The 93123-nt window shown below is 42.8% G+C and carries 103 protein-coding genes, 12 tRNA genes, 1 riboswitch and 1 other annotated feature; of the genes, 28 read left to right on the forward strand and 87 right to left on the reverse strand.

Translation table 11 applies throughout. The features are described from left to right. Positions 1-173: 173 nt before the first annotated feature. The 13 genes from ACGTN9_RS15125 to ACGTN9_RS15185 form a co-directional block, all read right to left on the reverse strand. Positions 174-250, reverse strand: a tRNA-Ile gene (locus ACGTN9_RS15125). A 91-nt stretch (positions 251-341) separates the two neighbouring features. Then, a tRNA-Gly gene (locus tag ACGTN9_RS15130) sits at positions 342-415 on the reverse strand. Positions 416-444: 29 nt separating this feature from the next. Continuing rightward, a tRNA-Pro gene (locus ACGTN9_RS15135) sits at positions 445-521 on the reverse strand. A 5-nt stretch (positions 522-526) separates the two neighbouring features. Further along, a tRNA-Arg gene (locus ACGTN9_RS15140) sits at positions 527-603 on the reverse strand. 58 nt (positions 604-661) lie between these two features. Then, positions 662-749: transfer RNA gene (locus tag ACGTN9_RS15145), tRNA-Leu, on the reverse strand. Positions 750-805: 56 nt separating this feature from the next. Next, positions 806-890 (reverse strand) — tRNA-Leu (locus ACGTN9_RS15150). A 6-nt stretch (positions 891-896) separates the two neighbouring features. Then, a tRNA-Lys gene (locus ACGTN9_RS15155) sits at positions 897-972 on the reverse strand. 230 nt (positions 973-1202) lie between these two features. Then, a tRNA-Gln gene (locus ACGTN9_RS15160) sits at positions 1203-1277 on the reverse strand. 9 nt (positions 1278-1286) lie between these two features. Continuing rightward, a tRNA-Asp gene (locus tag ACGTN9_RS15165) sits at positions 1287-1363 on the reverse strand. A 25-nt stretch (positions 1364-1388) separates the two neighbouring features. After that, a tRNA-Glu gene (locus ACGTN9_RS15170) sits at positions 1389-1460 on the reverse strand. A gap of 17 nt (positions 1461-1477) precedes the next feature. Continuing rightward, positions 1478-1568: transfer RNA gene (locus ACGTN9_RS15175), tRNA-Ser, on the reverse strand. Positions 1569-1570: 2 nt separating this feature from the next. Further along, positions 1571-1645 (reverse strand) — tRNA-Asn (locus ACGTN9_RS15180). Between the two features lie 286 nt (positions 1646-1931). Beyond that, on the reverse strand, positions 1932-2396 hold the full coding sequence (locus ACGTN9_RS15185) for a SprT family protein (RefSeq protein ID WP_499594158.1): 465 nt from the start codon (positions 2394-2396) through the stop codon (positions 1932-1934). 78 nt (positions 2397-2474) lie between these two features. Between ACGTN9_RS15185 and cmpA the strand changes: the two genes are divergently transcribed. Then, positions 2475-2585, forward strand: coding sequence for a cortex morphogenetic protein CmpA (gene cmpA, locus ACGTN9_RS15190; protein ID WP_085505089.1), 111 nt, complete (start codon positions 2475-2477; stop codon positions 2583-2585). Between the two features lie 108 nt (positions 2586-2693). Here cmpA and ACGTN9_RS15195 read toward each other — a convergent pair whose 3' ends face one another. The 15 genes from ACGTN9_RS15195 to acpS form a co-directional block, all read right to left on the reverse strand. After that, positions 2694-4862, reverse strand: coding sequence for a Tex family protein (locus ACGTN9_RS15195; RefSeq protein WP_499594160.1), 2169 nt, complete (start codon positions 4860-4862; stop codon positions 2694-2696). Positions 4863-4974: 112 nt separating this feature from the next. Next, positions 4975-5571: a SpoIIE family protein phosphatase gene (locus ACGTN9_RS15200; protein WP_499594162.1), complete on the reverse strand. Its 597-nt coding sequence runs from the start codon at positions 5569-5571 to the stop codon at positions 4975-4977. Continuing rightward, on the reverse strand, positions 5568-6359 hold the full coding sequence (gene sigB, locus ACGTN9_RS15205; protein WP_093046715.1) for an RNA polymerase sigma factor SigB: 792 nt from the start codon (positions 6357-6359) through the stop codon (positions 5568-5570). The genes ACGTN9_RS15200 and sigB overlap by 4 nt, the downstream gene beginning before the upstream one ends. After that, entirely contained in the window at positions 6331-6807 is a 477-nt protein-coding gene (gene rsbW, locus ACGTN9_RS15210; RefSeq protein WP_028785214.1) for an anti-sigma B factor RsbW, read from the reverse strand. Before rsbW ends, sigB begins: the two co-directional genes overlap by 29 nt. A 2-nt stretch (positions 6808-6809) precedes the next feature. Further along, entirely contained in the window at positions 6810-7139 is a 330-nt protein-coding gene (locus ACGTN9_RS15215) for an STAS domain-containing protein (protein WP_028785213.1), read from the reverse strand. A gap of 64 nt (positions 7140-7203) precedes the next feature. Then, positions 7204-8214 carry a PP2C family protein-serine/threonine phosphatase gene (locus ACGTN9_RS15220; RefSeq protein WP_093046713.1) on the reverse strand — a complete coding sequence of 337 codons (1011 nt, stop codon included), beginning with the start codon at positions 8212-8214 and terminating at the stop codon, positions 7204-7206. 14 nt (positions 8215-8228) lie between these two features. Continuing rightward, entirely contained in the window at positions 8229-8630 is a 402-nt protein-coding gene (locus tag ACGTN9_RS15225) for an anti-sigma regulatory factor (RefSeq protein WP_093046712.1), read from the reverse strand. Positions 8631-8634: 4 nt separating this feature from the next. Beyond that, a complete protein-coding gene (locus tag ACGTN9_RS15230; protein WP_028785210.1) occupies positions 8635-8991 on the reverse strand; it encodes an STAS domain-containing protein in 357 nt (118 codons plus the stop codon). A 5-nt stretch (positions 8992-8996) separates the two neighbouring features. Further along, positions 8997-9866, reverse strand: coding sequence for an RsbT co-antagonist protein RsbRA (gene rsbRA, locus ACGTN9_RS15235; protein ID WP_499594166.1), 870 nt, complete (start codon positions 9864-9866; stop codon positions 8997-8999). Between the two features lie 255 nt (positions 9867-10121). Continuing rightward, complete coding sequence (locus tag ACGTN9_RS15240; RefSeq protein ID WP_028785208.1) at positions 10122-10472, reverse strand: type II toxin-antitoxin system PemK/MazF family toxin; 351 nt, start codon at positions 10470-10472, stop codon at positions 10122-10124. A 4-nt stretch (positions 10473-10476) separates the two neighbouring features. Continuing rightward, complete coding sequence (locus tag ACGTN9_RS15245; protein WP_093046709.1) at positions 10477-10758, reverse strand: antitoxin; 282 nt, start codon at positions 10756-10758, stop codon at positions 10477-10479. Positions 10759-10920: 162 nt separating this feature from the next. Then, positions 10921-12081 carry an alanine racemase gene (alr, locus tag ACGTN9_RS15250; protein WP_499594168.1) on the reverse strand — a complete coding sequence of 387 codons (1161 nt, stop codon included), beginning with the start codon at positions 12079-12081 and terminating at the stop codon, positions 10921-10923. Positions 12082-12226: 145 nt separating this feature from the next. Beyond that, positions 12227-13243 (reverse strand): LolA family protein, encoded by a 1017-nt coding sequence (locus ACGTN9_RS15255; RefSeq protein WP_499594170.1) that lies wholly within the window; start codon positions 13241-13243, stop codon positions 12227-12229. A gap of 52 nt (positions 13244-13295) precedes the next feature. Then, positions 13296-14813 carry an NAD(P)H-hydrate dehydratase gene (locus tag ACGTN9_RS15260; protein WP_499594172.1) on the reverse strand — a complete coding sequence of 506 codons (1518 nt, stop codon included), beginning with the start codon at positions 14811-14813 and terminating at the stop codon, positions 13296-13298. Between the two features lie 63 nt (positions 14814-14876). Continuing rightward, entirely contained in the window at positions 14877-15233 is a 357-nt protein-coding gene (gene acpS, locus ACGTN9_RS15265; RefSeq protein WP_499594174.1) for a holo-ACP synthase, read from the reverse strand. A gap of 123 nt (positions 15234-15356) precedes the next feature. Between acpS and ACGTN9_RS15270 the strand changes: the two genes are divergently transcribed. Continuing rightward, a complete protein-coding gene (locus ACGTN9_RS15270) occupies positions 15357-16118 on the forward strand; it encodes a rhomboid family intramembrane serine protease (RefSeq protein WP_499594176.1) in 762 nt (253 codons plus the stop codon). 198 nt (positions 16119-16316) lie between these two features. On the opposite strand, the gene ACGTN9_RS15275 is transcribed toward ACGTN9_RS15270, so the two are convergent. Both ACGTN9_RS15275 and cshA read right to left on the reverse strand, forming a co-directional pair. Then, on the reverse strand, positions 16317-17261 hold the full coding sequence (locus ACGTN9_RS15275; protein ID WP_499594178.1) for a nucleoside hydrolase: 945 nt from the start codon (positions 17259-17261) through the stop codon (positions 16317-16319). Between the two features lie 320 nt (positions 17262-17581). Beyond that, a complete protein-coding gene (gene cshA / locus ACGTN9_RS15280; RefSeq protein ID WP_499594179.1) occupies positions 17582-19039 on the reverse strand; it encodes a degradosome RNA helicase CshA in 1458 nt (485 codons plus the stop codon). Between the two features lie 223 nt (positions 19040-19262). Here cshA and ACGTN9_RS15285 point away from each other — a divergent pair, with 223 nt between their 5' ends. Both ACGTN9_RS15285 and ACGTN9_RS15290 read left to right on the forward strand, forming a co-directional pair. Next, the gene (locus ACGTN9_RS15285; protein WP_499594181.1) at positions 19263-20189 is read left to right on the forward strand and encodes a DMT family transporter; all 927 of its coding nucleotides are present in this window, start codon (positions 19263-19265) and stop codon (positions 20187-20189) included. Positions 20190-20212: 23 nt separating this feature from the next. Continuing rightward, the gene (locus ACGTN9_RS15290) at positions 20213-21070 is read left to right on the forward strand and encodes a DegV family protein (RefSeq protein ID WP_499594183.1); all 858 of its coding nucleotides are present in this window, start codon (positions 20213-20215) and stop codon (positions 21068-21070) included. A 336-nt stretch (positions 21071-21406) separates the two neighbouring features. Here the strand turns inward: ACGTN9_RS15290 and ACGTN9_RS15295 are convergent, their stop codons facing one another. From ACGTN9_RS15295 to ACGTN9_RS15315, 5 genes are all read right to left on the reverse strand, one after another. After that, complete coding sequence (locus ACGTN9_RS15295) at positions 21407-22696, reverse strand: MFS transporter (protein WP_499594185.1); 1290 nt, start codon at positions 22694-22696, stop codon at positions 21407-21409. Between the two features lie 15 nt (positions 22697-22711). Then, positions 22712-23398: an alpha/beta hydrolase gene (locus ACGTN9_RS15300; RefSeq protein WP_499594187.1), complete on the reverse strand. Its 687-nt coding sequence runs from the start codon at positions 23396-23398 to the stop codon at positions 22712-22714. A 62-nt stretch (positions 23399-23460) separates the two neighbouring features. After that, positions 23461-23880, reverse strand: coding sequence for a YppG family protein (locus ACGTN9_RS15305; RefSeq protein WP_499594189.1), 420 nt, complete (start codon positions 23878-23880; stop codon positions 23461-23463). A gap of 139 nt (positions 23881-24019) precedes the next feature. Further along, a complete protein-coding gene (locus ACGTN9_RS15310) occupies positions 24020-24283 on the reverse strand; it encodes a glutaredoxin family protein (RefSeq protein ID WP_499594190.1) in 264 nt (87 codons plus the stop codon). Positions 24284-24481: 198 nt separating this feature from the next. Further along, the gene (locus ACGTN9_RS15315; protein WP_499594191.1) at positions 24482-25114 is read right to left on the reverse strand and encodes an SDR family oxidoreductase; all 633 of its coding nucleotides are present in this window, start codon (positions 25112-25114) and stop codon (positions 24482-24484) included. A gap of 126 nt (positions 25115-25240) precedes the next feature. Here ACGTN9_RS15315 and ACGTN9_RS15320 point away from each other — a divergent pair, with 126 nt between their 5' ends. After that, positions 25241-26338 carry an SDR family oxidoreductase gene (locus ACGTN9_RS15320; protein WP_499594192.1) on the forward strand — a complete coding sequence of 366 codons (1098 nt, stop codon included), beginning with the start codon at positions 25241-25243 and terminating at the stop codon, positions 26336-26338. 63 nt (positions 26339-26401) lie between these two features. On the opposite strand, the gene ACGTN9_RS15325 is transcribed toward ACGTN9_RS15320, so the two are convergent. The 4 genes from ACGTN9_RS15325 to ACGTN9_RS15340 all read right to left on the reverse strand — a co-directional run bounded on the left by ACGTN9_RS15325 (position 26402) and on the right by ACGTN9_RS15340 (position 29507). Continuing rightward, complete coding sequence (locus ACGTN9_RS15325) at positions 26402-26809, reverse strand: hypothetical protein (protein ID WP_499594193.1); 408 nt, start codon at positions 26807-26809, stop codon at positions 26402-26404. Positions 26810-26925: 116 nt separating this feature from the next. Next, the gene (gene abc-f, locus ACGTN9_RS15330) at positions 26926-28752 is read right to left on the reverse strand and encodes a ribosomal protection-like ABC-F family protein (protein WP_499594194.1); all 1827 of its coding nucleotides are present in this window, start codon (positions 28750-28752) and stop codon (positions 26926-26928) included. Between the two features lie 95 nt (positions 28753-28847). Continuing rightward, entirely contained in the window at positions 28848-28976 is a 129-nt protein-coding gene (locus ACGTN9_RS15335; RefSeq protein WP_281243083.1) for an RAxF-45 family protein, read from the reverse strand. Positions 28977-29042: 66 nt separating this feature from the next. Further along, complete coding sequence (locus ACGTN9_RS15340; RefSeq protein WP_499594195.1) at positions 29043-29507, reverse strand: MarR family winged helix-turn-helix transcriptional regulator; 465 nt, start codon at positions 29505-29507, stop codon at positions 29043-29045. Positions 29508-29660: 153 nt separating this feature from the next. Here ACGTN9_RS15340 and ACGTN9_RS15345 point away from each other — a divergent pair, with 153 nt between their 5' ends. Then, positions 29661-30272 (forward strand): class I SAM-dependent methyltransferase, encoded by a 612-nt coding sequence (locus ACGTN9_RS15345; protein WP_499594197.1) that lies wholly within the window; start codon positions 29661-29663, stop codon positions 30270-30272. A 28-nt stretch (positions 30273-30300) separates the two neighbouring features. Here the strand turns inward: ACGTN9_RS15345 and ACGTN9_RS15350 are convergent, their stop codons facing one another. Together ACGTN9_RS15350 and ACGTN9_RS15355 are read right to left on the reverse strand one after the other, a co-directional pair. After that, entirely contained in the window at positions 30301-30678 is a 378-nt protein-coding gene (locus ACGTN9_RS15350; RefSeq protein WP_499594199.1) for a rhodanese-like domain-containing protein, read from the reverse strand. Positions 30679-30696: 18 nt separating this feature from the next. Further along, a complete protein-coding gene (locus tag ACGTN9_RS15355; protein ID WP_499594201.1) occupies positions 30697-31083 on the reverse strand; it encodes a VOC family protein in 387 nt (128 codons plus the stop codon). 138 nt (positions 31084-31221) lie between these two features. Between ACGTN9_RS15355 and ACGTN9_RS15360 the strand changes: the two genes are divergently transcribed. Continuing rightward, the gene (locus tag ACGTN9_RS15360) at positions 31222-31437 is read left to right on the forward strand and encodes a hypothetical protein (protein WP_499594203.1); all 216 of its coding nucleotides are present in this window, start codon (positions 31222-31224) and stop codon (positions 31435-31437) included. Positions 31438-31766: 329 nt separating this feature from the next. Here the strand turns inward: ACGTN9_RS15360 and ACGTN9_RS15365 are convergent, their stop codons facing one another. Both ACGTN9_RS15365 and ACGTN9_RS15370 read right to left on the reverse strand, forming a co-directional pair. Then, a complete protein-coding gene (locus tag ACGTN9_RS15365) occupies positions 31767-32660 on the reverse strand; it encodes a YegS/Rv2252/BmrU family lipid kinase (RefSeq protein ID WP_499594205.1) in 894 nt (297 codons plus the stop codon). 120 nt (positions 32661-32780) lie between these two features. Continuing rightward, entirely contained in the window at positions 32781-33440 is a 660-nt protein-coding gene (locus ACGTN9_RS15370; RefSeq protein WP_499594207.1) for a DUF4396 domain-containing protein, read from the reverse strand. Positions 33441-33838: 398 nt separating this feature from the next. On the opposite strand from ACGTN9_RS15370, the gene ACGTN9_RS15375 reads away from it, so the two are divergent. The 3 genes from ACGTN9_RS15375 (at position 33839) to ACGTN9_RS15385 (ending at position 37001) form a co-directional block, all read left to right on the forward strand. Next, positions 33839-34843: a C40 family peptidase gene (locus ACGTN9_RS15375; RefSeq protein ID WP_499594209.1), complete on the forward strand. Its 1005-nt coding sequence runs from the start codon at positions 33839-33841 to the stop codon at positions 34841-34843. Between the two features lie 218 nt (positions 34844-35061). Continuing rightward, entirely contained in the window at positions 35062-35733 is a 672-nt protein-coding gene (locus ACGTN9_RS15380; RefSeq protein WP_499594211.1) for a hypothetical protein, read from the forward strand. Positions 35734-35750: 17 nt separating this feature from the next. After that, positions 35751-37001 carry an efflux RND transporter periplasmic adaptor subunit gene (locus tag ACGTN9_RS15385; RefSeq protein WP_499594213.1) on the forward strand — a complete coding sequence of 417 codons (1251 nt, stop codon included), beginning with the start codon at positions 35751-35753 and terminating at the stop codon, positions 36999-37001. Positions 37002-37042: 41 nt separating this feature from the next. Here the strand turns inward: ACGTN9_RS15385 and ACGTN9_RS15390 are convergent, their stop codons facing one another. After that, positions 37043-37369 carry a thioredoxin family protein gene (locus tag ACGTN9_RS15390; RefSeq protein ID WP_499594215.1) on the reverse strand — a complete coding sequence of 109 codons (327 nt, stop codon included), beginning with the start codon at positions 37367-37369 and terminating at the stop codon, positions 37043-37045. Positions 37370-38125: 756 nt separating this feature from the next. Between ACGTN9_RS15390 and ACGTN9_RS15395 the strand changes: the two genes are divergently transcribed. Together ACGTN9_RS15395 and ACGTN9_RS15400 are read left to right on the forward strand one after the other, a co-directional pair. Beyond that, positions 38126-39121, forward strand: coding sequence for an LLM class flavin-dependent oxidoreductase (locus ACGTN9_RS15395; protein WP_499594217.1), 996 nt, complete (start codon positions 38126-38128; stop codon positions 39119-39121). Positions 39122-39133: 12 nt separating this feature from the next. Next, positions 39134-39853, forward strand: a complete 720-nt coding sequence (locus ACGTN9_RS15400; protein WP_499594219.1) for a VOC family protein — start codon at positions 39134-39136, stop codon at positions 39851-39853. A 38-nt stretch (positions 39854-39891) separates the two neighbouring features. Here the strand turns inward: ACGTN9_RS15400 and ACGTN9_RS15405 are convergent, their stop codons facing one another. Together ACGTN9_RS15405 and ACGTN9_RS15410 are read right to left on the reverse strand one after the other, a co-directional pair. Then, positions 39892-40146: a DUF2164 domain-containing protein gene (locus tag ACGTN9_RS15405; RefSeq protein ID WP_499594221.1), complete on the reverse strand. Its 255-nt coding sequence runs from the start codon at positions 40144-40146 to the stop codon at positions 39892-39894. Positions 40147-40157: 11 nt separating this feature from the next. Then, positions 40158-40361 (reverse strand): hypothetical protein, encoded by a 204-nt coding sequence (locus ACGTN9_RS15410; RefSeq protein ID WP_499594223.1) that lies wholly within the window; start codon positions 40359-40361, stop codon positions 40158-40160. Positions 40362-40523: 162 nt separating this feature from the next. Here ACGTN9_RS15410 and ACGTN9_RS15415 point away from each other — a divergent pair, with 162 nt between their 5' ends. Further along, on the forward strand, positions 40524-41180 hold the full coding sequence (locus tag ACGTN9_RS15415) for an SIMPL domain-containing protein (RefSeq protein ID WP_499594225.1): 657 nt from the start codon (positions 40524-40526) through the stop codon (positions 41178-41180). Between the two features lie 111 nt (positions 41181-41291). On the opposite strand, the gene ACGTN9_RS15420 is transcribed toward ACGTN9_RS15415, so the two are convergent. The 12 genes from ACGTN9_RS15420 to ACGTN9_RS15475 all read right to left on the reverse strand — a co-directional run bounded on the left by ACGTN9_RS15420 (position 41292) and on the right by ACGTN9_RS15475 (position 52430). Continuing rightward, complete coding sequence (locus tag ACGTN9_RS15420) at positions 41292-42368, reverse strand: NAD(P)/FAD-dependent oxidoreductase (RefSeq protein WP_499594227.1); 1077 nt, start codon at positions 42366-42368, stop codon at positions 41292-41294. A gap of 81 nt (positions 42369-42449) precedes the next feature. Beyond that, complete coding sequence (locus ACGTN9_RS15425; protein WP_499594229.1) at positions 42450-42767, reverse strand: thioredoxin family protein; 318 nt, start codon at positions 42765-42767, stop codon at positions 42450-42452. A 28-nt stretch (positions 42768-42795) separates the two neighbouring features. Continuing rightward, positions 42796-43614, reverse strand: coding sequence for a DUF368 domain-containing protein (locus ACGTN9_RS15430; protein WP_499594231.1), 819 nt, complete (start codon positions 43612-43614; stop codon positions 42796-42798). A 153-nt stretch (positions 43615-43767) separates the two neighbouring features. Then, positions 43768-45066: a DUF2254 domain-containing protein gene (locus tag ACGTN9_RS15435; RefSeq protein ID WP_499594233.1), complete on the reverse strand. Its 1299-nt coding sequence runs from the start codon at positions 45064-45066 to the stop codon at positions 43768-43770. Positions 45067-45186: 120 nt separating this feature from the next. Further along, positions 45187-45753, reverse strand: a complete 567-nt coding sequence (locus tag ACGTN9_RS15440; protein ID WP_499594235.1) for a nucleotidyltransferase domain-containing protein — start codon at positions 45751-45753, stop codon at positions 45187-45189. Then, positions 45746-46684, reverse strand: a complete 939-nt coding sequence (locus ACGTN9_RS15445) for an aminoglycoside phosphotransferase family protein (protein WP_499594237.1) — start codon at positions 46682-46684, stop codon at positions 45746-45748. The genes ACGTN9_RS15440 and ACGTN9_RS15445 overlap by 8 nt, the downstream gene beginning before the upstream one ends. A gap of 236 nt (positions 46685-46920) precedes the next feature. Then, complete coding sequence (locus tag ACGTN9_RS15450; RefSeq protein WP_499594239.1) at positions 46921-47601, reverse strand: TraR/DksA C4-type zinc finger protein; 681 nt, start codon at positions 47599-47601, stop codon at positions 46921-46923. 80 nt (positions 47602-47681) lie between these two features. Further along, complete coding sequence (locus ACGTN9_RS15455; protein WP_499594241.1) at positions 47682-48677, reverse strand: tryptophan--tRNA ligase; 996 nt, start codon at positions 48675-48677, stop codon at positions 47682-47684. Between the two features lie 53 nt (positions 48678-48730). Next, positions 48731-48962, reverse strand: a binding site (T-box leader). A 62-nt stretch (positions 48963-49024) separates the two neighbouring features. Further along, positions 49025-49636, reverse strand: a complete 612-nt coding sequence (locus tag ACGTN9_RS15460; protein ID WP_499594243.1) for a metal-dependent hydrolase — start codon at positions 49634-49636, stop codon at positions 49025-49027. A gap of 61 nt (positions 49637-49697) precedes the next feature. Next, positions 49698-50228 (reverse strand): chromate transporter, encoded by a 531-nt coding sequence (locus ACGTN9_RS15465; protein WP_499594245.1) that lies wholly within the window; start codon positions 50226-50228, stop codon positions 49698-49700. Further along, positions 50225-50797 (reverse strand): chromate transporter, encoded by a 573-nt coding sequence (locus tag ACGTN9_RS15470; RefSeq protein WP_499594247.1) that lies wholly within the window; start codon positions 50795-50797, stop codon positions 50225-50227. Before ACGTN9_RS15470 ends, ACGTN9_RS15465 begins: the two co-directional genes overlap by 4 nt. A gap of 22 nt (positions 50798-50819) precedes the next feature. Then, positions 50820-52430: a gamma-glutamyltransferase family protein gene (locus tag ACGTN9_RS15475; protein WP_499594249.1), complete on the reverse strand. Its 1611-nt coding sequence runs from the start codon at positions 52428-52430 to the stop codon at positions 50820-50822. 194 nt (positions 52431-52624) lie between these two features. On the opposite strand from ACGTN9_RS15475, the gene ACGTN9_RS15480 reads away from it, so the two are divergent. The 3 genes from ACGTN9_RS15480 (at position 52625) to ACGTN9_RS15490 (ending at position 54829) form a co-directional block, all read left to right on the forward strand. Next, the gene (locus ACGTN9_RS15480; RefSeq protein ID WP_499594326.1) at positions 52625-53872 is read left to right on the forward strand and encodes a helix-turn-helix domain-containing protein; all 1248 of its coding nucleotides are present in this window, start codon (positions 52625-52627) and stop codon (positions 53870-53872) included. After that, positions 53869-53991: a hypothetical protein gene (locus ACGTN9_RS15485; protein WP_268744502.1), complete on the forward strand. Its 123-nt coding sequence runs from the start codon at positions 53869-53871 to the stop codon at positions 53989-53991. Before ACGTN9_RS15480 ends, ACGTN9_RS15485 begins: the two co-directional genes overlap by 4 nt. Positions 53992-54190: 199 nt before the next feature. After that, positions 54191-54829, forward strand: a complete 639-nt coding sequence (locus ACGTN9_RS15490; protein ID WP_499594251.1) for a hypothetical protein — start codon at positions 54191-54193, stop codon at positions 54827-54829. A 49-nt stretch (positions 54830-54878) separates the two neighbouring features. On the opposite strand, the gene ACGTN9_RS15495 is transcribed toward ACGTN9_RS15490, so the two are convergent. The 4 genes from ACGTN9_RS15495 to ACGTN9_RS15510 form a co-directional block, all read right to left on the reverse strand. Next, on the reverse strand, positions 54879-55034 hold the full coding sequence (locus tag ACGTN9_RS15495; RefSeq protein WP_499594253.1) for a hypothetical protein: 156 nt from the start codon (positions 55032-55034) through the stop codon (positions 54879-54881). 15 nt (positions 55035-55049) lie between these two features. Beyond that, entirely contained in the window at positions 55050-55688 is a 639-nt protein-coding gene (locus tag ACGTN9_RS15500; protein ID WP_499594255.1) for a Type 1 glutamine amidotransferase-like domain-containing protein, read from the reverse strand. Between the two features lie 687 nt (positions 55689-56375). Further along, positions 56376-56795 carry an organic hydroperoxide resistance protein gene (locus tag ACGTN9_RS15505; RefSeq protein ID WP_499594257.1) on the reverse strand — a complete coding sequence of 140 codons (420 nt, stop codon included), beginning with the start codon at positions 56793-56795 and terminating at the stop codon, positions 56376-56378. Between the two features lie 62 nt (positions 56796-56857). After that, the gene (locus tag ACGTN9_RS15510; RefSeq protein WP_499594328.1) at positions 56858-57139 is read right to left on the reverse strand and encodes a YkvA family protein; all 282 of its coding nucleotides are present in this window, start codon (positions 57137-57139) and stop codon (positions 56858-56860) included. Positions 57140-57320: 181 nt separating this feature from the next. Here ACGTN9_RS15510 and ACGTN9_RS15515 point away from each other — a divergent pair, with 181 nt between their 5' ends. Continuing rightward, positions 57321-57872: an NADPH-dependent FMN reductase gene (locus ACGTN9_RS15515; protein WP_499594259.1), complete on the forward strand. Its 552-nt coding sequence runs from the start codon at positions 57321-57323 to the stop codon at positions 57870-57872. A 48-nt stretch (positions 57873-57920) separates the two neighbouring features. Here the strand turns inward: ACGTN9_RS15515 and ACGTN9_RS15520 are convergent, their stop codons facing one another. Both ACGTN9_RS15520 and ACGTN9_RS15525 read right to left on the reverse strand, forming a co-directional pair. Next, complete coding sequence (locus ACGTN9_RS15520) at positions 57921-58541, reverse strand: lytic transglycosylase domain-containing protein (protein ID WP_499594261.1); 621 nt, start codon at positions 58539-58541, stop codon at positions 57921-57923. Between the two features lie 123 nt (positions 58542-58664). Beyond that, positions 58665-60062, reverse strand: coding sequence for a sodium/glutamate symporter (locus ACGTN9_RS15525; RefSeq protein WP_499594263.1), 1398 nt, complete (start codon positions 60060-60062; stop codon positions 58665-58667). A gap of 229 nt (positions 60063-60291) precedes the next feature. On the opposite strand from ACGTN9_RS15525, the gene ACGTN9_RS15530 reads away from it, so the two are divergent. Then, positions 60292-60828, forward strand: a complete 537-nt coding sequence (locus tag ACGTN9_RS15530) for a DUF2179 domain-containing protein (RefSeq protein WP_499594265.1) — start codon at positions 60292-60294, stop codon at positions 60826-60828. 102 nt (positions 60829-60930) lie between these two features. On the opposite strand, the gene ACGTN9_RS15535 is transcribed toward ACGTN9_RS15530, so the two are convergent. Both ACGTN9_RS15535 and ACGTN9_RS15540 read right to left on the reverse strand, forming a co-directional pair. Next, positions 60931-61377 carry a YueI family protein gene (locus ACGTN9_RS15535; protein ID WP_499594267.1) on the reverse strand — a complete coding sequence of 149 codons (447 nt, stop codon included), beginning with the start codon at positions 61375-61377 and terminating at the stop codon, positions 60931-60933. Positions 61378-61432: 55 nt separating this feature from the next. Further along, positions 61433-62311 carry a diacylglycerol/lipid kinase family protein gene (locus ACGTN9_RS15540; RefSeq protein ID WP_499594330.1) on the reverse strand — a complete coding sequence of 293 codons (879 nt, stop codon included), beginning with the start codon at positions 62309-62311 and terminating at the stop codon, positions 61433-61435. Positions 62312-62566: 255 nt separating this feature from the next. Here ACGTN9_RS15540 and ACGTN9_RS15545 point away from each other — a divergent pair, with 255 nt between their 5' ends. Next, positions 62567-63778: an NAD(P)/FAD-dependent oxidoreductase gene (locus ACGTN9_RS15545; protein ID WP_499594269.1), complete on the forward strand. Its 1212-nt coding sequence runs from the start codon at positions 62567-62569 to the stop codon at positions 63776-63778. A 206-nt stretch (positions 63779-63984) separates the two neighbouring features. Here ACGTN9_RS15545 and ACGTN9_RS15550 read toward each other — a convergent pair whose 3' ends face one another. The 4 genes from ACGTN9_RS15550 to ACGTN9_RS15565 all read right to left on the reverse strand — a co-directional run bounded on the left by ACGTN9_RS15550 (position 63985) and on the right by ACGTN9_RS15565 (position 67617). Further along, positions 63985-64491: a YtxH domain-containing protein gene (locus tag ACGTN9_RS15550; RefSeq protein ID WP_499594271.1), complete on the reverse strand. Its 507-nt coding sequence runs from the start codon at positions 64489-64491 to the stop codon at positions 63985-63987. 214 nt (positions 64492-64705) lie between these two features. Beyond that, a complete protein-coding gene (locus ACGTN9_RS15555) occupies positions 64706-64915 on the reverse strand; it encodes a zinc ribbon domain-containing protein (RefSeq protein ID WP_499594273.1) in 210 nt (69 codons plus the stop codon). A 708-nt stretch (positions 64916-65623) separates the two neighbouring features. Then, positions 65624-67078 carry an aldehyde dehydrogenase family protein gene (locus ACGTN9_RS15560; RefSeq protein WP_499594275.1) on the reverse strand — a complete coding sequence of 485 codons (1455 nt, stop codon included), beginning with the start codon at positions 67076-67078 and terminating at the stop codon, positions 65624-65626. 92 nt (positions 67079-67170) lie between these two features. Further along, positions 67171-67617: a GNAT family N-acetyltransferase gene (locus ACGTN9_RS15565; protein ID WP_499594277.1), complete on the reverse strand. Its 447-nt coding sequence runs from the start codon at positions 67615-67617 to the stop codon at positions 67171-67173. A 156-nt stretch (positions 67618-67773) separates the two neighbouring features. On the opposite strand from ACGTN9_RS15565, the gene ACGTN9_RS15570 reads away from it, so the two are divergent. Further along, positions 67774-69159: a DUF2254 domain-containing protein gene (locus ACGTN9_RS15570; protein ID WP_499594279.1), complete on the forward strand. Its 1386-nt coding sequence runs from the start codon at positions 67774-67776 to the stop codon at positions 69157-69159. Positions 69160-69163: 4 nt separating this feature from the next. On the opposite strand, the gene ACGTN9_RS15575 is transcribed toward ACGTN9_RS15570, so the two are convergent. Beyond that, entirely contained in the window at positions 69164-69436 is a 273-nt protein-coding gene (locus ACGTN9_RS15575) for a hypothetical protein (RefSeq protein WP_499594281.1), read from the reverse strand. A 165-nt stretch (positions 69437-69601) separates the two neighbouring features. On the opposite strand from ACGTN9_RS15575, the gene ACGTN9_RS15580 reads away from it, so the two are divergent. After that, complete coding sequence (locus ACGTN9_RS15580; protein ID WP_499594283.1) at positions 69602-70516, forward strand: cation diffusion facilitator family transporter; 915 nt, start codon at positions 69602-69604, stop codon at positions 70514-70516. Further along, a complete protein-coding gene (locus ACGTN9_RS15585; protein ID WP_499594285.1) occupies positions 70509-70817 on the forward strand; it encodes an ArsR/SmtB family transcription factor in 309 nt (102 codons plus the stop codon). The genes ACGTN9_RS15580 and ACGTN9_RS15585 overlap by 8 nt, the downstream gene beginning before the upstream one ends. An 84-nt stretch (positions 70818-70901) precedes the next feature. On the opposite strand, the gene ACGTN9_RS15590 is transcribed toward ACGTN9_RS15585, so the two are convergent. Together ACGTN9_RS15590 and ACGTN9_RS15595 are read right to left on the reverse strand one after the other, a co-directional pair. Continuing rightward, positions 70902-71324 carry a pyridoxamine 5'-phosphate oxidase family protein gene (locus tag ACGTN9_RS15590; protein ID WP_499594332.1) on the reverse strand — a complete coding sequence of 141 codons (423 nt, stop codon included), beginning with the start codon at positions 71322-71324 and terminating at the stop codon, positions 70902-70904. Positions 71325-71450: 126 nt separating this feature from the next. Then, entirely contained in the window at positions 71451-72146 is a 696-nt protein-coding gene (locus ACGTN9_RS15595; RefSeq protein ID WP_499594287.1) for a class I SAM-dependent methyltransferase, read from the reverse strand. Between the two features lie 150 nt (positions 72147-72296). Continuing rightward, positions 72297-72473, forward strand: a riboswitch (cobalamin riboswitch). 140 nt (positions 72474-72613) lie between these two features. Here ACGTN9_RS15595 and ACGTN9_RS15600 point away from each other — a divergent pair. The 5 genes from ACGTN9_RS15600 (at position 72614) to ACGTN9_RS15620 (ending at position 78279) form a co-directional block, all read left to right on the forward strand. Continuing rightward, positions 72614-74845 carry a ribonucleoside-diphosphate reductase subunit alpha gene (locus ACGTN9_RS15600; RefSeq protein WP_499594289.1) on the forward strand — a complete coding sequence of 744 codons (2232 nt, stop codon included), beginning with the start codon at positions 72614-72616 and terminating at the stop codon, positions 74843-74845. Between the two features lie 12 nt (positions 74846-74857). Beyond that, on the forward strand, positions 74858-75898 hold the full coding sequence (locus ACGTN9_RS15605) for a ribonucleotide-diphosphate reductase subunit beta (protein WP_499594291.1): 1041 nt from the start codon (positions 74858-74860) through the stop codon (positions 75896-75898). A 173-nt stretch (positions 75899-76071) separates the two neighbouring features. Beyond that, entirely contained in the window at positions 76072-76413 is a 342-nt protein-coding gene (locus ACGTN9_RS15610; protein ID WP_499594293.1) for a P-II family nitrogen regulator, read from the forward strand. Positions 76414-76433: 20 nt separating this feature from the next. Next, a complete protein-coding gene (locus ACGTN9_RS15615) occupies positions 76434-77816 on the forward strand; it encodes an ammonium transporter (protein WP_499594295.1) in 1383 nt (460 codons plus the stop codon). Between the two features lie 364 nt (positions 77817-78180). Further along, positions 78181-78279: a putative holin-like toxin gene (locus tag ACGTN9_RS15620; RefSeq protein WP_143030722.1), complete on the forward strand. Its 99-nt coding sequence runs from the start codon at positions 78181-78183 to the stop codon at positions 78277-78279. Positions 78280-78868: 589 nt separating this feature from the next. Here ACGTN9_RS15620 and ACGTN9_RS15625 read toward each other — a convergent pair. From ACGTN9_RS15625 to ACGTN9_RS15690, 14 genes are all read right to left on the reverse strand, one after another. Further along, entirely contained in the window at positions 78869-79000 is a 132-nt protein-coding gene (locus ACGTN9_RS15625) for a hypothetical protein (protein ID WP_499594297.1), read from the reverse strand. 58 nt (positions 79001-79058) lie between these two features. Beyond that, positions 79059-80162: a homogentisate 1,2-dioxygenase gene (locus ACGTN9_RS15630; protein WP_499594334.1), complete on the reverse strand. Its 1104-nt coding sequence runs from the start codon at positions 80160-80162 to the stop codon at positions 79059-79061. A 66-nt stretch (positions 80163-80228) separates the two neighbouring features. Then, positions 80229-81146, reverse strand: coding sequence for a fumarylacetoacetate hydrolase family protein (locus ACGTN9_RS15635; RefSeq protein WP_499594300.1), 918 nt, complete (start codon positions 81144-81146; stop codon positions 80229-80231). Then, entirely contained in the window at positions 81143-81772 is a 630-nt protein-coding gene (locus ACGTN9_RS15640) for a flavin reductase family protein (protein ID WP_499594302.1), read from the reverse strand. The genes ACGTN9_RS15635 and ACGTN9_RS15640 overlap by 4 nt, the downstream gene beginning before the upstream one ends. A 90-nt stretch (positions 81773-81862) precedes the next feature. After that, positions 81863-82984, reverse strand: a complete 1122-nt coding sequence (hppD, locus tag ACGTN9_RS15645) for a 4-hydroxyphenylpyruvate dioxygenase (protein ID WP_499594304.1) — start codon at positions 82982-82984, stop codon at positions 81863-81865. A gap of 38 nt (positions 82985-83022) precedes the next feature. Beyond that, positions 83023-84243, reverse strand: coding sequence for a dihydrolipoamide acetyltransferase family protein (locus tag ACGTN9_RS15650; protein WP_499594306.1), 1221 nt, complete (start codon positions 84241-84243; stop codon positions 83023-83025). A 15-nt stretch (positions 84244-84258) separates the two neighbouring features. After that, positions 84259-85257 carry an alpha-ketoacid dehydrogenase subunit beta gene (locus ACGTN9_RS15655; RefSeq protein ID WP_499594308.1) on the reverse strand — a complete coding sequence of 333 codons (999 nt, stop codon included), beginning with the start codon at positions 85255-85257 and terminating at the stop codon, positions 84259-84261. Continuing rightward, entirely contained in the window at positions 85239-86324 is a 1086-nt protein-coding gene (gene pdhA, locus ACGTN9_RS15660) for a pyruvate dehydrogenase (acetyl-transferring) E1 component subunit alpha (protein WP_499594310.1), read from the reverse strand. Before pdhA ends, ACGTN9_RS15655 begins: the two co-directional genes overlap by 19 nt. A gap of 34 nt (positions 86325-86358) precedes the next feature. Beyond that, positions 86359-87465: a Leu/Phe/Val dehydrogenase gene (locus ACGTN9_RS15665; RefSeq protein ID WP_499594336.1), complete on the reverse strand. Its 1107-nt coding sequence runs from the start codon at positions 87463-87465 to the stop codon at positions 86359-86361. 67 nt (positions 87466-87532) lie between these two features. Further along, the gene (locus ACGTN9_RS15670; RefSeq protein WP_499594312.1) at positions 87533-87931 is read right to left on the reverse strand and encodes a thioesterase family protein; all 399 of its coding nucleotides are present in this window, start codon (positions 87929-87931) and stop codon (positions 87533-87535) included. Positions 87932-88037: 106 nt separating this feature from the next. Then, the gene (locus ACGTN9_RS15675) at positions 88038-88832 is read right to left on the reverse strand and encodes an ABC transporter ATP-binding protein (protein ID WP_499594314.1); all 795 of its coding nucleotides are present in this window, start codon (positions 88830-88832) and stop codon (positions 88038-88040) included. Then, a complete protein-coding gene (locus tag ACGTN9_RS15680) occupies positions 88816-89832 on the reverse strand; it encodes an ABC transporter permease (protein WP_499594317.1) in 1017 nt (338 codons plus the stop codon). The genes ACGTN9_RS15675 and ACGTN9_RS15680 overlap by 17 nt, the downstream gene beginning before the upstream one ends. 19 nt (positions 89833-89851) lie before the next feature. Then, positions 89852-90841 (reverse strand): ABC transporter substrate-binding protein, encoded by a 990-nt coding sequence (locus ACGTN9_RS15685; RefSeq protein ID WP_499594319.1) that lies wholly within the window; start codon positions 90839-90841, stop codon positions 89852-89854. A 344-nt stretch (positions 90842-91185) separates the two neighbouring features. Beyond that, positions 91186-92151, reverse strand: coding sequence for an NAD(P)H-dependent flavin oxidoreductase (locus ACGTN9_RS15690; RefSeq protein ID WP_499594321.1), 966 nt, complete (start codon positions 92149-92151; stop codon positions 91186-91188). A gap of 69 nt (positions 92152-92220) precedes the next feature. Between ACGTN9_RS15690 and ACGTN9_RS15695 the strand changes: the two genes are divergently transcribed. Beyond that, positions 92221-92733 (forward strand): gamma carbonic anhydrase family protein, encoded by a 513-nt coding sequence (locus ACGTN9_RS15695; protein ID WP_499594323.1) that lies wholly within the window; start codon positions 92221-92223, stop codon positions 92731-92733. Positions 92734-93123 lie beyond the last annotated feature (390 nt).

Here is a 93123-nt window from a genome sequence, read left to right on the forward strand (position 1 = left end):
TGTATTAGGCACGCCGCCAGCGTTCGTCCTGAGCCAGGATCAAACTCTCCATAAAAGTAAAGTTTGACTTGCTCATGTTTGCACTGCTAAAGTGCGTTGTTTTATTTCCTCATATAATGAAGAAATTGAATTGACGTACTGGTTGGTTCGTTCAGTTTTCAAAGATCAAATCATGGTGGGCCTGAGTGGACTTGAACCACCGACCTCACGCTTATCAGGCGTGCGCTCTGACCAACTGAGCTACAGGCCCCAATTAATACAATAAGATTAATGGAGTGCTTACAGCACACGATTGATTTTTACAGTGAAACAAATCCATCGTAGTGAAAAAATTGGATTAATGGAGCGGGTGATGGGAATCGAACCCACATCATCAGCTTGGAAGGCTGAGGTTTTACCACTAAACTACACCCGCATTATATATAATTGAAAATGTTACATCGATGGTCGGGAAGACAGGATTCGAACCTGCGACCCCTTGGTCCCAAACCAAGTGCTCTACCAAGCTGAGCTACTTCCCGTAGAATGGCGCGCCCGAGAGGAGTCGAACCCCTAACCTTCTGATCCGTAGTCAGACGCTCTATCCAATTGAGCTACGGGCGCTTAATAAAGCGACATCTTCTAATATAACATTTATTCAAGTTTAAGTCAATACTTTTTTTGGTGCGGCCGAGAGGACTTGAACCTCCACGGGGTGAACCCCCACTAGGCCCTCAACCTAGCGCGTCTGCCGATTCCGCCACGACCGCAAGTTTAAAACGAACCGGAAACAAACTAAAACGCTGTGCATGACAGCAAAAATAAATGGTGCGGGTGGAGGGAGTCGAACCCCCACGCCGTAAGGCACTAGATCCTAAGTCTAGCGTGTCTGCCAGTTCCACCACACCCGCATGAAATGGTGAGCCATGAAGGATTCGAACCTTCGACCCTCTGATTAAAAGTCAGATGCTCTACCAACTGAGCTAATGGCTCATTAATTAAATAAGTATTACAATCAAGCTGAGCGTTATGCTCGTCGTGTTGCTAGCTAATTCAGGTGATGCCTCACTCCTCGCAAAGCCTACAATGATGTAGTTCAAGGAAGTTTACGGCTTCTCTACCAACTGAGCTAATGGCTCATTATTAATTGTCTTAAAAAAGCGACATTAACTATTATATGAACTTCACAAAATAAAGTCAATGGTAAATTTTGAAATAAAAAATGGCTGGGCCAGCTGGATTCGAACCAGCGCATGACGGAATCAAAATCCGCTGCCTTACCGCTTGGCTATGGCCCAAACACAAAATGGCGGTCCGGACGGGACTCGAACCCGCGACCTCCTGCGTGACAGGCAGGCATTCTAACCAACTGAACTACCGGACCTATGTAATTTAAGATAATAAGGAAGTGACCCGTACGGGATTCGAACCCGTGTTACCGCCGTGAAAGGGCGGTGTCTTAACCACTTGACCAACGGGCCATTTTAACAAAATAAAATGGCGGAGAAGGAGGGATTTGAACCCTCGCGCCGCTTACGCGACCTACACCCTTAGCAGGGGCGCCTCTTCAGCCACTTGAGTACTTCTCCACTGGCTCCACCGGTAGGATTCGAACCTACGACCAATCGGTTAACAGCCGATTGCTCTACCACTGAGCTACGGTGGAATAATGTTATTAAGTTAACCATTTAGCTATAACCTTAATAATGTGCTCGTCATTCACTGCTTATGCATGTCTTTCTTAATGAAAGAGTGTTGGTGAACTCCTCGCAAAGCTTACTTCGAAGATCATTCGATGAGGTTGGCTTCGCTATGGTAAAACGAAACAACAGCGACGTTAAATATATTATAATATTTAACCAGGCTTGTCAAACACTTTTTCGAAATGAATGATGTGTTTTTTTGCTCGTTTTTTTAAGGCTTATTTAATTTAACACGGGCGATAGATTTCGTCAATATTTCTTGTCATGTTTTTTTAATTTTCCACGACATTTTCCACAACGGTACCGCTTCGTGTCGACTCTTCTCACTCTTGCATAGGATTGACCGCATTTTTCACAATAATAATGATGTTTTCTTTTAGGCCTTTGGGAAGGAAGTTGTGAGCAGAAACGCGGCGATCCGGTACGTTTCAGCAACTGGCGGAACTCAGGGTCCCGGTGCTTGTATCCTTTTCCTTCAATATGCAGATGATAATGGCATAGCTCGTGCTTGATGATTCCTATGAACTCTTCTTCCCCTATTTCCTGTAAGAATTTAGGGTTCAATTCAATCGTCCGTTTGGCAGGAATATATCTTCCTCCTGTAGTCCGGAGCCTGGTATTGAAACATACATGATCAAGAAACGGTTTGTTAAAGTATTTCTCTGATATTTGATGGGTCAATTCTTCCAATTGAGCCTGGTCTAATTCCACCATATAGTCACACCACCTATACTACTTGCATATCTTATCATAGCAACTTTTATTTTTTCATCAAGGAGGTTTGCAAACCAAATGCCTGGCTGGTTAAAAAAACAGATGGCAAATGCTTTTTATCATAAAGATAAGTATCAAATAAAAATGCTCAATCAATGTTGGTTCTTTTACAAAAAAGAATATAAATAAAAGATACCAGAAACGGATACATCCTGGTATCTTTTACGTTTAACTTTGTTAAAGAAAAACACGAAGGCTTCACCATAAGGACTTGGCGACAAGCCAGGTTTTTCTATATTATTTATTTACCATTGTTAATGCAATCCTCTGCTTATCTACATCTACTTTTTCCACCCAGACGGTTACTACGTCCCCAACCGCTACCACGTCCATCGGGTGTTTGACAAACTTATTGGATAGCTTGGATATATGGACAAGTCCATCTTGTTTGACCCCGATATCAACGAAAGCACCAAAATCCACTACGTTACGAACTGTTCCCTCTAATTCCATTCCTTCTTCCAAATCCTCCATGGCGAGTACATTCTTTTTCAGCAATGGCTTAGGTAAATCATCTCGAGGGTCCCGGCCAGGCTGAGCCAATGCTTTGATGATATCCTGCAATGTAGGCAGACCGATATGGAGCTTTTCTGCTGTCTCCTCCGTTTCCATCCCTTTCAAAGCATCGGCAAGCTGCTTCGTACCTAAATCCTTCTCACTGCTTCCGACCATTTGTAATAAATCCCGGGCTGCCTGATAACTTTCCGGGTGGATCGGGGTACGATCCAGAGGTTCATCGCCATCCAGCACTCGCAAGAAACCGATACCTTGTTCATAGGTTTTGGCTCCAAGCCTTGGAATTTTCTTCAGTTGTTTTCTATTGGTAAACTTGCCAAGCTCTTCCCGCTGTTTAACCACATTGTTTGCTACTGTCTTGCTTAAACCTGAAACATATTGAAGCAAGGAGCTTGAAGCTGTATTGACATTCACACCTACCTGGTTTACTGCTGTTTCTACGACAAAGGTCAATGATCCTTTCAGTTTTTTCTGTGTGACATCGTGCTGGTATTGGCCAACACCAATCGATTGTGGATCAATTTTAACCAGCTCCGCCAATGGGTCTTGTACCCGACGGGCGATAGAAATCGCACTTCGTTCTTCCACCTGCAGTTCCGGAAACTCTTCCCGAGCCAATGGGGAAGCTGAATAGACACTTGCTCCCGCTTCGTTGACAATCATATAAGCAATGTCGAGATTATGCTTTTGGATCATGTCGGCAATGAACTGTTCTGTTTCTCTGGAAGCTGTTCCATTTCCAATAGCTATCAATTCAATAGGATGCTTTTCTAAAAATGAGAGCAATATTTTTTCTGCACCTTTTGTGTCATTCCTTGGTGGGGTAGGGTACATGACAGAAACTCCATGGACCTTCCCGGTTTCGTCAATGACCCCCAGCTTACACCCCGTACGATAGGCTGGGTCTACACCCAGAACTGTTTTACCCTTTAATGGCGGCTGCAGCAGCAGGCTGCGCAAATTTTGGGAAAAGACTTCAATCGCTTGTTCTTCTGCTTTTTCAGAAAGGCTGTTGCGGATCTCCCTTTCCACCGAAGGCTCAATCAGGCGTTTATACCCGTCCTGAATAGCAGAAGCTAAAAAATCACGTAAATCATGTGCTGTAGAATTACGAATGACTTTACGTTCCAGATAAGTGATGATGCTTTCTTCGGGAGGATTTATAGAAACTTTAATAATCCCTTCTTTTTCTCCCCGGTTCAAAGCCAGCACACGGTGGGAAACGATCGCACGTACCGGTTCCTGGTAATCATAATACATTTCGAAAACGCCTTTTTCATCAGCTTCTGCATCCTTGGCTGCGGACTTGATCGTACCTGACTGAAAGGTTTTTTGCCGGATATTCTCCCGGTATTCAGGATCATCAGCAATCCACTCTGCAATGATGTCATTGACTCCAGCCAGGACATCTTCTGCCGTATGTAGCTCGTTTTCTTCGGAGATATACGCCGAAGCTTCTCCGGCAAGGTCCATTGTTTTTTGGGTCCATACTTGTTCCGCTAACGGTTCCAACCCTTTTTCTTTAGCAACAGTAGCACGAGTACGGCGTTTTTGTTTATAGGGACGGTATAAGTCCTCTACCTTTTGAAGCTGTGATGCTTGTTCTATATCTTTGCGCAGTTCGTCTGTGAGTTTCCCTTGTTCTTCGATCAGACGAATTACTTCCTCTTTTCGCTGGTTCAAATTCTGAACATAGTTCCACTTATCTTCAATGGCTTTAATTTGAACTTCGTCCAGCCCGCCAGTCATTTCTTTTCGGTATCTGGCTATGAATGGTACGGTGTTTCCTTCAGCAAGCATATCAATTACTTGCTGTACAGCTTTTTCAGCAACATTTGCTTCTTTGGCCACCCATGCTGCCGGTGACGTTTTTACACTTTGTTCACTCAACGCGCAACCTCCTCAAACAATACATATCTTCTCCATTCTAACAAACTTCAACGATAAATTTCTGCCCTGACTAAAAAGGACCCTATCCCTGGCAAAGTGAGATAAGGCCCTTTTAATCATATTTCATGGCAATTAGCGTCGTATCATCATCACGGACATCACCATTTTCAATTTCATACTGTTTCACAATTCGATCAACATCGAAATCATGAAATAATTTGGATGAAAGCTGGCGTTCATTCACACCATCGGAGAACATAATGAACACTAAACCGCGTTCCAGTTTCCCGTAGACGACACGCAATTTTTTCGGATAACCAGTGAGATAACCGGCTAACGGTATGTTGCGCTTCTTTCGGCCTTCACTTGTCACCGTCATGATTCCAATATTACCAATAGAGGAATAGGAATAGGTCTCAGTAGGAAAATCAATCTTCAATATGCCCAGGACTACCCCACGTTTGCTCATTAGCGCCTCGTTGCATTTTTTGATTAAGGCTTCGATAGACAGGTCTGGATAGTCTTCAATGACATCCATGACAGCTTGGGAAGATTCTTTGGCTAGTTCCCCACTGCCAAGACCGTCTGCTATCGCGCAAACAAATGATTTATCCGTTTCTTTATAGTAATAACTGTCCCCGCAATAATAATTTCCCTTTTTAGGCTTTTGATACGTTGCAATTTTCACATGACGTACTTCATTACTCAATAGAAAGCCTCCGAAGATTCGGATTGCAGGGCTTCACGGAGTTTCCTTAGCGCTCGGCGCTGTAGCCTGGATACATGCATCTGGGAAATTCCCAATTGCTCACCAGTATCCTTCTGGCTCATATTTTCAAAATAGGTACACTGAAGAATTTCTTGTTCGCGTTCTGATAAGATAGGAAGCACTTTCTCTAAAAGCATCTGCTGATCAATTTGATCATAGCCGGACTCCTGATTGCCGATTAAATCTAAAATCGTCACGGTGCTGCCATCCGAATCTGCTTCGATTTTCCGATCAACAGACAAGGCTTTGTAGCTTTTGCCCATTTCCATCGTTTCCAACACGTCTTCTTCAGATACCTCTAAATATTCAGCGATCTCTAATACAGAAGGTGAACGCTGTAATTGAGTGGTTAATTCTTCCGCTGCTTTTTTAATTTTCGGTCCTAATTCTTTAATTCGTCTCGGTACATGCACACTCCAGGTTTTATCACGGATAAAACGCTTGATTTCACCTATAATCGTTGGAATGGCGAAGGATTCAAATGATTTTCCGAAAGACGGATCATACCTGCGAATAGCTGCCAACAGACCTAACATCCCAACTTGAGCAAGGTCTTCATGAATCGAGCTGTTTTTTGAATATTTTCTAGCTATAGATTCAACCAGGTCCTTATATGCTAATACCACTTTTTCTTGGACTTCTTCATCTCTAGGGTTTTCCTGGAGATAAGCAATCCATTGGTATACTTCATCTTCTCCTTTATTGTGTTGTTGAGATCTGGTCGCCATCTTGACCCACCTCATTTTCAGATAGATACTTTGTCATAAGTACTATGACTCCATATCTGCTGCTGATTTCCACCTTATCCATCAAGGCGTCAATCAAAAACAACCCGAAGCCTCCTTCACGCAGGTCTTCGATAGCATCATTTTGTTGGTAAGGACCGATATCTTCTTTAACATTGGAGAGATCAAAGCTTCCACCATGGTCTGCTACCATGATTTCCAGGCGATCACTGTATACGCCGAATCCGATGGTGATTTCCCCTTCATCTGTTTCCTTATAGGCATGTTTAACAGCATTGGTAATCGCTTCTGAAATGGCGACTTTCAAATCTTCAATATCTTCATAAGAAAAACCCATACGATTGGCTATACCTGAAGTGCTCAACCTCACCACACCTACATACTCAGGCTTAGCAGGCACCTTCACTTCAACAAAATCAAATGGTTCCATAGTTAAATTCCACCTTGTACTGTAGAGTCGATGTTCATGATCTCGGTAAGCCCGGTGATTTTGAACAGACGGTGCACACGCTCTTGCATATGAACCAGCTTCAATTCGGAATCATGTTCTTTGGTTGACTTCAAAGCACTGATGAAAACACCAAGGCCGGTACTATCCATATAGTTGACATTATTCAGGTCAACTTCCACTGTTTTACCTTCTTCTTTTGTCAGTGGTAATAGTTCTTCTTTCAGTTTCGGAGCGGTAAACGCATCGATTTCTCCTGAAAGGCTTACCACTGATTTATGTTCTTTATTCGTTACATCTATCGTTAAGTTCAATTAACTCATCCTCCTAATTTAGAAAATGGTGCATCAGATGACATTTACCCACAATAAAGGTGTGTTAAACATCTCTTCTAAGTACCACGAGGGTAAAATCGTCCCTTAACTGAAAATCCTGTAACTTTTCAAAATGCTTGTACACTTGTTCCACCATTTCCTGAGCTGGTAAATGCATATATTCCTTAATGATTTCAAGCACTTCTTCCGGCTCTATGAATCGGTCGCCCTGTCGGCATTCCGTTACGCCATCGGTCAACATGATGATCATATCACCAGGATCAACCTGCTTTTCATTTTGAGGATATTCTGCATCTTTGGTAACCCCGAGCACAAGTCCCGGAGCATCCATTTCGGAGAACTCCCCTTGTTCATGGTGGTAATAATACCCTGGCTCATGTCCAGCAGATGAATAATAGAACTTATGATCTTTCGGATCATACAACCCATAGAACATAGTAATGAACATGCTGGAATCGACATTACGTTCCACCACTCGGTTTAAGCTTTCTAAAATAACACTGGGTTCCATACGCTTATGGGGAAAACTGTCCATGGAATATTTGATCATAGACATACATAGCGCTGCTGGAACCCCTTTACCAATTACGTCTGCGATACCGATTCCCAAGGAACCTTCCTGGTCCTGGACAAAATGATGATAATCTCCATTCATCTGTTTAGCAGGTACGCTGATAGCTCCAATATCTATTCCATCGAAATCGGGTTTGTTTGTAGAAAGCAATGTCTTCTGCATATTAGCAGCTACCGATAATTCGGATTTCAACTCAAGCTGCTTTTCTCTTAAAGCTTGATGTTCTTGATATGCCAGCCCATAAGAAATCATAGTTTCAAGAAGGAAATTCATTGAAGCCTGGATATCAGCAGGCATTTCAGGGTATATTTCCTGTAACGACTGTACATGTATATTAATGATTTCTTCTGGCGAAATATTGTGCTGCATCGAGTGTTTACTAAATTGTTCAGCTTGATATAAGGCTTGTTCATCTTTAGTTCTAATATATTCTTTCAATAGTTCTTTATAATTTTCAAGGTCAAGCTTCAAGGTGCTCATCGTTTAAACCTCCTTTAACGGAGCCATTTTACAACTTTAATTTCTGTGCCTCTCCCTTGCTCTGAGACAATATCAAATTCATCCATCAACCTTTTGACGCCAGGAAGCCCTGCTCCGAGTCCCCCAGAGGTAGAAAAACCATCTTCCATTACCTGGCTCAATTCTTCGATGCCAGGCCCCTCATCTACTGCGATGATACTTAACCCTTTATGGTTCATATCATCAATGGCCTCAAAACAAACCTTTCCACTTCCTGCATATAAATATATATTTCTTGCTAATTCTGAAATGGCAGTCGCGATACGCGCTTGGTCGACCGTACCGAAGCCGATCTTTTTAGCGATGTCCCGTCCCAATTGACGAGCTCCAACTATATCCCATTCCTTTTTAATATTGACACAGGATTGGAAGTCCATTCGCTTATTCCTCCAATTCCTGACGAAGTTTGATCAACCCTTGTTCTAAGTCTAATGCCGTCGGTACATCCTGCATGTGAATTCCAAGGTCGATCAACGTCATCGCAACAGCTGGCTGAATGCCAGTCAATACAACTTTGGCGCCCATCAGATCTGACATGGTAACTACATCACCCAGTACTTTCGCGATGAATGAGTCGATGATATCTACCGAAGTCAAATCGATAACAACACCAGTAGCCCCACTGGAGTGGATTTTATTTAATAAATCTTCTTGAAATTGAATGGCTGTCTGGTCATCCAAATCAATCTGAATAGAGATCAGCAAGTAATTATGAAGCTTTAAAATAGGAATTCTCACAGCCTTCACTCCCCATCTAATGAATCGATTAGTTTTTCAATGCTTTCGTCCTTTTCCTCTGTGGCAACTATCTTACGATTGGTAAGTTCAAGCGCGGATTGGAACCCTTTACGCAACGAACTTTTTGTAGGGAACTTCGTCAAATCAATCCCCAGGTTTACAATTGTCTGGGCAATTTCAGGACGGATACCTACTAAAATACAAGTAGATCCAATCAGCCTTACCGCTTCGGCTGCCTGGATGATATGGTGGGCAACCATAGTGTCTACCACCGGCACCCCTGTAATATCAATCAGCACGACATCTGCATGGTGTTTGATGACTCCATCCAACAAGTTCTCCATGATCAGCTTCGCGCGTTCAGTATCAATCGTACCGATCAATGGCATAACCGTAATATTTTCCATAACAGGAATCAACGGGGCGGATAACTCTTGCAGAGCCACACGTTGCAAGGAAACAATATGTTCCCAGCTGCCGGAGTATTCGTTGACCAGTCTGTTGATGATTGGCCCTACCCAGGCATCCACCTTTTGCATCACTCTGGATAAGTATTCCGAGTCAACTTTGTCTGATTGGCTAAGTATAAAATCAATCGTCACTCTGCGAAACACTTGCATTCCGTCTGTCAGATAACTCAATGGCCAGCCCAAGTTGATCAGCCGTTCTGAAAAATCATCCAACTCAGAGCTCAGCCCCTGGTTTTCAATGCTGGAAAAAATGACGTTCACAAACTCTCTGTTTGTACTTTCGAATAATTCGTCAGAAATAGTGGAAGTGTATTCCTTATTTTTATTACTTTGAACCTCTTCCAGCCACATCTTGACAATATCATTACTATTTTCAAGCACAAGGCTCTTTAATTTGGCATCCATGTTAAACCCCCGCATAATTCACCATTAAATTTTAGTTTATTAAACATTTTCCCATGAATCGTACCCTTAAGCAAATAAAAACATCTTTTTACCCTTTATTGCCATTTATGCAACTTGGTTCGACAGAACTCTACACAACTTATTATGTATCTCTATACTACTATAAACTCATTTGAAATAGAGTTTATTTATAAATAAATGAAAAAGGGAGTTAATGATATACGAAAAAAACCGCCCGTTTACGGAGCGGTTTCATCAAAACGCTATCAAACCAAGACTGATCTGTAACGCCTCATCGACACGTTTCATCATCTTTTCGTCTAATTGCGTTATTTTATCTGTCAGCCTCTGTTTATCAATTGTCCGTATTTGTTCCAGTAATATTACTGAATCTCTTTCAAAACCATATTTTTCAGCATTAATTTCGACATGTGTCGGGAGTTTGGCTTTTTGTATTTGCGCTGTGATGGCAGCCACGATGACTGTAGGACTAAAACGATTGCCGATATCGTTCTGGAGAATGAGCACAGGGCGAACGCCGCCTTGTTCTGACCCCACCACAGGGGATAAATCAGCGAAATATACGTCGCCGCGTTTGACTATCAAATCTTCACACCCCGCTCACTAGGCGTTCTAGGGTGTTCTCCGCCTCCTCTTCAGCCTGAAAAGCTTCCGAAGCTATATTAAGATTGATTTTTGCCATCTCCACGTAGCCGTTTCGCATGGATTCTCTGATATGGCGCTTTTTCTTCTCCCGCAAATACATTTTCGTTGCTTGATACATGAAATCGCTCCAATCCCCGTTCTCGAGTTGAACTACCCCATCTACTTCATTCAACATGCTTTGGGGAAGTTTGATTGTGATTTCCTGCAGATTGTCGGACAAGACCATCCACCTCCACCATCCGCTTTTGTAAAAAACCAGTCTATAATTCCATTTTCATATTACCACTCTATTGGTAGCATTGCAAAGGGCTTCCGGCATTTTTTCCTGAAAATGTGTTTTCCTTAGTATGATCCAGGGTATAGGAATATATTGCCACAATGCATCGATTTAACTCGTCACTGCGTTTTTTACCTCAATGAGCTCCCCGCTGTCATAATAAATTCTTGGAACACGGGAACTGATGATGCATGGAACCTCATAATTGATGGTGTGCAAATAAGCCGCTACTTCATCCATGGAAATTTCTTCATTTCCCTGTCTGCCAATCAACGTAACCTTCTCACCAGTCTCGTAAGGTTGATCAAGTTTGACCATAAACTGATCCATGCAAATTCTTCCTACAATCGGCATACGCTTGCCGGCAATCAGTACATCCATCCCTTGCAACTGTCTGATCCACCCATCTGCATAACCCAGTGGAATGGTGCCAATCCATTCATCTTCTTTCGCGCAATAGGTGGCTCCATAACTGATGCAGTCCCCTTTTTTCACCTGCTTGACATGAACTAGTCTGCTGTGGAGGGAAAAGGCAGGTTGAAGCTCAATCGGCCGTTCAGCTTTTACCACTGGAGATGGATATAGGCCATATAAACTGATTCCAAATCGGAGCATATCTTCCTGCTGTCCGGGAAAGCGTAAACTTGTTGCACTATTACTGGAATGGAAGACAATCGGTTTCGGCCAAACCTTTTCTATATATGTCCTCATATCCTTATATAAACGCTGCTGACGCTCAAAATAAACAAAATCTTCCTCATCTGCCGTAGCAAAGTGGGTAAATACCCCTTCCAGTAATAAACGATCATCATCAAGCTCCGCTAACAGGCTTTCCAATTCATCCAGGGTACGTATTCCTACCCTTCCCATCCCTGTATCCCATTTCATGTGCAATTTCAGGGGGCTAGGCAATTCCAGCCTTTTCACTTCCTGTATCCATTCCTTTTGAAAAAAGGTTACTGCAATATCATGCGCAGCAGCAATGGGGGCATCCTGGCTTCTGATCCATCCCATTACCAGAATCGGAGCAGTGATGCCATGTTCCCTGAGCCGCAACGCTTCATCAAGCAGGGAGACTGCGAGGGCGTCGGCTCCAGCATCTAGAGCCGCCCCGGCAACTTGAACATCGCCATGCCCATATGCGTTTGCTTTAACGACGGCAAATATCTTTTTTTCGTTCGGAATATGCTTTCTTAATTGTTGGATATTATGCGAAATCGCGTCCAGGCGGATTTCCACCCAGGAATCACGATAAAAAGTTTCGATTGCCAAGGCTGTGTTCTCCTCTCAAATTCCTTTCATCTATTATTGAATGATGACACCGCCCTGTCAAACCAATCGTACTATTGCACCTAACCCGTCCCTTGACTATCCGTCAAAAAATAAAAGCAGACCCACTGAGCCTGCCCAACAAAGATTATTTTTCTGCCTGCTCATAGACAGAACTTGCCACTGCAATCATTTCTTCTTTCGTCAATGATTCACTGGCCAAGCGGAAGTTCATTCCTTTATAATTCCATTCCAGCATATTTTCACTTTGTGCTCCGACGGTAAAACCTAAATTGACAGGTTCCCCCTGAACAGGAACGACATCTGAAGTGCTCACTGTCTGAACTTCTGCTTGTTCTTCAATCAGTGTGAAATTCCTCTCTCCTTCAAAAGTCATGATGACACGTTTTCCATTCTCAAGATCCACTTCTTGTTTTTCAGTCATCTCCGCCCCTAGCTGTTCGGATGGATACCGTACAGTGAACGTTTGATCTTCTTCCATATTCATCACTGGCACTTCACTTTGGACAGCAGCCATGTTCTTTTGCACTTCGAAATCTTCTTCCTTGAATGATGGGTCTTTCGTGAAATTAGAGAATTGGACTTCTACCAATGCTTGCATATCCTGATCATAGACTTTTACAAGCACAGGCTGATAGGATTTCTTCTCAAAATAGATTTCCTGGTAAGGAAGTGATTTGCTATTTTGATAGTTTGTTTTCGTCTTGAACATGTAATAGTCATCCATAACCGTAAAGGTAGACTCCGGATCCTTCATGATGTCCTGGACTAAAGATTCATATAAATAAGGCTGACTGCTGTTTTGCGGCCAATCACTTTGGAATTTAAAACTTTTATTCAATGCTGGAGTCAATACGTAAACGCCGTCTTTATTCTTCAATATGACCTGACTGCCTTCTTCATCCTGATCGTGCTGAAGCTTTACGCGGTAGAAGTCTTTTTTCTTGTGCCATACTTCTATATGATATTTTTGTTCTTCTTTCCCCGTATTCATGGTCATGGTGGCGTTTGTTTTGTAGCCGCTCATCTTCTCGATTTGCTCTTCCAGATTCTGGACCACATCTTCTTTTGATTTTTCTCCACATGCAGTGAGCAGGATGAAGAACAGTGAAGCGAATATGATCAATGCACTACGTTTCTTCATGAATTCAACTCCTTTGTCTCATTTCGAGGACAAAGGGAACGCGCTCACCCGATTAAAATGAAAATGTACGAAAAGATTGGGATAGACCCTCAATAAGGTCAGTTGCTAACAAGTCTGATTGGGAATACTTTTCCCCTGTAAGCAGTTCTGCCGTTTTCCCATGTAGAAAACATCCATTGCATAACGCTTCGGAAATGGACTCCGATTGCATAACCAGCGCAAGCAGAATACCGGACAAGACATCGCCGCTGCCACCCTTAGCCAATCCTGCATTTCCGGATGTTTCTACCACCTGGGTGCCATCAGGTGCCGTAATAATGGTTGCCGGCCCTTTTAAAACTAAATAAACCCCATGGTTGCAAGCAAATCGCCGTCCCCTTTCAAAGGGCCTTGCCAGCAATTCAGGTACTGTAACACCTAACAGACCAGCCATCTCACCAGGATGTGGAGTAAGGATCGTAGGTCGAGTTCGATTCTTCAAGACCTCCAAAATCTCTTTCAGATGATGGAGACCGTCCGCGTCAATCAGTACGGGAACATCGGCTTCTTCCAACACTTGCCTTACGACCTCCTGTGAAGCGTCTGACCTGCCCATCCCCATTCCAAGGGCGACCGCATCATAGCTGGAGAAATCCACATCCAGCCTTCCCGCCAACATACCATTGACTTCTGCAGCATCAACAGCAGTAGCTTCTGGTATATAAGAAGAAACCGTTGGCCAGGCGCTCCCGGGAGACGCCACCGTTGCCAGTCCAGCTCCAGACCGAAGCGCGGCCCGCGCAGAAAGAGCTATCGAACCTGGCATCAGGTAGGAACCTCCAATTAACAGTCCTTTGCCATGTGTTCCTTTATGGGAAAAAGGATTCCGCTTTGGAAGGGATGCTATTGCTTTATGGCTTTCCCATAATGATTGAGAAAGCTTATTCAGTTTCAGAGGCGGCAGGCCGATCTCTACAACCTCCCAATCTCCATAAAATGGAGCGGTATGCTGCAAAAACACACTCATCTTTGGGGCAGCAATGATGCAAGTATAGTCCGCTTGTAAGCCGTCAAAGTCAGTGACGCCTTCGTCAGCTGGTACTCCTGTCGGAATATCAACGGCTATTTTATAAGCTTGCGTTTGATTGACGTAGGCCACAACTTGATCGAATGGAGACTTCAATTTACCTTCGACTCCAATCCCAAGCATGGCATCAATCACCACATCTGCCTGATCCAGCTCACGGAACAATTGATTCACTTCTGTGAAGTGGTCAAGTTCATAACCCGCACCCAGATACAATTGCTTATGAGCCAGAGCATCCCCTTTGATTTTGTCATCAGGGACAAGCTGCCAGGCTTTAACTGTATACCCTTTGTTCAATAATGTACGGGCGATGACGAAACCGTCGCCTCCATTGTTGCCTCCACCAATCAGCACGATAATGTACTGGTCGCTTCGAACGTGCTTTTCTACTTGTCCAGCTACTGCCCGACCGGCGTTTTCCATCAAAAGCTTTCCGTCCATTCCGGCTTCTTCTATTGATTTTCGATCCCAATCGTACATTTCTTTTGCGGTGACAATATACACTATCGTTCCCTCCTACCCGCATTAAACTATATGAGACAACCTATTCATTTATGCAGAACGCTTCTACTCTTCTAAAACAACCTGAGCTATGGCATGAGCACGGCTATGAGAAATAGAAACCCAGATATTCAAGTGCTCGTAACCACTTACACTCATTTTAGGAGCCCCTTGTTCTGTGCGGAAAATTTCAATATCTTGAAAGCTCACTTTTCCAATCCCCGTTCCTAAAGCTTTTCCAACAGCTTCTTTAGCAGCGAAACGTCCGGCTATGAATTCTACCTGCCGCGCTTCATTTTTATATGAGGCTAACTGCAATTGCTCCTTTTCAGTCAATATCCTTTGTACAAACCGGTCATTACGCATTATAATTTCATTAATTCGTTTCAATTCTATCAGGTCGATTCCGATTCCTTTAATCATTGTACTCTTCCTTTTTCCCTTGATGTCTTCAGTATAACCGAAATAGTAAAAGGGAAAAAATATAACCCCGTCCAGGCTTGCATAGTCTATAATAATGTCACAAACAAAAAAAGGGGATGGAACATGTTTCTTCGTACCGAAAGCTTTAAAGAATTTTTGCGTTTTTATCCGATCGTCTCCACCCTGGTGGCCATCCACCTTATTTTATGGATGCTGATCGACCTGTTTCAATTCGGCTTTGCCCGGGATTGGCTTCATGCAGGTATAGGACTTAATATCGCTATATCTTCAGGAGAATACTGGAGATTGGTGACTCCCATCTTTTTACACAACGGTCTTGGGCATGCGTTTTTCAATTCCTTTTCCCTGGTGTTGTTCGGTCCGGCACTTGAACAAATGCTCGGCAAAACCAAGTTCATCGTCACCTACTTGTTTGCAGGGATCATCGGTAATGCTGCTACATACTTGTTCAACCCCGATTCGTATATCCCTCACCTCGGAGCTTCAGGCGCGATTTTCGGCATCTTCGGTGTCTACTTATTCATGGTAGCCTACCGGAAAAACTTGATCGACCAGGCTAATTCTCAGATTGTCATGGTCATTTTCATCATTGGCCTTGTCATGACATTCGTACGCCCGAACATTAATATTCTCGGTCATATCGGCGGTCTGGCCGGCGGCTTTTTTCTCGCACCATTCGTGTTGAAAAATGCCCGTCCTTTTTCTATCTGGAGGAACAGCAGCACCACGAATAAGGGAGATATTTCATTCAACCCGAACCGCTGGAAAAAGAGCCGCTTTCCATGGAAGAAAATCCTTACCTATTTATTATGGGGCGGCGTCATTATCCTGGTGATATTCGGACTGATCGGTAGAATGACATAAGAAAAGCGCAAGCGCCCTGAAAGACACGACACGCATAAGCAAAACGGCTGGAGGAAGGCGTCCTTTCCTTCCGCAAGACGGGGTGCTTATGTCGCGAGTGTCTGGGCGCTGTAGCTAGCCAATTCTTCGCAGCCCATATTTTATACTTTCTTACCTCATAAAATAGGCAGCCTGTTATGGCTGCCTTTTGTTTGACGTTTAAAAATCTTCTCCTGTCATCGTACACATGAATTTTTTATAAAATGAAAAATAATCGAACTGAAAGGCGATTCGGTGCCGCTTTTCACTTGAGGGAAACGTCACATAAGAGCGTGTGTCCGCAATGGTCTGCCCCCGATGGATCCCTTCCCGAGCTGGCACCACATTCACCGGAAGCACCCGGTAACTGAACATGGTATCATCAATCGCGGCCATGACCGGAAGTAAATCATGGATGGGGCTTCCAATTATCTCCGGATCCCTGTTTTTATAAAAATCATAATAATAATCCACTAATGTTTTAACAATTTTCGCCTTTCCTTTATAGGCTATGTAATCAGACATTGCAGGCGTAATAATCGCATGGTCGGTGACATTCAATGGAAAAATGGTGACATTATCAGCATTAGTGAAGACAATTTCAGCCGCAATCGGATCAGCATGAATGTTAGCCTCAGAAACTGCAGTGACATTTCCCGGCACCCAAAAAGCGCCGCCCATAATATAGTATGCCTTCACTTTTTCCATCAGGGATTGATACAGGATAAACATGGTTGCCAATGAGGTCAACCTTCCGACATTAATAATTACCAATTCATCCTCATACCTTTCGATTAAACGAACAATTTCAAAAAAATTTTCAATTACACCTTCATAAACCCCAGGAATAATAGGTCCCAGCCCATACTCTCCATGTATTTCCGGGTAAAAAGTGGGCTGTTCGCCTGTCATCGGGGCTTCTGCTCCTCCGATAACTTTTACCTTCCCCTTCAAGTCGAACAGATCCAGCAGGTAATGAACACTGGAAACCGCCGCTTCTCTGGGCACATTACCATAATCAGCTACAACTCCCACCAGTTCAACTTCTCCATTCAAATATGAATAAATAAGAGCCACAGCGTCATCAATTCCAATGTCCCCAAAGAATAAAACTTTCACCGGCATCCAGCACACCCCTTATCTGGTTAATTAAGAAAATCCTTATACCATTTCATGTAGGCTGGCTTCAATTTATGTATATTTATTGGAAATATAGGGATAAAGACAGGCAAGCCAGGGGCTTTCTCCCCTGTCTGTAAACAGTCCATTGTTCACGGAAAATCACTCACACTTTTCGATACAGAAACTCAAGCACATTGCTGGTAATGCAGTTCAATTAAAAACCACACGTCCTCTAATAGAGTTGTGAAGAGTAAGAAGTCCTGGCGTGCCAATTGCACAACAAGAAAAAGACCTGCCGAGCACTCGGCAGGTCTTTAAAGTTTCTATTTCTGATTTTGGTTGCGGCCACCACGTTTTTGGTTGAATTTACGGTTCCGTGAATTCTTGCGGTTGAAGTCGCGTTTTTTATCATTGCGCTTATAAGGCTTTTTCTTGCCTTTATCATACTGTGCCTTTTTAACACTGATCGGCTGGACGCCAGACAGACGGACTGGTGTTTCGCGACGCTCTTTCGTCATCATTTTCAGTGCTGCTGCTACGATGTCCATTGAATCATGCTGCTGCAATAATTCATTGGCTGCCTGGTGGTAAGCCTTGAGATCGCTGCTTTCCATAGTTTTAAGAAGCTTATCAACAGCTACCTGCTGCTGACCACGCTGAGCTTCATCATTTGATGGAACATCAAGGCGTTCTACTTTTTTCTTTGTCAATTTCTCGATCAAATGCAATTGAGCTTTTTCACGATGCGTGATGAAAGAAATTGCTTTACCTTGGCGTCCGGCGCGCCCTGTTCTACCGATACGGTGGACATAACTTTCCGGATCTTGCGGAATGTCGAAATTATACACATGGGAGACTTCAGAAATGTCCAGTCCACGAGCTGCAACATCGGTTGCGACCAGAATTTCAACTCTTCCTTGTTTGAACTTATTCAATACGGACATACGCTTTCCTTGAGTCAAATCACCATGGATTCCTTCCGCACGGAAACCGCGTGTTTGCAAACCGTCAGTCAACTCATCAACACGGCGTTTTGTCCGACCGAAGACAATAGCCAGTGCAGGAGCCTGGATGTCTAACAAACGGGTAAGCGCATCGAATTTTTGGCGCTCCTGCAGTTCTACATAGTACTGTTCAATGTTTTCCACAGTCATTTCTTTCGCTTTCACTTTAACCTCTTCAGGTTTCTTCATCAAGGTAGATGCGATATCACGAATCGCTTTTGGCATGGTAGCAGAGAACAGCAACGTCTGTCTTTGTTCCGGAATAGCCTTCAGGATATCTTTGATATCATCAATGAATCCCATGTTCAGCATTTCATCCGCTTCATCCAATACAGCTGTATGAACGTTGGCCAGTTTGATGGTTCTGCGACGGATATGATCCAACAGGCGTCCTGGAGTCGCTACCACAATCTGATTTTGGTCTTTCAACGCACGAATTTGACGATCCATGTGCTGTCCACCATAGATAGGCAGGGCACGGACCCCTTTGAATTTACCAAGACGGTTGATTTCTTCCGCTACCTGGATAGCAAGTTCACGAGTAGGCGCAACAACAAGCCCCTGGATATCGTTACGATCCTGATCGATTTTTTCGATCATCGGGATACCGAAAGCTGCTGTTTTACCTGTACCTGTCTGCGCCTGCCCAATGACATCCCGTCCTTGCATAGCGAGTGGTATAGTTTCAGACTGTATCGGTGTAGTTTCTTCAAAGCCCATCTGGTCTAAAGATTTCAACACCGGTTTAGTTAATCCTAATGAATAAAATGTAGTCACGTTCTTTTCATACTCCTTTAATGTAAAATCTTTTGTACTATTTCTATTGTAAGTCACGTAAAAAAAGCCTTTCCCCACTTACGGAAGAGGCTGCCGCTCCACTTGTCCGATAGATTCATCCATCATAACATACGACCATTTTTTATTCTACCTATTTTTCAGATGCTTTTCAAACAGATGAATGATAAAATGGTAAAAAACTGATGTAACAAGGAGGGGTCCGATGGATAAGCCTCCATTTAATCCATATATTGCTGTTTTTATCGGAGTTATTTCCGTTTCAACAGCAGCAATTTTTGTAAAGTTGGCGGCAGGAGCTCCAGCTTCTATTATTGCTAATTATCGCCTGTTATTCGCCGTTTTAATCATGAGCCCCTATGTACTATTGAAATATAGGGATGAGTTCCGCAAGATTTCTAAGCTGGACTGGCTATTAGCATGCTTTGCTGGTGTTTTTCTCGCTCTCCACTTCATTTTGTGGTTCGAGTCACTAAGTTATACATCAGTAGCCAGCTCTGTTGTTCTGGTGACCATGCAGCCGATCTTCGCTTTTCTCGGAACTTTTATCTTTTTTCAGGAAAGGTTCACCGCCGGCGCACTTTTAAGCATGGTAATCACCCTGACAGGAAGCGTCATCATCGGGTGGGGTGATTTCCAAATCAGCGGAATGGCGTTACTGGGAGATATTCTGGCACTGCTTGGCGGCGCGATGGTTACAGGTTATTTCCTTTTAGGTCAAAACTTACGCAAACGTTTATCCCTAATGACTTATACCTTTGTTGTCTATGCGATGGCATCGGCAGTATTAATTATTTACAACCTGCTTTTACAGCATCCATTTACCGGATATCCGGCTGGGCATTGGTGGGTCTTCCTGGCACTAGCCATCATCCCGACCTTCTTCGGACATACCATGTTCAATTGGGCACTGAAGTGGCTCAGCACTTCAACGATATCGATGAGTATTCTGTTCGAACCGCTAGGGGCAACCATACTGGCCTATATCATATTAGGGGAAATGATTACCTGGGCTCAATGGCTCGGCGGTACGATCGTCATATTCGGCTTGATGATGTTCATTTTCAGCACCACTAAAAAAGTAGCCCCTAAATTGACACGATTAAGTAAAAATAACCAAACAAATCAATAATTAACTGGAGAGCGGGTGTTAAGATGACTATTCAAATGATCATTGATGGAGGAGCAGATGTTCCTGAAAGCCTGATCGAAAAATACAAACTGAAAATTGTTCCATTGAATCTCCATTTTGGAGATGAACAATATAAGACGGGAGAAACCCTGGATCTCTCGCTCTTTTATGAAAAGCTAAAACAATCGGAGGAATTGCCGCGTTCTTCTGCACCAAGCCCTTATGACTTTTATCAAGCTTGCAAAAAAGTGGATAAAGACCAGCCTATCCTCGTGCTGGCAATGACGAAAGGATTGAGCAGTACTTACGAGAGCGCTGTTATGGGAAAGGATATGCTATTAGACGAGGAACCCGATCGGCAAATCATCGTATTGAATACAAAAACTGCTTCTTGTGGAGTAGCACTGCTCGTACAAGAAGCAGGAAAGAAAATCGAAGAAGGATCTGACCTGCAACAGCTTGCCACTCATATGGAAGAACGGATAGAAAAAACAACAACGCTTTTTATCCTGCAGACGCTCGAAAACGTCATCAAAGGTGGCCGACTGGACAGAGTAAGAGGAACCATTGCTAAAACATTGAATATTAAACTATTGTTGAAAGCAAGTGATGATAAAGGTGACATTGAAGTGATTGAAAAGGTCCGTGGAAACAAAAAAGCGTTCCGGAGATTCGTCGAGCAAATCGGTGAGTATGCTAACAACTTTGAGGATCGTGTAATCTCCCTTTCTCACTGCAATAGTGATGAGTTGGGCCGCTCGATTTTAAACGATATCAAAACCAAATATAATTTCAAAGACAGTCTGTTTATGGAGACCGGGCCATTGATCTCCACTTATGCCGGCGAAGGCGGACTCGTCATCGCGTTCTTCAAAGACTAATATGAACAAAAGCGCAAGCGCCTTGCTCACCCCCGACAAGCTTAAGCCAAGCCTCGTCGTGACGTTTTTTGTACTTTCATTCCAATTAAGGTTAATAAAGGTTTAAAGTATAAGTAAAACTAAGGCTTTCGCCATAAATCATTGGCGATAAGCCGAGTTTTCCTAATCACAGAGAGGATTGACTTAAGACCTCGAGGGGGTAGGCGCTGGAGCTGGATGCAGCCCACTGCAAGATGTTATCTACAATCATTAAGTTTTATAATTTCCCAGACAAGGAACAAAAAGCCTGGCTGTTGGGTATATTACCCATCAGCCAGGCTTTATTATTTATTACGATTAGCTTTTTCCTGTTCCATGGTATCGTTCATAATCCGGCTGTGGAGATAGCAGTGCGAATATACCTGCAGTAATTGGGAAAATCATTGTCAAAATGATAACTTCCTGATACCCGCCAAGCCAATCAAAAAATATCCCGAACGGCAATGGGCCTAACGCTGACCCGGTGACCATTACGGTCTGTGCCAATCCTTTGATACTGCCCAGGTGTTCACGGCCAAAGTAATTAGGCCAGACAATATTCAGTACTATTCGTTCAAATCCATTGACGATCCCCCACATCACCCCAAAAGCGATTGCAAGCCACCAGGCATTTGTAAAATACAAAATGCCGAGGGTCAAAAGGTGACCCAAAAAGGTGATCGCTAAAATATAATGCACCTGAAACCGGTCGACGAGATATCCTACAAGGAAAGTGACAGGAAATCCGACCACAGCCATCAAGGTAAGGACTGTAGCGGCAATTTCAGGTGATTGGCCTTTTTGCCCCATGATGGAAACAATGTGAAAAGTGACAGCAGTATTTACAAGTGCGGGCACACTGACACAAAATAAAATGAACCAGAACGCCCTCGTTTTCATCGCTTCACTGATCGTCCAGCTTTTCTCGTTGACATCCACATTCGGATTCAAATCTTTGTTCTTTTCTCTTGCTCTCGGGTTTCCATCAGGGATTTCACCAATCATTTTTGGCTGGTTCCGGACGAAGAAGAAAGCTGCCGGTACAAATACCACCAATACAAGCACACCCCATAACGTCCAGGTCGAACGCCATCCTATCAACTCGATCAAAAAAGCGTTGACTGGCGGGAATGCTGCTGAACTGGCGAACCCCCCTATGGCCATGACACTCAGAGCCCGTCCCCTTTTTCCAATGAACCATTGCGGAACTAACGTATTAGGAACTAATGTCATCGATCCTTGTCCAAACAGACGAATCATAAAAAAGCCAAGAAACATCATAATAGGACCGATTAACATCGCATTCCAGAAGGCAGCAAATGCAAGCAGGATCCCTATCGCTGTCATCATATAACGCTGACCGAAGCGATCCACAAGTCGCCCTACCATAAACAGTGTGAAGCCTGCTAATAAAGTGGCTCCGGAATAAATACCTGACACGGTTGACCGTGAGTAGCCAAAATCTTCTATGTAATAATCAATGAATATCGATATCGAATACGTTTGCCCAGGTCCCGAGAAAAACACACCCATGGCTGCTACAAAAACAATGATCCAGCCATAGAAAAAAGGTGGATTTACGGGAGCTTGATCATTACTCCACTTCATTACGCTCCCCCTTGATTATCGTGTTAAGAATGAAATCACTGTCTCGAATAACTCTTCTTTATCTTTACCATGGCAAATCAAATGCTTTGATTCATTTAAAAAAACGAGCTGCTTATCTTCGGAGGAAATTTCCTGTTCCAAGTAAATAGCCGCTTTATCGGGGACCATCTCATCCTGCTTCCCTTGTACGATCAAAACCGGGTTGTGGATGTCCCTCAAAAAAGGCCTGGTAAACTGAACGCATTTAACAAACTCCACCGAAGACGGGAAAGGCGTCTGTTTCAATTTATTCTGATAGTGGAGGAACAGTTCATTTTCTTCCAGGCTTCCCTTGAAAGCTTCTGTTAGAAAGCCAGTAAGATCCTTATACATTTGCGGTACGCTGATATATTTTCCTGCAGCTGATAACAATACAAGACGGTCTACTTCATGCTTGGCTGACAGATAAGATGCAATCATGCCTCCCATGGAAAAACCGATAATATATACTTTATCACAAGTTTTCTTCAGTTCAAGATAAGCAAGTTCAGCTGTTGCGATCCATTCCTGGTAATAATGACCTTTCAAATCCAGCTCTCTGCCATGACCTGGGAGTGTAGGGACTTCAAACTTCCAATCGGTCCTTTGCTCCAGGTAATCCACTAATGGCTGTACTTCATAGGGCCCTCCTGTATAACCGTGAATACATAAACAACCGATCATGTTTGTCCCTCCTTCAGATAAATAAAAACAAGTAAGCGTACAAGGCCTTGCCCTGCACGCTTTTAGCGCATTCCTTTAATGAACCCGCCTATCCCTTTCATCAACGGTGAGAGCTGATTGGCAGTTTGTGCTACCTGGCCGACGGTCTTCATCATTTTATCCATATCAATCTGCCCATTTTGATCCTGAAAGTAACCGATCATGTTCTTAGGATTTACGCCGTTGTTATAGAAAAAAGGCTGACTGCCGTATCCACTTTGCATATGATTCTGCTGCTGCGGAAACATCGGCTTAGTGTAATATTCAAAAGGGTTTCCCGGCGCTTGAGGCATATTCCAGCTTTGCGGGTAACTATATGAGTTTTCTCCCATCATCGGCTGTTGCTGGTAAGAATACGGATTTTCTCCCATCATCGGCTGTTGCTGATAAGGATACGTGTAGAATGGTTGTTGTTGATAATTTCTGTCCGAATAGGAAAACATAAAATCACCTTCTTCCTTTCTAACAACAGCCTATGTTTTCTTAACAGAAAGGTGATTGGCAGAGGTTGAAATCATGTTTTCTACAAAAAAAAGACAAGTGATGAACAATCACTTGTAAAACAAACATATCGTATTGTCATCATTGAGCATTAAAAGAAATATCATTATATATTCCAAGCTTCCTTTGCAACTTTCCTTTTTGGAAACCAAGGACTTGTTCTCCATCTATAAAAGTTGCCGGCGTGCCATATATCTTCTGACTTTGCAGTTCTTTAAAATGCTCCTTATTTTCTGATACATTTTTTTCTCTAAAATTAACGTCCCATTCTTTCAACTTTGAAACAACTTTTTCACAGTGTGAACAATTATTGCTGACGTAAACGACAACATCATGTTTCGTCATCGGTGAGCCCCCTATAATTCCGAGTAATCCTTTATCACTGCTCTAATGCAGAGCCTAGTATATAATACATGTCTACCCCGTTTCAACAGAGGCTAAACCTTTTCCAGAAATTTTTAATAGAAAAATAATACCCGTCATCCTACCGTTACAAAAGGCTGCTCCTAAAAAGGAACAGCCCCTTTTGTGATAGTATTTTTATTAGTAGGCCAATACTTCTTCCAGCTGCGTGTCTCCTTCTAATATTTCAAAGGTTTCATTCTCAGCACGCGGCACGCTTAACAAGTATGCCAGCGTTTCCGCTACATCTTCACGGGAAATACTTCCGAATTCGTGCAGTTTTTCATCCAGACTGATTTTTCCTGTTCCAGGGTTATTCGTCAAACCACCCGGTCGTACGATGGTGTAGTTCAGCCCGGATTTTCTCAAATGTTCATCCGCACGATGTTTCGCAAATAGATAATGCTTCATTCCTTCCGGTCCTGCGTCCGGCTGGTCAGCCCCCATTGAGCTTAATAGGATGTAACGCTGTACTCCAAACCGTCTGGCAAGATCAATGGATTTTATCGCACCTTCCTGGTCAATTAGGACCGTTTTATCCGGGCCGGTATGCGGGCCGGAACCTGCTGCAAAGATAACTGCATCCACACCGTAATAGGCAGAAGAAAAGTTCCCTTCTAAGTCGCCTAGTACCGTATCTACTCCAGCTTCTTCAAATTGGGGCACTTGATTGGTATCTCGCACCATCGCTACAGGGACATGTTCTGAATCCTTCAATTTATTGATAAGTAACTTGCCAACTTTTCCATTGGCACCAATAACTAATACACGCATAATAACGTCCTCCTTCGAAAAATCACTCACATCTATACTTCCCCTCTTAAAAATTATATAAACAAACAGGAAAAATACGGGAATCTATCGAATTATAACGAAAGAAAAGAAGAAGGGGACGTTTTAATGGCATACACCTATTTCTTTACAGGCTTTCCTGGATTTCTTGCTTCTCATCTGATAGATGAAATCATCCATCAGGGTTATCCAGTAGACAAAATATATTTGTTATACGTTAAAACAACAAAAAAACAAGCAGAAGCATCACTGCAGAGACTTATCAAAGATAGCTACTTGACCGAAGATAAGTTCCATTTGATCGAAGGGGACATCACTGACCCTGGACTTGGAATCGATGAAGAGATATCGGCCCAGTTAAAAAATGAAGTGACCCATTTTTTTCACTTAGCTGCTATCTATGACCTATCAGTACCATTGACTCCAGCATGGCAGGTTAATGTGAATGGAACGAGACATGTCAATGAGTGGGTGAAACAGGCAGAAAACCTGGAACGCTATATTTATTACAGTACAGCTTATGTATCAGGTAAACGCTCAGGTATCATTTACGAAAACGAACTGGAGCATGAAGCTGGTTTTAAAAACCATTATGAGTACACTAAATATGAAGCAGAACGTTTAGTTCAATCAGTGAAGCATGAGGTTCCAACTACAATCATCCGCCCCGGTATCGTCGTAGGTGATTCAAAAGAAGGCACCACCGCTAAATTTGATGGACCATATTTCATCCTTAATATGCTCGCACATATGAGCTACGCTCCCCTGCTTCCTTACTTCGGAGCAGGGCAGGTAGAGGTGAACCTGGTGCCATGGGATTATGTAGTCCGTGCAACCATTCATCTTAGCCATCATAATATCGGTTCAGGGAAAACCTATCACCTGACCGATCCATCGCCATTGACAGCGAGAGCTATCTATAAGCTCTTAGCTAAATCCTACCTTTCCAAAGAGCCTAGCTTTACCGTACCGCTTGGATGGGCAGGAAATACGTTAAAACTGCCTATTTTCCGCAAGTGGTTAGGTATGCCAAGGGAAGCGTTAGACTATTTCACTTGCAATAGTCATTACGATGCTTCACAAGCTTTAAAAGATCTGGAAAACACTCCTATCAAATGCCCGGATTTCACGAGTATTCAGGAACAGCTTGTCAAGTACTATAAAGCCAATAGAAAGGAACCTGGTAAGCAAGTACCTATCCACTGACAGAGCTAAAGAAAGGCCGACACAGTTTATTGTGTCGGCCTTTAGCTAATGAACTTCATATGATTAAATTGCATTTTTCACTATCCTGCGAATCTGCTTCACTCGTTTGAAAGGAGAAGCCAGCGATGGCATATAGATTGAAAATGGAAGCATTACCAGCCCGATAAAAAACATTGGTACCTGGATTTGCTGCATGCCTGAACTTGGCATGATGGCATTTGCATCAGGCTGGAACGTTAGAAAATCCCGATACCAGCCCAGCCAGTGAACTCCTTCGCTGTAAAAAAGTCCGACCAATAATATTCCATTCATAATCAGCATCGTAATCATGGTGATATGATTCATCATGGGTACCCGCTTCTTTTTGGTATCTTCCTCATATTTCCATATCATTCCCATTAGAAATACAGCAACAGAGACATACGGGAAAATCATCCATATCACAAGACCAGATAAGTTCATGTCTGCCACGATACCCTCTCCCTTTCAAAGGTTTTTACTATTTATATAGTAAATTCTTTTTGAAAGGCTAACTATGATATACGTCACAGATCGTTCACTTTTTTTCAGACTTTTATCCACTGCTATTAAAGGGCAGCTATTTTTGTTTCCAGACGTTCTTTTTGTATATTCAACTCCTCCCACTCTGGCTGATCCTGCGTTTCCAACATTCTTTTTTCAAGCTTTTCCATATTTGCTTCTTCCAAAATAATCAACTGTTCATAATCTTTTTCTTCCGGGCCACTTTGTTTGGCAGGGCTGTTGAAAGACTTTTCCTGCTCTTCAGCTTTAATCGCTTGCAGTTCTCTCCATTTATGTTGTGTTTCCTGGTAGCTGCCTGGGTAGCGGTATAAGCGCCCATCTAATAAATAGGCAGTCTCCGTAAAACACTGGTTAAGAAAATATCTATCATGAGAAACGCCAAGCACGGTTCCGGAAAACTCAACCAGCGCTTCTTCAAGCACTTCCTGAGATTCGATATCCAAATGGTTCGTCGGCTCATCCAACAGCAATATATTTATCCCTTGATGCATAAATACAGCAAGCTTCAAACGCATCCGTTCTCCCCCGCTTAACTGCCCTACTTTATTAAAGACCGTGTAACCATAAAACATGAAATTGGCAAGGATTTGGCGAGCCTGGCCCTCCGTTACAGTAACCTCTGATCTAAAATAATCAATCATATGCATATCTGCTGGCACATCCTGGAGAGGATGTTGCGGGAGATACCCTATCTTCATCGAGCTTCCAGTTTGGACCAGCCCACTATCAGCATCCAGCTGACCTAACAAAAGTTTGATCAACGTTGATTTTCCGCTGCCATTAGACCCGACTACAGCCAGTCGGTCCTGGTACCTAAGATGAAGATCAACCCCTTTTAATATTTCTCTCCCCCGGAAAGTCTTACGCACATTTTCCACACGAAAGACATCGGTCCCGCTTCGTCCCTCAGACTCTAAGGAAAGGTTCATCTTTTTTGGGTCAATCAGGGGCTTCTTCTTTTTTTCCATTCGTTCTAAAGCTTTTTCCATGCTCTTAGCTTTTTTAAATAGTTTTGGGTTTGGAGGGGTGGCTTCGTTTGCCCACTGCCTCAATCTCCTGATGGCTTCTTTCATCTTTTTAATTTTTTTCTGCTGTTCCTGGTATTGATGAAACTCGGCCAGTAACTTTTCTTCTTTTTGTTGTTCAAAAGAAGAGAAGTTCCCTGAATATCTGGTAATCTCCCCGGACTCCAAATCAGCGATTGCGTTAACGGTTTGATCCAGGAACTCACGATCATGAGAGATGATACAGACTGTTCCTTCATATTGGCTCAAATAGCTTTCCAGCCATTCAATAGCTTGTAGATCAAGATGATTCGTCGGTTCATCTAAAAGCAGCACATCAGGGGATGAAATTAATAACTTTGCCAGACCTAATTTAGTCTTTTCTCCACCACTCAGCTGCATAAATGGATGATCTATTAATTTTTCCACTCCCAAACCAGTAGCTACTCGTTTAATGGTCGCTTCCATTTCATACCCACCCTTTCGGGAGAATTCTTCTTGAAGCTGACCATATTTTTCTAAGCACTTTTCCATTTTACCGGCTTTCTGCATTTCAACTTCTAATTCCTTCATTTCGTTTGCTATGTGTAATAAAGAGTCGAAACTCGCTTCTAAAAAAGCCCGGCCCGAACCTTGCCATTCCTCAGGTATCTGTTGTAAATAACCAATCGTGGTACCTTTACGGATGAATAGATCTCCGCCGTCTACTGGTTCTTCTTGTGTCATCAGTTTGAATAAAGTCGATTTCCCACTGCCGTTACGGCCGACTAAGCCTACTTTTTCATGAGCGTTCAGTTCAAAAGAAAGCGCTTCAAACAATATACTGCCACCGACTATTTTTTTGATATCTTTTAGCGTAATAATCAATTTTCTTCCTCCTAAAGACAAAAAAAGCCAAAGGTCCCCAGACCTCTGACTTTTTTAGATAAAGTTTATATATTCAATCTGTCAGGTATGAGACACTATACATTTTCATTATTCAACTGTCTAAAAAAGGACACACTTGTCCCCTGGACAGCGAAATCATGAAAAAGTGCACGATTGATGTATAGCAGTTCACAATCAATCATACATTTCTGACCGTATAGCATCTTCATACCTCCTTTGTCTTCAGGATTTTAATTACTATCAATTATATCTTAATTTTCTGATTAAATCTAGCCCTTCAGCTGATCTGCGTGTTTACCTAGTTTTTTCAGCAGTTCGATCGCCTGGACCTTCTCTTCTTCCGACAACCCATTAGTGATTTCTTCAATCTGCTTCCAATGAGCAGGAAAGATTTTATTAAGCATTTCTTCCCCTTTAGGCGTAATGGATGCATACGTTATACGCCGATCATTAGGGCAAGGGATTCTTTCTAAATAAGCTTTCTTTTCTAATTTATCTACCACATAGGTGATACTTCCACTGGCCAGCAGGATCTTTTCTCCGATTTTTTGAAGTGGCTGCTCTCCTTGGTGGTATAGTAATTCCAACACACCAAACTCCGTGGCATTTAAGCCATAGCGTTGAATATCTTTTTTTACCAGATCTTCAATTGACCGCTCTGCTTTTGACAACACTACAAACAACTTTAAGGAAGGATCCTCTTTTTTCTGTTGATATTGTTCTTTTTCATCCATTGGGTTTCTTCCTCCCATTAATCATCTCGAATTTAAAATAATTATAAATCGCTGATAAATGCCTGTCAAATCACCCTGCTGTTGGTGAATCGACAAAATTTATGGCATACTTTATGAAGATAATCCATTCTTACAGAAAGCGGTGAAGATTAAGTGGTTGAGGATACGGGCGAACGTGTTATTCCAGCGTACATGAAGCCTTCCAACAGGATGCTGCTCGAACATATGGCACGTTACCAATTTGCCATGCCATATACAAAAGGAAGAGTATTGGATTTGTCGTGCGGGGCTGGTTACGGCACACATATGATAGCAAAAGAACGAAAAAAAGAAGTAGATGAAGTTATTGGTGTCGATATTGATCCTGACATCATCGAATACGCTAAAGCGACTTATTATCATCCGAAAACGAGTTATAAAGTTTTGGATGCTGTCGACCCGGAACTCCCCGAAAAATTAGGGAGCTTCGATACGATTGTGAGCTTTGAAACCTATGAACATATTGAAAACGAAAAACAACTGTTAGCCAATTACTACAATTTATTAAAAGATGGCGGAACCCTACTGGTGTCCACTCCATTCGGCCAGGGGCGCGGCAAGCCAAGTAGTTCGCCATTTCATATTCATCAGTTGACACCGGAAGAATTCCAGGACTTATTTACTGATTATAGTTCAAAAGAATTCTTTTACCAAAAAGGGGTTTTAATCGAGCCTCCACGGGATACTGTTCATTACCCCCTTGGAATTGCCGTCTCACATAAATAAGAGGAGCTTTCATAGTTGAAAGCTCCTCTTATTTTTCTATATCTCCTGCCCAGGCATTCATACCTCCAGCTACATTGACAAGGTTCTCAAATCCCTGTTCTTCTAATATTGCCACTGCTTGAGAGGAACGATTTCCGCTCTGGCAAATGACAAAATAGGTTTCAGAACGATCTAAATCCTGATAGGATAATTCATTTTGCTGAATATCCTGTAACGGCAATAGTTCAGCTCCAGGTACATGCCCCGCCGAGAATTCTGCAGGTGTACGTACATCCAGAATTCTTCCTTCGTCCAATCGGGTTTCCAGTTCTTCTGCAGAAATCTCCGTGGTTTCTTTTGTATCTCCCTGGCATGCTGCAAGTGCAAATGCCATGAAAACAAACAAGAAAATAGTAACTTTCTTCATAGTTGTCCCCTCTGACTATCAAGATGGAATGCTGCCACAAATCATGACGACATTCTTATCGGGGTCTTCGATGTTGAACCAGCCGAAATCCCCATGTTTCTCTATATCGCGCACTATTATTATACCTTTTTCTTTCACCCACTGGTAGCTTTTTGCAAGGTCTGAAGAACAAAAATTAAATACCGGGGTACGTACTGGTTCAAATTGATAATCCGGGTCAAAAGCATGGTCATCCAACGTCATATAAACTTCTCCTGTTAGGGGCATGTTATAAACAGGAGACTCCACCTTGCTGCTGTCAAATGAAAGACCTAATAAATCACTATACCAAGCTGCTGACCGATGCAAATTCTTCGTATGTACAAATACTGCATGAACTTTTGGCTCAAAGCCACTTACCGTCATCCTCTCACCTCCTTTCCCTCTATATTCTTTTATTTCCATCAAACATATAAAATTCCTCTTTGTGAAGGAGATATTCTCTTTCAACGAATAAGCCTTTTAACTAGCTGCAAACTAAGCTAAGTCAGGAGGTGGATAAACATGGACAAAAAAAGGAACCAGACCCAAAAGAATGTGACTCGTGCAGCCAAAACGGTTAAAGACGGCGCTGATGCCGCTTTTGATGCTGTGCAGGGAGCAACAGAAGCTGTCGAAAGTGCTGCTATGAATGCGGTGGATAAAACTGCGGATGCTGTCAATAAAGCTGCTGACGACGATGATGAAGACCCCAAACGCCCCGTCAACACTTATTTCTAAGGGTAAAAACACAAGCTCTTTTTAGTTACGGAACAAAAGCGCAAGCGCCTTGCTCACCCCCGACAAGCTTAAGACAAGACTCGCCGTGATGTTCTTTGTACTTTACAACAATTTAACATTGTTAGGGGTTTAAAGTATAAGAAAAACTAAGGCTTTCGCCATAATGGGCGACAAGCCAAGTTTTTCTAATCACAGAGAGGATTGACTTAAGACCTCGAGGGGGTAGGCGCTGGAGCTGGATGACACCCACTACCGAAAGTTATCCACAAAAAAACTTTATAATTTCTTAGCCAAACAAAAAAAGCCGCACGAATATCTCGTGCGGTCATTTATTGCGCATGCAGAAATGTGAGATGGTTAGGCAGGACTTCAATGGAGGAAGGGGTCTTGAAATTTATTTCGCCATCCATGTCCACTTCTTGTTGGGGAGAAGCGGTAATTTCAATATGTTCCCCTTTCGTATAGGCCAACTCCTGAAAGCTTTCGGTTTCAGCCCATGGCTGATCCACGGACATCAACTCCTTGAATAAGGTAAGATTGGAATTTTTAATAACCAATACATCCAGCTGACCATCCGAAGCATTGATTGACTCAATCGGTATTTGTCTGGTGCCCAAATACTTTCCGTTCATCACCAATATCATGATCGCTTCATCTTCTATCACTTTTCCGTCGATCGTCATACGGAATGAAAATGAATCAGCCTGATTGATCGTTTTTAACGCACTGATGAAGTAACTCAGCACACCCAACCTGCTTTTCTGGTTTTTATCAATATTAAAAGATGTTTCAGTCACCAGCCCTATTCCCCAAAAATTCAAGAAATAGCATTCATCCAGTTTCCCTACATCTACCGGAGTCTCCCGGCCGTTAACCAGGGTTTTTGCTGCCTGGTTTAAGTTTTGCGGAATTTCCATCATTCTGCTGAAGTCATTGCTCGTCCCACCGGGAAGAATGCCGATGACAGGCCGTTTATCCAGCCGTGAGATGGTATTGATAACCGCATGCAATGTTCCATCCCCACCTAAAATAAGGAGCAGGTCAACTTGTTCTCCGTAGTGAAGACAAGTATCTTGCGCCTCTTCAATACTGAACGTTTGTATGACAATCAACTCTTTGATGGTTTGAGCAAGTACTGGCAGTGTCTCGGATAATTTCTGTTCTATATTATCTGTGCCAGCATTGCCATTGTATAAAAATAACGCTTTGTTATATCCAGGCATGGATAACCCTCGTTTCTTAGAATTTCTTTCAACTTATTCTATTTAATGGTATCTTACCTTTCATTATAGGAAACTTAGCGTACAACCTAAAGAAAAAAGGCGCCAATAATTTGGCTGCCTTCACATTTCTTCTTTTATCCCCTTTTGTACAAGCCACCAGTTAGCGGGATAGCTTGTAGCAAAACCGATAATCATAGCAACCTGCATCATGAACCAGTACGTCGCTTCCGTAGGCTTCGGCGGCTGAGTAAATAAAACATAATGGACAAGTGCCATCCAGGCAAACATACCGACCTCAAATGCTACCAGGGATAATGTATCTGCCTTGATGGAATCCTTGAATGATCCTATTACCCCTTTATCATTCATAGGATGAATGGCGAAAAATTGAAACAGGATCCCGAAAATATATGCCAATATAAATTGCACCAGATAATGGGCGAATAATGTCGTCCCTAATATAGTCAAACCAGCTATTGCTACCAGTGGCACTCCTGCTGCATCTCCCAGCGTACATCCGGAAGAACAGTGACTTGTCGAGAAAAACACTTTTTCCGGTCTGCCACGAGTATCTTCTTTTTGATTATCTTTCGCCTTCAGCCGTCCCCAACGGAAATAGGTCCATAAAGCAAATGGACCGAAGAACCAGCCGTTGATCGGCCAAACCAGATTCATAATCCACATCATCTGTGGATGCTTATATACATCAAAAGCTATAATCAACGTGGAAATTAATCCGATTGCTAATGCGATATAAGATATGACTCGAAGCCATTCCATGTTGAATTACCTCCTTTTAGCTCTCTCTAATTATAGCTACCACGCGAATCGAATAATTAAACGATACCAGTAAGGGAGGCAATCGTCCCGGATGGCTTGACCAGCTCTCAGGAAATAAGCACGATAACAGAAAATTAAGCTCGGCTCCTAGCTCATAATAAAGAATTTTGTCAAAAACAAATACAAGGCGCCAGCAAGTGTGTATCCTTGCTGGCGCCTTGTTTAATATGTAATAAAATCGAGCTCCAAATTATAATATACCCATTTGATAAATCATTTATGACCTTTGTAATCATATTGTAATTATACTGTAATGTTATTACATAGGAATAATATGGTACTATGAGTTTAGCAAAAATTGCTAGAAACTAACTAACCTTTGGAGGTACATAATCATAATGAAAAACAACTTTTTCAAGAAGGCAATCGTTACTACTAGCTTTGTGGGTGCTCTAACTATCGGCGCAGGAGTTGCCAGCGCAGAAAGTGTTACTGTACAATCTGGTGATTCACTATGGAAGTTTTCACAACAATACGGTGTTTCTATATATAAAATCAAAGAACTTAACGGACTATCTTCCGACATTATTTACCCTGGTCAAACTTTGAAAGTTTCAGAGGGTTCCAGTTCCAGCAGTAAAGTGACTACAAGCTCTAACTCTACGACTTATACTGTGCAAGCAGGGGATTACCTTTCTAAAATCGGTGCTAAGTTTGGTGTAAGCTACCGGGATATCATGAAATGGAACAACCTGAACAGTACAGTCATCTATGTTGGACAAACGTTGAAGCTTGACGGTACAACCTCTACTCAAACAAGCAATGCTACTTCAAGTTCCAGTTCATCCAGCAATGCTACTACTTACACGGTTCAATCCGGCGACTATCTGTCTAAAATCGGCGCTAAGTTTGGCGTAAGCTACCGGGATATCATGAAGTGGAATAACTTAAGTAGCACAGTCATTCATGTCGGGCAAAAATTGAGCATTAACGGCGATGCAAATACTTCTACAAGCAGCAATGTTTCCCAGACAAGCACCAGCTCCAGTTCCAATACATCCGGTTTGATTTCTACTGCTAAACAGTACATTGGCACTCCGTACCAATGGGGCGGTACTTCTCCAAGCGGGTTCGATTGCAGCGGCTACTTGAACTATGTATTTGCTAAAAACGGTACAGACTTACCAAGAACAGTGGCTCAAATCTATAACGCTGGTTCTTCTGTAAGCAGCCCTAAAGTAGGAGATCTTGTATTCTATGAAACTTACAAAGCTGGTCCTTCCCATGCGGGAATCTACCTTGGTAATGGACAGTTCATCCATGCTGGAAGTGACGGTGTAACTATTTCCAATATGAACATCTCTTACTGGAAAACTCGTTACCTTGGAGCTAAATCTTATTAATTAATATTAATAAAGATATATTAGTGGAATACCCAGAGTTATGAAATTCTAAACTTGAAATCACGTATTTTTTCTAAAATACGTGATTTTTTTATTGATCTGCAAGTTATAACAAATTTCCACAAATTTTGGATATATATAGAAAGAGTGTCAAAATTCAGCTAGAATAGTAGACAACATAAATTTATTGAAGATTACAAGGGAAGGAACAAACCACCATGTATGCGATTAACTTATTTAAATTATTCTTCCGGCGTGACGATCAGCTATTCAAACTCCATCGCGCAGAAAAAGTTTTTAACTTTTGGAAGTTAGTGTTTTTATTATTTCTGGCAACAATTCTTACTTACATATGGACAAGTTGGATTGGACTTGGCACTGACCCGATTTCTGTCAACGCTACTGAATTCACCCATAAAGAATACGAACTTCGGAAGCTATGGTTCCTCATTGGAAGGGTTGCCTATGCTATTGTATTTGCTGCTTTCATTCTCTTTGCTTCTTCTTTCATTTGGTGGTTATTCAATGATGTACGCTACCGTAAACTCATTATTATTCAGATGAATGTCTTGCTCGTGATGCTGTTAGAAAGAATCATCTGGATTCCATTAATGGTCTATACTGGAATCGACTGGTATGTTTCACCATTTTCTTTCGGAGTAGCCGCCTCCTATATCACTGGTATAGAATGGGTTATTTACTTTTTCGGGGCTATATCTGTTTTCCAGCTTTGGATTATCTGGTATCAAATCAAGTGCTTACAATACCTCTCCACCACGAAAAGATATTGGATTTGGCTTGGGGTCATCAGCTGGCACCTGCTTTTATGGGCAGGAACAGCTGCAATTTCCCGTTATGATTTATTCTTGATTTATATTTTGAATAGTTAGAATGAGGGTGAACTTACATGCATAACAAAAGAAAAAAACGATGGATTTTCTTCCTGACCTTTGCCTTTGTGCTCGCCAATTCTTTACTGATTTTCTTTGACAGGGAAAATAAGGTTGAACAAAAATCCTACATCAATGACTGGTCGGAAGCATTTACATATGACCTGATTGAAACCCTCTCTACTGATGGGGTATTTGCAGCTACGGAATCAAACCCCGTTTATTTTGATGATAGTCTTGGGTCCTTTCAACGGTTTCTTATTGAAGAAGGTGAAGAAGTCCGGGAAGGTGACGACCTCTATGAATATGAAGTGACCGACTATTATACTCAACAAACCTCTTTGGAATCAGAGGTTTTCCGGTTGGAAGAAGAAATCAACGCGATTGAAAGTTATTTGACGGAAATGGAAAGTTATGAAGTGCCAGAGCCCGACAACACTAGTGGAGGCGGCAGCTTTTTATCACCTGATGAGAAAGACGAAGAAAATCCGCCTTCTTATGCCGAGACTGAATTCATGAAAGAACAAACGATTGCTGAAAAAGAAATGGAACTGGCTCAAAACGAAGCTATGCTGGACATGGTAGAAGCCCAGCTGGATGATTTAGAATCCGAAGGCCAGATCATTAACGTCCAGAGTCCTTTCAATGGAGTGATCACGGAGCTATCAGAAGACCTTGACTCGCCTATCATCACCATGAAAGCAACTACCTTGCAGGTGGAAGGAGAATTGGAAGAATCAGAACGTAAGCGCGTGAAAGAAGATTTGAAAGCCGAAATCACTATCCCTGAGGAAGAAGAGCTTCGAATCGAAGGAACAGTTTCTTCTGTCGCTCATTTTCCAGAGGACATTTCCGTGAACCAGGCCAGTGAGTATCCTTTCGTAGTATCTGTCGAGGAAGAGCTAGCTGAAATACTGCCGGGATATCATGTTGCTGTATCCATCATCACAGACCGGGCCGATGGGGCTGTGACCGCCTTCGCTCCCCTCTTATCTACGGAAGAAAACCTGTTTGCCTGGGTGATGGATGACAATGGAAAGTTAGTTCGCCGACCGATTAAAACTGGTTTGGAAGTCGATGGGCTCGTAGAAGTAATGGAAGGATTAGAATCTGGAGAAATGCTGGCTCATATGCCACATGACCAATTCCGTAGAGGAGCCACCTTCTTCACTCCTATTCAATCGAATGAATTACGCCTTAAAGAAACGTTCGCCGTAGATACACAAACCATGTTGAATTACGGTTTGATGGGCCTTGTGGCGAGATAAATCCAGCCGGCAGCGGTTTTAAAGAAGCGCTGCCGGCTATTTTAATCGAATATTAAGCCCATCATTTTAGATAATTGTTGGTCCAGCTCTTCAATGGGGACAAACCTGGCTTTTCTATCCACCTCTTTCCCATCAACAAAGATGATGACGACCGGAACAGTGAAAATCGTATACTCTCCAGCTACGGCCGGCACATCATCCGCTTCCAATTGAAATGAATCCAATTCAGGGTATTTTTTTACCACTTCTTCTACCTGGGGCAGCAGAGAATGGCATACCGAACAGTTGGCTCCGGATATATATAATAATGCTATTTTACTCTCCGCAATTTTTTCTTTGAGGGCTTCTAACTCATAGAAACGTTCCATCTTATCACTTCCTCCCTACTTTACTTATAATTTGTATCTTCCACATTAAAGCTTTTTATATGCCAGGTTTATCAAAATGAACCTGTTAAATGTTGCTTTTATTCAACAATAGGGCCGAATTTTGGAGGACTCAGTTTCAAGAGAGTAGTGGTTCTTTACCAAAAAAGTGTTAAGGGTGGTTGGGAAACTACTCGCTTTCCTGCGGGGGAACTGGCAAGCCTCCTCGGTCGTTACACTTTCTGTGGGGTCTTGCCTAGCTCCTTCTCCCGCGGGAGTCTTGCAGTTTCCCAACCACCCCATCCGAAGGATGAGAGAAAAGAACCCCTGCCATAGATGACGGTGTCTTCTACAACAAATCATATGGAGCTATGATGCAGGATATAAGCGCGCTTTTATGAGTAGCTCTCTCTAAGCTTGTAGCACGGCATACCAATGTTTCCGTTTCTCTTATAAAAGCAAGGAGGTCCGGGAAATTGCGAGACTCCTATGGGAGGATAGTACATGGTGAGATCCCGCAAGGCGAAGCCTGAGGAAGCTCACCGTACGCCCATGGAAAGCGAGTGATTTCCCGGACCTCCAAATGCTCCCAACCGTAACGGAAACAGTTTCTCTCGAAACTGAGTCTTCAAGTAAAGGGAGCTTATCTGTAAAACTAACACTGAGATTTAACAAAGCCATCAAAATAAAAAGCGGATAGGTTGCATCCTGGTCATAGTAATGGCAGGATGTACGTGAATAGTACGAAAGGAGAAAACCATGAGACTGAGCGTATTAGATCAATCGCCTATTTTAACAAACACATCTCCAACTCAAGCTTTACAGCAAACGACGGAACTGGCTCGATTCACCGATAGGCTTGGTTATCACCGGTTTTGGGTATCCGAACATCATAGTACGAAAAGCCTGGCAGGATCCGCTCCAGAAATTCTAATTGCGCATCTTGCCGCCCATACGAAGCAAATCCGGGTGGGCACAGGAGGTATCCTCCTCCCTCATTATAGCGCGTATAAAGTCGCAGAGTCGTTTCGGGTGCTTGAAACGCTTCACCCCAACCGTATTGATTTAGGGGTCGGACGAGCACCAGGAGGCTTACCCAATGTAAACCTGGCACTGAATAATGGAAAGCATCCTTCTATTGATAGCTATCCCCAACAGGTGAAAGATCTTATGGCCTACCTTCACGGCCACGACCCTTATGAAATGAATGTTTACGCTACACCTCTGGGAGAAACAGCTCCCCCTGTCTGGATGCTCGGATCCAGTGGTACAAGTGCACGTCTTGCCTCGGATCTTGGCACTTCCTATTCTTTTGCACATTTCATTAACGGTTATGGGGGAACAAGAGCAATGAAGCGTTATGAAGAACACTTCACACCTTCCCTGCAACAGTCTCACCCAGAAGGAAATGTTTCGGTTTTTGCCATCTGCGCGGATACGGAAGATAAAGCAGAATACCTGGCCTCCAGCCTTGATTTAGCCTTGATTAAAATAGAACAAGGCGAGAAACGGGAGCATTTCCCTACTGCTGAGGAGGCCACACGCTATCCCTATACTTTTTTTGAAAAAGAACGCATCCAGGAAAACCGCCGCCGTATGGCAGTAGGGTCTCCATCCCAAGTGAAAAAAAAGCTGGAAACCCTTGCATCCGGTTATGGCGTAAATGAAATAATCATCAACACTATCGTTCATCCATTTGAAGAACGATTACGTTCCTATGAATTATTAGCTGATGTATTCGGCCTATCTAACTAAGGGGGTATATCTATGCTTGCTTTTGATCATCTGGTGATTGCGACTAATCAACCGTCCCAAGAACAAATAGCCTTTGAAGAAAATTATAGAATTAAAGGTTTTCCCGGCGGTCGGCATGAAAGCTGGGGCACATTCAATCACTTGAGTCATCTTCAAAATAATTGCTATCTCGAATGGATCGGAATTGAAAATGAAAAGATAGCGAGACATTCAGATAATCCTTTAATTCAACAGCTTGCACTTGCTTTATCGAGCGGAAGACAGGGTCCGATTCAATTCGCTTTACGTACCACAGACATGAATCACTTTATCCATACTTGGGATAAAAAAGGAATTTCTTATAAGGGACCTTTTCCCGGCAGCAGGGAGAAAACCGACGGATCCACCTTAAAATGGCGGATGCTGTTTCCAGAGGCTGCTAACCTTACTCTTCCCTTTTTAATCGAATGGGAAGGCAGTAACCGACCTGATGATCCCCATCTAATCAACACCCAGTCATTCAACAAGATTCAGACAGGAGTTCCTGATATAGCACAAACCGTTGAATTATATCAAAAGATCTACTGTTTAGGTATACCTAAATCGTCTGCAGAGAAAAGCCTCCCTTTCTATTCCTGGGATCTGGCGAACGGAAAGTTGGTACTTTCCAAAGGCGAAGGTATCAACTTAGATTTAGAAGGTACAAACACACAGTTTCAAAAACTGCCTTGGTTAAGAATTAAAGACAACTAAAAATCCTCCCACCTGTTTTTTGGTGGGAGGATTTAATATTACCGATAAAAATTCCGACCGACTGGACGCTCCAACGCTAATATGTCTTCCTCCAAATTCATTACTTTTTCTTCTACTAATCCTTTTGCATCACGAATGCCCTGATTATACATAAACGGACCAAGCTCTTTCATAAAGAAGTCCAGCAACTGTTCAGCGGCGATGCTGCCCAGCTGCTCTCCTCTTTCCAGTTCAAAATACTCCTGAATGGAAGCTACTACCTGTTCACGATCTTCTTTTTTCATTTTATTCATATATTCAACTCCTAACTATAATATCCCAGCCAATTCAATCCACTTATCAAAAGCAAGGAAACACCTGCCCCTACTCCCAGTGCTACAAAAAATAACCGCCAGCTTTTCATTTGCCACCTCACCATAATGGCTACGATCAGCGTGAAAATAAAACCGAAAAATAGCCCGGCAGCAGGTGTAGTCGGCGTTATCCAATCATACCATTGAATTCCCATCCACCAATCCCCCTTTCCTTATATGTTATTTATTTGACTCCCTCCCCTTTATTCCTTCTTAAACTTCAGTAATTCTTTTGAAGAGACCCCTCGTGATAATGGGGTTGTATTCAAACATGAATCTACCTATCCAAGCATATGCTAGATAGGAGGTGTTGCCGTATGTATCATTACCCCATGCAGCGGAATACAACTGAAAAACCATGGACAATGAAGGTCACTGGCACAGGGATGGTGGCCGCCGCTCCTGACCAGGCGGTAATCATAACTGGAGTGGAAACAGAGAATATGAGTTTACAAGAAGCTCAATCTGCAAACAGTGCATCCATCCAGAGGATTATGGAGGCCTTGATCAGGGCAGGGATACCAGAGTCCCAAATTCAAACCAGTGAATTCCGCATCAATCCAGTCTACGACTTTAAAGAAGGTGAGCAAGTATTCCGAGGCTACAAAGTCACCAACCTATTGAAAATCACCCTTTATGATATGACTGTGATTGGCTCGATCATTGACACTGCTACAGCTAATGGGGCTAATATTGTCCGTGGAGTGGAGTTTTCACTTCAGCATACGGATGTGATATACAACCAGGCTTTGACAGAAGCACTGCGACAAGCAGAACAAAAAGCACAGACAATTGCCCGCTCCCTTCATGCTACCTTGAACGCTCTCCCACACTCTGTCATTGAGAGCCCTGACAGCAGTCAGCCCTCTCCTTTCTTTAAAGCGACTGCGCTGCAAGCCGCTCCTACCCCTATTGAACCCGGTCAGCTAGTGATTAAAGCAGACGTTCTTGTCTCCTATCATTATTATCTATAGTGAATCTGAGTCAAAAGAGTTTAGAAAAAGTCTTTGCTCTATGAAAGATAAGGAAATGGCGGACAGTATACCAGAAATTAAGTGAGAGGCTGTATTTAAAACAGCCTCTCTTTAATCGTTAAGGAAATAATTCATGTAACTTTGATCAAGCTTGCTTCTTACTTTCCATGCTTGTTTGTTATGGACACTGACAGCCCCATATATGAGCAGACCTTCCTGATCACCTGTAGAAAGTATAGAGTAAGCGCGTTTTTGTGGCTGGATCTCTTCTAAAGGTGAGTCATCCAAAGAACTGCAAATATTTTTCCATAATAACTCACCTTGTCTGACGGCATGGCCTTCACTGTCTGAATGTTTAAACTTACTTCCTATAGCTGTTCCATCCCCAACAGCAAATATATATGGATGGTCTTCCACTTGAAGTGTAGGCAGATTTTCTACAAACCCCTTTTCATTTGTAGGGAGACCCGAACGTTCATAGAGAGGACTGGGTGCCGGCCTGCCTTGCCATAATAAATCCGTATACCTGATTTTGTTATTTTTCTCTGTCAGAAGATGGTCATCATGAATCGCCTGGACACTTTCATTTTCCCAAACCTGTACGTCATTTTTTTTCAGGATACGGAGAATCTTTTGATGTGTCCACTGGGACTCGCCTTCACACAAGCGGTTCTCACTGAGTAAACGCACATGTCCTTTGTTAGATAATCGTCGTTTATAAGCCTGGATTGCAAGTGCTAACTCGACTCCTAACGCATCCCCACTCACGATTAACGGGTAGTGACTTTCTCGCAGCGTATTGATTTGTTCTATAATATTTCCTTTCATTGAAGCGATTTCACCTGAAAATTGTTGTGTGCTTTTAGCCCCTATATCCAGACTTAGCATATCAAATGGGTAAACGGCGCCATCTTTACAAACAAGCTTGCGGCTGTTGGTGTTGATATAAGCTGCCTCCCTCTGAATAAAGGGAACATTTGCTTTGGAACAAAGCTTCCGCAGATCAATTTGTACCTGATTTTTTGTATAAGCACCTTCTGCATAACCAGCAAGCATAGGAGAGTAAACTTGATAGGAAGAACGCGAGATCAAAAGTAACTCCACTTGATCGGCACGCTCTTCAATCATCGTGCGAATGACATGCAAGTGTGCATGCCCACCGCCAACTAATATTACCTTTGTGGTCACAGTGATCCTTCCTCCTCTCTATTACCTGCCAATGTATAAAAAGAGCCGTCTCAATAGGCATATTGAGACCGCCCCTAGAAATCATAGATTTGCATGTAAAAATGCTTGTACTTCTTCCGGTGTTTTTGCATCCACACTATGTAAATGCGCTTGCTTTTTACCGTTTTGGAATAATAAAATGCTAGGGATACCCATCACATCATAGCGGCTTGCGATATTAGGCAGCTCATCACGGTTCACCTTGTACCATTCATACTGTTGATATTCCTCGATGATATCTCCAATAAACATATCCATCACGATGCAATCCGGACACCCGGCTCCCTCAAACTTGGTGATAACTGGTTCATTTTTTTCAATAATCTCGTCGAAAACTTCTTCTGCCTTGATCGCTTCCATGTCTTTGCCTCCTCTATAGCATCCAGTGCTAGTTGTATTCTACTCTTCCAAGCAGATAAGCAGCCAGCAATCCACCAATAAAAGCAACCACACTGACGGCCATCATCACTCCACTTTCCGGAACACCAGGAAATACTACGGCCACGGAACCAATGACTAAACCGATGATCACAGCGAAGGTGCCTTCGGTATAATTATCAAGAAAAAATTTGACTATCTTACTCATGATCACGACACCGAGCACCAGCCCGAGACCTACAACACCAATAACATCCAATTGAAAGTTAGATATGCCGTTAATGATCGTAGAATAAACACCGATAATATATAAAATCATCGATCCACTGATGCCAGGCAGTACCATTGCACTGCTGGCAATCCAACCAGAGAAGAATAACAGTACATAATTTTCTATAGTAAGGTTTTGCATCGGTTCTGTCTCACTTGCCTGGAAAAATGCCAGTGAAGCTACAAACGCCGCTCCAATTAGTAATAGTACATAATGCTTTCCTTTAAAGGTATGTTTCATATCAGCCTTATGGTATAAATACGGAAGCACTCCAATGATCAGCCCCATAAAGAAATATTGCGTCGGTCCTGGATAATGCTCAAACAGCCATTCTATCAACCTGCTCAGTACAATAAATGCTGTTCCTACTCCAATCAATAATGGAATCAAAAAACCAAGCTGTTGCTTCCACCTTTTACTGAATACCCCATTAATCGCATCGATCCAGCGATCATAAATCCCTAAAACAACTGCAATTGTCCCGCCACTGACTCCTGGCACTACATCACTTGCACCCATTAGAATCCCGCGGTAAATATTTTTCCATTCAAACCTCATGGTCCATGTTCCCCTTTTCTATGCACGATACATGCAATCATGTCTTCTATTCTACCAAAAAATTGCAATGAAGGAATACATTTTTCTTTCTAACATACTGTTCGGGTAAGCTTACAAATCTATGTACGCTTCTTTACAGAAGAAGCCCTTTTATCAAGGGCGTTCTGATTCCATATACTGATCACATGCAATAGCCAGTTTATCTACTAACTGCTTATAATAATAGTAATCAAGCTCAGCCATAGCTTCTTCATCTATAGCCGACCTCATGTATTCAGCAAACTTCCAAACTTCTTTTTTTACAGGTTTTTTATTAACAACCGCTACCCTATATAATGCATCGAGTACAGCATTCATGACGGAAATATCATGCTTTCCGTAGATTCTTATTTGATAAAAGCTTTTATACAGATAATCGCTGTAATGGGCAGGCTCCATAATCAATCGAAGATGCTCATCGTCATCGGCGTAATAGCGTATTTCTTTATATTGATCGCCAAGCTCCGCCAAAATCGATCCAATTCTATTGATACAATTTACTGCGGTATGGGGGTCGTTGATTCCCGGTGAAATAGCCTTAACAGCAATTTCAACTAATTTCTGAATAGAAAATTCAATGTCCTGCAGGTCTGTTCGTTCATTTCCGATCAAAAGGAATTCGTTACATTGGCTGGTATCACAATCAACCTCTTCCTTTTGGCCCCAATAAGTAAATAATGGCATACCTTTTTGGACGTAATCACCAATAAAGAAATGGGCTTCTAACATGAGATAATTCTCTTGTGCCCAATGTACCAGTTCTTTTATTTGCACATGTTGCACATAACCCGACCTGGAGGCAAATATATACTGTCCTTTGCCTCCCTTTAACTGGGAGATATCAGTTTCATTCCATTCGCTGGCGTCCAAGTGACTTTTCTTAGAAAATGTTTTGTCAATGATGGCTGATGTGCTTTTTCTTATTTCTCCAATCAAATTATTCACTTGGACGAACCTTGCCGAATGATGAATGAACAAAATAAAAAAAGCTAAACAAACGATGGATACTACTACCGTAAAAAACGGACTTGCCAGCGCTTGTTTTTTATCTTCTGTAAGCAGAATCAAATTCAGCAAAGTGAAAATGAAGCCAAAGGAATATACACCAAGCACATGCTGCGTCACTCTGCTCTGCATAAAATTCTGAAGCGTCCGGGGTGAGAATTGGGTAGTATAAGTAGTCAGGACAACCATTATGGTTGAAAAACTGATCGTGGTCATTGTCAAAATCGCTGTAATCAAAGCGCTATAAAGCGATTTGGCAATGTCCTGGTTGGTCAAAAAGAGATTAGGAATCGCTTTTGATATCATTGGCAGCAGTGCTTGATCGGCAAATGTGACTACTGCTACTGCAAATAATGATATTATCCCGTAAATAGTCGGTAGAAACCAAAAACTGTCTCTAATATTCACTTTTGCTTTTTTAGAATTAGAAGTTGTATTCAACCTATGTCAGCTCGATTCTATAAGATGTATTACAAGCACTCTATTGCCTTTCCTTACTCAAGTTAAACTGGGGAAAAATGACACTAGTCAGAGCAGGAGTTTCTCCAGCCATGGATGATTAGGGTGACATTGGATCAACCCCTGCTTCAACCATTCCTTCTGCCGTTCATTCAACCTTGGAAAAATGTTCTCGAAATCCTGATCATCCTTTTGCTTGGTTTCTTTTGCTTTATACAGTAAAACAATTTCTGGGTTCAAATAGGGAAAGCCTTGTTCTGAGTGAAGGTGCATATGAGAAATGGGAAAAGTGATTTCAGGGTCCCTCCGGAAGACCCAGCGGTCACCATCTCTTTCATTCAATAAGATTTCCAGTTCCTGTACATCCATTTTTGCATGGATTTCATGTACCGGCATTTCCAATTGCTCTAACTGGTTCCATTCTCTCAATTGATGATTCTCTATTACATGGACCTCCCATCCTGACATCGTTTCCTTCAGGAGAGATTGGTCATCACGAAAAATTGCCACCTCAATATCCTGATGCTGACGTGTCTCTTCACCAATATGCAAATCGATTGCCCAACCACCAGCAATGAACCATTTTCCTTCAAAAGCAGCCATCCATTGTGCGGCTTCCTGACACCTCTCAAACATGTTTATCCATCACCTTTCTTGTATAAGTTCTGTACCAATGCGGCCTATGGGAGTGGAAGTAATCATGATCTTCAAGAATTTGGTTCAGACGTTGAGAACTTAACTGAACCTGATCAGGAGTAATCTGTGCCGACCAATAAATATCTGCAGGAAAAACCATCGCTGCATAAAGGGCATAATACTCCCAAAAAACAGATGGAGGTTCTCCATTGAAATATCCATGAATCTGGCCAACAGAAAACGGTATACTAATATTTCGTGAAAAAAGCGCCATTTTATAATATTCATGATAAGGGTCTTCCCAATCATACCTTTCAAAATCTATAACCGCTTCCAACCCTTTGGAGGAGATCATTAAATTGGAAGGATGAAAATCTCCATGACTAAATACCAAAGGCCGCCCCTTGAGCAGGTGCTTGTATTGTTGTACGAATGAATCGATTTCATGCAGATCAACTGGAATAGAATCCATCTCTTTAATGGATGCCATATACTTTTCATACTTGTTATAACGGTATTCTTCCCAGGTCTGCTCTGGCTTTTCCAATGTAAGTGTATGTATTTTTAGCAGAGCTTCTCCCGCTTCCACTCCCGTTTGGTATTGTTGTTTTTCCGTGAGATATGGCAGAGTGAGTTCACCGTCCTGGCCATCGACAAACCCAAAAACCTGCACACATAGCCGGTTAGATTCCAGCATGTAAAGGGCAACAGGCTCAGCCATTTTCACACCCTTTCTTTGTAAATGATGAAGGCATTCAAACTCTTTTTCTTTCCTTTCGAATGCCTCGATACCACTGATTTTTATGAAAAACTGCTCTCCGTCAAAAAGGCTGACTATGAATTTTTCATCTGAGGAAAAACCTTTGTTGACTGGCGTCACGCTTTGAATAGATTGATCAAACAATGTGGCCAGTAATTTTTCGTATTCCATTATGACCCCTCCCAACCTTTATCACTTCTCCCTCCCCATCCTATAACCCTTCTTTGTTAGCGGTGAAACACACATAATGAAGAAATTATAGAGTTTTACTCGAAATGAATTTTGTTACTATTTTCTGCCTGTATTTGAATAGACATACAACGTTTCTTGTCTTTGGAAACGAAAGCTGCCGGATAAATATAAACAGCAACCTCCCTGCTTAAGGAAGGTTGCTGTTTTTTGATATTTTACTCTGTTTCTTCATCCTCGATATTTTCTTGTTCGTGCATATATTGATCGTATTGGACGTTACGCTGGAAATCCACTTTTTCATCCCCGGTGTATCCTTCAATTCCTGTAGAAGCAAAGTTCTCATAGGTTTCCACGTAACCAGAGCCATCTTTATTGTCCATTAACGAAGAATCTTCATAGGTCATACTGCTATCATTGAATGAAGCTACCTGCTCATAAGCGTTCTGCTCATTATACTCTGTTTCTTCGCTGCCTGTATAATACTCTTCCTCTGTTGTCTGCAGAACATCTTCCTCTGCCGGTCGGTCGTCCGAAGCACTTTGATTCGGGGATGCCTCTACTACTGTACGCGCTGTCGGTAATGCTTCCAGCCGCTCCATCGGTATTTCTTTACCAGTGACCTCGCATATCCCGTAGGTTCCATCATCCATCTGCTTTAAGGAATAGTTGATGTCTGCCAATTCTTCTTGCATATGGGCACTTAAGGCGATATCTTTCTCCCGTTCATAGAGCTCTGTTCCTGAATCTGCAGGATGGTTGTCATATTGGGATAATTCGCCGGAAGAAGTATCGCTGGCAAAACCACGGTTGAACCCGAAGTGATCATTCTGTTCAAGCTCTTGCTCGACTTCCTGTTTACGGTCTTCCAGTTGTTTTCTTAAATGATCATACTTCATCTTTATACTTCCTTCCCTGTTGGTATTGTGCTTAGTTTGACCATTGGTTGCATTTTTACCACAATATTGTAAGGGAAAGTTTATTGCAGGCCCACTTTCTTTTGCACTTCAGCTAATTTTGCTTTAGCAATCGGTCTTACTTTTTCCGCTCCTTCTGAAAGCATTCGGTCAACCTTGGTTTTATTTTCCATTAAGTCTTGAAATTTCTTTCGCGGTTCGCTTAATGTCCGGTTCATGACAGAAAATACCTCCTTCTTGATTTCCCCGTAGCTTATCCCTTGTGCAAAAGCTTGTCGCATCTGTTCCGTTTCTTTTTCTGTTGCAAACGATTGATAAAGCGAAAACAGCGTTGATCCTTCTGTCTTTTTTGGGGCATCTGGCGCTGCTGAATCCGTAATTATCCGGTTCACCAGCTTGTTAAGCTTCTTTTCCTCTTCAAACAAAGGAATCGTATTTCCATAACTTTTACTCATCTTACGACCGTCTAAACCGGGGATGACAGCTGTTTCTTCGGTAACAATATAGTCAGGAAGCTTGAATGTTTTCCCGTAAAAATGATTGAAAGAGCCAGCAATATCTCTGGCCATTTCGATATGTTGAATATTATCTTTACCGACAGGCACCTCATCAGATTCGAAAAGAAGAATATCAGCAGCCATCATAATCGGGTAATTGAATAGTCCCATATTAACGCCATCATCCTCTGTTTTCCCTTGCGCAAGATTATCATCCACTTTTGCTTTATACGCATGCGCTCGATTCATCAGTCCTTTATTGGTAACGGAGCTTAAAATCCATTGCAGGTGCACCAACTCTTTCACATCCGATTGACGATAAAACATCGAGGTGTTTGGGTCAAGCCCTAAAGCAAGCCATGTCGCAGCTACCTCATAAGTCAATTGCTTCAATTGTGATCCATCATAAATCGAATTCAATGCATGCAAATCAGCGATGAAATAGAAAGTTTCCCGTTGTTCATCTTCCGCCAGTTCCAAAGCAGGCTTGATTGCTCCGATATAGTTCCCGACATGTGGTGTTCCTGTAGGCTTTACACCTGTTATGGTACGCTGTTTCATACTGCTCCCTCCCTTTCCTAAAAATAAAAAAGAGTTCTCATCCTTTGATCCAATCAAAGGACGAGAACTCTCGCGGTGCCACCTTCATTCGCATAAATCATACGCACTTTTCCATAGCAATCACTATGGACTTCCTTTTATCGGTGGAAGCTCCGTCGCACCTACTGAAACTTTCGGCGCGAACGCTCCGAAGCCCATTCACTATTCCTGCCTTACTGATTCCCAGCAGCCATCAGCTCTCTTAAAAGGAAAGGAATACTTACTCTTCTTCATCGCAGCGTAATTATTGAATTGTTAAAATATTACTCAATTTACCTGTAAAAGTCAATAGGCTGCTGCTGATTAGATTAAGTAGCATTCATGATCAATACCCATACGTTATAAATAACCAACACGGTTACAATCGTTTTTTCTGTAACGGATCCTGTACGGAAGGTGAAAATAAAGCGGAAATGCCGTTTCGATATAGGATAAAATATCGGAATCCCTTTTTTGGTCACATAATCTCCAAGAAGATGGGATACAGCACCGGCGAGTAAGCCATATAAATAGAACCAGGGTACATGCATCCATTCAACTATCACTTGGCAATACACCCACATTACCATTAAAAACAGAATCGAATGGGTCATTTTACGATGCCCGCGAAGCATTACTAAAATGGGAATCATCATCATAACAAATATCTTCAAGTCTTCCCGGTAGGTATCAAGTACGTGTGGGAAAAATAGATAGGCTAATAAAGTGATCAGAAAAAGTAAAATCAGTAACCGCCAGAACTTGCTGCCGAGCCTGGATGCCGGTGTATCGATATCAGGCAGGAGCGCTCCGAAAAGAACGAATACAAAAAACAGTATGACATCCATCGTGTGGACAGGAGCTATGCCGAACTGCTGTAAAATCGTGATGGCAATCACCCCGAAGGTGAAGCCTAAGACTTGGTGTCCAGTTGCTAACATGATGTCTAACCTCTTTATTATGTAATGAGAAAAAGCCTCACAAGTGGAGGCTTTTTCAATATTATCCTAAAAACACAGCGCCGTAAACAAGCGAAAGGAGGATGACAAAAGCCGGATGGACTTTCATTCGCTCAATCAGCAGAAAGCTGGAACTGGCAATCAGGATCAATTGCAGCCATCCTATTTGCATTTGCGCTTCAGCAAAGAACTGCCAAGCCATGAGGCCAAGCAAAATAGCGATAGCAGGCCGGACATATAAGGTCATCCGTTGTACTTTAGGAGAATCTTTATACTTATATAGTAAACCCAGTAAGAAAATCATGACAATCAAAGAAGGGGCTACTGCACCAAAGACTCCAATAAACGCTCCAAGAACCCCTCCCTGCTCATAACCGATGTAGCCCGCCATCTTCGTAGCTATTGGCCCTGGGAGAGCATTTCCTAAAGCAAGCACTTCACTGAATTCCTGGACGGTCATCCAGTCATAGCGCTTGACCACTTCGTTTTCTACTAAAGGAATGGATGCAGGCCCCCCGCCATAACCGAGGATCCCAGGTATAAAGAACGCCAAAAAGATTTGCCAGTAGATCATCCTTCCTCCTCCTTCTTCTCTTCTTTCCGGGCATGGGGGTGCTCTTTTCTCCCTACTGCGGCCAGCAATAACAGTCCGATGATGATTCCCGGATGGAGATTAAGATAGGTAAGCAATAGAAAGATGACGACAGACATAGCCAGGGTCTGTACCCATCCCATTCCTTGCTTCGCCTTATGGAAGAATTGCCAGGTCAACACTGCCAGCATGACAGCCACTACCGGCATGACAGCACTGGTCATTCCCTGTACCCATCCTGCGTCCTGGATAGTCGATAACGATGTCAATAAAATGATCATTAAAAAGATGGTGGGGATGATGGTAGCTAGCACCGCATTGACAAGACCGAACCAGCCACTGACACGATAGCCGATATATCCGGCCATTTTAGTTGCAATTGGACCTGGAAGCGTATTTGCTAATGCCAATAAATCACCGAATTCGTTATCATCCATCCATTGATATTTATCTACCACTTCTTTATGTACCAAAGGGATGGATGCAGGGCCACCTCCGTACCCCAGCATACCAACCCTGAAAAAAGCTAAAAATAAATGCCATTGTGTCACGTTGTATCACCCTTCTCCTGCTCTACCAGACAGCGATTGATCCATCTGTACGTGATTCTGTACCGCCAGCTAAAACTCCGGATTCTTGATTACGGAGGATGACCTGACCTCTACCGAATGCTCCTGAATCAAGAGCTACCTTGATTTGGTGACCTTTTCTATCCAATGCTTGTGCCACTTCTTTTGGAAAGGACGGCTCCACAATTACTTGTTTCCCTTCAACCCATTGCCACCTTGGCGCATCTAAAGCCGCTTGCGGATTCAACTGATAATCGATTAAATTGTTGACTACTTGCATATGACCCTGGGGCTGCATGAAGCCACCCATTACACCGAAGGGTCCTACTGCTTGATTTTCTTTTGTAAGAAAGCCGGGAATAATCGTATGGAAGGTTCTTTTACCACCCTCAAGGGCGTTGACATGATTAGGATCGAATGAAAAATTATGGCCTCTGTTTTGCAGAGCTATCCCTGTCCCTGGTACCACTAACCCAGATCCGAAGCCCATATAATTACTTTGGATAAATGATACCATGTTTCCTTCCCTATCTGCGGTTGCCAGATAAACCGTGCCTCCTTTAGGTGGCTCGCCAGGCTGCGGCAACATAGCCTGCTCTCCAATCAACGAACTTCTTTTCTTGCCATATGTATCAGATAAAAGACTGGCAACGGTATGTCTCATACTACCATGCTCCGTAATATGCGTGAGTCCATCTACAAATGCCAGCTTCATTGCTTCTATTTGTTTATGGTAATCGGCAACACAATGCTGCGTTGAGAAGTCGAATTCTTTGGCTATATTGAGGGCCATCAATGCCACCAGCCCTTGGCCGTTCGGCGGAATTTCCCATACATCATAACCACGGTAGTTTACTGAAATAGGATCTACCCATTCCGGTTGAAAACCTGCCAGATCTTCTTTACGTAAAAACCCGCCATAGCTTTTTGAAAATTGATCGATTTTTTCAGCTATTTCACCACGATAAAAGGATTCTCCATTGGTCTCTGCTATATCACGCAATGTCCTCGCGTGATCAGGAGAAGACCATACTTCACCGATTTCTGGCGCCCGGCCTTCAGGAGCAAATGTTTCAAACCAATAATTGAACTCATCATCTCTCAGGGTTTGTTTGAATACCTCGTACCCCTTTCGCCAAAACTTTCCGAGAATCGGGGTTAAAGCGAAACCTTCTTCCGCGTAAGCAATCGCAGGGGCTAATGTTTCTTTTAAAGATAAGTTACCGAACCGTTCAGAAAGTTCTACCCAGGCTGCTGGTGCTCCTGGTACAGTTACAGGCACCCAGCCATGAACCGGAATCTCCTTATGTCCCATTTCCTTGACAGCATCAATTGAAATCGATTGTGGTGATGGTCCGCTGGCATTCAAGCCATATAATTTATCCTTCATCCATACAAGCGCAAATGCATCTCCACCAATCCCATTGGATGTTGGTTCTACAACAGTCAAACAAGCTGCTGTAGCAATGGCAGCATCGATGGCATTGCCGCCTTTTTTCATCATTTCAATGCCAGCCTGTGCCGCTAGTGGCTGTGAAGTCGCCACCATTCCATTCTTTCCATATGTAGTCATCCGTTGTGAGGGATAAGGGTTGTATAGCGTATCAAAATCCATTAAACCATCCTCCTATCAATTCCATTATTATACTTTATTATTCCAGAGAGGACTCATTTTTCAAAATTTTTTTGCAAAATAAAGTGTTTTTTCTATTCTCGCTTCTATTTTTGTCGAAAAAAACACAAGTGTTCGCACATTTGGTATAATATTGAAAATATAGAAAGGAGGGGGTTACCATTAAAGGAGGGTTAATCAAGCAACAGAGGATTAAACAGCAGATGACTCAGGAAGAGCTTGCTTTTGGGATATGTTCCGTTTCTTATTTGAGCAAGATTGAACATGACTTAATCAAACCGAGCGATGAGATTTATGAACTGTTGGGTAAGCGGCTGGGACTTGAACTTAGTTCTCTTAACGACTCATTTGATAGTGTCATTTACGACCGCCTGCATAGCTGGCATGAATCCATCAAGCACAACGATTACACTACCATGGCAGATATTCACCAATCACTAAAGGAATCGCTGTCAAAAAATTTTCATACTGAATTGAACAATTTGTTTATGATTTTTGAATTCCGATACGCCTTCACCCTCGGTAAATTAGATGACCCCTCTCAAAAAATAGCCATCTTACAAAATATCAAAGAAACTTCAAACCTGGAATACCGCTATTACTTCCATAAAATACTTGGATATTATTACATGCTCGAAAATGAATGGAATTGTTCCATAAAAGAATTGAAACAAGCAAAAAAGACGATTGCAGACTTGCCATTGGACGATAGCGAGCTTTACTATCATATGGGATATGTATATAGCAGACTCGGCAACTTTGCCGAATCGATCTTGTACGCAGAAAAAGCACTGGATATGTACCAGACTACCCTGAACTACACAAAAGTAATTGAGTGCTGTATGTTGATTGCCATTAACTATAATTTACTCCATGTCTATGAAATAGCCAAAGAATACTTTCAAAAAATACTCCATTCGGCTAACGGGTATTTAACAAACGTGGTGCGAGCGAAAGTGTATCATAACCTTGGCTATATTTGCATAAATAATAAACAACATGAGGAAGCTGTAGATTACTTAGAAGCAGCGCTGTGTTTAAAAGAAAACGAACAAACGAATCCTTCCAATACGCTATATTTACTTGCGCTCACACACTATTCTGTCAAAAACATACCAAAAGCGAAATTTTATACCGAAAAAGGTCATAAAATAGCAGCGGAATTTGAGGATCTCAAATATCTATATAAACACTTTATCTTGCTTCATCAAATAGAAGGTACGCTATTACAAGAGATTTTCATAGAAACATTAAGAGAAGAAATTATTCCTTACTTTGAAAAAGCGAATGAAATTGCGGAATACCAGGACGCTTTAAAGTTATTGGGGGAAATCTATTATGAGAATAAGAAATATAAACTTTCCGCCCAGTACTTTAAAATAGCTGCTCAATCAGATTTTCAGGGGAAGGAGGTCTTAATATGAAGAAGCTGTTATTGGTATTCGGTGTCTTGTTTTTGGTCTCCACAGCTGGATATGCCTCCCATGACATTGCAGGAAATGATTCTGATTATCCCGAGGTAAAGTCAATGAGTAATGTTTAATTCATGATTAATTTTACCGTCTTAACAAGACGGTTTTCTCTTGCCCTTTTTCTCCCTCCCTTCCTTCCTATGGTGAAAATTTTCCCAACCTTGTCCAAAAACAGCTATTTTTCAACACTCTTCCTTATCTTCTTTCCCAATAATATTGTCAGAATTTTGTGATATATTTATAGTATAACAATTAAAGGGAGGTCTAGAAATGACGATGAAAACATTTCTCGTTGCTGTCGCTTTAGGTACAGGCCTGATTGTAAGCGGAATGGTTACTCACGCTGATCAAACGTCCAAAAGCCTGAACGCCGATGTCCAAGCATCTGACCAGTCTCCCGTCCCCCTTTCCAATGGCGATGAACTGCCATCAACGTCCGAAGGTGACTCATTTGGAACAAACTCCTTAAAGGTTGACAAGTCTATAGAGAAAGAAAGTGAGATCAATACAGGCAGGTCTGACACATCCAACCACACTACATCTAACCAATCTGCTTATTCCCTGCAAGCTTCCTCCTCTCCTCTTCACTCCCAAAATGCACCTGTTATCAGCCCGGCCACTTACTATCCAGTCGTTAAAGATCCCATCTACTTACTTTACGATAAAGCATTGAACCAACTTTTTAAGGAGGGACAACTCAATTCCTTAACGATTGTATTAGTGATCATCATAGGCTATATGATCCGGTACAAGCAACAGCCCCAGATGAATGAATCATTTCAGCAGACAGCAGACCCTACTGCCAGTTTTCTAAAAAAATATATTCAACACTTCCTGATGATCCTTACCATCATTTGCTTACTAGTCGCCCTGTTCATCGCTAAACAAATATTGGTCTTGTTGATTTGAAAAAGGGAGACAGAAGGAGACCAGCTCAAGCTGGTCTCCTTCACTACGATTAAGGCATTGGCGGTCTTTGTTGATGGCGATCCTTTTCCATTTCTTTCTCAGCCTCCACCTCATGTTTCGTGCTTTTTCGCTTGGAACGAACCATCCAGCTGATGCTAGCTACAAGTAATATCACTATTACTAATACGACGATGATGCTTTCCATCACCCGTCCCCTCCTTTAAAATTCAATCACATGGCCGAAGTATTCACGCTTATTCCCTTCGATGACAATTCCGCTCCCATCAGGGCAGGCATAGATTTTTCTTCCTGTTTCTTTTAATGCCTTTATTGCTTCCATTTGCCTCGAATCTCCCTGCCAATGCGGATAAAAGTGAAAACCAGCCAGAGCTGCTCCTCCATACTCGGATGGATGTAAGGGTGAACCTGCTAAATACTTGGCATCCACATAGTCAGCTGCCAGAATGTTTTCTGTCAAAATCATGGCACCAGCGCTTACACCGATCAACACCCCACCATTTTTTACATAGTCACAAAGCCAGCTAAGCAAGTTCCTTTCTCTTAATCTACTTAAGAAATGAAAAGTATTACCACCAGATAAAAATATTGCATCACAGTTACCTAAATTCCCCAATAGCTTCTTTTCAAACGCCTGGTCAACATCGAAGTATAGGTAATCTATAAAACCTGCTTGATCAAGCTGCTGCTTTGCAGAGTAAAAATATGTACGTTCCAGATCTGTTTGGGATGGAATATAACCTAACTTTGGTTTATCCTTACCAACTAAATTCATAATCCTGTGTTCTAAACCATCAGGCAAATGTGATTTCCATTCACTCAACAACACCATTCGTATCATTCCGCCTCACCTCTATTTATCAATTTAATGGCCTTCGGTTAAACGTTTTAGTTGTTTTCAAAAAAAGGCTTATTCAACAATTGGACCGTATTATGGAAGACTCAGTTTCAAGGTTCTTTACCATAAAAGCGTTAGGGGTGGCTTGGAAACTACTCGCTTTCCTGCGGGGGATCTGGCGAGCTTCCTCGGGCTATCGCCCTGTGGGATCTCGCCTAACCCCTTCTCCCGCGGGAGTCTCGCAGTTTCCCAACCACCCCATCCGAAGGATGAGAGAAACGAATCCCTGCCATAAATGAAGATGTCTTCCATAAGCCATATAAACCTATGATGCATGTTATAAGCACATTTTCATGAGTAGCTCTCCCTATGCTTGAAGGATGGCATACCGAAGTTTCCGTTTTGCTCACTTAACGCAAGGAGGTCCGGGAAATTGCGAGACTCCTATGGGATGAATAGGATCGGTGAGATCCCGGAAGGCGAAGCCTGAGGAAGCTCACCACATGCCCATGGAAAGCGAGTGATTTCCCGGACCTCCAAACGCTCCCAAACGTAACGGAAACAGTTTCTCTCGAAACTGACTCTTCAAGTAAAGGAAGCTTACCTTAAAATCAACACTAGATTTGACAGAGATAACTTAATAAAAGAGGCCTTAAGTCACAGAATGACTCAAGACCTTTCTTTCCTTAATTATACTGCTTTCGGTTTTAACTGCACATCCACATTTCCTCGGGTAGCTTTAGAATATGGACAAACCTGGTGGGCTGATTGTGCTAATGACTCCGCCTCTTCCTGGGTTACACCTTTGATTTCTATATTCAAGACAACTCCTATTTTAAACCCATTATCTTCAGGGTCTTTCATTAAACTGACATCAGCCTTTAATGTTGAATCTATCTCTTTCTTCTCTTTACTTGCCACAAGATTCAAAGCTCCATCATAGCAAGCGGCATAAGCAGCTGCAAAAAGCTGCTCTGGGTTTGTTCCTTTTTCATCTTTGTCTTCATTAGGCATTACCACATTTAAGTCGATCATTCCATCATCTGATTTCACATGTCCATCACGCCCGCCATTCGCAGTAGCATGGGCAGTAAATAATATATCACTCATCTTATTCTCACTCCTCTACGTATTATTCAAGCATTATTTGTTATTCCTTTTTTCCAAGTCTTTCAAACTTTTCTGAGCCCATGTTTGTCCTTCAATGACTCAGGTGCCATTTTCACTAGTTGCTGTAAAATGAAAGCAAGTACTGTTAAATCATCTATAATTCCAAGCCCAATAATAAAGTCCGGAATCAAATCAAACGGAAAAACTAAATAAGTCAGAAATAATAATGTTGATAACCCTTTATGGGAGCGCTTGACTTCAGATGAGGTAAAAAAATCCTTCAAAAAAGGAAGTGATTTGCGAACTTGTAAGATGAACTTTGTACGTCTCCATATCCTTACCATCACACATCCATCTCCTTCCCATATAATAGGTATGTTCCCAATTCTCACTCAATTTATCTTGAAAGCGATGCGCTCAGAGTCGATAATTGCTAATTTCCAGCGAATGATTTAACATTATCAATGGATTGAGAAAACATTAAACTTATGGCAGGTCACTTTCTGATAAAGGAGATGAAAAGGGATGAGAATTGCATTAATCAACGGCACCATCGTTGGAAATAAAACCAAAACCCTTCTAGAAGAAACAGAAAAATTCATTAAAGAAGTATCTGATAAATATGAGACAGACATCATTAATCTGGAAGATTTTGAAATGCAATTCATCGATGGTCGACCGAATGATCAGTACAATGATGATATGCAAAAACTGATCAAGCAAATCGAAGAAGCAGATGCTTATATTATAGCTACTCCGATTTTCCAAGGATCGATCCCAGGGACACTTAAAAACTTATTTGATGGCTTATCTCCACGAGCAATGCGGTATAAGCCGGTTTCCATCGTGGCTAATGGAGGTACACTTCAACATCACCTTGTAATTGAAAATCAATTGAAGCCTATTCTCAACTATTTCCGTTGCCTGGTAACACCAAATTATGTTTATACCCATACGAATCATTTTTCAACTCAGGGTGAATTGATTGACGAAGATGTCCTCAACCGTTTGAAAGTGTTAGCAAATGTCTTTGTAGAGTACATGGAAATGAGCAAGAATCTACCATCTGAAGACTGATCAAAAAGACCGCAGTGAAAGATGAATCTTTCCACTGCGGTCTTTTTTTCATACTTTTGATAACACTTTGCGAACATAATTCTGTGTTTCTTTAAAAGGTGGTATACCCCCATATTTATCTACATTTCCCGGTCCCGCATTGTAGGCTGCCAAAGCAAGTTCATTATTTCCCGCATAGCGATCGAGCATTTGTTTCAAATATTTAGTGCCAGCCATAATATTTTGCTGCGGATCAAATGCATCCGTGACCCCAAGTCCTCTTGCGGTATTCGGCATCAGCTGCATCAGTCCTTGCGCACCCACATGACTGACCGCAGATGCATTAAAATCTGATTCATGCTGGATGACTGAACGAATCAAGTTTTCTTTCACTCCAAATGTCTTTGACGCCTTTTCAATCAACTGGTCAATAGCTTCCCTTCCTGTACTGGAGGGTTTAGGTGACGAGTTTAATGAAAAAGTCGCAGGATTTGGCTGAGTCTGGAAAGCAGTAACGGTACTCACTGGTTCAGCAGATGGTGATTTTTGTTCAGGTTCTGTGGACATAGCTGCCTGCAAAAGACTTTGAAAGGCCATATCCATCAAACTGTCCGCCATGGAGCTTTTTCCTCCGCTCATTGCTGACATGGCCTGCATCTGTATTACTTGCTGCATACTTCTTATATCCATCTCTCCACCCGCTTTTTCTGTTATTAGATACTAACATTTTACAATTATTTTCACCATTCAACAATATTCCCCAGGAAATAATTATTTTCACTCCATTAGCTGCTTTCCTATCAGCCGCAACTTTTATTTTTTCCCGAAATAGAATATTCCGGTAAGCACACCGATGGTAGACATAATTGCAGAGACTACGAGCATGGGTACTGCTCCGAATTGGGCGACTATTGGTACAGATAGTGCAGTCACTAGCCCGCCGCCTAGTAAAGGCTCATAAACAAGCTGCTTATACCCGAAGGCTTCGAATGCCGGTGAGTCATTATCGGGATCTGTAATTCTCATGAGTAATAGTCCAGTTGCTGTGACACCCATGGATTGGCCAAAATCTCCAATTCCACGTTCAAACCAGTACCTTGGAATAATTCGCGGAGCTAAGATCAAGAATCCAGCAATGTTCCACGCGATACCAGCGACTGCCAGAACAAGGAATGGAACAAAGTATTCTCCGATCACATCAATGGATACAGAAGCTATGGCTGTTAGAATAAGAATATCCAGTGCAAAACCTTGAATACGGGCGATCATTCTGCGATCGACCACTTCATGACGGTCTGTCTTATCAAAAATCAGCTGCAATAGAATTCCACCAATCATAGCGATAGGGAATAACGGAACATAAGTCATTACTTCACTGTTTGTCCAGGCTCCCCAAGTCACACTTTCGAGCCAGATCAAACCTTGTAATAATCCATAACCAATCAAAACAGCCAAAGAAACGATTGCAAAGTGGAACGACAAAGGTTCGATCGATTCTGGACGCACTGTCATACTTGCTGCTGGCTCACGATTCTGGAATTCCATAATTCCTTGTTTCTTCAAACGCGAAAAGTCTTTTACATTCTTTACAAGTTTTGTTTTTCCGCTGCGGATCCCCCAGTTGATCAAGATGATTCCGAAAATGACCCCAGATAAGATACCGACCGTTGCAAGGCCGATGGCCAGGTCAAAGGCTTCCGGAAAACCAAGTTCCTCAAAGGTTCCTGCCATACCGGCAGCTGTTCCATGGCCGCCTTCAAAAGCAACTTCAATGAGCGCACCTGCCATTGGAGGAATATCGTAAAACGGAACTAAAATCAATAATACGACCAATAAACCAATTACATACTGACCCCAGCCAATCGCCCAGCCAAAGGCTAACTGCGGCCCGCCATAATTCCATATTTTCTTTAATGTAGGTGTGGTTGCCCCGAGAAATAATGCCGCAAAGACAATATTGATCATAAGTCCAGGCAATGCTTCCCATACCTGAAGAATCCCTTCTGTCATTACCCCATTTGCCAGGAAATGATCATCAGCGAAAAGCTTTCCCAATACTTGAGGACCTAAAATAAGTGCTAAAAAGCCGCCAATGATCGATGAAGGTAAGAATAAATTCTGAAAAAGCGGTATTTTGATACGTATCAATTTTCCTAATAATAAAAAGATGGATATATAAATTAATGCAAAACCTATCTGGTCTGGTGACATAAGAAAATCTCCTTTACTTTATAAATCTTGCAGAAATATACCCTCTTCCATTAATCCCCAAACCATTGAAAACATTCCGTATATTGCGAAAAATCATTCATCAAGTTACCCCTGATTGACCGCTCGGCATGAAGAGTTTCATAAAATTAAAGTTTCCTTAATAGTCTTAAAGGTAATGAAGTATTATAATTGAATTTAAAACGTCTTAGTTATTGGAGTGTTATATGTAATGGAAGCATTAATCATCTTTGTTGCCCAGTTAGTACTAGTGCCAATTGTAACGATTCGTACCATACTAGTCGTTAAAGGAATTCGCAATGTCGCTGCCTTCATTGGAATTTTTGAAGGGTTTATTTATGTCATTTCTTTAGGACTCGTATTTAGTGATTTATCAAATATATGGAATATGGTCGCGTATGCTTTCGGGTTCGGTATCGGGCTTTTCCTAGGGAGCATGCTGGAAACCAAACTGCAAATCGGCTATGTAACCTTCCAGGTTAATCTAATGAATCGGAACGAGGAATTAGTCCGAACTCTCCGGGCATCCGGCTTCGGTGTTACCACCTATATCGGTGAAGGTATAGAAGACCACCGTTATCGACTGGATGTATTGGCGAAAAGAAACCGCGAAAAAGAGTTCATGGAAATCATTGATCACATGGACCCTAAAGCTTTTGTCGTATCGTACGAACCACGCACATTCAAAGGTGGCTTCTTGACTAAAAGAATGAAAAAACGTCAGGAACAGGCGGAGTCGAACGCCTGAATACAAGTCGGTGCCTTTACCATACAAAACGAAATAAACAGTTGTACTAACTAAAAACGAAGCCCCCATAGCGGCATATCGCCTGCCGCTATGGGGGCTTCTTTAATTACCTATAAATATTTTCTTCAAAAAACCGGTGATACCTTTATTTTCCTGCACCGTTTCGCTGGTACTTTCTTCTTCCGCTTCTTCGAGGAAAATTTGTTGTTTTTCAATCGCATGATCATAGGTAAGTACAGCTCCGATATCTGTCTGCGTTTCTCGGTTTGATATTGTAGTATGATGCATGCCATGTTTATCAGCCACAGCTTTATAGTCCTTCAAAAAACGGTAGCTGATATTGCCATTCAAAAGCAGCTTGGCTTTGGGATTGGCCTTTATCTCCCGTTCTAAGTCATCTAACCCTTTATTCTTCATTACTTGCCCTTTGGTCAGAGCTAATACGATCCGCTCACGAAGCGTACCTAAAAAACGTTTCCTCTCAGCCGGCTTTGTTTCCCTTGCTCCATATATTCCTTCTTGCAGATAATCATCGACATCTTTTTTCAATGCTGACACTCCTAATGAACAATCGGTACACTGTAAATTTACTATAGTTAAAAAATCAATTCAATTCAGGTACAATCACTTCGATATGGCTTGTCTTCACTTCCATCTCAACTGGTAAGCGATCCCCTTGTTCGCCATCTACATTTGTCACTAGGGGTTCAGGGGATGAAACTTTCAGATGTTTAGCCGTAAAGTATTCAACATCTTCCTCTTCTTTTAATTCTCCTTTAAGAATTGCTGTTGCGATAGAAGCTAACCGGATCATATTAACCTGCTTGATGACATAGCAATGCAGCATGCCATCATCTACCTTCGCTTCAGGTGTCAGCTTTTCAAACCCTCCGGTAGACCGTGTCAAAGCAGCCAGAAATAGTAAGGAGTCTCCCTCCCATTTCTTTTCATCATATTCAATATTCAAAGGATAAGCCCTGTTTGAAGTTAACTCTTTCAACCCCTCCAACACATAGGCAAGCGGTCCTAACTTCGTCTTTTGCTCTGGTGTGACATCATAAGTAGCTTCCGCGATAGCACCGACTGCTACAATGTTGACAAAATAACGGTCGTTGAATTCCCCAATATCCACCTTCTTGGTATGGTCTGATTTCAACAGCTTTATTGCTTCCTCTGGATCAAGAGGGATATTCAAAGCACGGGCGAAATCATTGACAGTACCTAATGGAATAATCCCCAACTTTGGTCTATGGACCTGATCCACCAGCCCATTGATGGTCTCATGCAATGTTCCATCTCCGCCTAAGGAAACGACCATATCATATTCCTTGGTACAGGCATCCTGACAAAAATAAGTGGCGTCCAACTCTTTCTCCGTTTTGCTGACCGTAGACTCGTACCCTTTTTCTTTTAATATTGCTTCTATCTGTTCAATGTATTCCAACGCATTTTCCTTGCCGGAAGAAGGGTTGGCTATGATCATCGCTTTCACGAATCTCCACACTCCTGCCTCTAAGCTTTTCAGCTTGGTATTTAAAAATAGTCTAGTCCTTCAGACTTGTACCACATATTAATTAACACGAAACTAAACCAACATTTTTCACCTATATTTGCCGAATTCTATCTTGATAAGTCGGATATTGCTATAATTTATATTAAAACTTTGCTAACATGGGAAAGTGAATAATATAGCAAATGAAACAGGCTTTAAATTCCAACATCGGAAGGGGTATATGAAATGAGCACGAACAAACCGAGAATTGTTGTCCTTGGTGCTGGATATGCCGGTATGATGACAACAAAGCAATTGACTAAAAAACTTAGCCCGGAAGAAGCAGAAATTGTTCTTGTAAACAAGCATAACTACCACTACCAAACAACCTGGCTTCATGAAGTTGCGGCAGGTACAATCAATACCAATCAGGCCCGTATTATGATCAGCGATGTAATCAACCCGAATCGGGTACGCTTAGTCTATGATTCAGTGGTCAAAGTGAATAAAGACAAACAAAAAGTGTCCCTGGAAAATGGCGAGCTTGACTATGACTATCTTGTCATCGCACTTGGCTTTGAAACCAACACATTCGGAATCAAAGGGATGAAAGAAAACGCATTTTTCATTCAGGATGTGGATAGTTCCCGTCAAATTTACGAACATATTGAATACCAGTTCGCCAAATACAACAATGAAGAAAATCCAAAAGAGGAAAGCCTGGCTATACTTGTCGGTGGAGGCGGGTTCACTGGAATCGAATTCGTCGGAGAGCTTGCTGAACAGGTCCCTAAACTTTGTAAAAAGTATGATATCGATCCGAACATTCCACGCATCATCAATGTGGAAGCTGCACCTTCCATCATGCCTGGTTTTGATGAAGAGCTTGTTGCCTATGCGAAAAAATCTCTTGAAGAACGTGGTGTAGAGTTCCGGGAAGGCGCTAAAATCGCTGAGTGTAAAGAAGACGCTTTCGTCGTCAACGAAGGCGAAGAGATCAAAGCCGGAACGATCGTATGGACAGGAGGGGTCACTGGAAACTCTATCCTAAGTAAATCAAGATTCGAATTGACAAAGGGGAAAGTCACAGTGGAAGACACGCTCCTGGCCCCAGGCGAAGACAATATCTTTATTCTCGGGGACTGTGCATGGGTAATGAATAAAGAAGAAGACCGACCATACCCGCCGACTGCTCAGTCTGCCATGCAGCACGCTGGTACCTGTTCCACTAACATCAAAGCATTGCTTCATAACGAACCGTTGGAATCTTTTGTTTTCGATAACAAAGGAACCGTCGCTTCTCTTGGAAAGTCTGACGCCATGGGAACCGTATTTGACGATAAGAAACTATACGGAAAGACAGCCTCTTCCATGAAAAAGGTTATTGATAATCGTTGGCTCTTCCTGCTTGGCGGTCCAAAGTTAACACTGAAAAAAGGAAAGTTCCGCCCATTCTAAAACGGTTTCCAAGCACTATATCTTGAGGAGGTTATTTCATGAAAAAAGGAACCCTTTACTTTTTCCTGGCGGCCCTCGTTACTATTGTTGGGTATGCCCTCACGAGCCGTACATTGGAAGATACACGAGATTTCCGCTAATATAGCCCAATAAATATAAAACAGCCTCAGGTGACAGATCCTCTCATCACCTGAGGCTGTTTTGGTTTATTGATTTTTATTTTGAGATGATGCATCGCTCGATGAAGACTGCGTGTTATTAGCCGTAGAAGCATCAGTGTCGTTGACCATTTCATCCTTTGCTTCTTTAATCTTGCCACCAGCTTCTTGAAGCTCTTCTCCAGCTTCCTTCGTAGCAGCAATCGCTTCTTTTGCATCATCCTGCACATCGGTTACTTTATCCAAAATATCTTCATTCGCTTTTTCATAGATATTCCGCAGGCTGGCAACTGCCTCTCTTAGTACAGCAGATGTATCCTGGATACGCTCCATGAGATCCTCTTTTGTACCCGATGGGTTCTCCTTCACATCAGCGGCAAATTGCGAAATCGTTTCTTTTGCCTGATTGGTATTATCAAGAACCTTTTTTCGTGTTGTAGAATCGATCATTGCAAGTGCTCCCCCAGCAACTGCACCGATTACCATCGCCTTCACTAGTTTACTATTTTTTTGCTCTGGTGTGTTTTGTGCTTGAGTTTGAGTTTGTTGTTCCATCTAACCACTCCTTAAAAGGGATAAATAATAATTATTGTTCCTTACTAACAGTAATGAGTTCCTATCCTTCTATATAGTTACCTTTCTTGAATAAAAGTTAAACTGCAAATTTTTCCCTTCCCTTTCCAGACTTATCAAATACTATTTTGATTATAGATTCAACATAAATCAAAAAAATCTGTCCCGGCATGAACGCCAGGACAGATTTTCTACACTATCCACCAAAAAAGAAATCAAAGATATTTCCTGCAGCGGAAGCTTTTTTATTATAAAATTCCGAGTAGCCACAGTTTTCACAAGAGACAACCGTAAATTTATTGTTTTGAATATCCATCATTTTTGATAACCCGGAGCCTGTCATTGATACATCTTTTGTAGTGGCGTCAGTGCTGCCACATTTAATACAACCTTCACCTGTATTCATTCTTTATCCTCCTCCAGAATCGTGTTATTAACCTATACGATTCTCGGGTTGGAAAGTTTCATACTTTAACTTTAGGCTCCGCTAAATATCAGTGTTAATGTTACAGGTAATCTCCCTTTAATTGAAGACTCAGCTTCGAGATAATGGGGTCCGTTACCATGAGATAAAGGGGATGATTCGTGAAACAACTCGCTTTCCTGCGGGGGACCTGGCAAGCTTCCTCGGGCTAAAGCCCTGCGGGATCTCGCCTAGCCCCTTCTCCCGCGGGAGTCTCGCCGTTCCCCTTCCCATCCAGCCAGTTTTGTACTAAACGGACCCTTCAGTAAGTGTATAACTAAAACCTTCATCTAGACGCATATATAAAGGGCAAAATGTCTTTTTTCATTATGATGGGCCTGTCCAATAGATGATTTCGAGAACTTCCTATGGTAAAGGGGCGTAGGGAAACGGTGAGACTCCTCGAAAATGGTACGCATTTCCTTCGTGCGTGGGTTAGGTCAAGATGAAAATTCAAAGTCCTGTGGGATATGCGGGATCGCTGAGGCCCCGCAAGGCGAAGCCTGAGGAGACTCAGCACACGCCCACGGAAAGCGAATCGTTTCCCGGAGCCCCTAAACTCCAACAATATCACGAAATCAAGTCTTCGACTTTTCTGCCCTATAATTGAATTAGCTAAAAAAGGAGGGGATTACTCCCCTCCTTTCAGAATTAAAATGGAAATTCACGATATTCATTTTGCACACTGATCCATTTTTCAGTTGTGAATTTATCGATGGCCCACTGGCCGTTGAAACGGCCGACACCGGAATTTTTTTCACCGCCGAAGGCTACATGTGCTTCATCGTTTACAGATTGATCATTGATATGAATCATCCCTGTTTCAATTTGATCAGCAACCAGGGCACCACGGTGACGATCTTCTGTAAAGACGGAACCGCTCAACCCATAAGGGGTGCCATTAGCAAACCGGATTGCCTGTTCTTCATCTTTCACTTGGATGATCGGCATGACCGGACCGAAAATTTCATTTTTTGCAATCGGCATTTCATTGGTCACATCGGTCAATACGATCGGATCCATCAGGTTGCCTTTGACATCGCCGTCAACCAACTTCGTTGCTCCTTGCTGGACACTTTCCTCAATGTCGTTCTGGATACGCTCGACTTGGTCACGGTTGATCAATGGTCCTACTACCGTATTATCCTCGGACGGGTCCCCAGCTTTCAGCCCTTCTACTTTCTTCTTGAATGCTTCCACAAATTCATCATGGACCTGCTCATGGACAATGACTCGGTTGATCGCCATGCAGATCTGTCCCTGATGCAGGTATTTTCCAAATGCAGCTGCTTCTACAGCCTTATCGATATCTGCGTCTTCGAGAACGATCATGGCATTATTACCGCCTAGTTCCAGCGTCGTTTCTTTAATGTTTTTCCCTGCAAGTTCACCAATGTGACTGCCTACTTCTGTGGAACCTGTAAAGGAAAATACTTTGGGAATCGGATGAGTCAGGAAGTCATCTCCGATTTCAGAACCGCGGCCGACCACTACATTCAATACACCTGCCGGAAATCCAGCTTCCTCAAATAAATCCGCAATTAACAGCCCAGCGGTAACCGGTGCATCTGATGCAGGTTTCACTACTACCGTATTACCAGTTGCGATTGCAGGAGCAATCGAACGCAACGCTAAGTGGAATGGGAAGTTCCATGGACCGATGACACCTACTACTCCCTTCGCTTTACGATACACACGGTTTTCTTTTCCGGGCGTATTGGAAGGTAAAATCGTACCTGTCATCCTTGTCGGAAAGGAAACAGACTCTTTCACAATCGCTCTGGCTGCCTGAAATTCAATTTCTGATTTGATTTTTGTACTGCCTGATTCCTTGACCAGCCAATCGATTATTTCCTCTTTCCGATTATCCATCACTTGGACAAGCCTTTCAAAATAAGCTTGTTTTTCAGCGGGAAGCACCTTCTCCCATTCTTTTTGTGCCTGTTTTGCGCCTTTATAAGCTTTATCCAAATCCTCTGCATTTGCCGAATGGATGACTCCTATCACATCTTCTGTATAAGGATTGATGTTTTCTACCTTTTTATCACTTGAGCCTTCTAGCCATTCTCCGTTGATATATTGTTTCGTGAACTGTTCTTGGCTCATCGTTAAATACCTCCAATGTTTTATTGTACATATCCTATTTTCCACCTGGCAGAAGAATTCAAACAATAGAGGATGCTCAAGCGTTTCAAGGGTCACTCAAGCTTCAACAACATATCAACGTGGGGGATGCCATCATCCATATAGACATCTGAGATCTCCTTGAATCCGAAAGAGCTATAAAAATGGAGAAGATGTTCTTGACCCTGAAGGAATACTTCCTCCACCCCACCTCGCTTTTTAATAGCTGCAACAGCTTTATTCATAAGCTGCTCGGCATATCCCTGTCTCCGGTAGTCCTGGTTGACCAGCACTCTCCCAATCGAAACATATGGATACTTTTCCCCTGCAGGCACTAACCTGCAATAAGCAATGATCTCATCGGCTTCTTCAACCCAAAGATGTGTGGAAACTTCATCGTAGCCATCCAGCTCCGGATACGCGCATTCTTGTTCTACTACAAATATATCCACCCTTAATTTCAGGATTTGGTATAACTTCTTATTAGATAATTGTTGAAAAGACTGTTGCTTCCATTCCAATGGCTTTCACTCCTTAGTGTGATCGAATAAATGTATACAATTGTTAGAAACTAGAAAATATCATCCTTAAACTCTCATTTCCGGTTTTATCCGACTTTAGACAGGGAAACTGCCTATTATTCAATAAATATTATAGTTATAAAGGGGGATTTAAGCATGTTGACTAAATTTTTGCCGATCGACTTACAAAAATACTTTCAAATGTCTAAACGACAGCGGCAGCATGAGCTTCAAAAAACGCTGTGGTTTACACCTTTTGTCTATGTTGCATCCGCTTTACTGCTTATTGCAATTACACTCTATTTAGATTATCAAGTGGAATTATCACAATATGTACCTTCCTCCTTACATGCTCAGGCCTCTTCTTCCCAGACGTTGCTAGCCGCACTGATCGGTGGCATTCTGACTCTAAGTGCCTTTACGTTGAACTCCGTCCTTGTTGTATTGACGACATTCAGCGGTCAATTTTCACCTCGGATGCTGGTAAACTTCGTCGCTGATCGAAAAACGCAGCATGTACTCGGGATTTTCCATGGAAGCTTTGTGTATGTACTCGTCGTCTTCCTGTTTGTCACCAGCCAGCGGAATGAATACTTTGTAGCCATCCCCGGGACAACAGTACTTCTCGCTTTCCTTACCGTAATGGTTTTTATTTTCTTCATTAACCACGCTGTCACCTGGATGCAGGTGCATAATATAACCATTACGATGAACGATGCTTCAAAAGAAATCATTAAAGAATCGCTCCGTAATGAACTAGAGGAATACCGGACCAAAGAACCCGGTGACTTATATGATCGCTACAAAGGCGAAGAAGTGATTGTCACCGCTCCACGAGTAGGATACATTCAATTAATCCAGTTCAAAACTATATTAGAAGAAGCAAGAAAAGATGACATTATCATCAAGCTGCATGCAAAAGTGGGTGATTTCAGTTTAGAAAATAACCGGCTCTTTTCCTATTGGGGGCCAGGTAAAGAAAATGTAGATGAAGAGAAATACCGCAGTCTTATTGAGATCGGTCATAAAGAAACGGAGATTCAAGACATAAAAATGGGTATGACCAAGCTAGCTGAAATCGGGGTCAAAGGTATCGGGAATAACGACCCGAACACTACCATCAATACGATCCATCAGATGGCAGACCTCCTTGTTTCGGTTGATAGTTATATCACCTTCACCCCTTATTTGAATGATAAAGAAAAACAAGTGCGAATCATCATGGACTCCGAGGACTTCGGTTATTATTTATATCGAGGGTTCGGATATATACGGCATTATGCACGAGGAAATTATCCGATTATCACAGAAATAATCGTCGCCCTCACGTTGGCAGCCCAAACCATCGACCCCGATAAACATGATGCACTTTGGGATTTCGCCAATAATACAGTGGATCATATCGGTACGGAGTTCATTTATGACATGGACAGGAAGTACTTGCTAGATAAATTATATGACCTGTCTTTAATGACTGATCATGAACTTGATTACTACAAGGCTGAACGCAGACTTTTAAAGGTCCAGCCTACTGACTTCTAACGTACTATCTGATTGATTTGTAGGCAGCAATGAATTCATCAGGGGGTGTGTTTAATTTGAATGGGATCACCCCCTGATTTGTGTGTAAATACAATAATCCTATCCCCTCCCTGACTGGGCGGTAGGAGATATCAAAAACGTTTTTCAAGGCAAAACGATAGTCACGCGAAGTGATTTCACATTCAGTCAATACCAGTTCATGATTGGTTTCCACATAATGCTGTCCATCAATATCCACTTTCCTGACTGTATCGATATAAGGCTGGGCTGCTATCATTCTCCACCTCCAAAAAGATATAAGTTATCGTACATTGTAGCGCATAATATATGAATTATCATTGTTACTGCTCTTTAATTATTGTTGACATTTCTGTCTAATTTACATACGATACATATATGCACATATACTCATATAAACAAATTAAAGAAGAGAGGGCTTAACATGTCACACCATCATCATCACCATGACCATACGACAGGTAATATAAAAGTGGCATTCTTTCTTAATTTTACTTTCACTATCATAGAAATCATCGGCGGCATTATGACAAATAGTATGGCTATCTTATCCGATGCGCTCCATGATTTAGGCGATTCCTTGTCTTTGGGGCTTGCCTGGTTCCTTCAGAATTTCTCTAAAAAAGGGAAAACAAAGAATTTCTCTTTTGGCTACAAGCGTTTTTCTTTATTGGCAGCCTTGATCAACAGCATCGTTTTAATTGTCGGGTCGGTCTTCATTTTGACAGAAGCCATCCCACGGTTACTAAACCCTGAGCAACCGGATGCCGGGGGAATGATTATCCTTGCCATATTAGGTATTATCGTTAATGGTGCTGCTGTTTTCCGGCTGCGCGGCGGGGAATCGATGAATTCGAAAGTGATGACATGGCATCTGCTTGAAGATGTTTTGGGTTGGGCAGCTGTCCTGCTGGTAAGTATCGTCATGTTCTTTACAGATTTACCAATTCTCGATCCAATCGCATCCATCGGTATCACGATCTTCATTTTATATAACGTAGTCAAGAATCTGTTTAAAACGATGCGCTTGTTTTTAGAAGGCGTCCCTGAAAATATCGATTACCATGATATCATTGAAAAAATGAACCAACTGCCAAATGTAGAGTCGACGCACCATACCCACCTTTGGTCCCTGGATGGGGAGCATCACGCTTTCTCCACTCATATCGTAGTGCCTAAAGGGGCTACCAAAGACCAAGTCTGTACAATCAAAGAGCAAGTAAAGGAAATTATCGAACCCATCCACTTAGACCATATTACGATCGAGATCGAGTATGAGGATGAGCGATGTTCCGTCATGGAAAACGATGACGAAAAAGGAGAGGTGCAGCATGGATGATTCTAACTTTGTAGACCTGGACGAGGAAACATTATTTCTCGTGTCTCAAACCTTTAAAGCACTATCGGACCCAACAAGAATCAGGATATTGAATTTGTTATTCAACCGGGAGTTCAGTGTCAACGAAATTTCTGAACACCTCCACCTACGCCAATCGACTGTTTCTCATCAATTACGTTTCTTAAAAAATCTGCGCCTCGTTAAATTCCGGCGTGAAGGAACTTCCATCTATTATTCTCATGATGACGAACATGTATTGAACGTATTGAATGAAACGATTCAACATGCATTGCACCATTAAGAAGGCAAGCACCAAAAACCAACAGCATAACTCTCACCATAATAAAAAAATCGCGTCCCAGCTAAGCCAGGGCGCGTTTTCTTATTATAGTTCCAGGGTTTCTGGTGTAGTATCTCCTTTATTCATCAGCCTAACCTGTTCTGGAGTGATTTTAAGAATAATGTATTCTGGATCCTCCGGGCCATCGAACCAGTTTTTCATATAATCATTCCAAAACTGTTCCTTCAGCTCTTTATCTTCTTTAATTTCAGCTTTCCCTTCTACTTCCAGGTAGGCATCTCCAAATCCCTCTCCTTCATAGCCGATCAGGATATGCACATAGGGGTTAGCTTCTATTTCTTCAGCTTTATGAGTCTCTTTGTTGGTCGGGGTATATAATGTTAATTCTTTATTGAAAAACGTCATGTAGCGGGAATGGGGACGGTTATTTTTCACCGTTGCCAAAGTTCCTACCTTATTGTTCTCCAATACCTGGAATACTTTATCTTTTAACTCCTGATTGTTCATCGCTGTCATCTCTCCTTCCATTTTGGTTAGTTTTCCTTAAGGGAAGAAAAGTTAAACACACGAAGTAAATAGTTTCTTGCTATTTTACACTTGTCCGTTCAGTAACTGACTAGAAACCTTCATTTATCAAGCTTTATTAAGTCTTTTTTCCAGCATGAATACCCACATGAAAGTCAGTGCTTGCTGTAATTCAACCGGGAGGCCCTTCAGCCGTTTATCACTCACTCCACGTTTATATACACCGTGACCATCGATAACTTTCAAGCCCATTTCTTCAGCCATCGTTTCAAATTCCCACGGCATCATCGTATTGCAGATGACGTCTTCCCCATATAACCGGCGGTAACTATTTTTACGTGGGGCCGCTGTCGGACCGAGAACTCCAATGCATAACTTCCCGCCTGGACGAAGGATTCGTATCATTTCTTTTAAGCCATCAGAAGGAACTTCTGTCCACTCCAGACAATTGATCGCCATGATGGCATCAAAACTTTCTTTTTCTATATCCAATCCAGCCAGGTCCCCCTGCATAAACGTCAATTCCTCTATCTTGAGCTGACGTTTGGCTCGTTCAACCATCGCTGGAGATATATCGATCCCTGTCACTTGATATCCTGCCTGATGTAAACGGTAGGAGCCATACCCATCCCCGCAGCCGATATCCGCGATGGAAGCATCTGGTGCAATATGTTTTTGCATAAAGGGAATGATCGTTTTCCGACTTCCTTCATCCCACATGTCTTTACTGTTCTGGTTCCAAAAATCAACACGATCGTCCCATTTACGTTCAGCTTCTTTATGCCATGCAAACTTTTTATTCATGCCTTCTTCCTCCTGTCTGTACGCTACATAATATATTTCTACAGTTTATGTATAAATCCTTTCACGAGAAAAATCTTGCATATAGCTATTGAGTTCGTTATCATTAAAACACAAGATAAGCCAATCAAACAACACCAAAAACACAATATATAGTATCAGCGAATAGCGGATGCCACAAGGCTTAATAGGGAATCTGGTGCGAAGCCAGAACTGCCCCCGCAACTGTAAGTGCTGACGAAACGGACATCCACTGTGCAATAGATGCATGGGAAGGACCGGATTAGGCGGAAGCACAAGTCAGGAGACCTGTCTCTATTCGCATCAAGTTTCGACTTCTTCGGGGATTGAGAAGATGAAACGATGGAATGAAGAGACACTCTATCAGCCTTTTCGATACCTTCTCCTTGTTCCATGGTTTCATCCGCTCAAGTGAGCGGTTTTTTTATTATGTTAAAAGGAGTGAAACCATGGTAGAAACATATGCCCCTCAAAATATCGATTGGAATAATTGGTTGAAAGCACGAGAGAATCGCTTTCCCCACCTGGATTTGAATCCTATCAAAGAAAGACTAACCACCATTGACACTGTTTCTAATGACGAACAAGCGAACTACTTAATTCTAGAAAGCCTTGCTTTAATTGACGAACAGAACCCTGACTGGACTTATTTCGCTGCCGAATTGCAGCTTGAAAACATGTATAGGACTGCTGCTAATAATAGGAACAACAAAAAGCCATACCGTGACTTTCATCGAATGATCACTAGTATGATTGAAGAGGGAATTTACGATCCTAATTTGCTTGAATCTTACACCCTCTCTGAAATTACAGAGTTGGAACAGGCTATCCTGCCAGAGCGAGATAAGCAGTTGACTTATATCGGCCTGAAAACCCTCCATGACCGTTACCTTGCAAAAGATAAACAAGGCAGGCTGTTTGAACTACCTCAGGAACGATTCATGATCATTGCCATGACTTTAATGGAAAAAGAAAAGAAATCTCAACGCCTCCCTCTTATTAAAGAAGCTTATTGGGCACTCAGCAACCTGTACATGACAGTAGCCACACCTACCCTGGCTAATGCCGGGAAAAGTTATGGACAGTTGAGTTCATGTTTCATCGATACGATAGATGACAGCTTGCAGTCTATTTTTGATAGCAATACAGACACCGCCAACCTAAGCAAGCACGGTGGCGGCATCGGGGTCTATCTCGGTAAAATCAGAAGCCGGGGAAGTGATATCAAAGGATTCAGCGGGGTATCGTCAGGCGTGATTCCATGGATGAAACAACTGAATAACACGGCAGTAAGCGTTGACCAGCTGGGTCAACGCCAGGGAGCAATTGCCGTTTACCTTGATGTATGGCATAAGGATATTTTCTCTTTTTTAGATGCCCGCCTGAATAATGGTGATGAACGTCAGCGTACGCATGATTTGTTTTCCGGTGTATGCATCCCGGATATTTTTATGGAAGCTGTTGAAGCAAGAGACGATTGGTACTTATTCGACCCGCATGAAGTCAAAGAAATCATGGGATTTTCTTTAGAAGATTACTATGACGAAAATAAAGGTGGAGGATCGTTCCGGGAAAAATACCAGGCTTGTATTAACCATCCCTCTCTGACAAAGCAATGTATCCCAGCCATCGAAATCATGAAACGCATCATGGTCAGTCAATTAGAAACCGGAACACCTTATATGTTTTACCGTGATGAAGTCAATCGCAAAAACCCCAACGGCCATGCAGGGATGATTTATTGCAGTAACCTCTGCACCGAAATCACGCAGAATCAAAGCCCTACAATTCAAGAAGAGCAATACGTCAAAGATGGCAAACTGCATATCGTCCGGGAACCGGGTGACTTTGTGGTTTGTAACTTATCCAGCATCAATCTAGGCAAAGCGGTACCAGAGGGTGTTCTGGAAAGGCTGGTTCCCATTCAGGTCAGAATGCTTGATAATGTCATCGACCAGAACACCATCCCTGTGATGCAAGCCAAACTAACTAATCAGAAATATCGCAGTATAGGACTTGGAACATTCGGCTGGGCTCATCTGCTTGCCCTTAAGCAAATCAAATGGGAATCAGAAGAAGCGGTTCACTACACCCATGAGGTTTATGAAAAAATCGCTTATTATACGATTCAGGCAAGTATGGATTTAGCCAGGGAAAAAGGTTCCTACCCGGCTTTCCAAGGCTCGGATTGGGACACTGGTGAGTACTTTACTAAGCGCGACCTCAGAAGTAATTCAAAAATCGATTGGGATAATCTTCAGAGGGATGTGGCTGAACATGGAATAAGAAATGGTTACTTAATGGCGATAGCTCCTAACTCCAGTACGTCACTGATCGCCGGAAGCACCGCCAGTATCGACCCTATTTTCAAAAAGTTTTATTCCGAAGAGAAAAAAGACTATAAGATACCAGTGACAGCTCCCGATTTATCACCGGAAACCTACTGGTACTATAAAGCGGCACATGAAATCGATCAACACACCAGCATCGAGCAAAACTGTGCAAGGCAAAAATATATCGACCAGTCCATATCGTTCAATTTTTATGTCAAAAACACAATCAAAGCAAAAGAGCTGCTTCATTTACATCTTAGTGCCTGGAAAAACGGCTTGAAAACCACCTACTATACACGCTCAACTTCGAGTCAGCAAGATTTCGAATGCGAAAGCTGTTCATCTTAAGGAGGATTAGACATGACTAACACCTTAAAGAAACGTAAAATCGCAGACCATCAGGCTCCTAACGCAGCTACCGGAATCATCAATGGAAATAGCTCGAATGTACTCAATTGGGATGATATACGTTTTCCATGGGCTTACCCCATGTATAAAAACATGCTCGCAAACTTCTGGATTCCTAATGAAATCAACATGAGCAACGATATCAGACAATGGAATACATTGACCGGACAAGAACAGGATACTTTCAAAAAAATCATTGGCTTGCTCGCATTTTTAGACTCGATCCAAACAGATTACTCAAGTAAAATAGCGGATTATTTAACTGACTCAAGCCTTGTAGCACTTATGCAGGTGCTCTCTTTCCAAGAAGTAGTCCATAATCAATCTTATTCCTATGTACTTTCTTCATTGGTAGATCAACAAGAACAAAACACCATTTTTGAATACTGGAAACATGATGAAGTGCTGATCGAACGGAACGACTTCATTATCCAAGGATATCGAGCATTCGCGGATAAACCTTCACCTGAAACGTTTTTAGAATCACTGGTTTATGATGTAGTGCTGGAAGGATTGTTCTTTTATGCAGGGTTCTCTTTTTTCTACAACCTCGCTCGCAATGGAAAGATGGTTTCGACCAGTACAATGATCAACTATATCAACCGTGACGAACAGATTCACGTTACCCTGTTCGCAAATATTTTCAAGGAAACATTAAAAGAACACCCGGACTTAGATAAGCAAAGGTACCACCAGTTTGTTGAGGAGACATTCCGTAAAGCTGCAGAGCTGGAAATCAAGTGGGGAAATTATATCATTGGAGATAACTTCCCTGAAATTCCAATGACTGACCTTGAGGATTATATAAAGTTCATGGCCAATAAACGCAGCAAACAAATGGGCGCCGGCAAACCATTCCCAGGGTATGATAAAAATCCATTGAAATGGATAAGGGCTTATCAAGAGGTAGACGAGGGTAAATCGGACTTTTTTGAACAGAAATCAAGACAATATACCAAAGTTTCTGAGGATAACGGTTTTGATGAACTGTGATCCACCATCCTGCTCAATTGTTTGGGCAGGTCTTTTTTTATTGTTTCATGTTAACTTTCCTTACATAAATCAAAATTGGTTCTTGATTTTTCAGAAAATTAACGGTATTATAAATAAACATAACATTATATGTTATAAAAACTAACATATAAATTTTAAGGAGGAGCTAATCAATGAAAAAGATTGAGGCTATCATTCGCCCGGAAGCCTTCCAGGCATTACGGCAGGATCTTGACAGCATGGGAATTAACGGGTTGACGGTATCTGAAGTAGCCGGATGTGGCCAGCAAAAAGGCCAGGAAGGTATCTTCCGAGGCAATCGCTATGAGGTCAAACTTTATCCGAAAGTGAAGGTAGAAATGGTATGTGAAAACCATGAAGTAGAAGGAATCGTCGATGTCATTTTGCAGACATGTGCTACCGATCAAGTCGGTGACGGCAAAATATTCATCCATCCGATTGAAGACGTTTATCGCATCCGCACAGGCGAACAAGGAAAAAAAGCCTTAATTTAAACAGGAAGGAAGATATAAAAATGAAGAAAAAAATCATGTCATTATCAGCTGGATTAATGGTGATTCCAACCTTTGCTTACGCTTCTCCCTCTGTTGAATCTGTGGTCAGTTCCGTAGATATGGTCTGGATGATGATCGCTGCGTTCCTCGTATTTTTCATGCATGCAGGATTTGCTATGGTAGAAACAGGATTCACCAGATCTAAAAACGCACTGAACATCTTAATGAAAAACCTCATGACTATGTCAATCGCTTCTGTCCTTTACTTCTTAGCAGGCTATGGATTCATGTTTGGTGATTCACTGGGCGGTTTCATAGGTTCCAACGGTTTCCTTTTAAACGGGCACAGTGATCAAATCGGTTTCTTCGTTTTCCAGGCTGTATTTGCAGCTACATGTGCCACCATTATCTCAGGTGCTGTCGCCGAACGGATGAAACTAGGCTCGTATCTGATGCTGACCGTATTTATGACAGGACTGATTTATCCAATTGTCGGTCATTGGGTTTGGGGAGGTGGCTGGCTGGCTGAACTCGGATTCGTCGACTTTGCCGGCTCGACTGTTGTCCACTTGACCGGAGCCCTGGGAGCAATCGTAACCGTCTTATTCCTGGGGCCACGCCTTGGTAAATATACAAACGGCAGAGTAAATGTCATCCCCGGACACAACATCCCACTAGGAGCACTTGGTGTCTTCATCCTATGGTTCGGCTGGTTCGGATTCAATGGTGGAAGTACACTGGCTGCAGATCCAGCCTTAATTCCAGCAGTAATTGCCACCACCTTGCTGTCTGCCTCCGGGGGAGTCATCGCTTCTGCCGCCTACTCCTACATTAAGTTTCAACAAATCGATGCTTCTCTGACACTTAATGGAGCACTTGCCGGTTTAGTTGGAATCACAGCAGGAACAGCCAACGTATCACCAATAGGAGCTGCTGTCATCGGGTTGATTGCCGGAATTATCTTAGTGGAAGCTGTCCAGCTGTTCGATCGCGTATTGAAGATCGACGACCCTGTCGGAGCTATCGCAGTGCACGGTGTTTGTGGAATTTGGGGAACACTTGCTGTCGGTATTTTCTCTGTAGAAGGAGGATTACTTTATGGAGATGGGGCAGCACTACTCGGCGTGCAAGCAATCGGGATAGCTGCCGTAATTGCATGGACAATGGCCGCTACCTCTGTAGCATTGGTAATTGTAACCAGATTCGGATCCATCCGCGTACCTCGTGAAGAAGAAGTCGCCGGGCTGGACTTCTCCGAACATGGGTCTTCCGCTTACGAGTCATCCCGGGGCATATTCAATGAAAACTACAGCCAGAATGTCGGAGCCGACTTCGGTGTAGGTCTCATCAAACGGCTGGACGATTTAAAATCCAGAAAACAAAAACCAAGACAGATTCACTAGTATTAGAAGAACTTGGCTTGCCAAGTTCTTCTGGCAAAAGCCTTAGTATTTTCTTATACTTTAACCCTTTAACAAAGTTAAACTTTCTTAAAGTGCTAAAAAGGAACACCGCCTCCGGCCAGTTGATCGAAGGCGGTGTTCCCTATGTCTATTAAACATCCACGAACACTCTTTCATAACTGATACCATATGAACTGTTCCCATGTTTAAAAGCATACTTTTATCCTATATCTTGCGTATTTCTCCCTAATTACAGAACGTTTGTTCCCCTTTTGTGAAAAATATGGTATCCTTGTAAATAGATATCGATCTTGTAGGGAGAGGTCGGCTAGCCCCATGTCCGAAGAAGAAGGGGGTGATGCCTATGATGGGTACGTATGAAGTCCTGATGGTGATGCTTGCGTTCGGCACCTTTATTCTTACGTTGCTCGCCCTGGTCATCAAACTGACCAATAAAAAATAGACCTCCCTATTAACCCTGGACAAGTTGATTGGGAGAGGTCTATTCCTGACGGCCGATCCCCTGGGGGAATCGATATCCATATGACCGCAGTTGGCGCTGCGGTCTTCTTAACTTATGTCTGTATCACCTTAATGATACCACAAAATCTCAAAAATAGTATAATGAATCCCATTTTATTAGTGAAAATTTTAACAAAAGACTTACATAAGAGTCTTATTAAACAATAGGGCCGAAAAGTCGAAGACTTTATTTTGAGATAATAGTGGAGTTTAGGGGCTCCGGGAAACGGTTCGCTTTCCGTGGGCGTGTGCTGAGTCTCCTCAGGCTTCGCCTTGCGGGGCCTCACCTATCACTCAGCTCCCACAGGAGTCTCACCGTTTCCCTACGCCCCTTGTCATTGGAAGTTCTCGAAATCTCATTTGTGGAAAATCATTCCACGATTATAGAAAAAAGGTTTTGGCACCTTATATCCTTTGTAAATGCGTCAATGAAGGTTTTAGCTACATTCTTTTTTCTTTTTGAAGGGGCCGTTTATTATAAAGCTGGTTGGATGGGAAGGAAAACGCCGAGACTCCCGCGGGAGAAGGGGCTAGGCGAGATCCCGCAGGGCTTTAGCCCGAGGAAGCTTGCCAGGTCCCCCCGCAGGAAAGCGATTCGTTTCCCGGACCATCCCATTCTTCTCATGGTAACGGCCCCAACTTTCTCGAAACTGAGTCTTCATTTAAAGGGAGCTTATCTGAAAAAAGAAGCTGCAAATCGCAGCTTCCTTCATAAGTTTCTTACTCTACCCATGTGTACATATAATTAGTGTCTTCATAATCCTTTGCTTTTTTGACGATTTTGAGCGGCCGGAAAGTATCGACCATGACTGCAAGCTCCAGTGTTTCTTTTTTACCGATGCTTGCTTCCGTTGTACCAGGATGCGGTCCATGAGGAATTCCGCTAGGGTGCAGGGTAATCGAACGCTCATTAATCCCTTTCCTGCTCATGAAGTTCCCTTCGACATAATAAAGCACTTCGTCACTATTCACGTTACTATGATAGTACGGTGCTGGAATCGACTCCGGATGGTAGTCGAAAAGCCGTGGAACAAACGAACAAACGACAAAGTTATGCCCCTCAAATGTCTGGTGTACTGGAGGCGGCTGATGGATTCGTCCCGTAATTGGTTCGAAGTCTTCTACATTGAACACCCATGGATATAAATAACCGTCCCACCCGACGACATCCAGAGGATGGTGGTTGAAGATATGTTTATGTACATACCCGCGGGATTTAGTAAGTACTTCAAATTCTCCTTTTTCATCATAGGATTCTAACTTTTCCGGTCCACGGATGTCCCGCTCACAAAATGGACTATGTTCCAATAACTGACCATAATCATTCCGGTAGCGCCTCGGTGTAGTAATCTGGCTGAATGATTCTACAAAGAAGATAAGATTCTCATCCTCAGGGACCAGTCGATAAATGGTTCCAATCGGAATAACAATATAATCACCTTTGCGGTAAGTAATCGTACCGAACATACTTTCAATTCTTCCTGATCCAGTATGGATAAACAACATTTCATCGCCATCCCCATTGCGATAAAAAGCGTCCATCGGTTCGGTCACTTTCATGGTTCCCATTAATAAATCTTCATTTCCCAGCGTATAACTGCGGGCCTCCAAAGCATTTCCGCCTCTATCAGCTTCCGGCGTCAAGAAATGGCGGTGCCTCAGAGCATCCTGTTCTTCGTATTCAGGCAGGTAATTATACAATCGCTCCGCTTTCGTTACCTCGGTCGGCATGTGATGATGGTAAAGAATGGACTGCGTCCCTGAAAAACCTTTCGTCCCCATCACTTGCTCGCGATATAGCGTTCCATCTTCTTTTTTGAACATCGTATGTCGCTTATGGGGAATCTCCCCTAAACTGCGATAAAACACCCTGTCCCCTCCTTCAATTGCTTAGATTATTTTATTTGTCAGTTTGCCCAATCCTGTAATTTCAAGGGAAACTTCATCCCCCGGTTCCAGCCACCGATGGACATCGGTTCCCAACTCTAAGATGCAGCCGGTCCCCACCGTACCCGAACCGATTACTTCTCCGGGGAAGAGCGTGACATCTGCCGAAGCACGCTCGATCATCTCACCAAATGTATAATGAATTGTCTCAAAGTTTCCCTCCGAAAGAACCTCTCCATTTACTACCGCTTTCATTTTCAGGTCATAGCGCCCACCTTTTTGAAAAGCAGCCAGCTCATCTTTCGTGACCAGCCAAGGTCCAATCGAGGTAGCAAAATCTTTTCCCTTGGCAGGTCCAAGCCCCACCTTCATTTCCTTCCGCTGCAGGTCCCGGGCACTCCAGTCGTTCATGATACAATAGCCGAATATGTAATCATCTGCCTCTTGAGCAGCTATATTCCGGCCTTGTTTCCCGATGACACAGGCGATTTCCAATTCATAATCCAGCCATTCACAGCTTTCAGGCCTTGCAACTTCTTCATCCGGGCCTTTGATTGCAAGGTGATTTGAAAAATAAAAGACAGGAATCTCATACCATTCCGGCACGACCTCCAATCCACGCTTACCCCGCGCTGTCTTCACGTGTTCTTCAAAAGCATAGAAATCACGGACACTGACAGGCCGGGGCAATGGCGCCAGCAACTCTACATCATCCAAATGATAGACTCCTTTATCACCGGCTTGCACTGTATTCGCCAATGTATGGACTAGTTCATGATACTCTTTTTCATTTTCAATCAATGTCACTAATTGATCTGGTAATTCTCCATCAGAAACCTCGTGCATATCCACTGCTATCTCTGTATCAGTCCAGCCTGCAGCTATATCCCCTCGTTTGTTGCGGAACGTGATATATTTCATTTCAATCCCTCAGAGCTTTTCTTTCGTTCTAACGTAAATGTTTCGGCAATTGCTTTTGTATAATTCTGTCCTGCCAGCCGTCCAATCGGATTCAATTTTTCTGTATCGATTCGCCCGTTTTCGTATAAATCATCGTTGACTTGAACTACCTTTACCTTTCCAATCACCAGGCTGCCGGCTCCGGGCTCATTTCCGAAATGGAGCAGCTCATGGAGCTCGCATTCCAAATGTACCCTGCTTTCTTTCACACGAGGCGGCTTTACGGAGGCACTCGCTACTTTCGTTAAAAGGGCAGCCTCGAATTCATCGGTACCATACTGGTATTCGATCGCGGTATTATTCATTTGTTCCACGAAATCTTCACTGACAACGTTAATAACAAACTCTTTCGTCGCTTCAATGTTTCGTAAAGTATCCTTCTTTTCCCCATCTGTACCTCGCAGCATCGGTGCAAAGCACACCAGCATCGGATCGGCACAGATCCCGGTAAAAAAGCTGAACGGAGCCAGATTCGCATTTCCTTGTTCATCGACTGTAGAAACGAAAGCAATCGGCCTCGGCAGTACGGAGCCGATCAAAAGTTTATAAGCGTCTTTCCAGGCTAGACTATCCGGTTTAATTTCCATACTCCATCCCCACACTTTCCTATAAATCTATTTCTAGTAGAAAAAAGGGAGAATACTATACTATTCTCCCTTCCTTTTATTGGTCCGGCCTTATAGATTACCTCTTCGCTCTTGTTCACGTTCGATGGACTGGAACAAGGCTTTGAAGTTTCCTTCTCCAAAACCGCGAGCCCCTTTACGCTGGATGATTTCGATGAACATCGTAGGACGGTCGACGATCGGTTTTGTGAAAATCTGTAATAGATACCCTTCGTCATCACGGTCTACCAAAATCTTTAACTCTCTCAATTTATCGATTTCTTCATCAATTTCTCCGACACGATCGGTGAGCTCATCGTAGTAAACGTCTGGCGTATTGAGGAATTCCACACCATTTTCACGCAGCTTGGTTACCGTGTCGACGATATCCCCAGTTATTAAGGCGATGTGCTGGACACCAGGGCCGTTATAGAAATCAAGGTACTCTTCAATTTGGGACTTCTTTTTGCCTTCAGCTGGTTCGTTGATCGGGAATTTGATCCGTCCGCCGTTATGCATCACTTTTGACATCAGCGCGGAATACTCGGTAGTAATATCTTCATCGGAGAAGTGGCGCATTTCCTTGAAGCCCATGACTTTTTCATAATAAGACACCCATTCTTCCATACGCTCTACATTTCCTACCACATGATCGATGGCGGCAATGCCAGTGGATTGATGCGGGATTTCGAAATCAGCAGGAAGGAATCCAGGCATGAACACCCCTTTATAGTCTTTACGTTCTACCAGCGTGTGAATGGTATCGCCATACGTGCCAATCACGGCTTTTTTCACTGGTCCGTACTCATCATCGATCGTGAATGGTGGTGTGATTTCAATGGCACCACGGGATACCGCTTCTTTATAAGCCTTATCGACGTCGTCTACCGTAAGCGCGACATCTTTCACTCCATCGCCATGCTTTTTCGTAAATTCAGCAACTCTGCTGCTTTCTGTCAATGTGCCCGTCACAACTATTCTGACCTTGCGCTGTTGCAGTACATAGGAAACCGTTTCACGATTCCCTGTTTCCAACCCGGAATAAGCGACCGGTTCAAAACCAAATGCCGTACAGAAGAAGTGGGCTGCCTGCTTGGCGTTTCCAGTATAATATTCCAGATAATCTACTTCTTTGACTGGGAAAAAGTCCTCAGCTGCTTCTGGCGCCTGCTTTTTCGTTACTTGTTCTTTCATTCGTAATCCCTCCAAAAATCAATTAATAAAAATTCTTATCATTTTAAGTCAATGAATAGTAAATAAGGGCGTTCAATTAAGGCCTGCACCCGGTTGGTAAACGCGACAGCCGTACCACCGTCTGCCACTCGATGATCGAACACCATCGAAATATTCATCATGGAACGGATTGCTATTTCGTCTTCGTTAACCACCATCGGACGCTTTTTTGTTTTATGAAAAGCCATCAGTCCGACTTCTGGATAATTGATGATCGGGGTAGCCCCGATACTGCCTCCCAGTGGTCCAACATTGCTGATGGTAAATGTACTTCCTGTCATTTCCTCTCGCTTTAGTCGATTCTCAACAGCTTTTTGTATCAGTTCTTTCATCTCTTCATGGATAGTCTGCAACGACTTTTTCTCTACATTTTTAAGTACGGGAACAATCAGCCCTTCTGCTGTATCCGTTGCAATTCCGATATGATGTCCCTTTACCAGCTGGATGGCTTCGTTTTCTTCATCGAGTCTGGCATTGAAAACCGGAAACTCCTGAAGCGCCACAGATACTGCTTTGATAAAAAAAGCTGTCGCGGAAATAGCCAAGTCTTCCTGCTTCAGTTCTTGCCTGATATCAAGTAATTCAGTAACATCTATTTCTTCGAAGTGGGTGCAATGAGGAATAGTGAAAAGGGACTGCGTCATTTTATTGGCAATTTGCTTCCTTCTTCCCCGGAATGGAATCAACTCCGACTCATCCACTGATTCCTCACTTACCCTTTGTTCTTTATCCTGATGGGAATTCTCAGGTTCCGGCACAGCAGCGAAGCGTTTGACATCATCTACGGTAATCCTCCCCCTGACACCTGTCCCTTCCACCTGTTCAATATCAACATCAAGCTCACGAGCCACCTTCCTCGTGTACGGTGCAGCCTTGACGCGCCGGTCCGGAGTGGTAACTTCAAAGCTTTGCACAAACGGCGTTTCCTCTTTCACCGGTTCTTTCTCTAATTCCATCGTGGCGGCGGTTTCCCGTTCCGCTTCACCGGCTGCCTCGAGCACTACCACCGTAGTCCCAATGGAAATGGTCTTTCCTTCTTCCACTAACAGTTCCTTTACGACCCCTTGCTGCGGGGACGGAATTTCCGCTGTCATTTTATCCGTAGACACTTCTACCACCGGTTGATCGACAACCACCTCGTCACCAGGCTTCACAAGAAAATGTGTAACCTCCGCTTCGGTCATCCCTTCCCCGATATCATGAAGCTTTATTTCAACCATCGTCATCCTCCCCCGTTAAAACTTGATCACCTTTTCAATCGCATATTTCACCCTTGCAGGTGTCGGCAGATATTCATCTTCGAAGCTGAAAAATGGAACCGGGGAATCAAAACCTGTTACCCGTTCGACTGGAGCCTTTTGATAAAGGAAAGATGTATCATTGACGATGGCCAGCACATCATTCCCCACTCCTCCTGTCCCGTGGGCTTCATGTACAATGACTGTCCGCCCGGTTTTTTGGACAGATTCGGCAATGGTATCCCTGTCGATCGGATACAGCGTTCGGAGATCGATAAGTTCACAGGAAACACCTTTCGCTTCCATTTCTTTTACTGCCTGAGCGGCGACAGGAACCATTGCTCCCCAGGTGATGACAGTTACGTCCTCCCCTTCCTGCACCTTTTTTGCTTTTCCGATTTCAACCGTATATTTTCCTTCCGCTACCTCTTCCCTCGCAGAACGATAGCAGCGCATCGGTTCCAAATATAAAACAGGATCAGGGTCTTCGATAGCTGCAATCAAAAGGCCTTTTGCATCCGAAGGCGAAGCAGGACAGACGACTTTCAAGCCCGGCATATGCGTAAAAATCGCTTCCGTACTGTCGGAATGGATTTCAGGAGCCCTGACTCCCGCCCCATAAGGTGCACGGATCACCATCGGTACGGTGTAATATCCCATCGTTCTGGAGCGCAGCCGTGAGGCATGGGTCATAATCTGTTCATAGGCAGGATAAATAAAGCCGAGAAATTGAATTTCGGCTACAGGTCGAAGTCCGTTGACCGCCATCCCAATCGCCGCGCCGATGAAGCCCGCTTCACTTAGCGGGGTATCCATAACACGATCTTCACCGAATTCTTCCTGGAGGTGATCGGTCGCCCGGAATACACCGCCGTTTTTCCCGACATCTTCTCCAAGCACCAGAACGCGGTCATCTTCTTCCAGCATCGTGCGCATACCATCTGTAATTGCCTGGACGAGGGTCATCGTTTTCTTCTTTACTGCTGTTGATTCCATACAGGAACCCCCTTTTTCGCTTGGAAGTATTGCTGCTTTTGCTCCTGTAGCTGCCAGGTAGGTTCCGCAAACACATGATCAAAGATGTCGTTAGGATCAGCAGGTGGAAAACTTTCCATCTCAGCAACTGCAGCATCTACCTCATGAACCGCTTGTTTCTTTACTTTTTCTGCCCACTGTTCATCAAACCAACCTTGATTTTTCAGCAGCCGTTCCACCCGTAACACAGGATCTGCCTCTTCCCTTCTTCGTTCACTTTCCATTTGGTTCCTGTACTTAGTCGGGTCATCCGCGGTTGTATGCGCCCCATAGCGCCAAGTCACCGCTTCGATCAACGTCGGCCCTTCCCCGTTGCGCGCACGGTCAAGCGCCTTCAGTGTTTCAGCGTAAACAGCAAAAACATCGTTGCCATCCACCCGTACCCCGGGCATATCATAGGCCAGGGCTTTTTGGGCGATCGTTTTTGTATTCATTTGTTTTTCCATCGGCACAGAAATCGCATAGCCGTTATTCTGATTGAAAAATACAACTGGCGCGTCAAACACACTCGCCATATTTAAACCTTCATGAAAATCTCCTTCTGAGGTTGCTCCGTCACCAAAGTAAACGATGGCAGCGTTCTTGGACCCTTTTCGTTTTTCTGCGAAAGCTGCCCCCACCGCATGCGGTAACTGGGTAGCAATCGGAATTCCAGGGGGGAAAATATTCTTCCCTTCAGGCGGGATGCACCCTTCGTTTCTTCCATTCCAAAACAATAAGATGTTTTTCAAGGAATGTCCGAAAGTCATCGTTGCCCCATGATCCCGATAAGACGGGAACATCCAGTCATTCGCCTCCAGAGCCATCGCACTCCCGACCTGGCTTGCTTCCTGGCCTTCAAACGGAGCGTAAGTACCGATTCTCCCCTGGCGTTGCAGACTTATCCCTTTCCTGTCAAACGTACGAATGCGAATCAGCTGTTGGTAGAATGTTCTAGCCCGCTTCTCCGTCACCACTTCTTGGTATTCTTTTTCCTGGACGTTTCCATTTTCATCTATCCACATTTTTATAGGAAAGTCATTTTCCATCGAATCACCCTTTTTTAAGGCATTAACTACTTGGTTAATTTCGCACAGCCCATTTCGGCCGCTTCATATGACTGAAGAAGCTATTACGCTGGGCACGGGATTCAATCCGTCTTTCACATAACAGATTAGAAGCTTCCACTGTACAGATACCGCTATCCATCGACTCCTGAAAAACATCCAATAATGATGTATAGATAGCTTTCGTTTTTCTCAAGACCCTTGCTTTGTTCGGTTCATACAATTCATCTGCGACCTGGATCAACCCGCCCGCATTGACGATGTAATCAGGTGCGTAAAGGATGCCCTTTTCCTGCAATACCTTCCCATGATGGATATCCAACAGCTGGTTATTCGCTGATCCTGCCACCGCTCTTACCTTCAGTTGCTCGATTGTTTCATCATTGATGACCCCGCCAAATGCACACGGTACGAAAACATCAGCTTCCACATGATAAATCTCTTTATCATTGACTACTTTTACAAAACCGTTATATTCTTTCGCCTTTGATAAAACCTCATCGATGGCTGTCTGGTTGATATCCGTCACATACAGATTGGCTCCTTCCTGAAGAAGGTGCTCAGCAACTTTAGCTCCAACTTTTCCCAGACCCTGGATGGCATAGGTTTTATCTCCCAGCTCTTTGCTTCCCCATACCGCCTGGTTCGTGGCTTTTATGCCATAAATGACACCTAGAGCAGTAGGCACCGATGAATCGCCACTGCCTCCATATTCTTCTTCCACACCTACAATGCAGTTCGTTTCTTTTAATGCATGCACAAAATCTCCCGGCGTGGTACCCATGTCTGTCCCTGTGTAGAAACGCCCATTCAATGACTCGACAAACTGCCCGAACGCGCGGAACAATTCAGGATTTTTATCTTTTGCCGGATCACCGATGATAACGGCTTTCCCACCGCCAAAATCGACATCGGCCGCAGCACATTTGTAGGTCATCCCTTTGGACAGACGCAGAACATCTTCCAAGGCTGCATCGACACTTTCGTAAGGCTGCATCCTGCATCCGCCAAGAGCAGGACCGAGGGTTGTGTTATGAATCGCGATAATTGCTTTTAACCCTGTCGCTTGATCGTTACAAAACAATACTTGCTGATGCTCACTAATACGTTCAAACATATCCATATTCATTATGAGTCCCCCTTTTGCAATACTTTCCCAGTAAGCGCTTTCATTTAAGTTAAAAAATTATTTATGTTTTATTCTCCACCCTCAGCATTTCTCTAATTTTTACTTTAGGTAGAATGACTTGCTTTACTTCTCCTGTGCCAATGATATTTCCATCACTTTCTGCCACCACTTCCGTGACCACTATATTTCGCTTTATTGCTGTCACCGTGGCGGTTATATCAATGGTGACCCCCTCTGGAGCAGGACTGACATGTTTGACCGAGACAGCACCACCCATCCCTTCTTCACTATCTTCCAGGTAAGGCAATATAATCTTCCTGGAAGCCCACTCCATATAATAGACAAGTGATACCGTGGAAAAAGTCGGGTGGACGACCTCACCTCCAAATTGGGCGAACATTTCACTCGTCACTTCCGTTTGGACGGCGGCTGATTGCCCTTCCCGCATGCCTGCCTTCATCATGCTCCCCCCCTTATCCTTAATTTCTACCAAACTACTCTCTATGTATCCTGGCCAAAAAAATACCAGCTCCGGTTATTTTTTTGACAGGGATAATCGCCTGAGATCAACTAAGCAATGCACGGTCGTTAGCCATCTGTTCGCCTCGTATCCGCTGGAACTCGGCCATCAATTTGTCTACAGTAAGGTGCTTCTTCTCCTGCTCGTCAACTTTCAAAATGATTTGCCCTTTATCCATCATGATCAAACGGTTGCCCAAATCCAAAGCTTGCTGCATATTGTGGGTCACCATCAAAGTAGTCAGGTTATATTTGCCTACGATTTCTTTGGTCAGGTTGGTGATCAATTCTGCTCGTGATGGGTCAAGGGCAGCTGTATGCTCATCCAATAACAGAATTGCCGGTTCTGTAAATGTCGCCATCAATAATGACAAGGCCTGCCTCTCCCCACCGGAAAGCAGCCCTACTTTTACATTCAGTCTGTCTTCCAGCCCCAAATGGAGCGTCTCCAACACTTCCTTGAAGTAAGCCCTGCGACTTTTAGTCACTCCTTTTCGAAATGTCCTTCTTTTATTTCTGGAATAAGCCATCGCTAAATTTTCCTCGATTGTCATTGCAGGCGCGGTTCCCGCCATCGGATCCTGGAATACTCGCCCAATCAGCTTGGAACGCTTATACTCAGGAACAAGGCTGACATCTTTCCCGTCAATGCGCACCATCCCTGTATCTGGAAGCAGCACACCTGAAATGATATTCATCAGCGTGGACTTGCCTGCACCGTTACTCCCGATGACCGTCACAAAATCCCCGGAATTCATGGAAAGGTCAACATCGTCCAGCGCTATTTTTTCGTCCGGTGTGTTTTCATTGAATACCTTGTGGATCCTATTTAGCTGCAGCACGTTGCTCTCCCCCGCTTTCCATTGGTATATCCATCATAATTTCTTTATGCTTCTGTTTCTTACGTTTCTTTTCACGCTGGCTTTCAATCATTTTCGGTAAGGTCAAAGCTAAAATAACTATGGTAGCTGTAATCAACTTCATATCTCCTGTTTCCAGGAATTCAACACGGAGTGCCAAACTGACAACGATCCGGTAAATGATTGCTCCTCCAACCACAGCAAGCGTAGTTCTTGCGATTGTTTTTGTACCGAAAAGTGCTTCTCCTATAATGACGGAGGCAAGCCCAATGATGATCATGCCGATACCCATACCGACATCGGCGAAGGAACCGTACTGTGCAATCAACGCTCCTGAAAAAGCGACCATGGCATTTGATAATCCAAGTCCTAAGATGACAAGCATATTGGTATTGGCAGAAAAGCTGCGGATCATCCGTTTGTTGTCTCCCGTTGCCCGTACAGCCAGCCCGATTTCTGTTTTCAAAAAGCGGTCGGTTGTAAACTTGATCAATAAGGTAACGATAATCATGAAAAACAATATTCCCCAGGTAGAAGGCAAGCTGCCACCTAAACCTATCAATTCCAAACCTTTATTCAGCATTGGATCGATGCCAAGTTTTTCCCAGAACGAAGAGACAGTAGTAAAAGCTGTCTCTTCATTGAGTAAAGGTATATTCGACCTTCCCATTATTCTGAGATTAATAGAATAAAGCGCAATCATCATCAGTATCCCGGATAATAACGCGTTTATTTTTCCAATCGTATGAAGCATGCCGGTAATACAGCCTGCCAGAAAACCGATAACTAAGGCAATGACGGTGGCAAAAAATGGGTTGGCGCCATTCACGATCATAACGGCTGCTACTGCAGCACCTGTAACAAAGCTGCCATCAACAGTCAGATCGGGGAAATCCAGGATACGGAATGATAAGTAGACTCCTAAAGCCATGATTGCATAGATGATGCCTGATTCTAGTGAACCAAAGATTGCCGTAAACAAGTTGAATCATCCTTTCCACTTATTCTCCCTCGTAGAATTCAGCGATTTCGCCCCATTCCTCCTTGATTTCCAGACCTTGAGCTTCCGCTGCTTCTTTATTTATAACCAACTTCAAGTTCTTAGGGTAAGAGACTGGAATATCGGAAGGTTCTTTGTCTCCTGCCAGGACTTGTGCAGCCATTTCACCAGTTTCATAGCCAAGATCTTTATAGCTGAATCCACTACCGGCTACCGCGCCAGCTTTGACAGAATCCAACTCACCCGCGAACATTGGGATGTCTTCTTTTTGGGCGACATCTATGACGGATTCCAAAGCAGAGACAACCGTATTATCAGTAGGGATATAGATAGCATCGGCACGTCCTACCAGTGATTCTGCCGCTTGTTTCACTTCAGCAGAAGTTGAAATAGATGCTTCTACCAATTCAACTTCTGTATCTTTTAAGACATCTTTGATGACATCAACTTGTACAGTGGAGTTTTGTTCACCAGAATTGTAAATAACACCGATTTTTTTAGGTTTCAACTCATCAACGATAAAATTAATAGTTTGAGGGATAGCATCTGGATGTGTGTCAGAGGTTCCCGTAATGTTATCACCTGGTTCATCGAAAGACGCAACTAGATTTGCGCCGACCGGATCGGTTACCGAGGTAAAAATAATCGGGATATCTTTGGTTGCATTCAGCGCACTTTGAGCACTTGGAGTAGCGTTAGCAAAAATCAAGTTAACTTTGTCCCCGACAAAGTTGTTAGCAATCGACTGGGCATTGTTCATATCACCCTGGGCGATTTGAACGTCGTATGTAACATTTTCTCCTTCGACATACCCATTCTCAGCTAAGGCTTCTTTGAATCCTTCAAAAGCTGCATCCAATGATGGATGTTCCACAATCTGAGTAACACCGATGGTCACTTTCTCATCACCTGAAGCATCGCTATTACATCCGACAAGTAAAACCATACTCGCCAACAGCAGTATCACTACACCAGCTAATCTTTTTTTCATCTTGGTCCCCCTTAAAATTTTTTATCATAACAGGAACACTTCCCGGCATCCGCCTCATAAGTATTCCTATCATTAACAGTTCAAATTAATATGATAAACAACATGCATAACGTGTTATTACCGTTATATTATCATCAGCATCAGGTTACGTCAATTTGTTTTCAGAATATTTACTATTGTTTTATTATTATTAATTCGACTGAAATCCTCATTCTCCTGCATGATTAGCGGAGATAAGAATCTTTGTAAAAACTTAGAAATACTTGGCTTGTCGTCAGATATTAATGGCGTCTTATGCTAACTTTCTTAAAATAAAAAAATCCTGCAGCTACATTAGCTGCAGGTCATTTTACATACGTGGAAAGAAAATTTTTATGTAATTGGTCTATCCTTGCATAAGCGACGTCCATCATGGACTCGATAAGCTCAGCAACAGTCGGGACATCAGAAACTAAACCGGATACCTGTCCGCCATTGATAAACCCTTCTTCCAGTCGGCCTTCCAGTGCACCAATTTTGTGATGGTCTTCTGAGGTCATTTCATTGAATTGTTCTAATGGGACGCCATCTTTTTCATAATCAAGCAGCTTCTGGCTATACGGAGTATTCATCACTCTACGCACGCGTCCGACCGAGCGGCCGACAATAATTGTATCATTTTCATGAGCTTCTATCAGTGTGCGTTTATATGCTTCATGAAATGGTGCTTCCTGCGTAGCAATCAGGCGTGTACCCATCTGTACACCGCTGGCACCTAAAGTAAGAACTGCGGCTAACCCTCTTCCATCCCCGATACCGCCAGCGGCGAGTACAGGCAGATCGACTGCATCAACAATCTGAGGGATTAATGTCAACGTAGTCAACTCAAGGTTTGAGTTGATCCCAGCCGCCTCATAACCCTCTGCGACAATGACATCCGCCCCTGCCTGTTCGGCCTTGACCGCTTGCTTGACCGAAGCAGTGACGGTAATGATCTTCTTGCCATGCTCCTTCAAGCGGGGGATAAGGGGCGCCGGGTTACCCGCGGATAAAGACACCACAGGCACATCATGTTTGATGATCAGTTCCATTATTTCTTGTAAATAAGGGGTAACCTTAATCGCAACGTTGACAGCAAACGGGCGATCGGTTCTTTCCTTTGTTTCCATGATAATTGGTTCTAATTCTTCCGGTGTCATTGTTCCTGCACCAATCGTACCTAAACCTCCAGCTTCCGAAACAGCGGCAGCAAGTGGGGCGTTGCTGATATTGCCCATCCCCCCTTGAATGATTGGATAGCGGATATTCAATACATCACAAACATGCTTCATAATTTTCCTCCTTCGTATAAATAATGTTATAATATTTTTAATCTTTACACAACGATAAGGAGGAAAAGGATGATTCATAATTACGGAGGAAAAAAGCCCGAAGTAGACACTTCGGTATTCATCGCGCCCGGAGCCCATGTGATCGGAGATGTATCCATAGGTAAAGAGTCAAGCATCTGGTTCAATGCCGTATTACGAGGGGATGAAGCGCCGATAAAAATAGGGGAAAGATGCAGCATTCAAGACAATACAACCTGTCATTTATATGAAGAATCTCCGCTTATTGTGAAGGATGAAGTGACCGTTGGCCATAACGTCATCCTGCATGGATGTACGGTGGAAAACCGATGTATCATCGGCATGGGATCTACGATTCTGGACGGTGCAGTCATTGGAGAAGAATCGATTATCGGTGCCAACACACTGATTCCACCCGGAAAACAAATACCGCCAAGATCCCTGGTTGTCGGGTCCCCTGGTAAGGTAGTCCGCGAATTGAATGAAAAGGATTTTGAGCTGATTCAGTTGTCGATCGATACATATGTTCATAAAGGAAAAGAATACAAAGAACAAATCGAGTAAATAAACTGCTATTTCACTATGGGCCCAATTGTTGAAGACTCAGTTTCAAGGGAAAAGGGGTTCTTTACTAAAAAATGAGTCAGGGGTGGCTTGGAAACTACTCCATCCGAAGGATGAGAGAAACGAACCCCTGCCATAGAAGAAGGTGTCTTCCGCAAATACATGGAACTATAATGCAGGTTATAAGCGCACTTTATTATCAGTAGCTCTTCTGATGGTTGAAGGATCTCATACCAATGTTTCCGTTTTCCTTATCAATGTAAGGAGGTCCGGGAAATTGCGCATAGCCGTCAAGCTAAGCTCTAAAATTTTTGTATCTCCCCTTATATACGTTATCCTTCCTTCAAGAATTTTCTAAGGAAGGATGATTTTATGAAACTAATGAAACAC

Source organism: Halobacillus sp. B23F22_5, assembly GCF_043497085.1.
In the GTDB taxonomy this organism is placed as follows: Bacteria; Bacillota; Bacilli; order Bacillales; family Halobacillaceae; genus Thalassobacillus.

Coding starts and splice junctions, on each gene's coding strand:
- ACGTN9_RS15185 (WP_499594158.1), bottom strand. CDS start 2,396: ATGGTGGAATTAGACCAGGCTCAATTGGAAGAATTGACCCATCAAATA.
- cmpA (WP_085505089.1), top strand. CDS start 2,475: ATGCCTGGCTGGTTAAAAAAACAGATGGCAAATGCTTTTTATCATAAA.
- sigB (WP_093046715.1), bottom strand. CDS start 6,359: ATGGCGACCAGATCTCAACAACACAATAAAGGAGAAGATGAAGTATAC.
- rsbW (WP_028785214.1), bottom strand. CDS start 6,807: ATGGAACCATTTGATTTTGTTGAAGTGAAGGTGCCTGCTAAGCCTGAG.
- ACGTN9_RS15220 (WP_093046713.1), bottom strand. CDS start 8,214: ATGAGCACCTTGAAGCTTGACCTTGAAAATTATAAAGAACTATTGAAA.
- ACGTN9_RS15225 (WP_093046712.1), bottom strand. CDS start 8,630: ATGGACTTCCAATCCTGTGTCAATATTAAAAAGGAATGGGATATAGTT.
- rsbRA (WP_499594166.1), bottom strand. CDS start 9,866: ATGGATGCCAAATTAAAGAGCCTTGTGCTTGAAAATAGTAATGATATT.
- ACGTN9_RS15245 (WP_093046709.1), bottom strand. CDS start 10,758: ATGGTCTTGTCCGACAATCTGCAGGAAATCACAATCAAACTTCCCCAA.
- ACGTN9_RS15255 (WP_499594170.1), bottom strand. CDS start 13,243: ATGAAGAAACGTAGTGCATTGATCATATTCGCTTCACTGTTCTTCATC.
- acpS (WP_499594174.1), bottom strand. CDS start 15,233: ATGATTAAAGGAATCGGAATCGACCTGATAGAATTGAAACGAATTAAT.
- ACGTN9_RS15270 (WP_499594176.1), top strand. CDS start 15,357: ATGTTTCTTCGTACCGAAAGCTTTAAAGAATTTTTGCGTTTTTATCCG.
- ACGTN9_RS15275 (WP_499594178.1), bottom strand. CDS start 17,261: ATGCCGGTGAAAGTTTTATTCTTTGGGGACATTGGAATTGATGACGCT.
- ACGTN9_RS15285 (WP_499594181.1), top strand. CDS start 19,263: ATGGATAAGCCTCCATTTAATCCATATATTGCTGTTTTTATCGGAGTT.
- ACGTN9_RS15290 (WP_499594183.1), top strand. CDS start 20,213: ATGACTATTCAAATGATCATTGATGGAGGAGCAGATGTTCCTGAAAGC.
- ACGTN9_RS15295 (WP_499594185.1), bottom strand. CDS start 22,696: ATGAAGTGGAGTAATGATCAAGCTCCCGTAAATCCACCTTTTTTCTAT.
- ACGTN9_RS15300 (WP_499594187.1), bottom strand. CDS start 23,398: ATGATCGGTTGTTTATGTATTCACGGTTATACAGGAGGGCCCTATGAA.
- ACGTN9_RS15305 (WP_499594189.1), bottom strand. CDS start 23,880: ATGTTTTCCTATTCGGACAGAAATTATCAACAACAACCATTCTACACG.
- ACGTN9_RS15310 (WP_499594190.1), bottom strand. CDS start 24,283: ATGACGAAACATGATGTTGTCGTTTACGTCAGCAATAATTGTTCACAC.
- ACGTN9_RS15315 (WP_499594191.1), bottom strand. CDS start 25,114: ATGCGTGTATTAGTTATTGGTGCCAATGGAAAAGTTGGCAAGTTACTT.
- ACGTN9_RS15320 (WP_499594192.1), top strand. CDS start 25,241: ATGGCATACACCTATTTCTTTACAGGCTTTCCTGGATTTCTTGCTTCT.
- ACGTN9_RS15335 (WP_281243083.1), bottom strand. CDS start 28,976: ATGCTATACGGTCAGAAATGTATGATTGATTGTGAACTGCTATACATC.
- ACGTN9_RS15340 (WP_499594195.1), bottom strand. CDS start 29,507: ATGGATGAAAAAGAACAATATCAACAGAAAAAAGAGGATCCTTCCTTA.
- ACGTN9_RS15350 (WP_499594199.1), bottom strand. CDS start 30,678: ATGAAGAAAGTTACTATTTTCTTGTTTGTTTTCATGGCATTTGCACTT.
- ACGTN9_RS15355 (WP_499594201.1), bottom strand. CDS start 31,083: ATGACGGTAAGTGGCTTTGAGCCAAAAGTTCATGCAGTATTTGTACAT.
- ACGTN9_RS15360 (WP_499594203.1), top strand. CDS start 31,222: ATGGACAAAAAAAGGAACCAGACCCAAAAGAATGTGACTCGTGCAGCC.
- ACGTN9_RS15365 (WP_499594205.1), bottom strand. CDS start 32,660: ATGCCTGGATATAACAAAGCGTTATTTTTATACAATGGCAATGCTGGC.
- ACGTN9_RS15370 (WP_499594207.1), bottom strand. CDS start 33,440: ATGGAATGGCTTCGAGTCATATCTTATATCGCATTAGCAATCGGATTA.
- ACGTN9_RS15375 (WP_499594209.1), top strand. CDS start 33,839: ATGAAAAACAACTTTTTCAAGAAGGCAATCGTTACTACTAGCTTTGTG.
- ACGTN9_RS15380 (WP_499594211.1), top strand. CDS start 35,062: ATGTATGCGATTAACTTATTTAAATTATTCTTCCGGCGTGACGATCAG.
- ACGTN9_RS15385 (WP_499594213.1), top strand. CDS start 35,751: ATGCATAACAAAAGAAAAAAACGATGGATTTTCTTCCTGACCTTTGCC.
- ACGTN9_RS15390 (WP_499594215.1), bottom strand. CDS start 37,369: ATGGAACGTTTCTATGAGTTAGAAGCCCTCAAAGAAAAAATTGCGGAG.
- ACGTN9_RS15395 (WP_499594217.1), top strand. CDS start 38,126: ATGAGACTGAGCGTATTAGATCAATCGCCTATTTTAACAAACACATCT.
- ACGTN9_RS15400 (WP_499594219.1), top strand. CDS start 39,134: ATGCTTGCTTTTGATCATCTGGTGATTGCGACTAATCAACCGTCCCAA.
- ACGTN9_RS15405 (WP_499594221.1), bottom strand. CDS start 40,146: ATGAATAAAATGAAAAAAGAAGATCGTGAACAGGTAGTAGCTTCCATT.
- ACGTN9_RS15410 (WP_499594223.1), bottom strand. CDS start 40,361: ATGGGAATTCAATGGTATGATTGGATAACGCCGACTACACCTGCTGCC.
- ACGTN9_RS15415 (WP_499594225.1), top strand. CDS start 40,524: ATGTATCATTACCCCATGCAGCGGAATACAACTGAAAAACCATGGACA.
- ACGTN9_RS15425 (WP_499594229.1), bottom strand. CDS start 42,767: ATGGAAGCGATCAAGGCAGAAGAAGTTTTCGACGAGATTATTGAAAAA.
- ACGTN9_RS15430 (WP_499594231.1), bottom strand. CDS start 43,614: ATGAGGTTTGAATGGAAAAATATTTACCGCGGGATTCTAATGGGTGCA.
- ACGTN9_RS15440 (WP_499594235.1), bottom strand. CDS start 45,753: ATGTTTGAGAGGTGTCAGGAAGCCGCACAATGGATGGCTGCTTTTGAA.
- ACGTN9_RS15445 (WP_499594237.1), bottom strand. CDS start 46,684: ATGGAATACGAAAAATTACTGGCCACATTGTTTGATCAATCTATTCAA.
- ACGTN9_RS15450 (WP_499594239.1), bottom strand. CDS start 47,601: ATGAAGTATGATCATTTAAGAAAACAACTGGAAGACCGTAAACAGGAA.
- ACGTN9_RS15455 (WP_499594241.1), bottom strand. CDS start 48,677: ATGAAACAGCGTACCATAACAGGTGTAAAGCCTACAGGAACACCACAT.
- ACGTN9_RS15460 (WP_499594243.1), bottom strand. CDS start 49,636: ATGTTAGCAACTGGACACCAAGTCTTAGGCTTCACCTTCGGGGTGATT.
- ACGTN9_RS15465 (WP_499594245.1), bottom strand. CDS start 50,228: ATGATCTACTGGCAAATCTTTTTGGCGTTCTTTATACCTGGGATCCTC.
- ACGTN9_RS15475 (WP_499594249.1), bottom strand. CDS start 52,430: ATGGATTTTGATACGCTATACAACCCTTATCCCTCACAACGGATGACT.
- ACGTN9_RS15485 (WP_268744502.1), top strand. CDS start 53,869: ATGAAGAAGCTGTTATTGGTATTCGGTGTCTTGTTTTTGGTCTCCACA.
- ACGTN9_RS15490 (WP_499594251.1), top strand. CDS start 54,191: ATGACGATGAAAACATTTCTCGTTGCTGTCGCTTTAGGTACAGGCCTG.
- ACGTN9_RS15495 (WP_499594253.1), bottom strand. CDS start 55,034: ATGGAAAGCATCATCGTCGTATTAGTAATAGTGATATTACTTGTAGCT.
- ACGTN9_RS15500 (WP_499594255.1), bottom strand. CDS start 55,688: ATGATACGAATGGTGTTGTTGAGTGAATGGAAATCACATTTGCCTGAT.
- ACGTN9_RS15505 (WP_499594257.1), bottom strand. CDS start 56,795: ATGAGTGATATATTATTTACTGCCCATGCTACTGCGAATGGCGGGCGT.
- ACGTN9_RS15510 (WP_499594328.1), bottom strand. CDS start 57,139: ATGGTAAGGATATGGAGACGTACAAAGTTCATCTTACAAGTTCGCAAA.
- ACGTN9_RS15515 (WP_499594259.1), top strand. CDS start 57,321: ATGAGAATTGCATTAATCAACGGCACCATCGTTGGAAATAAAACCAAA.
- ACGTN9_RS15520 (WP_499594261.1), bottom strand. CDS start 58,541: ATGGATATAAGAAGTATGCAGCAAGTAATACAGATGCAGGCCATGTCA.
- ACGTN9_RS15525 (WP_499594263.1), bottom strand. CDS start 60,062: ATGTCACCAGACCAGATAGGTTTTGCATTAATTTATATATCCATCTTT.
- ACGTN9_RS15530 (WP_499594265.1), top strand. CDS start 60,292: ATGGAAGCATTAATCATCTTTGTTGCCCAGTTAGTACTAGTGCCAATT.
- ACGTN9_RS15540 (WP_499594330.1), bottom strand. CDS start 62,311: ATGATCATAGCCAACCCTTCTTCCGGCAAGGAAAATGCGTTGGAATAC.
- ACGTN9_RS15545 (WP_499594269.1), top strand. CDS start 62,567: ATGAGCACGAACAAACCGAGAATTGTTGTCCTTGGTGCTGGATATGCC.
- ACGTN9_RS15550 (WP_499594271.1), bottom strand. CDS start 64,491: ATGGAACAACAAACTCAAACTCAAGCACAAAACACACCAGAGCAAAAA.
- ACGTN9_RS15555 (WP_499594273.1), bottom strand. CDS start 64,915: ATGAATACAGGTGAAGGTTGTATTAAATGTGGCAGCACTGACGCCACT.
- ACGTN9_RS15560 (WP_499594275.1), bottom strand. CDS start 67,078: ATGAGCCAAGAACAGTTCACGAAACAATATATCAACGGAGAATGGCTA.
- ACGTN9_RS15570 (WP_499594279.1), top strand. CDS start 67,774: ATGTTGACTAAATTTTTGCCGATCGACTTACAAAAATACTTTCAAATG.
- ACGTN9_RS15575 (WP_499594281.1), bottom strand. CDS start 69,436: ATGATAGCAGCCCAGCCTTATATCGATACAGTCAGGAAAGTGGATATT.
- ACGTN9_RS15580 (WP_499594283.1), top strand. CDS start 69,602: ATGTCACACCATCATCATCACCATGACCATACGACAGGTAATATAAAA.
- ACGTN9_RS15585 (WP_499594285.1), top strand. CDS start 70,509: ATGGATGATTCTAACTTTGTAGACCTGGACGAGGAAACATTATTTCTC.
- ACGTN9_RS15590 (WP_499594332.1), bottom strand. CDS start 71,324: ATGAACAATCAGGAGTTAAAAGATAAAGTATTCCAGGTATTGGAGAAC.
- ACGTN9_RS15595 (WP_499594287.1), bottom strand. CDS start 72,146: ATGAATAAAAAGTTTGCATGGCATAAAGAAGCTGAACGTAAATGGGAC.
- ACGTN9_RS15600 (WP_499594289.1), top strand. CDS start 72,614: ATGGTAGAAACATATGCCCCTCAAAATATCGATTGGAATAATTGGTTG.
- ACGTN9_RS15605 (WP_499594291.1), top strand. CDS start 74,858: ATGACTAACACCTTAAAGAAACGTAAAATCGCAGACCATCAGGCTCCT.
- ACGTN9_RS15610 (WP_499594293.1), top strand. CDS start 76,072: ATGAAAAAGATTGAGGCTATCATTCGCCCGGAAGCCTTCCAGGCATTA.
- ACGTN9_RS15615 (WP_499594295.1), top strand. CDS start 76,434: ATGAAGAAAAAAATCATGTCATTATCAGCTGGATTAATGGTGATTCCA.
- ACGTN9_RS15620 (WP_143030722.1), top strand. CDS start 78,181: ATGATGGGTACGTATGAAGTCCTGATGGTGATGCTTGCGTTCGGCACC.
- ACGTN9_RS15625 (WP_499594297.1), bottom strand. CDS start 79,000: ATGAAGACTCAGTTTCGAGAAAGTTGGGGCCGTTACCATGAGAAGAAT.
- ACGTN9_RS15630 (WP_499594334.1), bottom strand. CDS start 80,162: ATGTTCAAAAAAGAAGATGGAACGCTATATCGCGAGCAAGTGATGGGG.
- ACGTN9_RS15635 (WP_499594300.1), bottom strand. CDS start 81,146: ATGAAATATATCACGTTCCGCAACAAACGAGGGGATATAGCTGCAGGC.
- ACGTN9_RS15640 (WP_499594302.1), bottom strand. CDS start 81,772: ATGGAAATTAAACCGGATAGTCTAGCCTGGAAAGACGCTTATAAACTT.
- hppD (WP_499594304.1), bottom strand. CDS start 82,984: ATGAAAGAACAAGTAACGAAAAAGCAGGCGCCAGAAGCAGCTGAGGAC.
- ACGTN9_RS15650 (WP_499594306.1), bottom strand. CDS start 84,243: ATGGTTGAAATAAAGCTTCATGATATCGGGGAAGGGATGACCGAAGCG.
- ACGTN9_RS15655 (WP_499594308.1), bottom strand. CDS start 85,257: ATGGAATCAACAGCAGTAAAGAAGAAAACGATGACCCTCGTCCAGGCA.
- pdhA (WP_499594310.1), bottom strand. CDS start 86,324: ATGGAAAATGACTTTCCTATAAAAATGTGGATAGATGAAAATGGAAAC.
- ACGTN9_RS15665 (WP_499594336.1), bottom strand. CDS start 87,465: ATGGATATGTTTGAACGTATTAGTGAGCATCAGCAAGTATTGTTTTGT.
- ACGTN9_RS15670 (WP_499594312.1), bottom strand. CDS start 87,931: ATGAAGGCAGGCATGCGGGAAGGGCAATCAGCCGCCGTCCAAACGGAA.
- ACGTN9_RS15685 (WP_499594319.1), bottom strand. CDS start 90,841: ATGAAAAAAAGATTAGCTGGTGTAGTGATACTGCTGTTGGCGAGTATG.
- ACGTN9_RS15690 (WP_499594321.1), bottom strand. CDS start 92,151: ATGAAGCATGTTTGTGATGTATTGAATATCCGCTATCCAATCATTCAA.
- ACGTN9_RS15695 (WP_499594323.1), top strand. CDS start 92,221: ATGATTCATAATTACGGAGGAAAAAAGCCCGAAGTAGACACTTCGGTA.